At 51.6% G+C, this 115,343-nt stretch carries 95 protein-coding genes (1 of these 95 running past the window's edge); 67 read left to right on the plus strand and 28 right to left on the minus strand.

What is annotated here, in order from left to right; translation table 11 throughout:
* The 15 genes from dnaA (at position 1) to JL719_RS00065 (ending at position 22,901) form a co-directional block, all read left to right on the plus strand.
* Complete coding sequence (gene dnaA / locus JL719_RS00005; RefSeq protein ID WP_033157630.1) at positions 1-1,317, plus strand: chromosomal replication initiator protein DnaA; 1,317 nt, start codon at positions 1-3, stop codon at positions 1,315-1,317.
* 189 nt (positions 1,318-1,506) lie between these two features.
* On the plus strand, positions 1,507-2,610 hold the full coding sequence (dnaN, locus tag JL719_RS00010; protein WP_033157629.1) for a DNA polymerase III subunit beta: 1,104 nt from the start codon (positions 1,507-1,509) through the stop codon (positions 2,608-2,610).
* A gap of 14 nt (positions 2,611-2,624) precedes the next feature.
* On the plus strand, positions 2,625-3,698 hold the full coding sequence (recF, locus tag JL719_RS00015; RefSeq protein ID WP_033157628.1) for a DNA replication/repair protein RecF: 1,074 nt from the start codon (positions 2,625-2,627) through the stop codon (positions 3,696-3,698).
* A 120-nt stretch (positions 3,699-3,818) separates the two neighbouring features.
* A complete protein-coding gene (gene gyrB / locus JL719_RS00020; protein ID WP_033157627.1) occupies positions 3,819-6,224 on the plus strand; it encodes a DNA topoisomerase (ATP-hydrolyzing) subunit B in 2,406 nt (801 codons plus the stop codon).
* A gap of 426 nt (positions 6,225-6,650) precedes the next feature.
* On the plus strand, positions 6,651-11,000 hold the full coding sequence (locus JL719_RS00025) for an NACHT domain-containing protein (protein WP_033157626.1): 4,350 nt from the start codon (positions 6,651-6,653) through the stop codon (positions 10,998-11,000).
* 718 nt (positions 11,001-11,718) lie between these two features.
* Entirely contained in the window at positions 11,719-11,895 is a 177-nt protein-coding gene (locus JL719_RS23910; RefSeq protein ID WP_373276524.1) for an ATP-binding protein, read from the plus strand.
* 317 nt (positions 11,896-12,212) lie between these two features.
* On the plus strand, positions 12,213-12,635 hold the full coding sequence (locus JL719_RS00030; RefSeq protein WP_033157625.1) for a helix-turn-helix domain-containing protein: 423 nt from the start codon (positions 12,213-12,215) through the stop codon (positions 12,633-12,635).
* A 480-nt stretch (positions 12,636-13,115) separates the two neighbouring features.
* Positions 13,116-13,838 (plus strand): TnsA endonuclease N-terminal domain-containing protein, encoded by a 723-nt coding sequence (locus tag JL719_RS00035; RefSeq protein WP_084153346.1) that lies wholly within the window; start codon positions 13,116-13,118, stop codon positions 13,836-13,838.
* The gene (locus JL719_RS00040; protein ID WP_033157623.1) at positions 13,801-15,789 is read left to right on the plus strand and encodes a TnsB C-terminal domain-containing protein; all 1,989 of its coding nucleotides are present in this window, start codon (positions 13,801-13,803) and stop codon (positions 15,787-15,789) included. The genes JL719_RS00035 and JL719_RS00040 overlap by 38 nt, the downstream gene beginning before the upstream one ends.
* 13 nt (positions 15,790-15,802) lie before the next feature.
* Positions 15,803-16,777 (plus strand): TniB family NTP-binding protein, encoded by a 975-nt coding sequence (locus JL719_RS00045; RefSeq protein WP_033157622.1) that lies wholly within the window; start codon positions 15,803-15,805, stop codon positions 16,775-16,777.
* Positions 16,771-18,159 (plus strand): TniQ family protein, encoded by a 1,389-nt coding sequence (locus JL719_RS00050; protein WP_084153345.1) that lies wholly within the window; start codon positions 16,771-16,773, stop codon positions 18,157-18,159. The genes JL719_RS00045 and JL719_RS00050 overlap by 7 nt, the downstream gene beginning before the upstream one ends.
* Positions 18,156-18,578: a TniQ family protein gene (locus JL719_RS23915; RefSeq protein WP_225892941.1), complete on the plus strand. Its 423-nt coding sequence runs from the start codon at positions 18,156-18,158 to the stop codon at positions 18,576-18,578. The genes JL719_RS00050 and JL719_RS23915 overlap by 4 nt, the downstream gene beginning before the upstream one ends.
* A 519-nt stretch (positions 18,579-19,097) precedes the next feature.
* Positions 19,098-20,000 (plus strand): hypothetical protein, encoded by a 903-nt coding sequence (locus JL719_RS23920; protein ID WP_225892943.1) that lies wholly within the window; start codon positions 19,098-19,100, stop codon positions 19,998-20,000.
* 821 nt (positions 20,001-20,821) lie between these two features.
* Complete coding sequence (locus JL719_RS00060) at positions 20,822-22,477, plus strand: protein adenylyltransferase SelO (protein ID WP_201799008.1); 1,656 nt, start codon at positions 20,822-20,824, stop codon at positions 22,475-22,477.
* Positions 22,478-22,652: 175 nt separating this feature from the next.
* Entirely contained in the window at positions 22,653-22,901 is a 249-nt protein-coding gene (locus JL719_RS00065) for an AbrB/MazE/SpoVT family DNA-binding domain-containing protein (RefSeq protein WP_033157619.1), read from the plus strand.
* 139 nt (positions 22,902-23,040) lie between these two features.
* On the opposite strand, the gene JL719_RS00070 is transcribed toward JL719_RS00065, so the two are convergent.
* Entirely contained in the window at positions 23,041-23,763 is a 723-nt protein-coding gene (locus JL719_RS00070; protein WP_225892945.1) for a nuclease-related domain-containing protein, read from the minus strand.
* 135 nt (positions 23,764-23,898) lie between these two features.
* Here JL719_RS00070 and JL719_RS00075 point away from each other — a divergent pair, with 135 nt between their 5' ends.
* The 3 genes from JL719_RS00075 (at position 23,899) to JL719_RS24395 (ending at position 25,565) form a co-directional block, all read left to right on the plus strand.
* Positions 23,899-24,552: an SOS response-associated peptidase gene (locus JL719_RS00075; RefSeq protein WP_033157676.1), complete on the plus strand. Its 654-nt coding sequence runs from the start codon at positions 23,899-23,901 to the stop codon at positions 24,550-24,552.
* Positions 24,553-24,649: 97 nt separating this feature from the next.
* Positions 24,650-25,240, plus strand: coding sequence for an excalibur calcium-binding domain-containing protein (locus JL719_RS00080; RefSeq protein WP_033157617.1), 591 nt, complete (start codon positions 24,650-24,652; stop codon positions 25,238-25,240).
* Between the two features lie 157 nt (positions 25,241-25,397).
* Positions 25,398-25,565, plus strand: a complete 168-nt coding sequence (locus JL719_RS24395) for a YceK/YidQ family lipoprotein (RefSeq protein ID WP_225893127.1) — start codon at positions 25,398-25,400, stop codon at positions 25,563-25,565.
* 356 nt (positions 25,566-25,921) lie between these two features.
* Here the strand turns inward: JL719_RS24395 and JL719_RS00090 are convergent, their stop codons facing one another.
* Positions 25,922-26,608: a hypothetical protein gene (locus tag JL719_RS00090; protein WP_033157616.1), complete on the minus strand. Its 687-nt coding sequence runs from the start codon at positions 26,606-26,608 to the stop codon at positions 25,922-25,924.
* 506 nt (positions 26,609-27,114) lie between these two features.
* Between JL719_RS00090 and JL719_RS00095 the strand changes: the two genes are divergently transcribed.
* The 8 genes from JL719_RS00095 to JL719_RS00130 all read left to right on the plus strand — a co-directional run bounded on the left by JL719_RS00095 (position 27,115) and on the right by JL719_RS00130 (position 36,199).
* Positions 27,115-27,897: a TIGR04255 family protein gene (locus JL719_RS00095; protein WP_033157615.1), complete on the plus strand. Its 783-nt coding sequence runs from the start codon at positions 27,115-27,117 to the stop codon at positions 27,895-27,897.
* Positions 27,894-28,703 carry a helix-turn-helix domain-containing protein gene (locus tag JL719_RS00100; RefSeq protein ID WP_033157614.1) on the plus strand — a complete coding sequence of 270 codons (810 nt, stop codon included), beginning with the start codon at positions 27,894-27,896 and terminating at the stop codon, positions 28,701-28,703. Before JL719_RS00095 ends, JL719_RS00100 begins: the two co-directional genes overlap by 4 nt.
* Before the next feature lie 11 nt (positions 28,704-28,714).
* Positions 28,715-29,545: a hypothetical protein gene (locus JL719_RS00105; protein WP_129871315.1), complete on the plus strand. Its 831-nt coding sequence runs from the start codon at positions 28,715-28,717 to the stop codon at positions 29,543-29,545.
* 533 nt (positions 29,546-30,078) lie between these two features.
* Positions 30,079-30,732 carry a hypothetical protein gene (locus tag JL719_RS00110; RefSeq protein ID WP_033157612.1) on the plus strand — a complete coding sequence of 218 codons (654 nt, stop codon included), beginning with the start codon at positions 30,079-30,081 and terminating at the stop codon, positions 30,730-30,732.
* 224 nt (positions 30,733-30,956) lie between these two features.
* Positions 30,957-31,265, plus strand: coding sequence for a nucleotidyltransferase family protein (locus JL719_RS00115; RefSeq protein ID WP_432205832.1), 309 nt, complete (start codon positions 30,957-30,959; stop codon positions 31,263-31,265).
* Between the two features lie 102 nt (positions 31,266-31,367).
* Complete coding sequence (locus JL719_RS00120) at positions 31,368-33,329, plus strand: hypothetical protein (RefSeq protein ID WP_033157610.1); 1,962 nt, start codon at positions 31,368-31,370, stop codon at positions 33,327-33,329.
* Positions 33,326-35,035 (plus strand): hypothetical protein, encoded by a 1,710-nt coding sequence (locus tag JL719_RS00125; RefSeq protein ID WP_033157609.1) that lies wholly within the window; start codon positions 33,326-33,328, stop codon positions 35,033-35,035. Before JL719_RS00120 ends, JL719_RS00125 begins: the two co-directional genes overlap by 4 nt.
* A gap of 543 nt (positions 35,036-35,578) precedes the next feature.
* Positions 35,579-36,199 carry a hypothetical protein gene (locus tag JL719_RS00130; protein ID WP_033157608.1) on the plus strand — a complete coding sequence of 207 codons (621 nt, stop codon included), beginning with the start codon at positions 35,579-35,581 and terminating at the stop codon, positions 36,197-36,199.
* A 296-nt stretch (positions 36,200-36,495) separates the two neighbouring features.
* Here JL719_RS00130 and cueR read toward each other — a convergent pair whose 3' ends face one another.
* Both cueR and JL719_RS00140 read right to left on the minus strand, forming a co-directional pair.
* A complete protein-coding gene (gene cueR, locus JL719_RS00135) occupies positions 36,496-36,897 on the minus strand; it encodes a Cu(I)-responsive transcriptional regulator (RefSeq protein WP_033157607.1) in 402 nt (133 codons plus the stop codon).
* A gap of 276 nt (positions 36,898-37,173) precedes the next feature.
* Entirely contained in the window at positions 37,174-37,911 is a 738-nt protein-coding gene (locus tag JL719_RS00140; protein WP_225892947.1) for a class I SAM-dependent methyltransferase, read from the minus strand.
* Positions 37,912-38,491: 580 nt separating this feature from the next.
* On the opposite strand from JL719_RS00140, the gene rep reads away from it, so the two are divergent.
* Positions 38,492-40,498, plus strand: a complete 2,007-nt coding sequence (rep, locus tag JL719_RS00145; RefSeq protein WP_033157606.1) for a DNA helicase Rep — start codon at positions 38,492-38,494, stop codon at positions 40,496-40,498.
* A gap of 2 nt (positions 40,499-40,500) precedes the next feature.
* On the opposite strand, the gene JL719_RS00150 is transcribed toward rep, so the two are convergent.
* Positions 40,501-41,841, minus strand: coding sequence for a DegQ family serine endoprotease (locus JL719_RS00150; protein WP_129871458.1), 1,341 nt, complete (start codon positions 41,839-41,841; stop codon positions 40,501-40,503).
* 152 nt (positions 41,842-41,993) lie between these two features.
* Here JL719_RS00150 and JL719_RS00155 point away from each other — a divergent pair, with 152 nt between their 5' ends.
* Positions 41,994-43,325 carry a cyclic nucleotide-binding domain-containing protein gene (locus JL719_RS00155; protein WP_033157604.1) on the plus strand — a complete coding sequence of 444 codons (1,332 nt, stop codon included), beginning with the start codon at positions 41,994-41,996 and terminating at the stop codon, positions 43,323-43,325.
* A gap of 59 nt (positions 43,326-43,384) precedes the next feature.
* Here JL719_RS00155 and rpmG read toward each other — a convergent pair whose 3' ends face one another.
* Positions 43,385-43,540, minus strand: a complete 156-nt coding sequence (gene rpmG / locus JL719_RS00160; protein WP_013816853.1) for a 50S ribosomal protein L33 — start codon at positions 43,538-43,540, stop codon at positions 43,385-43,387.
* A gap of 11 nt (positions 43,541-43,551) precedes the next feature.
* On the minus strand, positions 43,552-43,788 hold the full coding sequence (gene rpmB / locus JL719_RS00165) for a 50S ribosomal protein L28 (RefSeq protein WP_033157675.1): 237 nt from the start codon (positions 43,786-43,788) through the stop codon (positions 43,552-43,554).
* A 139-nt stretch (positions 43,789-43,927) separates the two neighbouring features.
* Here rpmB and gshB point away from each other — a divergent pair, with 139 nt between their 5' ends.
* The 18 genes from gshB to JL719_RS00255 all read left to right on the plus strand — a co-directional run bounded on the left by gshB (position 43,928) and on the right by JL719_RS00255 (position 67,344).
* Positions 43,928-44,878: a glutathione synthase gene (gene gshB / locus JL719_RS00170; RefSeq protein WP_033157674.1), complete on the plus strand. Its 951-nt coding sequence runs from the start codon at positions 43,928-43,930 to the stop codon at positions 44,876-44,878.
* A 1-nt stretch (position 44,879) separates the two neighbouring features.
* Positions 44,880-45,773, plus strand: a complete 894-nt coding sequence (locus tag JL719_RS00175) for an energy transducer TonB (protein WP_033157603.1) — start codon at positions 44,880-44,882, stop codon at positions 45,771-45,773.
* A 16-nt stretch (positions 45,774-45,789) separates the two neighbouring features.
* Positions 45,790-46,356, plus strand: coding sequence for a YqgE/AlgH family protein (locus tag JL719_RS00180; protein WP_033157602.1), 567 nt, complete (start codon positions 45,790-45,792; stop codon positions 46,354-46,356).
* Positions 46,349-46,795 carry a Holliday junction resolvase RuvX gene (ruvX, locus tag JL719_RS00185; RefSeq protein ID WP_051670127.1) on the plus strand — a complete coding sequence of 149 codons (447 nt, stop codon included), beginning with the start codon at positions 46,349-46,351 and terminating at the stop codon, positions 46,793-46,795. Before JL719_RS00180 ends, ruvX begins: the two co-directional genes overlap by 8 nt.
* Positions 46,796-46,896: 101 nt before the next feature.
* Complete coding sequence (pyrR, locus tag JL719_RS00190) at positions 46,897-47,418, plus strand: bifunctional pyr operon transcriptional regulator/uracil phosphoribosyltransferase PyrR (protein ID WP_033157601.1); 522 nt, start codon at positions 46,897-46,899, stop codon at positions 47,416-47,418.
* Entirely contained in the window at positions 47,415-48,380 is a 966-nt protein-coding gene (locus JL719_RS00195) for an aspartate carbamoyltransferase catalytic subunit (RefSeq protein ID WP_033157600.1), read from the plus strand. Before pyrR ends, JL719_RS00195 begins: the two co-directional genes overlap by 4 nt.
* Complete coding sequence (locus JL719_RS00200) at positions 48,377-49,666, plus strand: dihydroorotase (protein WP_033157599.1); 1,290 nt, start codon at positions 48,377-48,379, stop codon at positions 49,664-49,666. Before JL719_RS00195 ends, JL719_RS00200 begins: the two co-directional genes overlap by 4 nt.
* A gap of 55 nt (positions 49,667-49,721) precedes the next feature.
* Positions 49,722-50,426: an LOG family protein gene (locus JL719_RS00205; protein WP_033157598.1), complete on the plus strand. Its 705-nt coding sequence runs from the start codon at positions 49,722-49,724 to the stop codon at positions 50,424-50,426.
* Between the two features lie 66 nt (positions 50,427-50,492).
* Positions 50,493-51,479 carry an AAA family ATPase gene (locus JL719_RS00210; protein ID WP_033157597.1) on the plus strand — a complete coding sequence of 329 codons (987 nt, stop codon included), beginning with the start codon at positions 50,493-50,495 and terminating at the stop codon, positions 51,477-51,479.
* The gene (locus tag JL719_RS00215; RefSeq protein WP_033157596.1) at positions 51,479-52,396 is read left to right on the plus strand and encodes a DUF58 domain-containing protein; all 918 of its coding nucleotides are present in this window, start codon (positions 51,479-51,481) and stop codon (positions 52,394-52,396) included. The genes JL719_RS00210 and JL719_RS00215 overlap by 1 nt, the downstream gene beginning before the upstream one ends.
* A 33-nt stretch (positions 52,397-52,429) precedes the next feature.
* Positions 52,430-56,572 (plus strand): EAL domain-containing protein, encoded by a 4,143-nt coding sequence (locus JL719_RS00220; protein ID WP_225892949.1) that lies wholly within the window; start codon positions 52,430-52,432, stop codon positions 56,570-56,572.
* Positions 56,573-56,581: 9 nt separating this feature from the next.
* Positions 56,582-57,049, plus strand: coding sequence for a DUF4381 domain-containing protein (locus tag JL719_RS00225; RefSeq protein WP_033157594.1), 468 nt, complete (start codon positions 56,582-56,584; stop codon positions 57,047-57,049).
* Entirely contained in the window at positions 57,046-58,032 is a 987-nt protein-coding gene (locus JL719_RS00230) for a vWA domain-containing protein (RefSeq protein WP_033157593.1), read from the plus strand. Before JL719_RS00225 ends, JL719_RS00230 begins: the two co-directional genes overlap by 4 nt.
* On the plus strand, positions 58,029-59,816 hold the full coding sequence (locus JL719_RS00235) for a vWA domain-containing protein (protein ID WP_033157592.1): 1,788 nt from the start codon (positions 58,029-58,031) through the stop codon (positions 59,814-59,816). The genes JL719_RS00230 and JL719_RS00235 overlap by 4 nt, the downstream gene beginning before the upstream one ends.
* Positions 59,817-59,887: 71 nt before the next feature.
* Positions 59,888-61,186 carry a hemolysin family protein gene (locus tag JL719_RS00240; RefSeq protein ID WP_033157591.1) on the plus strand — a complete coding sequence of 433 codons (1,299 nt, stop codon included), beginning with the start codon at positions 59,888-59,890 and terminating at the stop codon, positions 61,184-61,186.
* A 191-nt stretch (positions 61,187-61,377) separates the two neighbouring features.
* Entirely contained in the window at positions 61,378-62,514 is a 1,137-nt protein-coding gene (locus tag JL719_RS00245; RefSeq protein ID WP_225892952.1) for an efflux RND transporter periplasmic adaptor subunit, read from the plus strand.
* Positions 62,515-62,517: 3 nt separating this feature from the next.
* Positions 62,518-65,643, plus strand: coding sequence for an efflux RND transporter permease subunit (locus JL719_RS00250; protein ID WP_033157589.1), 3,126 nt, complete (start codon positions 62,518-62,520; stop codon positions 65,641-65,643).
* Positions 65,644-65,655: 12 nt separating this feature from the next.
* Positions 65,656-67,344 carry a BatD family protein gene (locus tag JL719_RS00255; protein WP_225892954.1) on the plus strand — a complete coding sequence of 563 codons (1,689 nt, stop codon included), beginning with the start codon at positions 65,656-65,658 and terminating at the stop codon, positions 67,342-67,344.
* Between the two features lie 11 nt (positions 67,345-67,355).
* Here JL719_RS00255 and nudE read toward each other — a convergent pair whose 3' ends face one another.
* On the minus strand, positions 67,356-67,907 hold the full coding sequence (gene nudE / locus JL719_RS00260; protein ID WP_033157587.1) for an ADP compounds hydrolase NudE: 552 nt from the start codon (positions 67,905-67,907) through the stop codon (positions 67,356-67,358).
* 83 nt (positions 67,908-67,990) lie between these two features.
* A complete protein-coding gene (locus tag JL719_RS00265; protein WP_033157586.1) occupies positions 67,991-69,502 on the minus strand; it encodes a methyl-accepting chemotaxis protein in 1,512 nt (503 codons plus the stop codon).
* A 177-nt stretch (positions 69,503-69,679) separates the two neighbouring features.
* On the opposite strand from JL719_RS00265, the gene yrfG reads away from it, so the two are divergent.
* Positions 69,680-70,336, plus strand: a complete 657-nt coding sequence (yrfG, locus tag JL719_RS00270) for a GMP/IMP nucleotidase (protein ID WP_033157585.1) — start codon at positions 69,680-69,682, stop codon at positions 70,334-70,336.
* Here yrfG and rhlB read toward each other — a convergent pair.
* Positions 70,275-71,615 carry an ATP-dependent RNA helicase RhlB gene (rhlB, locus tag JL719_RS00275; RefSeq protein WP_033157584.1) on the minus strand — a complete coding sequence of 447 codons (1,341 nt, stop codon included), beginning with the start codon at positions 71,613-71,615 and terminating at the stop codon, positions 70,275-70,277. The two genes, yrfG and rhlB, sit on opposite strands and share 62 nt — an antisense overlap.
* A gap of 101 nt (positions 71,616-71,716) precedes the next feature.
* On the opposite strand from rhlB, the gene trxA reads away from it, so the two are divergent.
* From trxA to JL719_RS00300, 5 genes are all read left to right on the plus strand, one after another.
* Positions 71,717-72,043: a thioredoxin TrxA gene (trxA, locus tag JL719_RS00280; protein WP_033157672.1), complete on the plus strand. Its 327-nt coding sequence runs from the start codon at positions 71,717-71,719 to the stop codon at positions 72,041-72,043.
* Between the two features lie 174 nt (positions 72,044-72,217).
* Positions 72,218-73,474 (plus strand): transcription termination factor Rho, encoded by a 1,257-nt coding sequence (gene rho, locus JL719_RS00285; RefSeq protein WP_033157583.1) that lies wholly within the window; start codon positions 72,218-72,220, stop codon positions 73,472-73,474.
* A gap of 231 nt (positions 73,475-73,705) precedes the next feature.
* Complete coding sequence (locus tag JL719_RS00290; RefSeq protein WP_084153348.1) at positions 73,706-75,376, plus strand: ABC transporter ATP-binding protein/permease; 1,671 nt, start codon at positions 73,706-73,708, stop codon at positions 75,374-75,376.
* Between the two features lie 43 nt (positions 75,377-75,419).
* Entirely contained in the window at positions 75,420-76,520 is a 1,101-nt protein-coding gene (locus tag JL719_RS00295) for a glycoside hydrolase family 5 protein (RefSeq protein ID WP_033157581.1), read from the plus strand.
* Between the two features lie 134 nt (positions 76,521-76,654).
* Positions 76,655-76,915: a hypothetical protein gene (locus JL719_RS00300; RefSeq protein WP_033157580.1), complete on the plus strand. Its 261-nt coding sequence runs from the start codon at positions 76,655-76,657 to the stop codon at positions 76,913-76,915.
* A gap of 5 nt (positions 76,916-76,920) precedes the next feature.
* On the opposite strand, the gene JL719_RS00305 is transcribed toward JL719_RS00300, so the two are convergent.
* Together JL719_RS00305 and JL719_RS00310 are read right to left on the minus strand one after the other, a co-directional pair.
* A complete protein-coding gene (locus JL719_RS00305) occupies positions 76,921-77,379 on the minus strand; it encodes a molybdenum cofactor biosynthesis protein MoaE (RefSeq protein ID WP_033157579.1) in 459 nt (152 codons plus the stop codon).
* Between the two features lies 1 nt (position 77,380).
* Positions 77,381-77,614, minus strand: a complete 234-nt coding sequence (locus JL719_RS00310; protein ID WP_033157578.1) for a MoaD/ThiS family protein — start codon at positions 77,612-77,614, stop codon at positions 77,381-77,383.
* Positions 77,615-77,667: 53 nt separating this feature from the next.
* Between JL719_RS00310 and moaC the strand changes: the two genes are divergently transcribed.
* On the plus strand, positions 77,668-78,156 hold the full coding sequence (moaC, locus tag JL719_RS00315) for a cyclic pyranopterin monophosphate synthase MoaC (protein WP_033157577.1): 489 nt from the start codon (positions 77,668-77,670) through the stop codon (positions 78,154-78,156).
* A 15-nt stretch (positions 78,157-78,171) separates the two neighbouring features.
* Here the strand turns inward: moaC and JL719_RS00320 are convergent, their stop codons facing one another.
* The 6 genes from JL719_RS00320 to rlmH all read right to left on the minus strand — a co-directional run bounded on the left by JL719_RS00320 (position 78,172) and on the right by rlmH (position 85,956).
* Positions 78,172-78,753, minus strand: coding sequence for an outer membrane protein assembly factor BamC (locus JL719_RS00320; protein WP_033157576.1), 582 nt, complete (start codon positions 78,751-78,753; stop codon positions 78,172-78,174).
* A gap of 5 nt (positions 78,754-78,758) precedes the next feature.
* The gene (locus JL719_RS00325) at positions 78,759-79,577 is read right to left on the minus strand and encodes a carbon-nitrogen hydrolase family protein (protein WP_033157575.1); all 819 of its coding nucleotides are present in this window, start codon (positions 79,575-79,577) and stop codon (positions 78,759-78,761) included.
* A gap of 70 nt (positions 79,578-79,647) precedes the next feature.
* The gene (locus JL719_RS00330; RefSeq protein WP_033157574.1) at positions 79,648-83,448 is read right to left on the minus strand and encodes a YhdP family protein; all 3,801 of its coding nucleotides are present in this window, start codon (positions 83,446-83,448) and stop codon (positions 79,648-79,650) included.
* A gap of 9 nt (positions 83,449-83,457) precedes the next feature.
* Entirely contained in the window at positions 83,458-84,915 is a 1,458-nt protein-coding gene (gene rng / locus JL719_RS00335) for a ribonuclease G (RefSeq protein WP_033157573.1), read from the minus strand.
* Positions 84,912-85,487 (minus strand): Maf family protein, encoded by a 576-nt coding sequence (locus JL719_RS00340; RefSeq protein WP_033157572.1) that lies wholly within the window; start codon positions 85,485-85,487, stop codon positions 84,912-84,914. The genes rng and JL719_RS00340 overlap by 4 nt, the downstream gene beginning before the upstream one ends.
* A gap of 4 nt (positions 85,488-85,491) precedes the next feature.
* Positions 85,492-85,956, minus strand: a complete 465-nt coding sequence (gene rlmH / locus JL719_RS00345; protein WP_033157571.1) for a 23S rRNA (pseudouridine(1915)-N(3))-methyltransferase RlmH — start codon at positions 85,954-85,956, stop codon at positions 85,492-85,494.
* A gap of 322 nt (positions 85,957-86,278) precedes the next feature.
* Here rlmH and JL719_RS00350 point away from each other — a divergent pair, with 322 nt between their 5' ends.
* The 9 genes from JL719_RS00350 to JL719_RS00390 all read left to right on the plus strand — a co-directional run bounded on the left by JL719_RS00350 (position 86,279) and on the right by JL719_RS00390 (position 101,760).
* The gene (locus JL719_RS00350; protein ID WP_033157569.1) at positions 86,279-87,751 is read left to right on the plus strand and encodes a complex I subunit 4 family protein; all 1,473 of its coding nucleotides are present in this window, start codon (positions 86,279-86,281) and stop codon (positions 87,749-87,751) included.
* A 313-nt stretch (positions 87,752-88,064) separates the two neighbouring features.
* Complete coding sequence (locus JL719_RS00355; protein ID WP_225892955.1) at positions 88,065-91,262, plus strand: DUF2309 domain-containing protein; 3,198 nt, start codon at positions 88,065-88,067, stop codon at positions 91,260-91,262.
* Positions 91,259-92,836: an NADH-quinone oxidoreductase subunit 5 family protein gene (locus JL719_RS00360; RefSeq protein ID WP_308441622.1), complete on the plus strand. Its 1,578-nt coding sequence runs from the start codon at positions 91,259-91,261 to the stop codon at positions 92,834-92,836. The genes JL719_RS00355 and JL719_RS00360 overlap by 4 nt, the downstream gene beginning before the upstream one ends.
* Positions 92,833-94,374, plus strand: a complete 1,542-nt coding sequence (locus tag JL719_RS00365) for a complex I subunit 4 family protein (protein WP_033157566.1) — start codon at positions 92,833-92,835, stop codon at positions 94,372-94,374. The genes JL719_RS00360 and JL719_RS00365 overlap by 4 nt, the downstream gene beginning before the upstream one ends.
* Positions 94,367-95,938, plus strand: a complete 1,572-nt coding sequence (locus JL719_RS00370; protein WP_033157565.1) for a complex I subunit 4 family protein — start codon at positions 94,367-94,369, stop codon at positions 95,936-95,938. Before JL719_RS00365 ends, JL719_RS00370 begins: the two co-directional genes overlap by 8 nt.
* Positions 95,939-96,086: 148 nt before the next feature.
* Positions 96,087-96,719 (plus strand): carbonate dehydratase, encoded by a 633-nt coding sequence (gene can / locus JL719_RS00375; RefSeq protein ID WP_033157564.1) that lies wholly within the window; start codon positions 96,087-96,089, stop codon positions 96,717-96,719.
* 32 nt (positions 96,720-96,751) lie between these two features.
* Positions 96,752-98,311: a SulP family inorganic anion transporter gene (locus tag JL719_RS00380; protein ID WP_033157563.1), complete on the plus strand. Its 1,560-nt coding sequence runs from the start codon at positions 96,752-96,754 to the stop codon at positions 98,309-98,311.
* 247 nt (positions 98,312-98,558) lie between these two features.
* Positions 98,559-100,922 carry a penicillin acylase family protein gene (locus JL719_RS00385; protein ID WP_225892957.1) on the plus strand — a complete coding sequence of 788 codons (2,364 nt, stop codon included), beginning with the start codon at positions 98,559-98,561 and terminating at the stop codon, positions 100,920-100,922.
* A 310-nt stretch (positions 100,923-101,232) separates the two neighbouring features.
* Positions 101,233-101,760, plus strand: a complete 528-nt coding sequence (locus JL719_RS00390) for a hypothetical protein (protein WP_129871316.1) — start codon at positions 101,233-101,235, stop codon at positions 101,758-101,760.
* A gap of 186 nt (positions 101,761-101,946) precedes the next feature.
* Here JL719_RS00390 and JL719_RS00395 read toward each other — a convergent pair whose 3' ends face one another.
* From JL719_RS00395 to JL719_RS00410, 4 genes are read right to left on the minus strand one after another with little or no spacing between them, the layout of a single operon-like run.
* A complete protein-coding gene (locus JL719_RS00395; protein ID WP_033157561.1) occupies positions 101,947-103,011 on the minus strand; it encodes a phosphotransferase enzyme family protein in 1,065 nt (354 codons plus the stop codon).
* Complete coding sequence (rdgB, locus tag JL719_RS00400) at positions 103,008-103,595, minus strand: RdgB/HAM1 family non-canonical purine NTP pyrophosphatase (RefSeq protein WP_033157560.1); 588 nt, start codon at positions 103,593-103,595, stop codon at positions 103,008-103,010. The genes JL719_RS00395 and rdgB overlap by 4 nt, the downstream gene beginning before the upstream one ends.
* Before the next feature lie 4 nt (positions 103,596-103,599).
* Positions 103,600-104,349, minus strand: a complete 750-nt coding sequence (rph, locus tag JL719_RS00405; protein WP_033157559.1) for a ribonuclease PH — start codon at positions 104,347-104,349, stop codon at positions 103,600-103,602.
* Between the two features lie 57 nt (positions 104,350-104,406).
* Positions 104,407-105,312, minus strand: a complete 906-nt coding sequence (locus JL719_RS00410) for a serine/threonine protein kinase (RefSeq protein WP_033157558.1) — start codon at positions 105,310-105,312, stop codon at positions 104,407-104,409.
* Positions 105,313-105,366: 54 nt separating this feature from the next.
* On the opposite strand from JL719_RS00410, the gene JL719_RS00415 reads away from it, so the two are divergent.
* Positions 105,367-106,218 carry a YicC/YloC family endoribonuclease gene (locus JL719_RS00415; protein ID WP_230410256.1) on the plus strand — a complete coding sequence of 284 codons (852 nt, stop codon included), beginning with the start codon at positions 105,367-105,369 and terminating at the stop codon, positions 106,216-106,218.
* A gap of 350 nt (positions 106,219-106,568) precedes the next feature.
* On the opposite strand, the gene JL719_RS00420 is transcribed toward JL719_RS00415, so the two are convergent.
* From JL719_RS00420 to JL719_RS00430, 3 genes are all read right to left on the minus strand, one after another.
* Positions 106,569-106,985 (minus strand): hypothetical protein, encoded by a 417-nt coding sequence (locus JL719_RS00420; RefSeq protein WP_033157556.1) that lies wholly within the window; start codon positions 106,983-106,985, stop codon positions 106,569-106,571.
* A gap of 252 nt (positions 106,986-107,237) precedes the next feature.
* Positions 107,238-108,497, minus strand: a complete 1,260-nt coding sequence (locus tag JL719_RS00425; RefSeq protein WP_033157555.1) for an NAD(P)/FAD-dependent oxidoreductase — start codon at positions 108,495-108,497, stop codon at positions 107,238-107,240.
* Positions 108,498-108,543: 46 nt separating this feature from the next.
* Positions 108,544-109,224, minus strand: a complete 681-nt coding sequence (locus JL719_RS00430) for an SDR family NAD(P)-dependent oxidoreductase (RefSeq protein WP_033157554.1) — start codon at positions 109,222-109,224, stop codon at positions 108,544-108,546.
* A gap of 213 nt (positions 109,225-109,437) precedes the next feature.
* Here JL719_RS00430 and JL719_RS00435 point away from each other — a divergent pair, with 213 nt between their 5' ends.
* Together JL719_RS00435 and JL719_RS00440 are read left to right on the plus strand one after the other, a co-directional pair.
* Positions 109,438-110,064 (plus strand): DUF998 domain-containing protein, encoded by a 627-nt coding sequence (locus JL719_RS00435; protein WP_033157553.1) that lies wholly within the window; start codon positions 109,438-109,440, stop codon positions 110,062-110,064.
* 166 nt (positions 110,065-110,230) lie between these two features.
* On the plus strand, positions 110,231-110,617 hold the full coding sequence (locus JL719_RS00440; protein ID WP_033157552.1) for an MAPEG family protein: 387 nt from the start codon (positions 110,231-110,233) through the stop codon (positions 110,615-110,617).
* A gap of 39 nt (positions 110,618-110,656) precedes the next feature.
* On the opposite strand, the gene JL719_RS00445 is transcribed toward JL719_RS00440, so the two are convergent.
* The gene (locus JL719_RS00445) at positions 110,657-111,088 is read right to left on the minus strand and encodes a DUF2721 domain-containing protein (RefSeq protein ID WP_051670125.1); all 432 of its coding nucleotides are present in this window, start codon (positions 111,086-111,088) and stop codon (positions 110,657-110,659) included.
* Between the two features lie 222 nt (positions 111,089-111,310).
* On the opposite strand from JL719_RS00445, the gene JL719_RS00450 reads away from it, so the two are divergent.
* Positions 111,311-112,384, plus strand: a complete 1,074-nt coding sequence (locus JL719_RS00450) for a TIGR03790 family protein (protein ID WP_033157551.1) — start codon at positions 111,311-111,313, stop codon at positions 112,382-112,384.
* Positions 112,385-112,426: 42 nt separating this feature from the next.
* Here the strand turns inward: JL719_RS00450 and JL719_RS00455 are convergent, their stop codons facing one another.
* Positions 112,427-113,824, minus strand: a complete 1,398-nt coding sequence (locus tag JL719_RS00455; RefSeq protein WP_051670123.1) for a sensor domain-containing diguanylate cyclase — start codon at positions 113,822-113,824, stop codon at positions 112,427-112,429.
* 44 nt (positions 113,825-113,868) lie between these two features.
* Positions 113,869-114,471 carry a nitroreductase family protein gene (locus JL719_RS00460; RefSeq protein WP_033157550.1) on the minus strand — a complete coding sequence of 201 codons (603 nt, stop codon included), beginning with the start codon at positions 114,469-114,471 and terminating at the stop codon, positions 113,869-113,871.
* A gap of 327 nt (positions 114,472-114,798) precedes the next feature.
* On the opposite strand from JL719_RS00460, the gene ileS reads away from it, so the two are divergent.
* On the plus strand, positions 114,799-115,343 hold the beginning of the coding sequence (gene ileS / locus JL719_RS00465; RefSeq protein ID WP_033157549.1) for an isoleucine--tRNA ligase. 2,287 nt of this gene lie beyond the right edge of the window; only the first 545 of its 2,832 coding nucleotides appear in the window; its start codon is at positions 114,799-114,801; its stop codon lies off the right edge, out of view.

Below are 115,343 nucleotides of genomic sequence, written 5' to 3' on the forward strand. Positions count from 1 at the left end.
ATGAGTGTGATTTGGAACAACTGCCTGGCCAAGCTTGAACATGAAATTCCCAGTACCGATTTCAGCACCTGGATCAGGCCGCTGCAAGCTGTGGAAACCGACAGCCAGTTAAAATTGCTTGCTCCCAACCGGTTTATTATCGACCACATCAAACAACATTTTTTCGCGATCATCGAAGACGCCGTCAACGAGTTTTCCAATGCGACCTTGGCGGTACAGTTTGAAATCGGCAGTAAAAAATCGCCGGCCATCAAAGCACCGGCACTTAATAAAAGTCCGGCGCAAAAGAAGAATCAACCGAATTTTTTAAACAAAGCCTTCACCTTTGAAAGCTTTGTGGAAGGTAAATCCAATCAATTAGCCAGAGCCGCTTCGATGACGGTTTCCGATAACATCGGCAAGGTCTACAACCCGCTGTTTATCTACGGCAGTTCCGGTCTGGGTAAAACCCATTTGATGCATGCCATCGGTAACGCGGTGCTGTTGAAAAAGCCCGACGCCAATATCGTCTATCTGCATTCCGAGAAGTTTGTGCAGGACATGGTCAAGGCACTGCAACAAAACAGCATCAATCAGTTTAAAGAGTACTACCGCAGCATCGATATTTTATTAATGGACGACATCCAGTTTCTGGCCGGTAAGGAACGTTCCCAGGAAGAGTTTTTCCACACCTTTAACAACCTGCTGGACAACAAACATCAGGTGGTTTTGACTTGCGATAAATATCCCAAAGAAATCGATGGCTTGGAAGATCGTTTGAAGTCTCGCTTCGGTTGGGGTTTGCCAGTGGCTATCGAACCGCCGGATCTGGAAACCCGGGCCGCTATCTTGATTAAAAAGGCCATGCAAGTCGGTGTGGATCTGGATCAAGACATCGCCTTCTTCATTGCTAAACGCATACCTTCCAATGTTAGGGATTTGGAGGGTGCGTTACGGCGGGTGGTAGCCAACTCGCAATTTACCGGCCGCGACATCACTCTGGAATTTACCAAGGAAGCGCTGCACGATTTGATTAGCTTGCAAGATAAGTTGATCAGTATCGATAACATTCAAAAGACCGTGGCCGAATATTTCAAGATCAGGGTAGCCGATTTATCCTCAAAAAATCGCAAACAATCCATCACTCGGCCACGACAGGTGGCTATGTGTTTGGCTAGAGAGTTGACCTCGCACAGTTATCCTGAAATCGGCGATGCCTTTGGCGGGCGCGATCACACGACGGTCATCAACGCCTGCAAGCGGGTGGCTGAGTTGAAAGATGACGATGTGAAGATGGCGGAAGATTACAAAAACCTGTTGAGAACCTTATCGCATTAATTGCGCTTAAGTTGTGGATAAAGTGTGCCGAAAATACTCTATCCAGGTTATCCACAAACCTCATACAAGCTAAAACGGTATCCGGCAACAATGTTTGATACATGCTAAGATTTTGATTTAAATTAGATAAAACCGGTTTTCCACAGCTTTTTGTTTACATAGTAGTAACAATATATAAAAGATATTTATATGAAATTTATTATTAGCAAAGATCAAATTTTGCCGCCGCTGCAGCAAATCGTTAGCGTGATCGAGAAACGGCAAACCATGCCGATTCTTTCCAATGTGTTGTTGCAGGCCAGCGACGAGCAGTTGGTAATGACCGGTACGGATACGGAAATCCAGATTGTTGCTAAATTAAATATCGAATCAATATCGAATTCTGGGGAAATTACGGTTCCTGCTAGGAAATTTCTGGATATTTGCCGCTTATTACCAAACGGCGCTGAAATCCACTTCGAGTTGCAAGACGATAAAGTCAAAGTTGTCTCCGGCCGCAGCAGGTTTTCTTTAAGTACCTTGCCAGCTGAACACTACCCTGAATTCAATGAGTCAGAGTTTGAGCATAGCTTTTTATTGAATGCCGGCAAATTCAAGAAGGCGTTGGATAAAACCGTGTTTTGTATGGCTAATCAGGATGTACGCTATTACCTTAACGGCTTGCTGCTGAATGTGAGTAATTCCAGGCTAAAGCTGGTCGCTTCCGATGGTCATCGTTTGTCGATTTATGAAGATGACATAGGGCAAGCGACCGGTTATGAATCCCGCATTATCATGCCCAGAAAAGCGGTGCAGGAACTCAGTCGTTTGCTTGATGATGCAGATGCTGAATTGAATATCCAGTTTTCCAGCAACAACATCCGAATTTATTACAAGGATGTGGTGTTCTCTTCCAAGCTGATTGATGCCAAATTCCCGGATTTCAGTAAAGTGTTCAATCAAAGCTTTATGAGTCCGTTGCTAATCCAAAAACAAGTCTTGAGAGATGCGTTAACGCGGGTGGCGATTCTGTCTAATGAAAAATACAAGGGCGTGACTTTCGATATATCCAGAGATTTGCTGAAACTCAGTACGCATAATCCCGAGCATGACGAGGCCGAGGAAGAGTTGATCATCGATTATCAAGGCGAGCCGTTGAGTATTTCGTTTAACTCGCAATATATGCTGGATGCGGTGTCCAATCTTGATTCCGAAATGGCGGTGCTAACCATAGCCGGCAACGCCAGCAGTTGTTTTATTGAAGAACCTGAACAGCCTTTGTTTAAATTTATCGTGATGCCGATGCGGATGTAGGTTGTCCAGGGATTATGACCTTGTTAAAGCTGGATGTGCTGTCGGTCAGGAACATCCATTCAGCAAGTATCTCGCCGTCTCCTGCCATTAATTTCATCACTGGTGCCAATGCCAGCGGTAAGAGTTCGCTGCTGGAAGCCATTTTTATTTTGGGTAGGTCCCGCTCGTTCAGAACCACCCATACCAAGCAGGCAATTTCTTTTGATCAGCCGCAATTGACGGTGTCGGCACAAAATCGGCAACAGTCCGGTTCAGTCAGTACGTTGGGGATACAGATTGACAATAAACAATGCCAGATCCGCATCGATCAGGAAGATCGGCAAAAAGCGGATTTGGCTTACGCATTGCCGGTGCAATTGATTCATCCCAAGAGTTATCGCTTGCTGGACTCCGGGCCACAAATTCGTAGAGAGTTTTTAGACTGGGGGATTTTTAATCAGCACAAAAACTTTCTGCCCAGTTGGCGGAAGTTTAATAAGGCATTGCAGCAACGCAACGCTTTGTTGAAAACCCGGCAAATTAAACAGCTGCCGGCCTGGGATAAGGAATTTGTGGAATATGGGCAGGTGATTAACGATTTTCGTTTGGCCTATGTCGCCAGCTTGCAACCGGTGTTTTTAGAAATGGCTAGCCATTTTTTGGATAAGGATGATGTCGATTTACGCTTCTTGCCAGGCTGGGACGATAGACAAGCCTTAGACTTTATTTTGAAAAACGATCTAGACCGAGATATGCGCTATGGCTTTACACATAGCGGCCCGCACCGAGCGGATTTTCAAACGTATCAAAACAAAAGACTGGCTAGAGACTATCTGTCACGGGGGCAACAAAAGCTTTTGGTCTTGGCTTTGTTATTGGCACAAGTGACCTTACTGAATCAGGAAAGCCCATACTCGTGCGTCATTCTCATTGACGATCTAGCGTCCGAATTGGATACAGAAAACCGGGCAAAATTGATAAAATACCTCGTTGGATTGAGTTGCCAGGTTTTTATCAGCAGTACCGATATAGCTGATTTTGGCGACTTAAGTTCGGTAGAAAACTATAAATGGTTTCACGTGGAACACGGCGATGTAAAACAATTTTGATGTTTCACGTGGAACAAATAATAAAAATTAACAACTCCCATCACACACGATACAACCGATTCATGCGTGACATGAAGACAGGGCATCGTTGCGGTAAAACACAACACAATGGATATACCCATGAGTGAAAATTACGACAGTTCGAATATCACAGTACTAAAAGGCTTGGATGCGGTCAGGAAACGTCCAGGCATGTACATTGGCGACACCGATGACGGTTCCGGCTTGCATCACATGGTATTCGAAGTCGTCGATAACTCCATCGACGAAGCGCTGGCTGGGTATTGCAAGGGCGTCGATGTCGTCATTCATGAAAATGGGTCCGTATCTGTCTACGACGACGGTCGCGGCATTCCGGTGGATATACACAAAGAAGAAGGCCGTTCCGCCGCTGAAGTGATTATGACCATCCTGCACGCCGGCGGTAAGTTCGACGACAACGCCTATAAAGTCTCCGGTGGCCTTCATGGCGTAGGCGTCTCGGTGGTGAATGCCTTGTCTGAAGAGCTGACGCTGAAGATTCGTAAGAACGGTAAGCTGCATATGCAAAAATATGTACTCGGCGAGCCTGTAGCACCGTTAGCGGTGATTGGTGACTGTGAAGGCAGCGGTACCTACATCAACTTCAAGCCCAGCCCAACTATCTTCACCAATATCGAATTTCATTACGACATCCTTGCCAAACGTTTGCGGGAACTGTCGTTTTTAAATTCCGGTGTGCGCATCTCCTTGCGCGACGAAAGATCCGGCAAGGAAGATGTATTCGAATTCGAGGGCGGTATCAGCGCCTTTGTGCAGCATCTGAACAAAAACAAAACCCCGTTGTTTGAAAAAGTCTTTCACTTTATCGCCGAAAAAGAAGGCGTAACGGTGGAAGTGGCGATGCAATGGAACGACTCCTACCAAGAGAACGTGTTCTGCTATACCAACAACATCCCACAACGCGACGGCGGTACGCATTTGGCCGGTTTTAGAGGCGCCTTGACTCGCACCATCAACCAATACATCGAAACTAACGGCCTGGCTAAAAAAGAAAAGGTCGCCACCACCGGTGACGATGCCCGCGAAGGTCTAACCGCTGTGTTGTCGGTAAAAGTCCCCGATCCCAAGTTCTCCTCGCAGACCAAAGACAAATTAGTGTCATCGGAAGTCAAACCCTTGGTCGAATCGACCATGAACGAAAAACTGCAAGAGTTCCTGCTGGAACAACCGCAAGTCGCCAAAGCCATCGCCGCCAAAATTATCGATGCAGCCAGAGCACGTGAAGCGGCTAGAAAAGCTCGGGAAATGACCCGCCGCAAAACCACCCTGGATATTGCCGGTTTACCCGGCAAACTCGCCGATTGCCAGGAAAAAGACCCGGCCTTGTCCGAACTGTTCATCGTGGAAGGGGACTCGGCGGGCGGCTCCGCAAAACAGGGCCGTGATCGCCGCACCCAAGCCATCCTGCCGTTGAAAGGTAAAATCCTTAACGTGGAACGCGCCCGCTTCGACCGTATGATTTCATCGGAAGAAGTCGGCACCCTGATCACCGCCTTGGGCTGCGGGATTGGTAAAGACGAATACAACATCGATAAACTCCGCTACCACCGCATCATCATCATGACCGACGCGGACGTCGACGGCTCGCACATTCGCACCCTGTTACTGACGTTTTTCTATCGGCAATTGCCGGAGTTGGTCGAGCGCGGCCACATCTACATCGCCCAACCGCCCTTATACAAAGTCAAAAAAGGCAAACAAGAGCATTACGTCAAAGACGACAACGCCTTAAATCAATACTTGATCCAATTGGCTTTGGACAAAGCGCAACTACAAACCGATGCCGACACCCCGGTCATCCAAGGCCAAGGTCTGGAAAAATTGGCGACTGAATTTGCCGACGTGATGAGCATCATCAATCGCCTGTCCAGACGCTACGACGACCTGTATCTGGAGCAAATGACCTACATGCAGGTGTTAAGCGACGAAATCAAAGCCGATCAGCAAAAGCTGCAAGCCTGGTTGGATTTGCTGCAAAAAAATCTGAACGAGGGTGGTCATAAAGCCATATTCAGCACCGAGTTAAAATATCGCGGCAGCGACGACTTCGATGTGGAAGTCAGTAAGCGTCTGCACGGCATTACCAAAAGTTTTGTCTTGCATGCACCCTTCTTTGCCGGCAACGATTATCAAAAAATCGCCCGCTATGTAGAAAAAACCCTCAGCATGTTCGGCGAAACCTCTGTCATGCGTATGGGTGAGCGCGAACAACAAGTCGATAACTTCAAGCAAGCATTCGAATGGATGATGAAAGAAGTTAAAAAAGGCCAGCACATCCAGCGTTACAAAGGTTTGGGCGAAATGAACCCGGAACAGCTTTGGGAAACCACTCTCGACGCCAACGGCCGCCGCATGCTGCAAGTCACCATCAACGACGTAGTCGCCGCCGACGAAATCTTCACCACGCTAATGGGCGATGTGGTGGAACCACGTCGGGATTTCATAGTTAAGAACGCCTTGGATGTGGCGAATTTGGATGTATAACGTGTCGGGTGCCACAATTAGTGAAAAGTGTGCCAAAGTAGTGAAAAATTAGTGACACAAAAAATGAAAAAAACCGATTGGCTTTGGTTCTTAGAACCCGAATGGGAGCATGTTTGCAACTGTGGGGGCTGATCGGCAAGACGTTAGCGCTCAACTTGATGTGTTTATAGAAATGAAAGAGACTGATCGTTATCGATCCGTTGATGCCCTTCGAGCGTGCGTTTAATCAATGAGGGCTTCCAGGTTTGAGCTGTCTTACGAACTGAAAAGCCGATTGGCAAGTACTTTGTCTAAAGTAGATTAAGAATACATACAGCTTGAATTTAGCTATTACAATTGTGAACGTCCCGTTCTTTAGGACAAATTTGGTATATTGGCACTGTGTCACTTAGGCTCGTGGGTGACTGATCTGAATTACCGCGACAGATGGCCAAAGAAAATAGAGACGAATTTACAGCAAAGATCAAGCAACAGATAGCAAAAAGAGCTGGCTGGCTGTGTTCTGATCCGTCATGTCGCCGTCACACCATAGGCTCAAACTCTGATGGTGATGGCGAAATCAATCTCGGAATTGCAGCGCATATTTGTGCAGCAGCGCCTGGAGGTCCTCGTTACGACCCCACAATGACGCCCGAACAGCGTAAATCTCCGGACAATGGCATATGGATGTGTCAGCTTCACGGAAAAGCCGTGGATGCGAAAGACTCCACGTTTACCAAAGACCTTCTGCACGAATGGAAGGAAAAGGCACAAAAGGATTCGTGGCTACGCGTTCTCTACAATCAAGGCGTGCAGCAAGGCTTAGTGGATCAGGGGCTGTCAAAAGACGAGCTAAGCTTCCGTTTTCATGCCGCCGCCGCCGCCGATCTCAACGTTTTCAAACGATCTTACAAATGGCCATCGACTTCAATTGCACTGACGTTAGAGATTGATGGACTAAACGATCCCGTGAGCACATCGGCTTTAGCTACGGCACTTGCAACGTTAGATGATCTTGTCCTTGTCGCACCACCTGGTATGGGGAAAACGACGACACTGTTTCAAATAGCAGAAGCAGTTATTGCCAATAGTCATTCTGTTCCAATCATTATTCCACTCGGTGACTGGTCAGCTGACGGGGTGTCGCTGCTTGAATCCGTACTTAAGCGTCCTGCATTCTGTGGTATTACAGAAGATCAATTGCGCACCGTGGCATCAAAACCTGGCGTAATCCTACTTTTAGACGGTTGGAACGAACTCGACAAAGATTCTCGCAAACGGGCAGCAGTCCAGCTTGAGCGATTGCAGTTAGAACTGCCCGAAGTGAGCTTGCTTATTTCGACACGTAAACAGGCTCTCGATGTTCCGGTCAATGGCAAACGGGTTAACCTCCTGCCACTTGACGAAATGCAGCAGCTTGACATCGCACGGGCAATTCGTGGAGAGGCGGGCGAGCGTATTATCGATCAAGCGTGGCGAACGACTGGTGTACGCGAACTCATAACAATCCCTCTATATTTAACTTCACTGTTAGCTCTACCTGAGGAATCGCCATTTCCGGCTACTAAGGAAGAGATTCTTCGTCAATTTATTGGTGTTCACGAAGATAACAATTATTGCGTCGTAGCGCTCGAGGACGTTACATTTGGCCTCCACCAACGATTTTTGGAAGACCTTGCGGTAACAGCCACGCGAGTCGCAAATACGACTCTTTCAGAATCCATTGCGCGTAAATCAATTTCCGGAACGGACGACGAGCTCGTGGCCGAAGGACTAATTACTGAAAAGCCCCAGCCAAACTTGGTGCTGGAGGCGCTGGTCAGCCATCATCTGTTGGTACGAGATAACGTCCTCTCCGGTTATTCGTTCCAGCATCAGCAATTTCTAGAGTGGTATGGGTCTCATATGGTCGAGCGTCTGATGCTTTTAAGTGTTGGTTGTGAGAAGTCGCTGGAAGCATTGAAGTCGGATGTCCTGAATCTGCCTGTATGGGAGGAATCTATTCTCTTCGCGTGTGAGCGATTGGCGCGCGGAGTTCAGCCGCAGTTGGAAGCCTGCTGCTCTGCTATTTTGGAGGCATTCACTGTTGATCCTATTTTAGCTGCCGAGATGATTTACCGCTCCACTGAGGCAGTTTGGGTGCGTATCGGGCCGACTATTCAAGGCCTTGTCAGGCAGTGGCACAAAACCGGAAAAGTTGATCGCGCACTTGGCTTTATGATTGCATCAGGCCGCCCTGAATTTCTCGATCAGGTTTGGCCGCTTATCACACACGAGGATGATCAGATCCATCTCTCTGCATTGCGTCTAGGTAGACGCTTTCGCCCTTCGATTCTAGGAAGCGACGCTGTCAAGCGGCTTACGGAGCTCCCGCCTAAAATTCGGAAAAACGTTCTTCTCGAAATTGCGTCTAACAGTGGCATGGATGGCCTTGATCTAGTGACCGCCGTTGCTAAATCTGATCCCGACTCAGAAATAAAAGCCGCAGTGGTCAATGAATTTGCGTGGCGCTGTGCTGATAGACACATTGCTGATGTACTAAAAGGTGCTGACAATAAAACTTTTGACCTTTTGGTGCAAAATGACCTGATTGATAATCTAGAAGACGATGCCATCAAGACTAGACTCTCTGCAGCGCGGGAACGGCGGTGCAAAGAAGGCATGAGCGCCTACGATAAGTTGCACTCTCTGGTATATGGGCGTGGCGATATCGACCGGAGTACTGAACTAGCGACCGTAATCGCCGAAATTGAAATCGACAATAGGCAGAATGGCACTGTCAATCTTATTCATGAGGCTGCCAAATGCTTTCCTCGTGCCGTTGCCGCTGGTATCCTTCGTCGTTTACAGGAAGGTCGCACGCTTCCGTACCGCGCATCGGAGCTGATATCCGAATTAAGTTTAGAGTTTGTTGAAGACAGTGATCTGTGCAAAATTGCGCTTGAAGCAGATTGTATTGATGAGCGCGCAAATGCTGCCGCCTCGGCGCTTAGTACGAAGTCGGTAGGCCGCATTATCGACAAGATGTTTGATGCCATAAATCAGATTCACGATACTAATGGCAATTATGATAAATCGGTAGCTGATCGCTATCATATTCTTCTTAATCGAATCGGGTATACCAAAGCCCCATGCCTTCTTGCGGCGATCGAGGCAAGATCAGCGCAAGCTAACACTCAGAAAATTGTGGCATTGGCGGATCTAATCTCACGACACCCGCATGGCGAAAATCGTCGGGGTCAGCCGTTTGATTCAGGGGCTCTTGCTACGATTACAGAGTTTATAGAAGATTGGGGCAATCGATTGTTGGCTTCGGATGATGTGACGCGCAGGCAGCTCGCGTCGATTGCCACGCTTGCCTGTCACGCACCGTCTGCGGCGTTACTACCGTTACTTAAGCGACTGTTGGACGAAGAACTCCGACGTTGGCGAGCGTTCAAGGAACAGGCGAAAGTTGATCAGTACCGAGGAGGCTTGGCTACAAACGAAGCACGTTCGTCTTGGACGCTGCAATATCAGCGTGCGTTCCACGCGATCAATTGTGCAGAGACAAAGGCGCTGATGCGGGAATATTTATTAAACGAAGACTTCGGCTATTCAGCTGCATTGGTGCTTGTCGAGCAGTGGCGGGATGTGAATGAACCGAGCGACACCAATATTTGGAAGAGCGGGCCGAATTTCTCACGTGTAACAGAAAAGCGAGCTGCACGCTTATCAGATCCTTCGGGGTCTTCAGAGGAAGCCGACGCCATTTTCACAGTCATCGAGCAGTTGATAGGAGAGGAGGCGACCGAGACAATGAGGAAGCACGCGATAACACTTGCTATCGTGGCTACTGCACTTCCGCACGGCCGGCGAGACGATACCATTAAGGCAATTATCACCTTAGCGGATCGGCATCAACGCTGCCTACTCCTCACTAATCTCGTTCTCTCCGGCGTGCTACTTGATATAGAACTGATCAAACACGGTATAGCTGAGGTCTTTGAATCTGCTCAGAAACAACCTTGGATTTTGACAGAACGTTACGAGCTACGAGATTGGCTGAGTTTGTTGCCATTCAGTAATAGCTCAATTGATGCTTTTGACATTGTGCAAGCGTTACCGAAAGAACACCGCACCTCAGAAGCATTGGAAAAGTTGCTAGACGCGTTAGGGCACGCGCCTGGTGATAACGCGGAGAGCACCCTTTTCCGACTCGCCGAGGCTGATCCGTACCTTTACGCGTCTCATGCCTGGCGCAACGCTGTGTCTTGTCGCGGGACGCTTACAGCAATGATGTGCTTTGTAAATTTGGCCGCACAGGGTGTTTTCAACGGCAAAAGTGGTGAGGATCAATGGCGTATATCTATGCTTTTAGCGGGCTTTATAGGCGAGCAACCTGCATTGCGCTCGTACGTCTATGATCTTTTGAGAAACGCCCCTAACTCACCGGGGCTTGTGCTCCTCGCTAAGTCCGTCGCGGAAACCCCCGACGCGGACGGATTGTTGTTACTCATCCAAATTGAGATCGAGCAGAAGCGAGCCTTTGTGTCCTGGCGTACGATTGAGCGTATCGTGACTCAGCACGTTCCTACTGAAAACTGGGGAAGCGCTTATAACGTTGTGGCTGCGCCTGCCGTCGAACTACGGCGGAAACTGCTAGCCATGACGACTGACGGAGGCCCAGGAGACTCGGCTGCACGTTGCCTGAATACGATCGACCAAATCAGGGATGAATACGGTATTCCTGTAACAGAACTACGCCATCCCGATCTGGGTTCAGGCAAGGCATGGCCTATTCTATTAAACCATTAGTATGTCAATTGCTGATATTCAATTTAAAGAGGTTAGCCCCGAGGCTAAATTACCACCAATGCTGTCAAAGTGATGAAGGCGCAAGGTGCGTAGTGTCAGCTACTTATTTATATGGAGTTGACGCTCTATAGATTCGGCAACCAAAATCTGGCCGGATTCGTTTTTTGAATTGGTGGCGGTCTTGATCGGAATACGCAAATATGGGGCGTGTCATGTGCAGAAGCCAAACCACCCGCCCCCTATACCTACCGATAATGTATATTTTGTATTTGTCATTGCTGGAAATCGACCTAGACAATCTCGGGTAGACATTAGATTTACCGCGAAAATCCAAATTACGTCTCACCCCATTGAGCTTACCAGCCGTAGTAAGTTAGGGCCGCGGCCAAATATTAGATGTGCAATTTGCGTTATCAGTTCGAATCGATTTTTCTAAGAGCATAAATGCCACCAAAAATTAAAGTTTGATCTGTCGGTAGTTATAGGGGGCGGGTCAGGTTATTAAACAAGCAGTGTCGTTCAAAAAATAACCTGTCATTGCGTATATACATCGGTAGGGCAATCACCCCCCCTTTACCTACCGCTATCGCAAAGAGTATTCCTTCCGCTGCCGGAGATCGGCAATCATGTTCCAGCTGTGCTTTTAGATGCAATGCTAAGAAACGGACTAGACATAGACTTGCTGTTTATATCGTTTTGCCGATCACCATCAATTTGAATTCGATTCAAATTTGGGCGATCCCCGACGAAGAATTGGTACGAATTGTTCGAAGATACCAACGCCGCCAACGTGATTCTGGACCGGATCGTCCACCGGGCTAATCCTATAGAACTCAAGGGAGAGTCGATGCGGAAGCTGAAAGGTATAGCACGGCCTAAAGCCCATAATTTGTGAACCTTGCCGGGCCGAGGGTGTGCAAGTCGGTGTAGTAATGCAGTGTGGACAGAATAATTGGTCGCTATTAAAAATAAATTAAGGTGACGACTCAAAAATTGATTACTAATAACTGATTTATATTATGTTTTATATGAATTTATTATCGTGAGGTAGCACTACACCTTTTAAAAATTATATTACAGTTTTTGTAAAGTGTAATACAGTTTATGTATATTGCAGTTCTATTATATTCTTGTATATATAAAATATCGTTGAAAAGTTGAATTTTTTTTATTATTCTCAAATAAAAATAAATTTTCATATTCAGTTTAATTATGAGTCCATTTTCTCAATGTTTAGTAGCGCTTCGTACACGTTATGGCATTCGTCAGGGCGAGCTTGCGGCTCTGGTTGGATATGAACAGAGCTATATTTCTGCGCTTGAGGTAGGACTTAAAGGGCCGCCGACAGCAGAGCTTGTAGAGCGCATATGCGAAGGGCTGTCGCTTTCAGCTGAAGAAAAGCAAAGGCTACATGAGGCGCTGTGTGCATCTCAACGAAAATTCACAATTGATGTGGACGCCAGGGAAGACGTTTACTGGATGTTTAGAGATTTGAGGGAACAGCTATCGGAGCTATCGGAGGTTCAAGTGCGCATGATTCGTGATGTTGTCCGTTTGAGAGATCCCCAGAACCGTCAGGTATTGAAACCAATACGTAGTGTTAAGCGTAACAGATTTAAGGAGGCCACCATGTAAGCGGGACAAACCTTGCGGCTTGCCCCGCTGTTTGGAAGCATCAAACGATACTGCCGGATTGGCGTCTTCAGTATCGCTATAACCTTCCACAGCGTCAAGCCGTTTCCATGATTGACCCAATTACCGCACGTTCATTTAATCGTGTATAGGCATAATTTTGCCTAAAAATTGGTGTGTCATTACAGCAACTGACGATGTTGGGTTGAGCTTGCTCGGCACGCATCTGTGGAAGGAGCAGTCATGTATAGACTAGCGCTAAATATCATTACCTCATCATGCGGCATTGTTCGCGATAAATTTCTAAGCCACAAGAGTGTTCGGATGATCCCCTATAAGAGATTACTAGAACTCTTAGCTATTTATCTGTTTGATACATCCGCTGAAATTGTCCGAGATCTCGAACAACCAATAAGTCCATGTCTTTCCGAAAGCGCTACATTGCGCCGACATGCCCTGAAATTAGATTAACGGAGACGAGTTATGTCCTCGAATCTTTGGCAAGGGCGCTGGCGTGGTCGTCAACCTGACGGTGACGTCCATAAACGAGCTCGAAATGTCATTACCCCATCAGGTGGTATCGTTCGCGGTAAATTCCCCAGCCGCAAGAATGGGCGGATGGTCCACCACGAAGGATTGCTAGAACTCGAAGCGATTTATCTGTTCGAGGCATCTCCCAATATTGTCCGCTATCGTGAACAACCCGTAACCCTTCATTATCCCGATGGCGCTAAATTGCGCCGATATACCCCGGATTTCGAGCTGGTGTTGACCACCGGCGAAATCGTCCTCATCGAAGTCAAACCGGTCAGTAGCCTTGGTCATGACGATGTGCAGCACAAACTTAATTGTGTCGCTGAGCATATGCGCAGATCGAAAATGCCCTTCGTTATATTGACCGATGAAGTAATACGGCAAGAGCCACGCTTATCCAATCTTCGCTGGGTACTTCGTCAGGCGCCACGTATTCGGCCATCGGCGGATGCCATGACGGTCGCCATCAATAAACTTCGCGACTGCCTTCCTGCATCGCTTGCAGAGGTTACAGCTTTAACAACGGACAGTAGCGTTGACCTTTACTGTTTGCTTTTGGCGGGATCTTTACGCTGTTCTCTGGACCAGCCTATCTCGGACGATACCCGAATTGAATTGAAATTGGAGGCAGACAATGACTGGTTTTGCGTTGCGCAAGAATATGGTTTTTGATTGGAGAGGTATCGAGTACCGAATTGATCGGATTCAAGCGAATGGCGACTTGCTTTTGGAATGCCCGACTGACGGTCATTTATCGGTGGTCTGTCGCGAGCGGCTTCTTACCGAATATAGGGATGGCAAAATATCCGCAACATTAGCCGAATCATCTTCAAGCGCCTCTTCGCCGCCTACGTTTTCCAGGCCGCTCGAAGATTTAGCTGAACACGTGAAGCAAAAAGTGGTTCGCCGAAAGCATTATCTCGAAAAGATTCTGGCTTATGGCGTTCCGGTTTTTACAAAGGATTATCTCAAACCGCTGATCAAACTGGCTGCCGCGGAAATTGCCGATGCAAGCCCGCCTAGCATAACCTCACTTTATCGATGGTATAAGCGTTTTTCTGAACAAAGCGACGCGCGAGCCATTATTCCGAGAACTGATCGATGCGGACCTCGGACATTGCGGCAATCTGATCGCATTCTACAGTTGGCGGAAGAAGCGATGGCCGAAGTATTTAATCGTTCTCCCCAAGCGTCAGGCTATACACTCTATGAGCGCTTGTGTGGAAAGATCGAGCTTGAAAATCAGCGGCAACTGGGTGCTAAACCGCTCAAGGCACCGTCGCGACGCACCGTATATCGCATGCTTAAGCGAACCGATGCCTACGACCTAACGGTGTTAAAGGAGGGGAAGTCCGTTGCTGATCGCCGATTTAGAATTTCTAAGGTGGGGGTCAAAACGTATCGGATCTTGGAGCGTGTCGAAATTGACCATACACCGCTGGACTTATTCCTGATTGACGAACGGACATGGTTACCGTTGGGCAGACCGACACTGACTGTCGTGATTGATCACTACAGTCGGATGTTGCTTGGCTATTACTTGAGCTTTGAAAGTCCTTCCACTGCTGCTGTCATGGGCGCACTTCGCCATGCCATTCTGCCTAAAAAATTGGCGGAGCCAGTTATAGCCAATCTAAAAATCGTCAACAGCTGGCCTTGTTACGGCATACCCGAAAAAATGGTACTCGATAATGGTTTCGAGTTTCATAGCAACGATCTTGATAGCGTTGGGTTCGATTTAGGAAGCCATATTCAATTCTGTCCAAAACATTCCCCTTGGTACAAAGGTGTGGTTGAACGCTATCTCGGCACCATTAATTGCAGTTTTGTCCATCAGTTGCCGGGTACTAGTTTTTCGAGATTCTATCAAAGGGGGGATTACGACCCACAAAAGGCGGCCTTATTAACCTTTGCAGAATTCAAACAGGTTTTTGAGAAATGGGTGGTCGATATCTATGCTCAGGACTTACACCGAGGTATTGGTACCACGCCTATGGTACGTTGGCAGGAAAGCATGACACATCATCAGCCGATACTTCCCAATGATCTGCAGACTTTTCAGTGTCACATCGGGAAAGTCTATTCCCGATCATTGCGTCATGATGGCATTTTATTGAATTGGCTGTATTACCGTAGCGACGAACTCGCGCCCATCATGCGTCGTTATGGTGAAGGCGTTAAGGTTAGGGTAGTACACGACCCCGAAGATCTGGGTGAAATCTATGTTTGGGGACCTGACGATGCCGAGCCTATCACCGTAAAGGCAGTCGAGTACGACTATGCAAAAGGCCTTACGGCAACGCAAAACAAATTTATCCGTCTGAGGCTGAATGAACAAGGTGAGGCGGCTGTCGACAAAGTGGCATTACGCCAGGCTAAACAAGATTTGGCACAGGCTGTAGAAGACTTGATGATCAGTCGTAAGCTTAAGGATAGACGTCGAAGTGGCGCTTTGCGGGGGATCAGCAGCAGTAAACCGAACGGGTCCGATCTGAATACTGTCACTAAACCCGACGTTATAAAGGTTACCAAGCCGAAAAATACCAAGGTGTCTATAGCGGGTGATCAGGGTCAAGAACAGACGGCGATGGAAATCATCGCCTCCTTTCAAATGAAACGCTGACAGGGAGGTCGCGATGAATTTCAAAGAGATTTTCGATGCATTGCAGCGTTTCGATGAAGAGTACATTCCCTTCCCGCCTTTTGTTGTTGCAGTCGATGCCGTCAAAGCAAACATCGCGCTGTTTCGAGAGACGGGGATTGCACATCATCTGCTTTTACTGGGAGAAAGTGGCACGGGTAAGAGCAGTCTCTGCCGGTGGGTAGAACAACAATATCCTCGCTTCAAGTTGCCAGATCGGGATGTTACGCCAGTATTGATCGTATCGGTGCCACCGGCGGCCACCATTGCCAGTATGGCGTCCGCGCTGCTCGAGAAATTGGGTGATCCGGCGGCGGCTTCCGGCACTGTGTCGGCAAAAACCGCTCGGGTGATTACGCTATGCCGCGCCTGTCGGGTAGAAATGATTTTGTTCGACGAAGCCCAGCATATCCATGATCGCGGGAAATCAACTACGCATTATTTGGTGGGCGACTGGCTTAAATCATTGATAGACCAGACGGGGGTACCGACGGTGTTTCTAGGTCTGCCTCGCCTGGAAAAACTGTTACAGGTTAACGAGCAATTACGCCGACGTTTTTCCCGACGTATTCGTTTGGCCTTGGGACAAAGTGATAAGGACACTATCCACGCTGAATGTTTGCAGTTATTCCGTTCGCTGGGTTCTTGTTTGCCGCTTCCTCTGCACTGCGGCTCTTGTGGCTGGGACGAACTGGGTATGCGCCTCTATTACGCCAGTGATGGCCGTGTGGCCTATATCAAAAAGCTGTTAGCCACATCGTTGAGGATCGCACTGGAAACAGAAATAAACGAGATTGGACCGTCCCTATTGGAGCAAGCCTTTACCGAGGAAATATGGTGGGAAGGTGTGGGCAAGCTAAATCCGTTCAATCCGGGATTCGAATTTCGCCGTCTGGCTCGAGGAAACGAACCGTTTGAGTGCGGCAGTTTCGGCAATAGCCGCAGGTCTGGTCTGGAGCCGGTATGCTGATTCCGCATAGCCAGTATCCGGTGCGCCAAACAATGGAAAAGGGGGAAAGTCTAGCGGGTTATTTATATCGTTTTCAGGGTGGCAACGGGCATCGAATCACTCGGCGCTTAGCGCATACCTTAGGCGCTTTGTATCGCGGAACGGCAACTGATGCTACACCAGCGGCTTTTGATACCTTACAAACGTTGCTGGGGACTTCAACCGAACTTGATCGGACCTGGTGGCTGCGCAAACGGCGTTTACCGAAATGCTCGAATGGGCATGAGAATAGCAGGCCGGGAATAGATATCGTCCCGGTACGTTTTTGTGTTCTCTGCCTAAGCGAATGCAGTTTTCATTTTGCCCTTTGGGAATTGCCGCAGATTGCGGCATGCCCCGTTCATCAGATCCGATTGTATGAGCACTGCGCTCTTTGCGGCAAAACTTTTTCCTGGTCCGAATTAATGCCGGATTGGTTTTGTGCCTGTGGTCAGTCGATTATCAATGCACCCATTACACTTGCCAGTCGCAATCAGTTGCTATTTGCCCAGCTCTTAGCGGGATCGGAAGATGTTGACCTGCCCAGTCGTTTCAACAACTGTGATGAATCGTCAATTTCGAAAGGTTATACGCTCAGTGAAGTTTACGCAGGTCTCGAATGGGGCAGTCGGTTGCGTAAAGCGTTATGTCGTGACGGTCATCGATCCCGCAAGCCGATTCAGAGCAAGTGGAGTCACAGACCTTACTGGTCTGACGACTGGATTGTCGTGCTTATAATGGCGTCGCCTGACGAATTAAGACATCGGATACTGAGAATACTTGCCAGACGATTCAGAGGGCATAAAGACTTGCTCTGTTCCGTGTCGAAATTAGATTGGTTGTATCGGATGATGCTATTTGTCGACACCGGCAGCTATGGATACTTCCAGATGAAAATTCAGGTGGTAGTGGCGCAAATGCTGGCCGACTACCAACTGAAATTGCCGATCTCGTCGGCGGTGTTTTATAACCCCTGGATTTCGCCAACACGGCGACGCGAAAAACAATCAGCGTTGATGCACTGGTGGGCAAATTTATCCAAACATATTGGCGACCTCGATCCCGAAATGCTTCGCTATCAACAAACAACAGTTATACCGCCCGTCAAATACGGTAAGCGGGAATACGAGTTGGAGTTGGTGGACATCCTAAATCGCCTGTCGAGTGAGGCATTCCAGCACGCTGATTTAGCGGATTGTCGAGCGCTCATCTATTGGTGGCGGATACCGAAAGAATTGCGTGAGCTAAGCGATCCTAGCGATGTTTTACCAAAGCTCGGATTACACCTGACGGGAATACCCGATTATGAGCTGTACTTCGTCGGATCCCTGGTTCGACTGGCATGTCAGGAAAAACCAGCATGATTGCCGTGAACGATTATTGTGCTTTACCTGTGCGTCCGCGTCCGATCAATGGCGAGGCTACCCTGGGTTTTTTGATGCGCGTTGCACGGGCAAACGGTTACGAATCGCTGCGGCAGTTAGGCAACACATTTCGAAACTTTGAAGGCCTATGCCAAGCGCTTGGCTTATCCGCTGAGGAAAGACAGGCATTGTTTGGACCCCATCCAAGTTTTTGGGGACCAAGCGCATTGTCGAATGGGCTGACTGCCATCGACTTTAACCATAGTCAAATGCGCTGGTGTCCGCTCTGCCTTCGCGAGTCGGCACATCTAAGGGGTCCATGGCTGCTGAAAATCAGCTGTATTTGCAACCGGCATTCAATCCGTTTACATGAGCGATGCCCAAGTTGCGGCAGTACTCAGCGGCTAGAACGGGTTTAACTTGAACAATGCGCTTGTGGAGCGCGGCTTGCCGATGCCCGAGGTACCGATCGGGTCGATGAGCCACTGCTTTCACTAAGCCGTGCTATTCAGGCGGCAATGAAAGGCAAGTCGGCATTGGCGGGTTTTCCTGCCATGTCACTGCCGGAATGGATTCGATTGATTGGTTATCTAGGGCAGTACTCGGAATCCTTCCAACCCGCCAAACCGGGGAAGATTGCGAATTTACACCAACTGGATACTGCAACCACGCTGATGCTGCAAGTGAGTCGGCTATTGGATGGCTGGCCGGAAAACTTTCACGCCCTATTGAGCACTCTACATCAGCAAGCAGACAGTCAATCCAGTATTCGGAGGACTTTCGGGTCATTCTATAGGACTTTATACACGGACTTGTCCGGTGAATGTTTTCAATTCCTGCGCGACGCATTCGAGGGCTATTTGCACGAGCATTGGTCAGGGATAGTCAATAAACGCCACCGAGCGTTTAAGCTAGAGACGATTGCCAGACATCCCCGCGTGACCTTGAAACAAGCCGCCAAAAAAGCCGGCGTGGCACCGTCAACTGTTCGACATTTCATTCGAGCCAAGGTGATCGCTGGGAATCAGATTGAATTGCCGTCCGGTCGAAAGATGCGTTCAGTCGATGAACAGAGCTTTGCTGAAATAGCGATTCTGGCAAAGGGATGTGTCACGCTTGATCAAGCTGCCAAACAACTGGTGTTACCGAAGAGCCGGGTCAGAGAATTAATAGCGGATGGCGTCTTAAAGCCGTTGGTCTCAAGAATGCACGGCAATGCCACCGCTTGGCTAATTCCGAAGCAGCAAGTGCAAGCATTGTTTTTCACCGGCACAGAAGTGATGCATTCGCCACCGACAATAAACGTCAGATATATATTGAAATATTGGCATCTGCGCGAAGGGGAATTCATCGCACTGGTTCGTGCGCTTTTGGGTAACCAATTAAAACCAGTGGGCAAGCTGAATGAGTCAGTGCCATTGGGAAACATCCAGCTTGATGAGCAACAAACTTGGCAGTGGCTGGCGGAAATGCGCTACGCCGACGGTGCCAGTGTTTCTGTCGACCAGGCAGCGAAGAGACTAGGCTTGAAACAACAAGTGGTATACGACTTGGTAAGGCTGAGGTTACTGACGACTATCCAAGATCATCTTCCTGGTCGGCGAGTCACGCAAGTAAGCCTCGACGATTTTCAAGCCACCTATGTATCTTTGGCTGAATATGCCAAGTCAGAAAAACGGGCGCCGCGATGCCTGCTACAAGCATTGCAAGTAAAGCCGGTTTCGGGGCCTATGATCGATGGTAGCCGGCAATATTTTTTTCGTCGGTCTGACCTATATGGTGAATTGAGTGGCAATGGAGCCAGTTTGATTGCCCCGTCCTCCCCAAATGAAATGGAGTAGAAACCCTATGATGCCATGTAATCTTTGCAGTCCAGCCGATGAAAACGGTATACATCAGCCCTTTGGTTCAGAGGGTCAAATGCTTCTGGGTTTAAAACAGCGTGGTAAAACGAAATACTTACCAGATGGAATGAGTTATCAACGGACATACGTTTGTCAGGATTGTGGCGCCGAATGGAAAATGATCGGTAAGCTAGGCCCAAATCCAAGTTACAAAGATATACCCATACTTGAAATCGTCAGGCGCTGAGCAGGAGAAACGCCAGAGAAAAATCATGGTATTTTTGCAGGGCCTGCCGAGTTAGCTTACTTGCACCGCCATGGCGATAACGCGATGTATGCAACGACGATAAAGTATATCGAAGGATGGTAGGCTGGCAGAACGTGACTGCTGGGAACAAACAAACATCACTAACATGGAAAAAAGGTGGCAAGTCCATCGGGGGGTTGAATAGTATTCATCAACCGGCAAACTGTAACGTATTACACTCTTTCTGCAACGACAATCGAGCTTCTAACTTGAAAAAATTGACGCCGCTGTTATTCAAAACACGGCAAATCTTTGACATTCTTATGAGCATTTGCGGTTCCTAATGTACGCCGAACAATTCCTTGATGTATCAATAATCCCCAAAACAAGCGGATAAAACGAATCTTAATACCTCAGAAAAGACGGTTGTGCGTACATTAGGAACTTTTAGTATTGGAATTTATCTTAACGAGCCTTGGCATAATCCATTATGACAAACCGACTGCCCCAGAAAGCGTCCTCGACTATATCGATGCTCCAGGATCTTGCGAAGTTGGCAAACTATTCTCTCATGGACACGCTCAACTGTGACCCTGACGCGACAAAATACGGTGACGACCACGCGCCGCGACAAGTCTTTACGGGACATTATGTCCCCGTCAAGCCGACTCCAATCATAGACCCTGAGTATGTAGCTCACAGCAAAAATTTTTTTTCCGAGCTTGGCCTTGCCGACAGCATGGCAGAGTGCTCCGATTTCGTCCGCATGTTCTCCGGTGACATCTCTCAGGTTCCAGAGCCGATGCGCAAGGTTGGTTGGGCGACTGGGTACGCACTTTCCATCTACGGCACTGAATACATTCAGCAGTGTCCGTTCCAAACTGGCAACGGATATGGAGACGGTCGTGCAATTTCTGTGCTTGAGGCCGTCATCGACGGTCGACGCTGGGAGATGCAGCTGAAAGGTGGCGGTCGCACGCCATATTGCCGTGGCGCAGACGGTCGCGCTGTCTTGCGGTCAAGTATCCGCGAGTTCTTGGCTCAGGAGCACATGCACGCACTGGGCGTGCCGACATCGCGGTCTTTGAGTTTGTATGTTTCAAAAACGGAGAAGGTAAAGCGACCGTGGTACTCGGAGGGTTCGCGCTCGGAGAATCCTGACATGCTTATATCTGAGGCTGTCGCCATATCGACTCGCGTCGCGCCGTCGTTCATTCGCGTCGGCCAACTTGAACTATTCGCTCGCCGTACTCGAAAAAACGAACACCCAAAAGCGCTGGAAGAACTGGCGAAGATTGTACTGCACTTGATTGATCGCGAGTACGCTGACGTGGTCAATAAGCAACTCACAACTCCCGATAAATTGCTGTTGTTGGCGCGCGCGTTTCGTAGCCGCCTCACGTCACTGGTGGCGAACTGGATCCGCGTCGGCTTCTGCCAGGGCAACTTCAACAGCGACAACTGTGCAGTCGGAGGTTTTACACTTGATTATGGCCCCTTCGGCTTTTGCGATGTGTTTAACCCCCATTACCAACCTTGGACGGGAGGCGGTCATCACTTCTCGTTCCTGAATCAACCAAGCGCAGCGCAACGCAATTTCGATATGTTTTGTTCGGCGTTGCGGCCGTTGCTGGCATCGCATCAGGACTATTTGCTAGAGCTCGACGAGATTCAAAGTGGATTCTCGAAAGTTATGGAAGCGCAAATGGAAAATATGTGGGCCGCCAAGCTGGGTCTTAGTACTTTGAAAACAGCGTCTCATAAGGCATTTTGCAGCGCACTAATCAGCGAGCTTGGCACACTCATGATGCAAACGCCTGTCGATTACACTATTTTCTTCCGCGAGCTCTCGTCGATACCCGACGACATTGGCCCACTCAAGAAAAGCTTCTACAATGACGCGGCGCATGATACTAACCCCAAAGAGTTAGATAAGCGTTGGGCAGCGTGGCTCGCGAAATGGAAAACACTTCTCAGCAGTTCCAGTGAGGAAACCTCTAGGCAGATGAAGCTTGTAAACCCAAAGTACATTTTGCGAGAGTGGTTTGTTGTGCCGGCATATCAGCAAGCAGCTGTGGGAAATTATTCTCTAATTCGAGAACTTCAGGACGTGATGACGCAGCCCTATGAAGAGCAGTCGAAGGACGTGGAAGATAAATACTATCGGTTGAAACCGCCTGAGTTCTTTGAGGTGGGTGGATTGTCCCACCTTAGTTGCTCGTCGTGATTCGTTGGAATTGAAAAAGTAGTGCCCGATACGAATGGCACTTACTTAAGCTTCTCGGATGCCCATATTTTTTCACGTGTTCACTCGCCTGATCGCTTGGCTCAACAAGTAAGGTATTGTTTTCATTGAAAATAAATTTTATGGTTTAACTTGATTATCCAAGAAGGGTTAATAAATGCAAACTGAAATTAAGAAGTGGGGCAATAGTGCCGTGGTTCGATTGCCGGCCAGGATGCTCGCCCAATTGAAGTTGGAAGTTGGTTCATCAGTTGAACTAACTGTTGACGAAACCGGTTTTCGGATTGAACGAACAACAGCAAAACCAAAGCTCAAGTTAGACGACTTGCTGGCCGAAATTACGCCCGATAATCGTCACGAGCCGATTGAGTGGGGAACAAGCGTTGGGCGCGAAGTTGCAATGTGATGGCTGCGAACTATCTGCCTGTTGATTCAATGGCTTTTCGCTTGCTAGTTGCAAAATGGCGTCTAATTTTCACCACAATGTTAAAGTCTGAGATCAAGCAAAAAGTGTCATATATAAATCCGCCTTATCAAATCTAATGTTAAACAACTTTCACAGTCCGGCATTTAGGATAGCCACTACATCCCCAAAATTGATTGCCTTGGTTGTCTCCGGTTTTAGCGGTTCTTAGGATCATCGGTTTTCCGCATTTAGGACAGGCGTTTTCAGGTTGCTGCTGCTTTTGCTCAACAATGGTCTTAACATGTCTGACATGCTCTATATGGGTTTTGATAGAGGGCTTTAGACGACCCGCTTGGATTTTGCGGCACACCACCGCGATCTCGCTTTCGCTCAATAGGCGCTGTTGTTTACTTTTGATAAAGCGAATGTAACCACCGGCATAGACGACATTCTCTGGCATGGGCGTTTTAAACTCACTATCACCGACAAACACTACTAACGAAAAAAGTTTGCTAGGTTCAATCTCCAATGCCGATTGCAGCGTCTGCGTGTGCTTATAGTTTTGATGCAAGGGATTTTGGAACTGGTTTTTGTGCTTGTATATTTGCTGCGTCCACATCTTTTGCTGCGCACTACCAAATATCCAACCTTTTAAATTCTTGGTTTCAATGACGAAAATGCCATATGGCGATACGATCACATGATCCACCTGCGTCGAACCGTCTTCCGTGGGCAGCGTGACGTTTTTGAATAAGCGATAGATGTTTTTATCCAGAAACAACGCGGCCGCCAAGTTGACTAAGGCTTCTCCGATGACACCTTTCATGAACGGTGTTTTCAACAAGCCGATGACGATCAACAAGACAAACAGCCATCCATAGCTTGCTATCATAGGCGCAAACGCTTGTAACAGAATTTGGTTAATATCCATTTAATGAGTCCAATGGTGGGTTTAATCGTTATGGGTCTTACGAACCACAGGTAAGGAATGGTCGGTATGTGCGGTCGCTACAACCTCACGGCAACGCCGGAAAGCATAGCTGAACATTTTGAGTTACCACGCTTGCCGAGCTTTCAACCCAGCTACAACATCACTCCCGCACAAAAAATCCTTTGCATCGTTCAGCTAGACGACCAATCATTAAAATCGGTAAACCTGTTTTGGGGCTTAGTGCCATCCTGGTCTAAAGACGATAAAAACAGCCATCACCTGATCAACGCCCGTGCTGAAACCATCAGAGAAAAACCCAGTTTTCGGGCTGCCTTTCATAAGCGCCGCTGCTTAATCGTCGCAAACGGATTTTATGAGTGGCAGAAATTGGCATCGCACAAACAAGCGTTTCATATCCATCGTCAAGACAATCAGTTATTTGCCTTTGCTGGACTCTGGGAACATTGGGAGCACGATGCGAAAACGCTCTATTCCTGCACCATCATCACGACCGCTGCAACGACACTGATGCGACCGATTCATGAGCGTATGCCGGTTATCATACCAATAGCCCATTACCGGGATTGGTTGGATAAATCAGCAGGGGAAGATGACGTGTTTCGACTCCTGGATAATCATGCTTACGCTGATATGACTACAACACCGATTAGCGATTATGTGAATAATCCAACGCATGATGACGAGCGGTGCTTAAATTGAATGTGGATATGTCCTTGCGAAGGTGTTGAAGTAGCGATTTGTAATTGGACGGCATTTGACTAGGCTAGTTAATCCAATAATGGCAAATTACTAGGCTATGGAAACTGAAAGAGGCAAACTGGTTCGTTGGATAGACGATAAAGGATTTGGATTCATAAAATCGGAGTCAGGCGGTACCGATATTTTTATCCACATATCGGCGTTAAGAACCATGAGTCGGCCGCCTGTTGTCGGTGACATTATTTTTTACGAAACAAGCCTTGATGATAAAGGCAAGCTACGCGCAATCAACGCAAAAATTGACGGAGTTTCTCAGGTTTTAACGGTTGCTCCAATAGACAGGAAGCCCAGAACACAAAAAACTGGCGCTCCGCAGCAAAGACTCCCCAGAAGTTTCAACACCTATAGGCCACCGTATAAGAAATCTGGATATAGATTTATTACAGTGCTGCTTGTGGTTGCTGGAGTTTCGATCCTCAGCAAGTTTGGTAATCAAAATGTAACTACTGGTCAGCCAGTATTACCAATAGCTGAACCACCAAAACCGACTCAGAATTTCCAGTGTCTCGGCAAGGTGCATTGCTCGGAAATGACCTCGTATGAAGAAGCCGAATTTTATCTACAAAATTGCCCTGGCACGAAGATGGATGGTGACAATGACGGCATTCCTTGCGAACAACAGTTCTAGCTCATAGAAAGCTAGGCGCTTCGCATATTCGTGGCTAAATGACGGGGGGATACGCTTGAAGAAACTCATAGGTGGGGTTGTCTGCGTTTTAGTTCTATCCGGTTGCGCAACTTTCAAAAGCTTAAACGCGGAGGTGCCCTTGTATGAACGCATATTCATGTATAGCGGAACCAGACTGGATTGGGCAACGTTAGAAAACGACGATGTGACTATCCGAAAACTTAAGGCTGAACCTCCGGGCTATCCTCTAGTTGACCTGCCATTTAGTTTTGCGTTGGATTCTTTGTTTTTACCGTTAGCAATTAGTGCCGAGATTTTTCACTGATTGCAACTTTTAAAGCTCGTACCGGTATCGATTGCAACCAATTTGTGACTAGCTTTTAAATTCCATGCAGAATTTCCTGGCTGTTTACTATCTACGGCTACGCGCCGATTTGGGCTTGGACAACCTGTCGCACCAGCCAAAGCCCTGTTTGCCGGCGATAAAGCCTAATACGACCAAGCCTTCGAGCAATACAAAACCAACCGCCATCAGGAAATCTTAAGTCGCGACTATTTGCAACCCTCGAGGGGACGAATATTGGTTTGAGCCCAATGTCGAACATTTCGAAAAACTGATTGTTGGCGCAAATCGAAAATTGACCATGGCTTTATTGGTTCAGCGCATTAATTCCATTAGACTCATCTCGCTGGTTTTTCTTGATGTGTTTGTTCTAGTAGCTCCGCAGGGGAAAGAACAGAGGAATGGCCGTTTTGTGGGAAATAATGAACGAGCTTTGTGTCGGGCGCTGCACCGGCACAGTTCCTTGCTCCGCACATTAAATACAAGAGTTTTTGAGACTGCCCATTTATGGATACTGTGACCATTTCATGATCAGGAATTGACTTACTATCAAGCTTCGCATAAACGGATGAAGCCAATGCTTTGCCTTTAGATTCAAAATGCGCCAATGAAAGGATGAGCGCGAAAAATATAGTAAGGAGAAAAGCTGATTTTATAGAGTGTCGTTTTTCGCGTTTCTCGGTATCGGAATCTTTACGCTTTCCCAGCAATTTAAATTTTAGCTTTAAAAATCGGCGCTTTCGTTTCAAATTGTGTCGCAATGCGTCATTCACCTCGGGCAATATTGCATGTGAGTATGCAAATCTGCAAACCGTGTATATCGCCAAACCTGTTAGAACTGGCCCAAAGGAAATTACAAATCCGTGATATAAAATCTGTTGAAAGTTACGGTCAAGAACATCGCTATCCAACCCCAATTGTCGAAGAAATCCACCCGTGTAGGCAGCACTCGCACAGTATAAAAACGACGTTATAGCGGCAAGTCCTAAACCGCTGTCTAGTAGTGAGTTTTGTCTATTGTCCATAGAAATAAATTATTTACAGTTTTCATGAAATCGAGCTTCAAATGAGGTAATTAACTAAGACGACTCCACTAGAGAAAAATATGAGTCACAAGTTGCAGTGAGCTCTTTAGTTCGCCAGTTAGGGCTACATACCCTTTAAGTATCAGTTTCTAAGATTCCTGGGTTATATCACTTGCTGCACTTGCTTGCTGTAAGAGTCGATCTTGTGACTCCCCCCGGCGATCTTCCAGCTAAATGGCGCGATAAAATGTTATCCGAAGCCCAACCGATATAACATTCTGGTTATGCCATGGATGAATGTCGGCTTTGGAGGGGTAGCGAATTGGTTCTATCAACCCAATTGTGCCATTGACCAGCTATAGGCTTAACGACAACTTCATGGGTGGAGCGGTCAAAAAAGTATTGAAAAATATATTTTCGCAGAAGTGTCAACTTTTTTGTAAACTACTTCTAGTATACTTTGAATAAAGCACACTTACATAACCATGATAATAAGGAGATAAGTTATGAATTCCACTGCGCTTGGGACGTGGCGTAATCCGCCGCTCGTCTATGTTGTCGCGGAACTTGCCATCTCCCCCTACTACTCAATGAGCAACAAGGTTCCTGGACTTCAGGATAGCCTAAGAAACACATTTCCTCGAACGGTTGAAGCTAAAGAGCTAATTGTCGATGGGGTCAAACCCACTCCACAGCCCTTATGGCAACTGTTGTCAGCTGATCAAAAACTCGGTGTCCAATTGGGTACTCGCGCGATCTCGTTGCATGCAACGAGCTATGTTCAATCGAGTGATTTCTTAAGTCGTTGGGCTGAGGTGTTGGACGCCATTCAAAATGCCAGCCTTGGGGCATTCGTCGAGCGAGCAGGATTGAGATATATTGACTTGATTGTTCCGTCCACGGACCATTCTCCAGCTGACTATTTAGCAGATGGACTAAAAGGTATTGAACCGGAAGGAGCTCGCTCTAAAGGCTCCATGTGGGCTGCAGCGTTTCAGTTTGACGGAAGTTTGGTAAATCTTCGCGCGGCTGCGCCTGCACCACAGGGCCTCTTGTTGCCGCCGGATTTCAATGCACTACCGCTAAACAAGCCAGTAAAAATGCACGAAGCTGAGAAACACATCCAGAACGGACAGACGATAGGATTCGTCGATACTGACTGCCTCAAGGAGATCGGGCAAGTATTTGATGCAGGAGAACTTTTGGGGATTTATACGGAAATGCAAAAACTGACATCGAGAACTTTCAAGGCCTCACTATCTAATACTGCGAAAGGAGAATGGATGTGAACAACACAATAGAGACACGCCAATACACAGCTTGCCAAGCAACACTGTTGCAGCAGCGGCCTAGCGATATTATTTCTGCTGTTGAAAACACGGTAGAAACATTCGTGGCGTCCCATTCTGGAAGGGTTCAGGTAGTTTACTCTGACGATCAGGCTCAAGCTTTAGCTTCAAGCGTTGCAGGTCTTCACAACTTGGGAAAAGGGTTTGGTAAGGCTCTGACCGCCGGCACTGTGGCATATGTTCTCAGCGTTTCTTCGCCAACGAACGCACCCGAGTTGTTCACTGCTCCGGACGAGATCCCTCGCGAGAATGCTTGGAGCCGCTGGTCGGAACAAGCCAAAGAGGCTCTGCAGAACGCAGCGTTGAAGGAACTGCACCCTTCGACAGCAGTCGCTCGCCTTCGAGTTGATCGCCTCGCAACGCTCCAAGCGGCTTTCGGATTTACGACTCAGGATATGGCATCAGTCCTTGGTATTTCGCGACAACAGCTTTATAAGTGGCTTGATGCTGCCAATCCGATACAAATTCAAGAGGCGGGTCGTGTGCGTCTATCGATAGTAGAACGTATTGCGAAAGAATGGATGTCACGATCTAAAGTACCACTCAGTTCGGTAAGTCGTGAAAATGTGGCGGGAGGAAGTTCCGTACTCTCCATGATGACTGCGGATATCATGGACGAAACCGTAATTGTGGGTAGCTTTGATGAACTATTGGCCAAGCTTCAGACAAAACCCAAAACACGTAGCCAGCGGCTTCGCGAGGCCGGGTTTACCCGACGAACATCCTCTCTTCCTTTGGACGACTAAGAGGGCTTTCCTTGGCATTTGGTGATGATATTACTCTGCGTGGGTGGCGTACTGGGTCCGTGATATCAGTTGAAATGCTTACTCTGCTCCAACCCCACTTAACAAGGCACGATCAGCAATCGACATTAGTTGCGACGGATGATTGGCTTGTAGTTATTTCGCAAACTTGCGACATCGTCGCTCCGAAATTAGAGGCAGAACCATTAGTAGAATTGCTGCTTTGCAAGCCCATTTCAGGCAAACCTCGCAAAGGCCAACGCAACCTGGAGTCAACCCGTTATCTCGATTTTCGCCCAAATCGGGAAACACACCCTGACATTGTTTTATCAGCACACGCAGTAGCAGATCGTCATGTAATCCCGCGCGATTTGCTCACAACCAATGAGCCCGATAGAGTTCGTTGGTTAGACCATATTTCATCTCAAAGGATATTGGCATGGTATGCGCTTCGCGCAGGACGCCCATCATGGCCAAATAACTTATGTGATCGTATTCGAAATGCAACGGGGGCCCTAAAAGATGCGCTTGATCTTGATCTGTTCGCCAACGATAAATCCGAAGTAAGAGTTGCTATCGCGGAAAAGGACCAAGAGCTCGAAAATGGCGAGTCATATCATTTAGCCGTTTACTTTGTGGTCGATGAAGACACCTGGAATGGTGATAGTGACGATCGAAAAGCCATCAACATAGCATTTGCAAAATTTGTCTCTGAACTAGATGCTTGCGAAGGGATAGATGTAAATCAAGATTTGAGTGGAGTCGTACCTGGAAATGAGTTTAGCTGGCAGGAAACTCAGCAGACTGATCAATGGAACTTCGCGAATCTGAGCCATCGGGATTAATCTAAATGACAACAACTCACAAACCCCTCGTTGTCCTAAGGTGTTACGGACTTGAGTTATAACCGGTGTTAATATCGTTTCAAGGGCCTGATCGACTTCGTGATAATTGAAAAAAACGATAAATATTTTAATTAGGTGAACTTTTGTAACTTTTACGAGGCAATCAAAATGAAGCTTTACAAGGCGATTATTATGATAATACTGGTTTGCTTTGCAAACGGCTCATATTCTGGTGGATTATTCGGTAACGATGGCTTTTTCCAAAAACAGATAATAGATCCCTTTCGTGGCAAAGATCGTTCTCCGTCACCACCACCTGGCTCTGTTGTTATTAATCCAGGAAACCAATACGTTCCGAGTGTCTCAGAACCCCCAAATAATTTGCCAAACACGCAGCCTATAACTCAAATGCCCCAGTACAGTAGTAGATGCCAAACAAATATTGGTAGTTGCATTTTAAACTCAGTTGGTCCTGTTGGAAGTAGCTGTTGGTGTAATGCGGGTTACAATCAAATAAATGGAGTTCTTTTACCATGAATGTAGATACCGCAATATCATTGTCGAAAAAAACAAGCGCCTTTTTTTGTGTGGCGCTTATACTTTTATTCGTGTTCGATATTGCATCTGCGGCATCTGGTAAACCCTCAAACGATACCGTCAAAACCGAAAAAATCACATTAACAGGAGGAGGAGGGTTCGAATCTATTCAACAAAACCATCAGATTGAAAGCTCACTTCGTGAGCAAATAGTCGAAATGAGTAACACTATAAAACGATTAAATTCTGAAGAGGATAAAGCACGTATCCAAGCCCAGATAAAATATTACGAATATCTTAATAAAAAGGCTGAAATTAACTTATCTCAATATAGGTGGCAACAAACAGCCTCTAATTATCTACTTTTTCTCGTTATGGTAGTGGTTTTATCTGGTATTTTCTTCTCTGGCTATCAAATATGGAAGTCGTCAAGCATTAAGGATATTTCGTCTGATTCCACAATAGAGCTTTCAATACAAAAAATAAAGGTAACTTCCTCAGTTGTAGGGGTTATTGTTTTAGCGATATCTATTGTTTTTCTGTATTTCTTTTTGATTGAGGTATATAGAATTAAAGTTGTCGATATGTCTAAATCTGAGATGGAAAGCTATTATACGGACAAAAAACAAGCTGTTACTGAGTCACGCTAACAAGGCAAATCAAAATGAATGTTCGCTGCCCTACGTGCCGCTTATTAGCGTTGTTAACGGCAGCTTTTGGCCGAACTTGCTTTATCAGAAGATGGGTTCGAAGTTTTTCAATATTAGTGGCACAAAATCTGGAATATTTCATTATTTGTGTCAAATGTGGGTTTTGTGTGTGACACAAATAATGAAATATCTTTTTAAAATCAACGGACCATTTTTCACTAATTATGTCACCCGACATAACGGTGAAACCGTCGGAAGCATTAGATTCAAAACGCATGGCGATACGCCAAATTGTGGATCGTTACAGAGTGACCAATCCGCGCGTATTTGGATCGGTGCTTTACGGTACAGACTGCGACGGCAGCGACCTGGACTTGCTGGTAGATACGTTGCCCGGTGCCACACTATTTGATCTTGGCGGACTACAACTTGAACTGGAAGATTTACTGGCAGTTCCGGTTGATCTTCTGACTCCCGGCGATCTGCCCGCCAAATTCCGCGAACAAATATTGGCCGAAGCCCAACCTGTATGACAGTCAATCGCCTTGCCGATTATCTGGAACATATGCGGCAAGCCGCATCCGATGCTTGTGGTTTCATCGAAGGTTTAAGGTTGGAAGAGTCAAATTAGGATAATGCTGACCTTATTCAATTTGCAATTAGAGGAAGTTCCTCTACAAGTCGCGAAGCTAGCATTCGAACTCCATTGTCAGGATACCCAAGATCTCGTAATTGAGTTAACAAACCCATCTACCATTTCGCCTCAGAAGATTGATGAGCTTTTTTACATTGAAGCAAATCAGTTGATATTCAAATCAATAGCAGCGAGAAATCATTGTACAGCTGTACATAGCGTTCATAAATTCAATAAAAATGACTCATCAATATCTGCGATACAGATATTTGATGAAGCTCATCAACTATGCGTACGTGAATTTCAAGAGATAGATACGGCTAGCGGGCGATTTTTGGGTTTAATGACTCAAACTGTGGACGTTCTAATGGCCGCGGTAGAAGCTATCGGTAGTGCAGATTCTAGTAAAGTCTTTCAAATTTTGAGAAGCATTGGAAATGCTTTGCCATTTCTAAGTAATTTTAGCTTGGAGGGTTTAGTTAAATTAGTAGCTGCGCAGCATTTAAAAACTTCCGGAGATATGGCTGCGGGCATGTTTTTCAATCAATTGATTAACTATTTATCCACGGTTCCGGTACGGGCAAAAGCTCTGTATGCAATAGTTCGAGAAAACATTGCTGACGAAAACATGACTTTGTATTGTTCTGCCCTGATTGCTTTGGCAAAGGCAGAGCACGGCCTTGAAGCCGTTAAGCTTGCGTTGAATGATGTAAATTCCGATTGCATCAACCTTTCAGTAAGTGCTTTGCGGGCATTGGGGGGTATAAGTAATGAATGGGATACAGAACCGGGTTTAAAGAACGACATTCAGAAAACCATAAAAACGTTGGTTCATCACCCGGATTCGAGGATTAGTAGTCAGGCTATAAATACTTTATCCAATGCGGCAGCCGGTCAGCATGAGCTAATTCCAGAGCTATTAGCTTATGCTAAACCTGATAATCATTCAGCGATACAAGTGCTTAGTAGCTTTGTTTTTATGAATCTTGCGACCGTCAAAGAGCAACCGAATCTGGCACAGTTATTATTAGCATTAACTAATTTACAAGTTGGCTATACACATCATTTTGACAGTGTGCTTGCGCGATTGATTAAAAATGGTACTCATGATCAATTGGTGTATGACTGTTTATCTACTTGGATACTTAAAAATTGTGATAGCAGAGGTGCAGACGAAAAGGTGAGCACTTGTTTTAACCAAAGCCTGATGCAATTGATAAACAAACCTTTGTTGTCGGAATTAATTACACGTTGGCTAATTTCTGATGAACTGGCTTTGGGTGCGGCTTTTGGTGATGTTATTAGTTATCTATGGAGTCATGGATTCGTGCAACCCGCTTTTTCGAAAGACGTTCTAGATACTTTAGAAAATGAAGACTTTAAATACCTTGCTCGGCGTTTACTCGGCTGGACATTTTTTGAAGAGCCTTTGCTTTCACTGACGTTTTCATTACTAGAGACAAAAGATGCGCAACGGAGAACCTTTGGCTGGGTACATGCGTTGCTAGCGAACGATGTAGGACGAAATTATCCTCTTGCCACACAGGAAGCCATTCGAGAAAAACTGAGCAGCGCTGGACCCGAAGTAGAAAAATTATTACAAGCAACGCAAGCAGAACTGCTTGCGCGTGCTGATACGATCAAGCAATTGCCTATTAGAAAAGAACTGTATCCACCGATGCCCGTTCGTATAAGGCATGCCATTGCACTTAAAAAAGAAAAGGAGGAACGCGAGGCAAGAGAAAAGGCTAGCGAACAATCCATATTTCAACAAATCTGCACAAGAATATGGACAAAGGGAGGGACGGGGAGTTTTTCCATTTTTCAGGGCAAAGTTAGCGAGGTCAATCGCTATGCTACCCACTCAATTTTTGTCACGTTGCCAGCACAATCTGTTATTGATCCACTTAATGACGAAATCACACGAATAAGCTTTAGGCTTGCCAAGCGTGGTGATGAATGAAGCTCGTCATCTCTGAATATTTGCGCACTCTCAAAGAGCGGGATGAGCTTGATCGTCTATTACCGGACTTGTTGCTGGAAATGGGGTATGTTCCTGTCGCGCGTCCGCAAACGGGTAATCGACAATACGGAGTGGACATCGCAGCCCGAGGTAAAAATGCAGACACAGGAATTGATGAGTTACTGCTTTTAGTGGTTAAACAAGGGGACATTAGCCGAAGCGAATGGGATAGCGGCAATCAAGCGGTACGCCAAAGTATCAACGAGATATTTGATGTTTATTTAAGATCGCATCTCGAACCTCAAGATAAAGATCGCACTATCCGCATCGTGGTTGTCACCAGCGGAGAGCTAAAACAAAACGTGCTAGCCAGTTGGAGTGGTTTTGTCAGCGAAAATCAAGATAAAGCAAAAATAGAATTTTGGGGAGCAGATGCCATCGCGGCACTAATAGAAAAACATCTTTTAGACGAAAATGTTTTTCATGACGAAGACCGCCGCGACTTAAGGCGCGCGCTGGCATTATCCGGCGATAGCGAATACGACAGACAAGATTTGCATCGGTTGTTTTTACGTGCCTTGGATTTGAAAGACAACGGAGAGTTGCTCGATAAACCAAAGACAGGTAAATCCTTTTTGAAAGCCTTGCGAATCGTCAATTTATCCGCCCAGGCATTTGCACATTGGACGCTACGCGATGATGGAGATACTCGCCAAGGTCTTTTCGCCGTAGAACGAGCCTTGCTTTGGTCGTGGCATCGTATTCAACTCGCCGATGAGAAAAGCAGAAAAGACGCTATCGCAGGAGCTTTCGGTGCGATGTGGTGGGGTTATTACCGTTTTGCGGCGCAATACTTCGCTAGGATTCAGCCGTATTGTTTCTTGGAAAATAGTTTGACTCGATTTGCTTCTAATGGTGTGGAATCGTCCCTGATCGCCTTTGAACAAATTGGAATCTTGGCAAGCATCGCTTTGTTTTTAGGTTTCCATCCATTCGCCACAGAGGAAGAGAAAAATTCTTGGTCTAGTTATGCTGGTGTGGTGATTGATGCACTGGAGGAGTTGTTAAAAAATAATGGCGTTAGCGGTTCACCCTGTCTTGACCGGCATAGCCAAGACATCACCTTGGCTCTTTTCGCTTTATTAGGGATGGGGCGAAGAGAGGTTGCCAATGAATGGTTAAGAAAACTGTTCCGCAACGTAGATTTCGCCTATAAAACTAAGAAATTTGTTCCTATTGCTACGGATTCCTTGGATGATTTGGTGGAGGAAGGTGGCTGGTTAGGAGGGCAAGCTACTGATCGTATGATGGAAATATCTTGGACGCTGGCAACTATTGCCGGCTGGAGTGTCATTCTTGGTATGGATGATCTTTATGAGGTGTTAGCGAAAAATGCTAAAGATGCATACCCTAATGTATGTATTCAAATATGGCATCCTGAAAAAGATCTGTATCAACATCTCTATTTCGAGACGGCTCATTTCGACTCAGGTGCGACTGAAGCGCCAATTCATTTGCCACCAACAGCAGCAGAATATAGAAAACAGATGAATATGATTCGGGAATCTGATTTTGGAAAAATTCTCATTGACTCACCGGCAGCCAAGGCAGAACTTATTGGGCTAGATTTCATTGCTTATCGTCACTTTCAAACACCGGTTCCACCTTCAGTTTGGTATTCGCCTCTGAACAATGTTATTGTTTAAGTTACAAGGCAATTTACATAAGTGAATTTCAAGGTTTTCTATCGATATTTTCACGTATAGAGATACTTCGAACGCACTCCCTTCAGCCCCGACCGCATATAACCCCAACCCGTTGGCATATAAAAATCTCTCGGCCGCATTCCCAAGAAGTCCGGCGGTACCTTCGTGCTTCTCGGCTGCAACTTCGAGCCTGGTGGGGGTGCCTTCCGGATTTGCGCAGGTGCGTTCCAGACATTGGGATATGCCTTCCGGGGATTTTTATATGCCGCCGGGACTGTTTGGAATGCGTTCGCGGTGGTCGGCAACCCGCACGGGTGCTTCGGAAGTCACTACAAAGTAAATGGCTACGCCTTCGGGTAATTTTAAAATCCAAACGCGCGACATTTAGCCGCACTTGTGTAAGTTGATAGCTTATCTATACTCTTGGGCAACATAGTTTTAACGCTAGTTATTCCCTTCGATTTATTCCAATACTTCCGCCGGCGATTCGGCTTGTTGGCCGTTGTCTGGCGTGCTTATCGTTTATTTATAAGGAGCACACTGATGGCTAAATCAGATTATTTCCCCCGCCCGGATGGCGAGTTATTGATATGGCATGACCGGTTTATCCTCAATCTTGCTGCTTTGAAAAGCCAGTTGGGTTTATCCGACGAGGACATTGCTGCCTGCAATACCGAGAACCAAGAACTGCATGGCAAAGTGTCGGCCGCCAATATTGCCGCTGCGGCCGCGCATCATGCGACCGCCGATAAGCAGGCTTATCGCGGCCAATTCGAGAATAAGGTGAGGGCATTGGCGCGGCGCATCAAGGCTCACCCCGGTTATACGGAGGCATTGGGTAGTCTGTTGGGTATCGTCGGTGCGGAAATCAATACGGATTTAACCGATGCCAAGCCGGTGCTGAAGGCTGCCGATCAGACCGGCGGTAATGTGTTACTGAGTTTTCAAAAATTCAAAAGCGACGGCATCAATATCTATTCCCAGCGCGAGAACGAAAGCGAATTTGTGTTTCTGGCCCGCGACACCCAAACCCGCTATGTCGATAACCGGCCGCTATTGGTTGCCGGCAAGCCTGAGCTGCGCCGTTATACGGCGGTTTATGTGGTGAAAGATATGGAAGTGGGCCAATACAGTGACGAATTGGTGGTGAGTTGTGCGCCGTAAGTGTGCTTCGATTCCAAGTGTGTTCGATTTTAGGGGATGCGTGATTCAGCCTTCGCTGGTTTCCCCGGTTTAGACACCTCATATTCGACAACGTCTATCTTTGTCCTTATTAACCAGACTGTTAAATTCCCTGGCTCCGTCATTCCCGCCTAAGCGGGAGCGACGATATTTGAGGGCTGGGTTAATAACTTGAGACTTATTACCCTTAAATATTCGTCATTTCCGCGTATTTGCAGATCCGGAACCAGCAAAACGGGGAGGCAACCAAGGGAGAATAATCGCTGGATTATGTAGTCTTAAACCAGCTGCTGGCCGAGTACCAATATATCGATAATCGGGCAATCCGGTTTATTGTCCCCGCTACAGGTCTGAGCCAACCGGGCCAGAATGTCGCGCATTTCGGTTAATTCGGCAATGCGTCGATTCAAATCTTCGACATGGGATTGGGCCAGCGCTTTGACATCGGCACTGACTCTTACCGGGTCTTGCCACAGCGAAACCAGATCGCGGATTTGCTCCAGCGAAAACCCTAGCCCCCTAGCTCGTTTGATCATCCGCAACACTTGCAAATCGGTGTCGTTGTAGGTCCGGTAGCCCGATGCGGTGCGCACGCTTTTTCTGATCAGTCCGATACCTTCGTAGTGCCGAATCATTTTCGCGGATACGCCGGTCATTTTCGCAGCTTGGCTGATATTCATCGCTCACTCTCCAATAGGGGGACTCGGCGTTGCGGGCGGCCAGTTCGCCGCCCGCTAGCGGGTTCGGTTAATGCCTGATGGATTGCAATAAGCCGGCGAGTTACCGCGATGGGACGGTCAAGCGATTTTTTTGCTTTTTTAGTCCCTGGTATTTTTTGAAAAAATCGCTCATGAAAAAAACGCAAGGCTCTAAACGACAGGTTTATCGGCGACGGCATAAATCACATTGGCTGAAATCTCGGTAACCGATTGGCTCACTAATTGGTCGAGATTGGCCTATTTCACCTTCTGTAGCTGTTCGCTATTGAGCTGATCCAAGGTGCCCCGATAACCGCTACCCATCGCCAATGTCCACCAATCCTCAGGCTCAGACAGAGCATGAGTCGCGGTTTCGGCAAAAATGCGCACATTGGTTAAACCGGCTTCGGCCAGCATCTCCAACAGTCCTTTCGGTGTGGAAATACGATCCCAAGGATTAAAGTCTTTATAGAGTTCGGGGCGTTGTTGGCGGATGGCTTGCCAAAGCGAGGTGTTGGCTGGCTCGAATAAATCCGGTCCCCAGGTTGTAATAGCCAATCGCCCGCCTGGCCGGACCTGGCGCCATAATTCTTTGACGGCGGCGGCCATATCAGGTACGAAAAAGATCCCAAACACGCAAACGACGGCGTCAAAATAACCATCGGGATAACCTAGAGCAAGCATATCATGGACCCGAAATTCCAGATTCTCAAGACCATCGGCTTGGGCTTTATCGGCTGCCCGAGTCAATAGTTTTTCCGCCAAATCGACCGCGACCACCCGGCCATCCGAGCCGACCATCCGCGCGGCCGGTAAGGCTGAAGCGCCGGTTCCGGAACAAACATCCAATACTTGGTCACCTTGCCTCAAACCTATTCGCTCAATGGTGCTATGACCGAAACGGTTCCAAAACGTGTTGGCCGGGTGATCGAATAAATCGGCGGCTGTGTTATAAGCATGTGCGGTTTTCTGATTGGCTACCCCATGTGATTCCATTTCAACCTCCTGAAAAAATATTCAAATTTTAGTCATGGATAGTCACCTTACCTCAGTGACAATCCGGAGGCATCAATCTAAAGGTTTACATAATGGGAAGGTCAAGCAGAATTAAGGCTTAACTATGATCGCTAGATGAACAATCTGCTCGGATCGTCGCCAGATCAACTACTGAACACCAGATTCAAAGCCTGGCGGGGAATTTAATCAGCGCTGCCCTAGGGAATAAGGCCGTAACCGCGCCAAGCAAAAGTACGGCAACAAGATTGATGTGTGTCATGTTCATTTGTTTGTTGCGCCACGTAGAGCAAAGCGAAGCTTTTTGCCCGTCCGTTTGACTGCCATGTTAGGCACTGTCTTTTCTCATCATGCGCTTTAGAATTGGTAGTCGGTAAGTCGACGTCCTTGATTTCGCTGACGCTGCATTGAGGCTGCACGACTCTCGGTGCTATGTCTCCGATTTCCAAAAAGACAATGTGCTCCGCGAGCTCCCATTAAGCCAACGCCCATTCGCCCAAGTTCACACAATTTTAGCTAGCCCTGCGATAATGGCCGGCCTGTCAATAACCCCTTTGTTTTCGTGTCCCCCAAACTCAACCCCCAACAACTCGCTGCCGTTAAAACCATCGATCATCCCTTGTTGGTACTGGCCGGTGCCGGTAGCGGCAAGACGCGGGTGATTACCGAGAAAATCGCTTATCTGGTGCAGCAAGGTACGCCTGCGCGACATATCGCGGCGGTGACTTTTACCAACAAGGCGGCGCGGGAAATGAAGAGCCGGGTCGGCAGGCTGATTGATGACAAAGCCAGTCGCGGCTTGCGGGTATCGACTTTTCATTCCCTGGGCTTGGATATTCTGCGCAAGGAACACAAAGCCCTGGGCTATAAGGCGGCGATCACCTTGTTCGACGAACAGGACCGGCTGACCTTGCTGCGCAATCTGATCAGCCATGGCGTCGGCGGTTGCGACATTGATAATGTCGAGCAGTACAACTGGCAAATCGGCCAGTGGAAAAACGCCTTTGTGACGCCCATCCAGGCTTTGAGCCAAGCCGATGCCAACAGTTTGCCTGCTGCGCTGCTTTACGAGGCATTTACCCGCAGTCTCAAGGCTTATAACGCCACCGATTTCGATGATTTGATTTTGCTGCCGGTGCTGCTGTTTCAACAACATCCCGACGTTTTGGAAAAATGGCAGAACAAGATTCGCTATTTGCTGGTGGACGAATACCAGGACACCAACATCACCCAGTATCAATTGGTGAAATTACTGGCCGGTAATTTGGGGCGCTTTACCGTGGTGGGCGACGACGACCAATCCATCTATGCCTGGCGCGGCGCGCAACCGGAAAATCTCAGCCAGTTGCAAAAAGATTACAGCCGCTTGCAAGTTATCAAGCTGGAACAAAATTACCGTTCCGCCGGGCGGATTTTGAAAGTAGCCAATCAGTTGATCGCCAATAATCCGCATGCGTTCGAGAAAAAACTCTGGAGCGAGTTGGGCTACGGCGACCCGCTACGGGTGCTGAGCCATAAAAACGACGTGGCCGAAGCCAAGCAAGTGACTGCCGAGATTGTGCATCACCGCTTCAAAACCGGCGGCAGCTATGGCGACTATGCGATTCTGTATCGCGGCAACCACCAGTCGCGCTTGTTCGAAAAGGAACTGCGCGAAAATAACGTGCCCTATTTCATCAGCGGCAGCGCTTCGTTTTTTTCGTATGCGGAAATCAAGGATGTATTGGCGTACCTGCGTTTGCTGGTTAATCGCGACGACGATGCGGCGTTTTTGCGGGTGATCAACACGCCGCGCCGCGAGATTGGGCCGACCACGCTGGAAAAGCTCGGCGCCTATGCCAACGAGCGGCATATCAGTTTGTTTGCAGCCTGCAACGAGTTAGGCCTGCAACAACGGCTGCCGGAAAAGTCGGTACAACGCTTGAGCAAGTTTTGCGATTGGTTGAAAGAGACGGCGATCAAGGTCGAGCGCGAGGATACCTTTGTCGTCGTCAACCGGATGATAGACGAGATCAACTATTCGGCTTGGTTACAGGAAAACAGCAAAACCCCCGCTTCCGCCGAACGTAAACTGAAAAATGTGTATGAGTTAATCGAATGGCTGCAGCGTATCGCCACCAAGGAGCAAGGCAGTGAACAGTCGCTGGCCGATGTGATTGCCAAGGTGATGCTGCTGGATATTTTGGACCGCAATCAAGAAGACGAAGCCGGCGACCAGGTCAGCTTGATGACCTTACATGCCGCCAAGGGCCTGGAGTTTCCACACGTGTTTTTGATCGGCATGGAAGAAAACCTGCTGCCGCATCAAAACAGCATCGAAACCGATAATATCGAAGAAGAGCGGCGCTTGGCCTACGTGGGCATTACCCGCGCGCAGCAGACCTTGACCTTTAGCTATTGCACGCACCGCAAGCGTTTTGGTGACTTGACCGAGTGCGAACCCAGCCGATTTTTAAACGAATTGCCGGAAGAGGATTTGGAATGGGCCAACAAAAAACAGTTGCCGCCGGAAGAAATTAAACAGCGCGGCAAGGCCAGCCTGGCCGCACTGAAAACGATGCTGAATTGAGTTTATTGCAATACCACGAAAAAGCCTTCGCCGCCGCGTTGCAGATTGACCAGCAACGGTGCATTCGGGTTGACCACTTGCTTGATCTCGTCCAGATTTCTGACCCGGTAGCGGTTGGCTGTGACGATGATGTCGCCGGGCCGCAGGCCGGTTTTCCAGGCTTTGGAGTTTTGTTCGACTTTTTCGATCATCACCCCTTCCACTTGATCCTTGGGAGTCACGCCGAGCACGGCACCGCTTAAAGTCGGATGCAGTTTATTGCCGTCCAGCTCCGGCCGTTTCGGCTTGCCGATGGTGGCTTGCAGTGATTTGCGTTCTTCGCCGCGCATGATTTCCAGGCTGGCGGTATCGCCGATTTGCAGCAAACCCACCGCGTTACGAATTTGGGCGCTGCCGCCTTTCACATCCTGACCGTTGATGTTCAGAATAATATCGCCCGGCTCCAGACCGGCTTTTTCGGCGGGCGAACCGGCTTCTACCCGGCTAACTACCGCGCCGTGCTGGCTTTTCAAGGCAAAGGCTTTCACCAGTTCCGGCGTCAAATCCTGCGTGGTCACACCCAGCAAGCCGCGGCGCACCTCGCCGTGCTGCACCAAGGATTCCATCAGCCGAGTTGCCATATTCGATGGAATCGCAAAACCAATACCGACGTTGCCGCCGCTGGGCGCGAGGATAGCGGTGTTCATGCCGACAAATTCGCCGCGTAAATTCACCAAAGCACCGCCCGAGTTACCGGGGTTGATCGAGGCGTCGGTCTGAATAAAATCTTCGTAACCTTCAATGCCCAAGCCGGAGCGACCCAGCGCGCTGACGATGCCGGAGGTGACGGTTTGGCCCAAGCCGAACGGGTTGCCGATGGCGACCACGAAGTCGCCAACTTTCAGTTGGCTGGAATCAGCTATTTTCAATGCGCTGAGGTTGTCGGCGGGGATTTGGATCACCGCCACGTCGGCTTCCGGATCGGTGCCCAGCAGTTTGGCGTTGAGCTGCCGGCCGTCGCTAAGGGTAACGGTGATTTTGTCCGCTTTGTCTATCACATGATTATTGGTCAACACATAACCTTGATCTTTATCGATGATCACGCCGGAGCCCAAGCTGTTTTTCTGCTGTTGCCGCTGGTTTTTGGGGATGTTGAAAAAACGCCGAAACATCGGATCGTTCATTAACGGATTTTCCTGCACCCGCACATTGGTCGAGGTGGAAATGTTAACGACGGCGGGCATACTTTGCTCCAGCATCGGCGCCAGGGACGGCAAAGGTGCGCCGTCGACTTGTCCGGGCAATTCTGCGCTGGCTCGCCAGCTGCTCAGGCCAAACAAGATAATCAGGAATAGTTTGTTCATGTTCGTCATGGTTTTTGCATTCCAGGCAGTTAAGTTGCCAGCATGGACTCGCTGGGCGGGAAAATGTTTCACTGAGAGTTTACTTAATAATCGACTATCATAGATTAAGTTTTCTTGTTGGTTTCCCTTCACTTTTTATTCGCGACGAGTACGTGGCTGTCGACATCCATTCCGCTGAAGGCCGTGTGATTCGGCAATTAATTCCGCTATCCACCTTGCCCTTCAGTAAATTTGAGGCGCTGTGCGCACAAATCAAGGTCGAGGATGCGGAAGAAGGCCAATTTTTGTTCAAATGCGGGGATGAACCTAACGATCTGGTGTATTTGATCGATGGCAGCGTGACCTTACAGACCGATCTGTTAAAGATCGAAACGATCAAGTCCGATAGCCCCTCGGCGCGCTTTGCGCTGGCGCATCAAATCCCCAGGAAAGTGCATGCCGTTGCCAATAGCCGAATTCGTTTTTTGCGTTTGAATGCTGATATGATGAAATCGGTTCAAGATGTCCCGTATGAAGAAGCAGAGAGTTTTATGGTAGCTGAAGAGGTGGAGGATAATGACGACTGGATGACGACATTGTTGAAGTCGCCGGTATTTCGAGCGTTGCCTCCGGCTAATTTGCAAAAAATTTTGATGGGCATGGAGGAAGTGCGCGTGAATGCAGGCACTGTCATTGTCAATCAAGGTGAGCAGGGCGACTTTTACTACATCATCAAACGAGGGCAATGCTTGGTGAGCAGGAAACCTGCACCCAACGCCAAGGAGATTAAGCTGGCGCAACTCAGCGATCAGGATACTTTTGGTGAGGATGCATTGATTTCAGGCGAGCCTCGCAACGTTACGGTCAGTGCGTTGACGGATGTTTGCCTGTTGCGATTGGGTAAGGAGCAGTTTCTGAACTTGATCAAACAGCCGACGCTTAAATATATCAGCTATAAAGACGCTCAAGACTTGGTGACCAAGGGTGCGGATTTGATCGATGTGCGCGAGCCCGATGAATACAAGCCAAAGCATTTGCCGTTCAGCATCAATCTGCCGTTTTTTTCCTTGCGCATGCAGCTAAAAACCTTGAATCGGCAGCATCCCATCGTCGTGGTTTGCCAGAACGGCAAGATTAGCGAAACGGCGGCTTTTATCCTGATGCGGCACAAATTCAATGCGCTGATTTTAAGCGGCGGTATCGACAGCATTAACCCGGACGAACTGAAAGCACCTTCATCGTTTCCGATCGACGACGGTATTGAGACCGGTAATTTTAGAGGGAGCAGCGGCGAGAGCGAGACGAGTCACTCGTTCACCGAGCAATCCTCAATACAAGATGATATGGAGCGTTTGCGGCGTTTTCTGCAGCAACTTAAAACCAAATATAATATTTTGGAAGCCGAGAAGAAAGCTTTGGAGATGAAATATTTGGCACTTGCCAAATTTACGGAATCGCTGAAAGCGGAGCTGGAAGCGATGAAGAAAGCCGGTGGCGGTGGCTAGTCGGAAAAAACCCTGCTACTAGCCCGCCAACGCCTGAAAGCTGATCAATAAAACGCTGTTTATTTGATCTTGGCTTCTTTGTACATCACATGCTTACGAACCACGGGATCAAATTTTTTGATCTCCATTTTTTCAGGCATGGTTTTTTTGTTTTTGGTGGTGGTGTAGAAATGGCCTGTGCCTTCGCTAGATACCAATTTGATTTTGTCGCGCATTGTCAGTCTCCTTAATATTGTTCGCCGCGTTTACGCATATCGGCCAAAACAGCATCAATGCCGTTTTTGTCGATGATACGCATACCTTTGGAAGATACTCTCAAACGAACCCAACGGTTTTCGCTTTCAACCCAAAATCTGTGGTGATGCAGATTAGGCGTAAAACGTCTTTTGGTTCTGTTCATCGCGTGTGAAACGTTGTGCCCTGTTACTGGGCGTTTACCTGTTACTTGGCATACTCTGGACATGACTACCTCAATGCGAGCTTTTAATTCAAAATAGCCGCGCTTTATAACAAAAAAACTTTTGTTGGTAAACAACAGCCTGCAAAATAAATTTGATAAAATCGGTTTTATTTCCCCTCGCTTCGGAATTTACAGGACTTTAATGGCTATTAAACTCGGCATGGTCATGGACCCCATCGGCCAGATCAATATTAAAAAGGACACCAGTTTCGCGATGTTGCTGGAAGCCCAGTCTCGCGGTTGGGAGCTGCATTACATGGAACTGTCCGACCTTTATATGCGCAACGGCGACGCTTATGCCCGTTCCCGCGTGCTGGAAGTCGAACGCGACGACAAGCAGTGGCATAGGTTTCTCGGTGAACAGCAAATAGCCTTGTCCGAATTGGACGCGATCATCATGCGTAAGGACCCGCCCTTTAATCAGGAATATATCTACGCCACTTATATGCTGGAACAGGCTGAGCGCCAGGGTGTTTATGTGGTCAACAAGCCGCAATCGCTGCGCGACGCCAACGAAAAAATGTTCACCGCCTGGTTTCCGCAATGTTGCACCGATACTTTGGTAGCCCGAGACCCGCAAAAAATCCGCGACTTCTTAAAAGAGCACCGGGAAATCATCTTGAAGCCCTTAGACGGCATGGGTGGAGCGTCGATCTTTTACGTCAAAGAGCATGACCCCAATCTTAGCGTGATTCTGGAAACCATGACTCAACACGGCAGCAGTTACATCATGGCGCAAAAATACCTGCCTGCCGTGAAAGACGGCGACAAACGGATCTTGGTGGTCAATGGCGAACCGGTGCCTTATTGTCTGGCACGGATTCCGGCCAGCGGCGAAAGCCGGGGCAATCTGGCAGCCGGCGGACGCGGCGAAGGCCGGCCATTGAGTGACCGTGATCGCTGGATTGCCGAACAGGTCGGGCCAACCTTACGCGAAAAAGGCTTGATATTTGTCGGCCTGGATGTCATCGGCGACTATCTGACCGAAGTCAACGTCACCAGTCCAACCTGCGTGCAGGAGCTGGATAAACAGTTCGGCATTAATATCAGCGCTCAATTAATGGACCACATCGCCGCTCAATGCCAGGCCTGATATGTACGCGCCGGACTTGACTCCCACGCCGTTGTCGCAAGGTGATTCGCTGCTGACGGCGTTGTTTGTGGCGGCGGTACTGCATGTGATCGTGTTGTTGGGCGTTAATTTCACCGCACCGCAGCCACCTAAGATCAACCGCTCGATTGAAATAACCGTGGCCCATGCTCCGGTGAAAAAGGCGCCCAAGGATGCGAAACATCTGGCAACGGAGCATCAAATAGGTGCCGGCGAGGAAACCCGCAAACCGGAGCCGCCGCAGCAAAAAATAGCCACTCAGGAACAATCGATCAGTCCGCCGGCAAAGAAAGTCTTGCCGCATCCGGTGGTTCCACAAGTCAAACCGGTCGCCGAGAGACTGCTTACCCAAGCCAAAGCGCCGGTTAAGGTGGTGACGGAACCCGAGCAACCGGTAGAATTACCGGAAGCTGTTGAAGTTCCGGAATCTGCCCCCAAATTATCCCCGGAAGCGCTTCAGCAACAAATCGCCCAACTCGGCGAGCGCATCAGAAATACCCAACAAAGCGCGCAAGATACTAAGATTAAATTCGTCAACTCGGTTAGCACGCACAAGTATCTCGCGGCGCAATATGTCAAGGATTGGGAGGACAAGGTTGAGCGCACCGGCAATCTGAATTATCCTGAGGCGGCGCGCAAAAAAGGCGTTTCGCAATCCTTGACCATGGACGTGGGGATTAACGCCGACGGCAGCATTTACAGCATGCGGATTGTCCGGTCATCCGGCAATTCCGCGCTGGATGACGCCGCGAAACGGATTGTGAAGATGAGTGCGCCCTTTGCCGCTTTACCCGATGATTTGTTGAGAGAAGTGAACGTTTTGGTGATTACCAGGGTCTGGAAATTCTCAGACGAAACCGGCATGACTGCCCGCTAGCCCATACAGCACTCCAATGACAGACGTTACTTATTTAAATAACCAGTTTTTGATTGCGATGCCCGGCTTAGCCGACCCGCATTTTTTTCACACGGTGACATACCTGTGCCAGCACAACGAAGAAGGTGCGCTCGGCATTGTCATCAACCGACCGACCGGCATGAAATTACGCGACATTTTCGAGCAAATGGGGATTAAAACCAAGCTGGAAAATGTATTGGAAACCCCGGTGTTTGCCGGCGGCCCGGTACAGCAGGAACGCGGCTTTGTCATTCACGATGCCTGTGAACAACGCTGGGATTCCAGTATCAGTACCGCCGAGAATATTACGCTGACCAGCTCTCGCGACATTCTCGAGGCCATTGCCGAAGGTAAAGGCCCCAACCACTATTTGATCGCCTTAGGTTACGCCGGCTGGGGTAGCGGCCAACTAGAAAAAGAAATGGTCGAAAACGCCTGGCTGAACACGCCATGCGGTGAAGAGATACTCTACGAAACGCCGATTAGCCAGCGCTGGAATGCGGCGGCGGGACAATTAGGTATCGACATTAATCGCCTGACCACGCCGGCAGGTCATGGTTAAGCTCGATCCGCTGGCGGCAAAATTCAGCAGCGATGCGTATTTAGGGTTTGATTTCGGCAACAAAAAAATTGGGGTCGCGGTGGGACATGCCGATACCGGCATTGCCAGTCCGCTGCAAACCATCCAATCGCTTAATCAAGTGCCGGACTGGCATAAAATCGGTCAGCTGATCGCCGAATGGCGGCCCATAGGTTTGGTGGTCGGCATTTCTCGACAGAACGATGGTTCGGATAATGTGATTACCCCGCGCATGCAAAAATTCTGTCGGCAGCTGAATGGTCGTTACAATCTACCGGTGCACCAAATCGACGAAACACTGACCACGTTCGCCGCTAAACAAATGCTGTACGACGACTTGAAGGTTAGCGCTACTAAATTATGGGCCGTGCAAGATCAACTGGCCGCACAGATCATTCTGCAAAGCTGGTTTGATCAGTAAAAAGACGAAAACGGTTTTACGCCCATGCAGCCTTATTATCCCGTCGCTTTCAGCTTTTTCCCGAATTTCATAACAATAACAAGATTCCCCCTGTAACCGTCATGCCCATCACCACGCTGAATATCGATAACCTGCTCGACACTCTGGAAGCCGCGATTCGCCGGCAGATTAGCGAGCGTAACTTGCATAATCCTTTGCTAATCGGCATACACAGCGGTGGCGCCTGGATCGCACGGCATATGCATCAGCGTTTGGGTTTGAGCGAACCCTTGGGCATGCTGGACATCACCTTTTATCGCGACGATTTTTCGCAAATCGGCATGCATCCCAAGGTCAAAACCAGCCAATTGCCGCCGCATCTGGAAGGCCGCGACATCATTCTGATCGATGATGTGTTTTACACCGGCCGCACCATCCGTGCCGCGTTGAACGAGATTTTCGATTACGGCCGCCCCAATCAAGTAGTACTGGCGGTATTGATAGAGCGCAACGGCCGGCAGATTCCCTTGCAACCGGACTGTTACGGTATCCGCATCGATCTGGCCGGCGATCAACGTATCAAACTGACCGGTCCTGATCCACTGGGCATCGAGATCCAATCCCCGCAAGTGGTGGCGGCATGACCCGACACATCCAGCTTACCGAACAAGGCAAGCTCAAGCATTTTCTGACGATCGAAGGCCTGGATAAGGAGCTGCTGACTGAAATTCTGGATACCGCCGAATCATTTGCCGGCATGTCGGAACATCAAGTCAAAAAAGTGCCGTTGCTGCGCGGCAAAACCATCGTCAACCTGTTTTTCGAAAACAGCACCCGCACCCGCACCACTTTCGAGCTGGCGGCCACCCGGCTGTCGGCGGACGTGCTGAGCATGAACATCGCCACGTCCGCCACTTCCAAGGGTGAGAGTCTGCTGGATACCATTCACAACCTGGAAGCGATGCACGTGGACATGTTCGTGGTTCGCCATGCCCTGAGCGGGGCGGCGCATTTTATCGCTCAACACACCGCCCCGCATATCAGCGTGATCAACGCCGGTGACGGCCAGCACGCCCATCCTACCCAGGCGATGCTGGATATGTTCACCATCCGCCAACATAAAAAACAATTCGAAGGCCTGAAAGTCGCCATCGTTGGCGACATCTTGCATTCGCGGGTGGCGCGTTCGCAAATCTTGGCTTTGAACACATTGGGCGTTGCCGAAGTGCGGGTAATAGCTCCCAAAACGCTGTTACCGGCGCAAGTCAAAACTATGGGCGTGATACCCATGCATGACATGGACGAGGGCCTGGATGATGTGGATGTGGTCATCATGCTGCGTTTGCAAAAAGAACGCATGAATTCGGCGTTTTTGCCTAGCGAAAGCGAGTTTTTCCGCTGTTTTGGTTTGACCGAAGCCAAGCTTAAACGCGCCAAAGCCGATGCCATTGTGATGCATCCCGGACCGATCAATCGGGGTGTGGAAATTGCCTCCAGCGTCGCCGACGGCCCGCAATCGGTGATCTTGCAGCAAGTCAGCAATGGCGTGGCTGTGCGGATGGCGATTATGTCGATGGCGATGCACAGTCAAGGAGGAGCGGCATGACCAAGATTTTGATTAATAACGGCCGCATCATCGATCCGGCCAACAACATCGATGCTATCGGCCCGGTTTGTATCGCCGACGGCAAGATTGTCTCGGTGTTGGAGCACGCCGCCGATTTCACTCCCGAACAGATTATTGATGCCAGCAGTCAAATCGTCTGCCCCGGCTTCGTCGATCTAAGTGTGCGCTTGCGCGAACCCGGCCATACCCAAAAAGGTAATATCCTCAGCGAAACCCGAGCGGCGCTAAGCGCTGGCGTAACCTCTCTTTGCCTGCCGCCAGATACCAAGCCCTGCATCGATAGCCCGGCGGTAGTCGAGTTCATCAAGGACAAGGCCGAAAAAGCCGATTACCCGCAAATTCATAGCATAGGGGCGTTGACGCAGCGTTTGGCCGGCAGCGAATTGAGCGCGATGTTCGCGTTGAAACAGGCCGGCTGCATTGCCGTCAGCAACGCCAGCGAACCGCTCGGCAATCTGTTGATATTACGGCGGGCGATGGAATATGCCGCCACTCATGACTTGCTATTAATGTATCGCGCCAACGAAGCGGCCCTGTCCGGCAAGGGCTGTGCGCATGAAGGCGCGGTAGCCAGCCGCTACGGTTTACCTGGCATTCCGGAAGCCGCTGAATCGATTGCCTTGGCGCAATGTCTGGAGTTGGCGGAGTTGACCGGCTGTCGGGTGCATATTAGTCAAATCAGCTGCAAACAATCGGTGATCAAATTGCAGCAGGCCAAGAAATACGGCCTAAACGTCACGGCCGACGTGGCGATTCACCAACTGCATCTGACCGAAGACAATATCACCCCATTCGACAGCAACTACCATGTATTGCCGCCGCTACGTAGCGCCATCGACCGCCAATATCTGCGCGAGGGCCTGGTTAACGGCACCATCGACGCGATCTGCTCCGACCACCAACCACACGATCTGGATGCCAAACTCGGCGCCTTTCCGGAAACCGAAGCGGGCGTGGCTGCACTGGAAACCCTGTTGCCATTGACGCTGGCACTGACCCAACAACATCGCATCGGTTTGTCGCAAGCCATCGCCAATCTGACCTGCAAACCGGCACACATTTTAGGCCTGGCTAGCGGCGTATTAACACCGGGTTCTGCGGCCGATGTGTGTATTTTCGATCCGCAAGCCAATTGGCCGGTTAATCGCGACAACTGGCTTAGTGCCGGTTGCAATACGCCGTATTGGCAGCAGACCTTGACTGGGCGCGTGACCCATACCTTGCTGGCCGGTAAGCCGGTGTATCGCTTGGTTGAGCTGCCGTGAACAGGTTATTTCGTCCCATTGTAAGTAGCACAGCGTGCTCATTAAGGAATAAATCATGAGTTGCATCAAAAACCGCCGCACCGACGGCTCGACATCCTCCAGTATCATCGACGACCTGAAAGGCGATCAATCTTGGCGGATTTTTCGCATTATCAGCGAATTTACCGAGGGCTTCGACGAACTGTCCGGATTGTGCGACGCGATTTCGATTTTCGGTTCCGCCCGTTTGCCGCCCGAGCATTTTTATTATCAAAAAACTGTGGAACTGGCGGAAATGCTCAGTAAGGAAGGCTTTGCCGTGATCAGCGGCGGCGGGCCCGGCGTGATGGAAGCCGCCAACAAAGGCGCGATTTTGCATGATCAACCGTCTATCGGCTTGAACATCGAATTGCCGATGGAACAAACCCCCAATCCTTACCAAAACATTTCGCTGAATTTCCGTTATTTTTTCGTGCGCAAGGTAATGTTCGTGCGCTACTCGATCGGTTACGTGTGTATGCCGGGCGGTTTCGGCACGCTGGACGAGTTTTTCGAAGCCTTGACCTTGATGCAAACCCACAAAATCTATCCGATTCCATTGGTACTGTTCGGCAGCGATTTCTGGAGCGGACTGATGGATTGGATGAAAGCCAAAATGATGGAATACGGCACCATTTCCGAGGAAGATTTGGCTCTGATCACCGTCACCGACGATCCGCAAAAAGTGGTCGACATCATGGTTGCGCATCGCGAGTGGAAAGATTTGCAGCGCAAAAATTAAGCGCCGCGCAACTTTCAGGACTCAACTCGGTCACAACCTCGTTAAACATAAGGATTTTTTACACACATGACTGCGACAAGTCTTAGCCCCAGCCAAGCCGCCTTACAAAATCTCAAAACTCACATCAACACCCAGATCATCGGCCAGGAAGTTCTGGTTGAAAGGATGTTGATTGCCCTGCTGGCCGATGGTCATTTGTTGGTGGAAGGTGCGCCGGGCTTGGCGAAAACCCGCGCCATCAACGTGCTCAGCCAAGGCATAGAAGCCGACTTTCATCGCGTGCAATTTACCCCGGACTTGTTACCGGCTGATTTGACCGGCACCGAGATTTACCGGCCGCAGCAAGGTAGTTTCGAGTTTCAGAAAGGTCCGTTGTTTCATAACTTAATCCTGGCCGACGAAATCAACCGCGCACCGGCTAAAGTCCAGGCCGCCTTGCTGGAAGCCATGGCAGAACGGCAGATCACGGTCGGTAAAGCCACGTATCCGCTACCGCCCTTATTTATGGTGATGGCAACGCAAAATCCTATTGAGCAGGAAGGCACTTACCCCTTACCGGAAGCGCAACTGGATAGATTTTTACTGCATGTAAAAATCGATTATCCCAATGCCGAACACGAGCAAGCCATCCTGCATTTGGCCCGCGCCGAGGCCAAGGGCGCACTGCAAAACCAGGGCAGCGCACCGCCTAAAGTGAGCCAGCAAGCCTTATTCGCCGCGCGCGGTGAAGTGTTGGATTTATATCTGGCCGACAGCTTGGAGCAATATCTGCTGCAAATCGTGCTGGCGACCCGCAATCCCGGCGCTTATGGTCAGGATTTGGCCGGCTGGATTCAATATGGCGCCAGCCCGCGAGCCAGCATTGCCCTGGACCGCTGCGCGCGCGCCAAGGCCTGGCTGCAACAACGCGATTTTGTTGATCCCGGCGACATTCAAGATATGGCTTACGACGTGTTGCGCCACCGCCTGATTCTGTCCTATGAGGCTGAAGCCGAGGGCATTAACGCCGATTATGTGATCAAAGAATTGATAGCCAGAATTGCCGTACCCTAATGAATAAATCGCCAGCGACCGACAACCCCCGGGTGACGGTCACTCTAAAAGCCTTGGTGGATCTGGCCAAGCCGGCCGGTATGCTCAGTCTGGGGCACGCCAATATCCGCGCCGCGCAAAGCGGTAATTATCTGTCGCATCTGAAGGGCCGCGGCATGGCCTTCGACGAAACCCGGCTCTACCAACCCGGCGATGATGTGCGGCGCATCGACTGGCGCGTCACGGCCCGCACCGATAAGCCCCACAGCAAGATTTTCAAGGAAGAACGGGAAAGGCCCATGTTCATTGCCGTGGATTACCGCGCCACCATGGCTTTTGCCACGCGCGGCGTGTTCAAATCCGTGCAGGCTGCCCGTTTGGCCGGTTTGCTGGCTTGGGCGGCATTGAAGCAAGGCGACCGGATTGGTGGGCAGATTTTCAGTGATGACGGTTGCCAGGAAGTAAAACCGCAAACCGGCAAACCGGCGCTGTTGCGGTTTTTAAATGCCCTGGTCAATCCGGATTACAACGGTGCGGCTGTCGTCAACCTGGCGCAGCCTCTGGCCAGATTGCTGCATCATGCCCGGCCCGGCAGCCGGGTGTATATTCTCAGCGATTTTCGCGGGATGAATAGCGCGGCCGAAAATCATCTGGCCAATCTGGCCCGGCATTGCGAGGTGGTGTTGGTACACATCGCCGACCCGCTGGAAAGCAGTTTACCGACCCAAGGCCGCTACCGCTTTACAGACGGCTGGCGCGAAGTGCTGTTCGATAGTGGTGACAAACAGCGCCTGCAAGCCTATCGGCAGCGCTTCCAAGACCGGCAGGCGTATCTGCAAAAGCTGGCCAATAAACTGCGTCTGACCTTGATACCCTGCACGACCCAGCAAATGCCTTTGGACGCATTGAACGGCACCCGCGCGCGTCCGGCGGCCTAAGACCTTCTCAATCTGGCCATGCGCATCCCCAATTTGTCTCATTCAATAGATTTTCCGGTGCCGGATAACGAGACACAAAGTATCGCGCTCGTCAGCCCGTTGGTTTTACTGATACAAATCGGCGTACTGAGTTTGCTGATGTTTGCCGGCGGCTGGCTGGGCGGCAAAATGATCATTCCGCCCGGCTATGCCAGTCCGCTATGGCCGCCAGCCGGCATCGCACTGGCTGCGCTATTTATGGGTGGCCGCAGGCTTTGGCCCGGAATCTGGCTGGGTGCGGCGTTCAGCAATTTTCTGGTGACTATTGATTTTTCCGGTCAATTGACCGCGCAAACTGCGATGTCCTCCTTTGCCATTGGCGGCGGTAGCGCCTTGCAGGCGTTGGCGGCTCTGGCTTTATCCAAAGCCTACGTAGAACCGGGTTTGCCCAAATTGGATAGTCCGGCCGCCATACTCAAGTTTTTTGTCCTGGCCGGGCCGGTAGCCTGTCTGATCGCGCCCAGCGTAGGCGCAGCCGTACTTTATTCATTGGACTTGATGAGCCAGGCGCAACTCTGGTCGTCCTGGCGAAACTGGTGGGTTGGCGACAGTTTGGGCGTGATGATAGTGACGCCGCTATTGTTTTGTTATTTCGGACGCCCCCGTGCGCTTTGGCAGGCGCGGCGCTTGAGTGTCGCGCTACCCTTACTGGGCACGCTGCTGGGTTTGGTGCTGGTATTTTTGCAAGCCTTTCAAGCGGAACGCGCACGCATTCAACAAGCTTTCGACAGTCGGGCCGCCGAGATAGACCGGCTGCTGGCGGAATATGCCATTGATGTAATCGATAGTACGCTGGCGCTAAGAGATGTATTTCTGGCATCCGGGCAGGTGAGCAGAGCCGAATTTAGCGTGTTTTCCCAGGGTATCCTGCAACGCCATCCGGAAATCCAAGCCCTGGAATGGCTACCTCTGATTACCCAAGCTGATTTACCGGCCTTCGAACAAGCGGTACGCGCCGAAGGATTTCCTGATTTTCGCGTCATCGAACGAGATAGTGCCGGTCAATTGGTGCATGCAAGTGCCCGGCAGGAGTATTTTCCGATCATGTTTGTGGAGCCGATGGCCGGCAACGAAAAAGCCTTTGGCTTCGATTCCATGACAAATCCTCTTAGCCGGCAAGCAAAAATCCTGGCCCGCGCCAGCGGTAAACCCACCGCCTCGCAAAAACTGACGCTAATGCAGCGTGACGATACTGATCCCGGTATTTTGGTGTCCATTCCGGTTCGCCGGCATAGCACCGGCGGCGATGTCTTGGATATTACCGGCTATGTCTCGGCAATCTTACTGCCGGCCAAAATGGTGGAAACAGTCACCAGGGGGCTCAACACCGATACGCTGGGTATCAGCATTGATGACCTCAGCGCGCCCGCCGGACAAACGGCTTTGTATGTAAAACCGGTACGCAAACCGGTGTCGCTAAACTACGACTTAAAAAAATGGCAGCATAATTTTGCGTTTGTGGATCGTAATTGGCAAATTACCGTCACGCCGGATAGCGATTTCGTCAACGAACAAGGTTCATCGCTACCTTTGATTACGCTGATCGGCGGACTCTGTTTTACCAGCTTGCTGAGTATTTTATTGTTGATCATCAGCGGCAGAACCGCCTCCGTGCAAGCTTTGGTGGACGAACGCACCCAGGCATTGGCCGACGCGGTTGCGGAATTGGAAACCGCCGCCAATATCGCCAAGGAATCGGAGTTAAAGCTGCGCACTATCGTCGATTCCGAACCGGAGTGTGTGAAACTGCTGGCGCGGGACGGCAGTTTATTGCAAATGAACCGCGCCGGTCTGGACATGATAGAAGCCGAGACGCTGGAGCAAGCCCAACAAGGACGCATGGAGGATCTGGTATTGCCTAAGTACCGGGCAGCCTTTAAAAAATTGACTCGGCGGGTGTTTGCCGGCGCATCAGGCACACTGGAATTTGAAATCGTCGGCCTGAAAGGCCGGCAACGCTGGTTCGATACCCACGCTGTGCCGATGCGCGATGCGGAAGGCAATATCGTAGCCTTGCTGGGTTTGACCCGCGACATAACCGAACGCAAGCAGGCCGAGGAACATCTGAAACTGGCTGCGCGAGTATTCAGCGAGGCGCACGAAGGTATTTTAATTACCGATCCTGGCGGGATCATCGTCGATGTGAATCCGACTTTTTCCGAGATTACCGGCTATAGCCGCGCTGAAGTGATAGGCCGAAACCCGAGCCTCTTGCAATCCGGTAAATACGGTGCGGATTTTTACCGGGATATGTGGCAAGCCTTGCATGAAGCGCAGCATTGGCAAGGCGAATTGTGGAACCGTAAAAAAAACGGCGAGTTGTATGCTGAGTGGCTAACGGTTTCTGCTTTGTGTGATGCCGACGGCAAGGTCACTCACTATATCGGGCTATTTTCCGATGTCACCCAGGCCAAGCAGCAGCAACAGATGCTGGAATTGTTTGCCCATTACGATCCGCTCACCCGCCTGCCGAACCGGATTTTATTCGCTGATCGCTTGAATCAAGCCATCGCCCATAGCAAGCGGGAGAACACTTTGCTGGCGATTTGCTTCCTGGACCTGGACGGCTTCAAGCCGGTCAACGACCAGTTCGGCCACGACATCGGCGACCGGGTGTTGGTGGAAGTGGCGGAAAGAATCAAAAGCGCGATTCGCGAGGAAGACAGCGTGTCGCGGCATGGCGGCGACGAATTCGCGCTACTACTGGGCGATATAGACTCGATTGAACAATGCGAGCAAACCATCATGCGCATTCACCGGGCGATTGCCCAGCCGTATGTCATCGACGATCAGCCGATTTCGGTCGGCGCCAGCAGCGGTTTTACCGTATATCCGCTGGATGATGCCGACGCCGACGCCTTATTGCGGCATGCCGACTATGCCATGTACCAGGCTAAATTGGCCGGCAAAAACCGTTGCCAGTTGTTCGATGCCAGCCACGACCAACAAATCATGCATCGCCACCAACAACTGCGCGACATCGAAGCGGCGTTTTTAAACAACGAGTTGTGCATGTATTACCAGCCCAAGGTGGATATTAAATCCGGCCAGGTTAAAGGCGTGGAGGCCTTGATCCGCTGGCTGCATCCGCAGCGCGGCATGGTGCCGCCGTTGGAGTTTCTACCGGTGATTGCCTCCACCGATCTGGAAATCCGCATCGGCAATTGGGTCATCGCGCAAGCTTGCGAGCAGCTGGCGGGCTGGCATGCGCGCGGCTTGCCGTTGGAGGTCAGCGTCAACATCTCCTCCTATCATTTGTTGTGGTCCGGGATTGGTGCTTATATCGAAGACACTTTACGCCTTCATCCGGAACTGGACGCCCGCTACCTGCAATTGGAAATTCTGGAAAGTACCGCATTGGATGATTTGTCGGCAGTGAACCGGATTATCACCAGCTGCCGCGAGCAACTGGGCATCAGCGTGGCCCTGGACGACTTCGGCACCGGCTACTCCTCGTTGACGCATTTGCGGCATCTGTCGGTAGATACCGTAAAAATCGATCAGACCTTTGTCCGCGACATGCTCGACGATCCGGACGACTACGCCATCATCGACAGCGTGATCGATCTCAGTCAGGCTTTTAGCCGGGAAGTCGTGGCGGAAGGCGTGGAAAGTCAGGAACAAGGTATCGTGCTGTTGCTGCTGGGCTGCCATCTGCTGCAAGGTTATGCGATTGCCCGGCCGATGCCGGCAGCGGCGATTGCCGACTGGGTGATTGCTTACCGGCCTTTCGACGACTGGCAAATTTATGCGGATGCCGAGCTGTCGGCGGAACAGGTTGACATAGCGATTCGCCGCTTCGACACCCGGCAGTGGTTGCAGCGGGTCCAGGCCTGCCTGTTCGCAGAGCCGCAAGGTGCCGTAAAAAGCTGGCCCATCATGGACCAGCGTCGTACCCATCTGGGCCGCTGGCTGAAGCAAGTACAACACGACCGACAGTATGCCCAGGATTGGCTGGAACATATCGAACAATTACAGCGGCAATTGCATGTCCTGGCCGAAAGTTTGTTGAAACGCTGCGAGACCGGCCAGCGCGATGCCGCGCAGGCGGGTTTTAACGACCTGCGGGCTATTCAGCAGCAAATCGACGACATGTTGATTTTGTATACCCCACTCCCCAATTTGGACGCGATGTAGATATTCAATATGGAACCATTGCCTTTAAAAGATATTCATTTGCCCGATTCGGTGGCTTTTTGGCCGCCGGCGCCGGGCTGGTGGTTGTTAGCGGTATTGCTGCCGTTGTTGATTTTTTTGTGCCGGTATTTTTATAAACGCATCCGCCGGCAGACAGCGGTGAAAACCGCCGGCAAATTGTTATCAGCGCTTCGCCGGGACGGCAGCGCCGACGCCAGACAGACCTTGGTGGCTTTATCGGCTCTGTTGCGGCGCGTAGCCATCAGTACTGCGCCGCGCAGCGATGCCGCGAGCTTGCGCGGCGAAGCCTGGCTTAGCTATCTGGATCAATCACTGCCGGATGCGCCGTTTACCCTAGGCCCCGGCCGTTGTCTGGCCGACGGCCATTATCGGCAAACACCGCCCGCCGATACCGAACTGGAGGCCTTGTTTGAATTGTGCGAACGCTGGTTGAAACAACAGGCGAAAAAACGATGATCGAATTGTACTGGCCCTGGTTGTTATCTCTACTGCCGCTACCGCTGCTATTGCGTTGGCTGTTGCCGGCGCGTGCCATCGCCCAAACGGCAGCATTGAAAGTACCGTTTCTGGACGATCTTGGCCCCAGCGAAACGCGGGTGGTCAGCAGCGAACGGCGCTGGCCTTTATGGCTGGCAGCTTTTGCCTGGGCCTGTTTACTGTTGGCCGCCGCGCGTCCGCAATGGCTCGGCGAACCCATCGAGCAAGCGGTCAGCGGCCGAGATTTGATGCTGGCAGTGGACGTATCCGGCAGTATGCAGGAGGAAGATTTCATCCTTGGCAAGCAGCGCGTGGATCGGTTAACCGCCATCAAGCAAGTGGCCGGCGATTTTATTCAACGCCGGGTCGGCGACCGTCTGGGCTTGATCCTGTTCGGTACGCAAGCTTACTTGCACGTGCCGTTAACCTTTGATCGCAAGACCGTGCAAACCTTGTTACATGAGGCTTTTATCGGCATCACCGAGGACGACCCGAAAACCTCGATAGGCGACGCCATCGGCTTGGCAATCAAACGGCTGCAACAACAGCAAGATGCCAGCCGCGTGTTGATTTTATTGACCGACGGCGCCAATACCGCCGGCGAATTAACGCCGATAAAAGCCGCTGAACTGGCAGCCGAACATAAGCTGAAAATCTACACGATAGGCATAGGTGCCGATGAAGTATTGGTGCGCAGCCTGTTCGGTACCCGCCGGGTCAATCCGTCCGCCGATCTGGACGAAAAAACCCTGACTGCGATTGCCGATACGACCGGCGGCCATTATTTCCGGGCGCGTAATACCGAAGAACTGGAAAAAATCTACCGGATGCTGGATCAGCTGGAGCCGGTTGAAAAAGACAAACAATATTTTCGGCCGCGCAGTGAGCTATTTTATTGGCCGCTGGGTCTGGCTTTGCTATTGACGGGATGGTTAACCTTGGCCCGCTTGAGGTGGTCATGAATTTTGCCGAGTTTCATTTCCTGCGGCCCTGGTGGTTGCTGGCATTATTGCCGGCCGCGCTGTTTTTGATTTTGCTGGTGCGGCATCGGCAAGGGCGCGGTAACTGGAGCGAGGTATGCGATGCCGAGTTGCTGCCCTTTATTTTGCAAGACAAACCGTTGCAAGCATCGCGTGGCCCTTTGTTCGGTGCCGGCTTTGCCGCGTTGCTAACCATAATCGCCTTGGCCGGTCCCACCTGGCAGCGCTTGCCCGGCCCGGCCTTTAGAAACGATGCGGCGCTGGTGATTGCGCTGGATTTGTCCAAATCCATGGATGCCGCCGACATCAAACCCAGCCGTATCGGTAAGGCCCGTTACAAAATTGCCGATTTATTAAAACAGCGCAAAGACGGCCAAACTGCATTACTGGTCTACGGCGGCGATGCGTTTACCGTCACACCATTGACCAACGATACCGCGACCATTGATAGCCAGCTAAGCGCACTGACCACCGACATCATGCCCAGTCCGGGCAGCAACACCAGTGCGGCATTGAATGCGGCGGTGGCATTGCTGCGTCAGGCCGGCCTGGTCAAGGGCCATATCCTGCTGGTCACCGACGGCGTCGACGCCGATGTGGCCGAGCAGGCCGAACACTGGTTGGACGATTACCGGCTCTCGGTACTGGCGATGGGCACGCCGGAAGGCGCACCTATCCAGTTGCAAGGCTCAGGGTTTTTAAAAGATAGCAATGGCTCTATCGTGGTCGCCAAGCTGGACGAAGCCGCGCTGAACACGCTGGCGCAACACGGTCGCGGCATTTATCAGCCGGTGACGGCAAACGATGCGGATGTCGAGAATTTGGGGCGTTTGTTCAATAGCGCCGACACCGGTGGCGAAAATTTGGATAGCAATCTGTTGTTGCAACAATGGGATGAAAAAGGCCCCTGGCTGTTGTTGCTGGTATTGCCTTGGGCAGCTTTGCAATTTAGAAAAGGTTTGTTATTGGCCTTGCTGTGTCTATTGCCGCTGCCGAAGAACAGCTACGCGCTGGACTGGCAGAGCTTGTGGCAAACGCCGGATCAACGCGCCAAGCAGGCTTTCGAGCAACAGCAATATCAACAAGCTGCCGAGCAGTTCGACAACCCGGATTGGCGCGCCGCCGCCCAATACAAGGCCGGTCAATATCAAGAAGCCGCCGAGACCTTGAAAAACACCCAAAGTGCGGAAGGCCATTACAACCGCGGCAATGCCTTGGCTCAGGCCGGCCAGTTGCAAGAGGCCGTGCAAGCCTATCAACAGGCGCTGCAACTTGATCCTAAGCATCAGGATGCGAAATACAATAAGGAGCTGGTTGAGAAGAAGCTGAAAGAACAGGAACAGCAGAAGGAGAATCAACAGCAAGACCAGCAAAAGCAGGACAAACAGGATTCTTCTGAGCAACAGCAAAAGCAGCAGCAACAGCAGGACGGCAAGCCCGATCAAGCCGACAAAGATGCGCAGCAGGAGCAAAAACCGCAAGACCAGCAAAAAGCCGACGCCAAGCAGGACGCGGAACAAAATAAGGCGAAAGAAGACCAACAATCCGAAGCCGAGGCCAAACAGCAAGCTGAGCCGCAGCCGCCCAAGCAAGAGCCGACAGACCAGGAACAAGCCGCGCAAGCCACGGAAAAAAACGAAACCGAGCGCGCCAACGAGCAATTGTTGAAGCGCATACCCGACGAGCCGACGGGCTTACTAAAGCGTAAATTCAAATATCAATACGGTCAGCGCAATCGAGCTAACCCGACCGGTCCGGCCTGGTAAATTGACGGATCGGGAATCCGGAACGAATTAGCCTAAGACCGACACATTTTAATATTGGACGCGATGAAACGATGGATATTGGCCTGATACTGATTTTAATCCTGATCAACGGTGTGTTTGCAATGTCGGAAATGTCGCTGGTCTCTTCCGGACTGGCGCGCTTGCAGAAATTGGCCGGCGAAAAACGCGGGGGGGCGCGCACCGCGCTGAAATTGCACCAGGACCCGTCCCGATTTTTGTCTACCGTGCAGGTCGGCATTACCTCGGTCGGCATTCTCAGCGGCGCGCTGGGCGAGGATGCCTTGACCGAGCCCCTGTATCGGCAATTGCTAAACATCCCCGCACTGGCACCCTATGCCCAGAGCATTGCATTAATCGCCACGGTATTTCTGATTACTTATTGTTCGGTAGTCATAGGTGAACTGGTGCCCAAGCGACTGGCCTTGCTACATCCGGAGCGGATTGCGGTGTTTATCGCCCGGCCCATGCACACCCTGTCACTGGTTGCCAGCCCCATCGTCTGGCTGCTGTCTTCATCCAGTACGCTGATACTGCGGCTATTTGGCGCGCATCGGCCGCCGCAGACCAGTGTCACCAACGAAGAAATTAAACTGCTGATGGAAATCGGTGCGGAGTCCGGGGTATTTCATGCCAGCGAAAGCCATTTGGTCGGTAACGTCTTGCAACTGGATGAACAAATGCTGGGTGCGGCCATGACGCCCCGGCAACAAATATACGCTATTGATTTAAGTGATCCGGAAGCGACAGTGCGCGCCGAAATCGCCGACTGTCCTTACGCCCGGGCAGTAATTTGCCGGGACGGTCTGGAAAATGTGGTCGGAATCTTGCAAAGAAGCGATCTGCTGAAGCTGGCGATGTCTGGCGAGACCTTGGATATAGCGCCGATCCTGCATACACCGCTATACGTGCCGGAAGCCATGACGCTAAGGCAATTACTGGAGTTTTTCCAGGAAAAGCGAGCCGATCTGGCGCTGGTCGTCGACGAATATGGGGATATTGAAGGCTTGGTCACGCTGAGCGATGTGCTGAAAGCCATCGTCGGCCATCTGCCCAGCCGCACCAATCTGGACGTCGATGTGGTGCAACGTAGCGACGGCTCATGGTTGGTAGATGGCGGCTTATCGATTCAGCGTTTGAAGACGGTGATCGGTATAGACGGCAATTTGCCCGGCGAAGCCGACAACGCCTATCACACCGTCGGCGGCTTTATTTTGTTTTACCTGGAAAAAATTCCCCAAGTAACGGACAACTTCGAATATCGGCAGTGGCGTTTCGAGATCGTCGACATCGACGGTACTCGTATTGACAAGGTGTTGGTCAGCGCCAAGCCGCCCGAGCCCGCAATTTAACGCTTTGCCAAATTGGGTTTGTCGGCCTAAAGCGCAATAGGCGACACCTGAGTTATACGCCAACATTGCTTGCATCGGCATTCGCTTTACATCGTTAGATTACCTGACGACCTAGAAAATCACCTGGCAACGTAGAAGTAGCCCGTGATTTGTTAGTTGTTTGAAAAGATTTTTTGCTTAAAGGACATACCATGAAAGCCAAGCTCCATACGTCATTCCGCTCCTCGCCGCTTATGGCCGCGCTGTTTTTGCTGAGTTTTGCCTTGCCCGCCATTGGCGCGGATCATAAACCCTTATTGGAAGCCTCGCCCGCCCTGTTAAAGCTGCTAAGCATCGCCGAAGTCAAACCCGGCGAAGTCGGCGAGTCGTTGAATCTTTCGGCTCGGGTGGAGTTGGATCAACATAGGGTCGCACGCATCGGCGCCTCGGTAACCGGACGGATTACCGAAATCGATGCCATGCTCGGCCAAGCGGTAAAAAAAGGGGAACGTCTGGCGCTATTGAACAGTACCGAGTTGGGTAAAGCTCAGTCCGACTATTTAAAAGCCGCGTCGCAAGTCAATTTGCGGCGGATTACCGTCAAACGCGCCGAGCGCCTGCTGGAAAGCGGCGTGATCTCGGAAGCCGAGTTTCAGGAGCGGCAGAGCGTGTTGACTGAAGCGGATGTGGATTTACGCGCCGCCGCCGACCAGTTGCGGGTCATGGGCATGAGGGATGCCGATTTGCAGCGCATAGACAAACAACGCAGCATTCACTCCTTTTCGCCGGTTACCGCCAGCATAGACGGCGTCGTCATCGAACGAAACGTCGCCATCGGCCAGGTGGTACAGCCGGCAGACGCCTTGTATACCGTTGCGGACTTGTCGCAGCTGTGGCTGGTAGCGGAAATTCCCGAGCAACAAGCGCATTGGGCGCGGCAAGGCGACCAAGCCTTCGCCGAAGTGCCGGCACTGCCGGGGCAGGAAGTTAGCGGTAAGTTGATTTACGTCGCCGATATGGTCGATTCGGACACCCGCACGGTGACGGTGCGCATGGCCCTGGCCAATCCGCAGCGTCTGTTTAAGCCGCAGATGCTGGCTACTCTAAAAATCAGCAAGCCCGGTTCGCAAACCTTGATCGTGCCCAGCCAGGCGGTGGTCAGGGAAAATGATAAGGATTTTGTGTTTGTGGAAACCGCCGCCGCCCGGTTCGAATTGCGCCCGGTACGTTTGGGCCGCGAAGAAGCGCAGAAACGGCCCTTATTGGAAGGCTTGAAAGCGGGTGAAAAAATTGTCGTGGGCGGCGCGTTTCATTTAAATAACGAACGCCTGCGCAGCACATTGGAGTAGAGCATGATTAACAGCCTAATAGCAGCCGCTCTGCATCAACGTGTTCTGGTGGCGGTGCTGGCAGTGGCGGTCACGCTGTTCGGCGTGCGCGCCGTGCAGCAGTTGTCGGTGGATGCATTTCCGGATGTCACCAATATCCAGGTTCAAATTGCCACCGAAGCGACCGGCAAATCGCCGGACGAAGTGGAACGCCTGGTCACCGTGCCCTTGGAAATAGCGATGGCCGGCCTGCCGGGTCTGGAAGAAATGCGTTCGATGAATAAGAACGGCTTGTCTTTGATCACGTTAATTTTTACCGATAAGACCGAGGTTTACTTTGCCCGGCAGTTGGTGATGGAGCGGCTGATAGAGGTGAAGCAGCAGATGCCGCAAGGCATCAATCCGGTGCTGGGGCCGGTGTCCACCGGCTTGGGCGAGGTGTATCAATACACCTTGGAACGCGACGACGACGGTCAGCGGGCCTTGACCCAGGAGGAATTGCAACAGCGCCGCGAAGCCCAGGACTGGGTGGTACGGCCGTTGCTGCGCGGGATTCCCGGCGTGGCGGAAATCAACTCCCAGGGCGGCTATGTCAAGCAATACCAGGTGTTGGTTGACCCCAACCGCTTGCATCATTACCGGATTTCATTGACTGAAGTATTCGAGGCGCTGGCCAGAAATAACGCCAACAGCGGCGGCGGCGTACTGCCGCATTATGCCGAGCAATATCTGATTCGCGGCGTCGGCTTGATCAACGACGTCAAGGACATCGGCAATATCGTCTTGAAGGAAGAAGACTCCGTACCGGTGCATATGCATGATGTCGCCGAAGTCAAAATCGGCCACGAAGTCCGGGCGGGTGCAGTGCTCAAGGACGGCTACACCGAATCCGTGGGCGGCATTGTCATGATGCTGCGCGGCGGCAACGCCAAGGAAGTGGTCAGTCGTATTAAGGCGCGAGTGGCGGAAATCAACGCGAAAGGCATGCTGCCGCATGACCTGAAAATTGTTTCCTATTACGACCGTAGCGATTTGGTGGATGCGGCTTTGCATACCGTGACCAAAGTTCTGCTGGAAGGCATTGTGTTGGTGGTGATCGTGTTGTTCCTGTTTCTGGGCGATGTCCGCTCCAGTCTGATCGTGGTCAGCACCTTGATCGTCACGCCCTTGGTGACGTTTATCGCGATGAATCAGCTGGGTCTGTCCGCCAATTTGATGTCGCTGGGCGGCTTGGCGATTGCCATTGGTTTAATGGTCGACGGTTCGGTGGTCGTGGTGGAAAACGCTTTTCGTTTGCTCGGCGAACGCAAGGGCCGCGCTACCAGCCGGGTGCGCGTGGTGCAGACCGCGGCACAGGAAGTGGCCACGCCGGTATTGTTCGGTGTCGGCATCATCGTGCTGGTATTTTTGCCGCTGATGACGCTGCAAGGCATGGAAGGCAAGATGTTCGCGCCGCTGGCTTATACCATTGCGATTGCCTTGCTGATTTCGTTGATCGTGTCGTTGACCTTATCGCCGGTACTCTGTGCCTTTTTACTGGAAGGTCACGACGGCGAACATGACACCCGGCTGATCGCTTTCATCAAGCGGATTTATTTACGGATGCTGGATTGGGCGATGGCCAATCGGCTGAAGGTGGTGGGCGGTGCGGTCGGTGTGTTTGCCGCGACTTTAGCCTTACTGCCCTTGCTGGGCACATCGTTCATTCCGGAAATGAAGGAAGGCTCCATCGTGCCGGGCATTAACCGGGTGCCGAACATTTCGCTTGAGGAAAGCATCAATGTGGAGATGCAGGCGATGAAAATGGTGATGGCAATCCCCGGCGTAAAAACTGTGGTTAGCGGTGTGGGGCGCGGCGAAAGTCCCGCCGATCCGCAAGCGCAAAACGAGTCCACGCCTATCGTTACATTAAAACCGCGGGAAGAATGGCCGAAAGGCTGGACTCAGGACGACATTGCCGATGCGATGAGCGCGAAACTCACCGAAAACTTGCCTGGCATGCAGGTGGTGATGGCCCAGCCGATTTCCGACCGGGTGGATGAAATGGTCACCGGCGTGCGTTCCGACGTGGCGGTGAAAGTCTTCGGTGACGATCTGGCTGAACTGAAACGCCTGGCAGACGCCATTGCCGGGGTGGCGAACGACGTGAACGGTGCCCGCGATATTCGGGTCGAGCGTTTGACCGGCCAGCAATATTTGAATATTACCGTCGATAGGCAGGCCATTGCGCGCCACGGTTTGAATGCCTCGGACATTCACGATGTCATAGAAACCGCGATAGCCGGCAAGGTGGCTACCGAGATTTATCAAGGCGAACGGCGCTTTTCGGCGGCGGTGCGTTTGCCGGAGCGATTTCGTAACAATATCGGTGCCATCGATGCGTTGATGCTGACGTCTGCGAACGGTGCCCGCGTGCCGCTGGGCGATGTCAGCAATATCACCTTAAACGATGGTCCGGCCTTGATCAGCCGGGAAATGGGTAAGCGCCGGATTGTCGTGGGGATTAACGTGCGCGACCGGGATTTGGGCGGCTTCGTCGCCGAGCTGCAAAAAGCCGTGGCGGACAAAGTGCAATTGCCGGAAGGCTATTATCTGCAATGGGGCGGCCAATTTCAGAATATGGAACGGGCTTTGGGGCATTTGCAGATGATTATTCCGGTCACTATCGCGGCGATTTTCTTTTTGCTGTTTATGTTGTTTAAATCGCTGCGCTTTGCCGCGTTGATTATTCTAGTGCTGCCGTTTGCGTCGATTGGCGGCATCATCACGCTGTTTCTCAGCGGCGAATACCTTTCGGTACCGGCGTCGGTGGGATTCATCGCCTTATGGGGCATCGCGGTGCTGAACGGCGTGGTGTTGGTCTCGTATATTCGCTCCCAGCGCGAAAGCGGCCTGAGTCTGGAGTATGCGATACGCCGCGGTTGCGAACAACGTTTTCGGCCGGTGATGATGACCGCCACGGTGGCCTTGCTGGGTCTGGTGCCGTTTTTATTCGCCATCGGCCCAGGTTCGGAAGTGCAAAAACCCCTGGCTATCGTGGTGATCGGCGGCTTGATTAGTTCGACGCTGCTGACCTTGGTGGTATTGCCGGTGTTATACGGCTGGTTTGATGACCGTCCTGATGTTCATAAACCTTTTTCAATGAAGTAAATGATCCATTGTATGCATAGACATAGTTACTCGTGGCTGCTGTATGGCCTGTTAATGCTGATCAGCGCCGCGATACAGGCGGCGGAGATTCAAGTAGCGGTTGACCGCAACCCGGTTGGCCTTAACGAATCGTTTCAAATTACCTTTACCGCCAGTGAAGCTCCGGACGGCAATCCGGATTTTGCGCCCTTGCAGGAGAATTTTGAAATTCTCAGTCAGCAGCGCAGCACCAGCTCCTCTTGGGTCAACGGCAAAAGTAGCCGGACTGAACAATGGATAGTCCGGGCGATGGCCAAACAAGCCGGCGAGATGTTTATCCCGCCGATTGCCTTCGGTGCCGATAGCAGCAAGCCGTTGAAGCTGGTTGTGAATGAAAATACCGCCGCTCCGCAAGGCAACGATGACATATTTCTGGACGTGACCGCTACGCCAGAGCAACCTTACGTACAGTCACAAGTGTTGTACACGCTGAAGTTGTTTCGCAAGGTACAGATTACCCAAGCCAGCCTCAGCGAGCCGGAAATTAAGGATGCCTTAGTCGAAAAACTGGGCGAGGACAGCACCTACACCACCCAAGTCAAGGGCGTGGATTATTGGGTGACCGAGCGCAAATATGCCATTTTTCCGCAACAGAGCGGGGTATTTACCATTGCGCCGCTGATTCTGAATGCCGAATACCTGAGCAATCAACGCCAACCGCGTTTTAACGGTTTCTTCAATCGGCCGGATACGGAAACTCGGCGGGTGGCTTCCAAAGCCATCACGTTGAACGTGCAAGCGGTGCCGGCAGGCTTTAAAGGCCCGAACTGGTTGAGTGCCGAGTCATTAACACTCAGCGAAGCTTGGTCCGACGCCGGCTTGCAAACCAAAGTGGGCGAACCCTTGACCCGCACCCTCACACTGAGCGCGAAAGGCACCACGGTCGGCCAGTTGCCGGAGCTGCTCGATAAAACCGCTATCGACGGCATCAAAACCTATCCCGACCAACCGCTGCTGAAGGAAGACAAAGACAGCGACGGCTTAACCGCGCTGCGCGAGGAAAAAATCGCCTTCATCCCTTCCAAGCCCGGCGAATATACCTTGCCGGCGCTGGACATCGTTTGGTTCAACACCAAAACCCAGAAAACGGAAACTGCACATCTGCCTAGCGTCAAGCTCACGGCTTTAGCCGGCAGCACGGATGCCCAAAATTCCGCACCGCCCGCTACATCAAGCACGCCGCAAGAGCCGGTAACTAGCCCGATGACCACGTCGCCGATTACCGTGACCAACAGCAGCGACACCCGCTTTTGGCAAGCGGTATCGGCGACGTTGGCGCTGGGCTGGCTGCTGACCATTGTTGTGTTTTATCGCCGCCCTTCCGGCAAAGTATCTAAGGATAAGCCTGTTGAACGGGTGCCGGAAACCGCTATGGAAAAGACCCTGAAACGTGCTTGTTGGGAAAATAACCCGCAGGCCGCCAAACAGGCCTTGCTGCAATGGGGTAAGGCCGAGTTCGGCGCGGAGAGTTTGGGGGCCATTGCGGCGCATTGTCCCGAGGCGCTGCGTGAAGAGATTTTGGCTTTGAATCGCTTGCTATATTCCGGCCAAAGTCAGGACTGGCAAGGCCAGACTCTTTGGCAGGTGTTTTCCACTAAGCCCGCAGCGGTCAGCGGCAAAGGCAAAGGCGACGACGGTTTGGAGCCTTTGTTCAAGATTTAAGGTTCGATTCCTCAGCCGCGCCCGTTCAGATGCGCCAACGCCATATACAAGGCAGCAATCGAGCGGGCTTCACTGCATTCGCCGCTGGCTAGCAAGGTATCGATACTATTCAAGGGCCAAGGTACCACTTGCAGTTCTTCAGGTTCGTCGCCGACCAATTTTTCCGGATACAGGTCTTCAGCAAGAATAATATCTATCGTGTGTTCCAGATAGGCCGGCGCCAGCGATACCCGGTGCAAATGGTGTAATTTGGCCGCGCCGTAACCGATTTCTTCTTTTAACTCACGGTTGGCGGCGTCCAGCATATCCTCGCCGGCGTCCAACTTGCCTTTCGGTAAACCCAGCTCGTAACGATGGATGCCGGCGGCGTATTCCCGAACCAGCAGCACAGTATCTGCATCCAGCATCGGCACCACCAGTACCGCACCGTGCGAAGCGCTACGGGCCAGGCGCTCGTATTGGCGGCGCTCGCCGTTACTAAACTCCAGGTCCAGCGCTTCGATGCAGAATTGTCGGGTTTGGGCGATGACGGTTTGTTTGAGGATTTTTGGTCTGTTGGGCATCGGCTCAGGGTCTACAGCTTGGTTGTTGGTTGGGTTGCTGTCGTGGGTTTGCTTTCAATGCCAAGATCGGCGTGAAAGTACTTTCAACTGTTCGCTAACTTAAAAAAACCAACCACGCTTTGCAGTTGTTCGGCTTGGCCGTTCAATTCCTCGGCGGTTGCGGCCATTTCTTCCGAGGCGGCTGCGTTTTGTTGCGTCACTCTGTCCAACTGCCGCATGGCCTCGCTGATTTGTTTGATACCGCTGGCTTGTTCTGCTGACGCGGCATTGATCTCTTGGACCAGGTCCGCTGTTTTCACAATGTCCGGCAGCACATGGCCGATGAGCACGCCGGCTTTTTCGGCAATCGAGACGCTGTTGGATGCCAACTCGTTGATTTCCGCCGCTGTGGTGCGGCTGCTTTCCGCCAGTTTACGGACTTCCGCAGCCACCACGGCAAAACCTTTACCATGTTCGCCAGCCGAGGCGGCTTCGATTGCCGCATTTAAGGACAACAAATTGGTTTTGTAAGCAATGTCTTCAATCAAGCCGATTTTTTTGGCGATGTGTTTCATGGCATTGACAGTTTCGATTACCGCTTCGCCGCCTTGCTTGGCCTCGCTGGCGGATTTGCCGGCCATCTGTTCGGTGACATGAGCATTTTCGGTATTTTGTTGCACCGAGGCGCTGAGTTGTTCGATGGAGCTGGTGGTTTCTTCGACACTGGCCGCCTGCTCGGTGGTGGCTTGGCTGATGGATTGCGCAGTAGCGCTAACTTCTTTGGACGCCGAGCTTAATACGTCGGCATTACCCAGAACTTGCTGGACGACGTTACTCAGCTGGTCGCGCATGCCTTTTAAATCGTACAACAAACTGTTGGTGTCGCCTTCCCGCAGCTCTATCGCCACGGAAAGGTCGCCGGCGGCCATGGTATTCACCGCTTCAGCGGCATAGCCGGGTTCTCCGCCAAGCTGGGTCATTAAGCTTTTGGTGATCAGATAGCCGGCAACGCCACCAATCAGCACTGAAATGAGCGCCAGTGTGGTAATCAAATTCACGCTTTGATTGACCGTTTCCTTGGCTTCTAATCCGGATTGTTTCATTAGCTTGGTTTGGAAATCAATTAGCGCGTCTACCGAATCTATATACTCGGTTTGCAACTTCCTGACTTGGGACAGCAGAAAATCTGCAGCTTCCGCTTGCTTGCCCTCGCCGGCCAATTTGATGAACTGATCCTGGGCATTTACGTAAGGCGTCCGGGCATCCAACACTTTTTTGAGTGCGGCTTTACCTTCCGCGCTGCTAATAGTCTCGTCGAGTTTATCCAGGTTTTCCTTGATAGCTCGCCGTGCGTCTTGAATGCGGGCCAGCTCCTTATCGATGGCGGCGCGGTCTTTGATAATCAGGGTATTGCGCATCGAGCGGGCAATCACATTGATGTTGCCGATGACGTCATTGGCCCAGACTGTTTTCGGAAATTTATCGTTGACCATGTTGTCGATGTTGGACAATAGGTCGTTCATGCTGTTGATGCTGATGCCGGCAATCATGGCTAGCAGCAGCAAGACTCCGCTAAAACCCAAGCCTAAACGGGTTCTCACTTTCATGGTGCTCATGAATTTAACTCCTTTCGACGGTTGATGCCGTGACAGAACAGATATAAAAGCTTTTAATCCTTTTTCTAATAGACATCAAGCCTAGCTGAACTTAGGGATTTTCCGGTTAGAATAAAAAACTAATTTAGGCCGTGTTTGGGAATGACAAGAGCTATTGAATGATAGGGATAAACTAAAATGCTCGACTGGAAACAAATCGATACCGTACTGCTGGACATGGACGGCACTTTGCTGGATTTGAATTTCGATAATCATTTTTGGCAGGAATTTGTGCCCTTGCGCTTTGCCGAACTGCATAGCCTAACGCTTGAGGACGCCAAACAGCAGTTGGCGCCGCGTTTCAAGGCCATGGAGGGCAAGCTGGAATGGTATTGTCTGGATTATTGGACCCAGGAATTGGCTTTGAATATCGCCGGATTGAAGCAGGAGTTGGCCGGTTTGATTGCGGTGCATCCACATGTCACCGAGTTTTTGGATGCGGTGCGAGCCAGCGGCAAGCGGCTATTGCTGGTAACGAATGCGCATCGCGATAGCTTGAATCTGAAAATGGAAAAAACCTGTCTGCATGGGTTTTTCGACGAAATCGTCTCGTCGCACGATTTTGGTTTTGCCAAGGAGCAGCAAGGTTTTTGGCAGATCCTGCAAGACCAGCATTTGTTCACAAAGGATAGAACGCTGCTGGTAGACGATAGCGTTGCGGTGCTGACGTCCGCCCGGACGTTCGGCATTGCTCATCTGGTATCGATCAGCAAGCCGGATAGTCAACGGCCGGTTAAGCAGGTTGCTGAGTTTGTGGCGGTGGAGGATTTTCGGGCGTTGATGCCTGGTTTGTAGTGGGAGCGGGGCGGGGCGGCCGGTGCTCTCTGGGCTTGTGCTCTGAACGCGGCGGGCGTTTGTCGCGCGGCATGACCCGTTCGCGCGGCTCGCGGCGTTGGGGCTTGATCACTTCTTCTACCATCAATTCCGGCGTGATGCTTTGCACCGGCACTTTCTCACCGATGTAATCCTCAATGTCCGGCATTGAGTAAGCGTATTCCTCGCAAATAAAACTGATCGCCTCGCCGCTGGCGCCGAAACGGGCAGTACGGCCAATCCGATGTACATAATCTTCGACGTCTTGCGGCAAGTCGTAGTTGAACACGTGAGATACGTCCGGAATGTGCAGGCCGCGCGCCGCCACGTCGGTAGCGATCAGCAGCGTGACCCGGTTTTCCTGGAAATCGTTAAGCAGGCGCTGGCGCTTTTCCTGGGGCACGTCGCCGCTGAGCATAGCCACTTTATGGCCGTTGGCAGCCAGGTAATCGTCCAGTTGCTCGGCACAGCGTTTGGTGTTGACGAAGACGATGCTGCGCTGCGGTTGGTGATGTTTCAGCAAACCCAGTAATAGCGGGATTTTTTGCTCATTGGCCGGACAATAAGCCACCTGATTGATGGCTTTGGAAGTCACTTCCTCGGATTCGATACGAATCAGCACCGGGTTGTTCATGTGCTCATAAGCCAGTTCGGTGACTTTATAAGACAACGTAGCGGAAAACAGCATATTCAAACGCTTTTCTGCCGGCGGCATGCGGCGCAGCAGGAAGCGGATGTCTTTAATAAAGCCCAAATCGAACATGCGGTCGGCTTCGTCCATCACGGTGACCTGGATGTTATCCAAAGTGAAGGCGCCTTGCCGGTAGAAATCGATAATGCGGCCCGGTGTGCCGATAATGATGTCGACATTGCCCTTGATTTTATCCAACTGCTTTTGATAGTCGGTACCGCCGTAGATCAATGCAAACTTCAGATTCAGATACTTGCTCAGAGCCACCGCGTCTTTGTGAATCTGGATCGCCAGCTCGCGGGTTGGAGCGAGAATCAGCGCGCGCGGGTTCTTGATTTTTTCGCTTTCGTCGTTGATCAGGTGCTGAAAAGTCGCCAGCAAAAATGTGGCAGTTTTGCCGGTGCCGGTTTGGGCTTGGCCGGCAATGTCCTTGCCGCGTAAAGACAAGGGCAAGGATTTATCCTGAATGGGTGTGCAGTTGATGAATCCTGCTTCTTTCAGACCTTTAATGATGGAGTCGGACAGCTCCAAATTGCTAAAACGTGTTTCCGTCAAATGTGTTTTCTTCATAGCCCGATAGAATAAACTAAAAAGCCGCGCGGTTGAAATCGATTGACAATTAAAGCGCCGCGAAACTATAGTCTTGACTTTGTAAACTAATGGAGAATGGCGTGAGCGACCTAGTCCTTCATGTATCAGACGCTGATTTTAATGAAACTGTGTTGAAAGCCGGTGCGCCGGTGTTGGTCGATTATTGGGCAGAATGGTGTGGTCCATGCAAAATGATTGCCCCGGTTTTGGATGAAATTGCATCCGAATATCAAGGCAAACTCACCGTTGCCAAGCTGAATATCGACGAAAACCCCAAAACCCCGCAGCACTATGGTGTGCGCGGCATCCCGACCTTGATGCTTTTTAAAGGCGGTGAAGTGGAAGCGACTAAAGTCGGCGCCTTAACCAAATCCCAATTGGCTGCGTTTATCGATAGCAACATATAAATCAAGCCGAATCACCGGATTTATTAAAAATGTTTTTGATAAGTCCGGTTATTGCGCTAGAATTTTCCCCGCTTGCTTCTTCGCATTCTGAACGTCCTTAACAAATCCAACAACTACCTGCCGCTGTAAACAGCACTCTGCTGTTTTGCATTTCTTTCATTTCCCTTAATCAACATGAATCTTACCGAGTTAAAACTTAAACAAGCCACTGAAATTATTGCAATCGCTGAATCCTTGGGTCTCGAAAACATCGACAGAGCCCGAAAGCAGGAATTGATTTTTGCGATTTTGAAGAAACAGGCGAAGAGTGGGGAAGATATTTTTGGCGATGGGGTTTTGGAGATATTGGCGGATGGATTCGGTTTTTTAAGAACACCGGGTTGCTCCTATTTGGCGGGCCCCGACGACATTTATGTATCGCCCAGCCAGATCAGACGTTTCGGTTTACGCACCGGTGACACCGTTAGCGGCAAAATCCGCCCGCCGAAGGAAGGCGAACGCTACTTCGCGATGTTGAAGGTCGAAAGCATCAACTTCGAATCGCCAGAACAATCCAAAAACAAAATCTCCTTTTCCAACCTGACACCGCTGTTTGCCAATAAACGTTTCCGTTTGGAGCAAGGCAACGGCACCAGTGAAGATTTAACCGCCCGTATCATCGACTTGATCGCCCCTATCGGTAAAGGCCAGCGTGGCTTGATCGTTTCGCCGCCGAAAGCCGGTAAAACCATGATTATGCAAAGCATCGCCCATGCGATTGCCGAGAACAATCCCGAGTGTTATCTGATCGTGCTCTTGATCGACGAGCGCCCGGAAGAGGTGACTGAGATGGAGCGTTGCGTGCGTGGCGAAGTGGTTTCCAGTACCTTCGACGAACCCGCTACCCGTCACGTGCAAGTGGCGGATATGGTCATCGAAAAAGCCCGGCGCATGGTTGAACACAAGCACGACGTGGTTATCCTGTTAGACTCGATTACCCGTCTGGCCCGTGCTTACAACATGGTGGTACCGTCTTCCGGCAAACTGTTGTCCGGTGGTGTCGACGCTAATGCGCTGGAAAAACCCAAACGTTTTTTCGGTGCGGCGCGGAATATCGAAGAAGGCGGCAGTTTGACGATTATCGCTACCGCGCTGGTGGAAACCGGCTCGAGGATGGACGAGGTGATCTTCGAAGAGTTTAAAGGCACCGGTAACATGGAACTGCATCTGGAGCGGAAAATCGCTGAAAAACGTATCTATCCGGCGATTAACATCAACCGCTCCGGCACGCGCCGCGAAGAATATCTGGTCGATCCGGACGAACTGCAAAAAACCTGGATTTTGCGCAAAATCCTGCAGCCAATGGACGAGTTGGCGGCATCCGAGTTTTTGCTGGGCAAACTCAAGGACTTTAAAACCAACGCTGCATTTTTCGATTCGATGAAGCGCTGAGCGCAAAACCTCTGTACCGACGAGCGCTACAGCGCTCGTCACAAACTCGTCAAACATCCCCACCGCTGTTTTTCTCTTTTTTGTCATAAAACACAGAAGCCTAGACTCATTCTGATGTGCAGCCAGCAGCGCGCCAGCACATTTGATGGTTATCGATGCGATTAATTTTGTTATATTGCGCGACGACCTTAAACGAGGAGTATGGCCTTGCGAACAACCAGCAAATTTTTTATGCAATTCGTCCGATTAGCCGGCCCTTTCTGGTGCTCGGAAAATAAGACGACCATTCGGACCTTATCGGCGTTTTTGGTCGCGTTAACAGTGGCGCAAATTGCGGTCTCGGTCATTATTACCGAATGGAGCGCGGATTTATTCGATGCCTTGGAGCAGCGCTCTATGTCGAGGCTGTTTACCCAAGTTGGGTTGATCGTCTTGATTTTTATCGCGAATATGGCAATCACGGCGACCCATTTGGTCGTCAAACGCCGCTTGCAACTGAGCTGGCGGGGCTGGTTAACCGATAAATTGATCGGGCAATGGATGCGCGACGGCCGGCATTATCTGGTTACCCACTTACCGGGTCAGCACGATAATCCTGACGGACGCATCGCCGAAGATGTCCGCATTTCCACTGAATACGCAATCGATCTGTTACACACTTTCTTTTACTGCGTACTGTTGTTGACCAGTTTTACCGAGATCCTGTGGACCTTGTCGGGGACCGTTACGGTAAATCTAGGTTTGGTCGAAATCCCGGTTCAAGGCCATTTGGTCTGGTTGGCGTTGATTTACGCCGCTAGCGCATCCACGCTGGGTTGGTGGATAGGTAAGCCGCTCACTATGGCTACCGACAATAGACAGACCGTGGAAGCCAATTTCCGCTTCGCGCTGGTCAAAGCCCGGGAGAATGCGCAAGCCATTGCCTTGATCCACGGTGAGCGCCATGAGAATCCGCATTTTCATCATTTATTCGGAAACATTGTCGATGCCTGGAATCAGCAAACCCATGCCTGGCAGCGGATCACCATGTTCAGTTCCGGTTATTCGATATTGTCCATGGCATTTCCTATCTTGGTGTCGGCGCCGCGCTTTATTCTGGGTACGATCAGCCTGGGAGCGTTGATGCAATCCGCGCAGGCTTTCCAGCAAATGGTCGCGGCTTTGTCCTGGCCGGTTGACAATATGGGTAAGGTTGCGGAATGGCGGGCCTCTGTCGAGCGAGTTTTGGGATTGAGCAAGGCCCTGGAGCAATTGGAACGCGAAATAGCCAAGCCTGACCCCTATCGGATTCGCTTGGTGAAAAGCGACAAATCCGTATTGGCGTTTCGCGATTTATGCATTTCGCGTTTGGACAGAATCGTCTGCGTGTCCACTCTCAATGAAGAAATCAAGGCCGGAGAGCGGGTGTTGATTGCTGGCAATGCGTTTTCCGGTAACAAGCTGTTCAAAGCTATAGCAGGTCTGTGGCCATGGGGCGAAGGCATAATTGAATTGCCGGATGATGAAACCATGTTCTTTATGCCGCCGCGTCCTTATCTGCCTACCGGTACCTTGCGCGCGTCGATTTGCTACCCATCCAACCCCTCCACTTTCGATCAGCAGATACTTGAAAATGCCCTTCAACTGGCCGGAGTGAAAGAGTTGGAGGAACAGCTCGACCAGGTTGCCGATTGGGAGAAGAATCTTGAGCGCGAACAACAACAACGCTTGGGCTTGGTGCGGCTGTTGTTGCACAAACCCAAATGGATATTGATGCAGGAAGCCTTTGATTCGCTCGACCCTGAAAGCGAAGTGGACATGGTCAATCTAATCCATAAAAGGCTCACGGATTCCGCTGTCCTGACCATCACCAAGGTGCCCAATATACAGGCTTTGTACAAGCGGCGGATTACGCTCTGCTAACGGGAAACGTGCTCTAAGGCGCTTTGTTACAGGGGCTATCCGAATGTCTGCCAAAAAACTGCGCGGGGTCAATCTGGGCGGATGGTTGGTTTTAGAAAAATGGATGACGCCCAGTTTGTTTGCCGGGTTGAATGCCAGGGACGAGACCAGTTGGTGCGTCGAATTGGGCCGCGAAGCCGAAACCCGTTTGCAGCAACATTGGCAAACCTTCATCACCCGCGCCGACTTTGCCTGGTTGGCGCAAGTCGGGATCAATGCGGTACGCATCCCGGTTGGCTATTGGCTGTTTGCAGCCGATTATCCCTATCATCATAGTTTCGGCGCCGTGCGATTTCCTTTTGTCGGCGGCGGCATGGAGGTACTTGACCGGGCTTTCGATTGGGCTGAAGAATTTGGCTTAAAGGTCGTTGTCGATCTCCATGCCGCGCCCGGCTGTCAGAACGGTTTCGATAATGGCGGCATCCAGGACGTTTGCGAGTGGCATACTCAAAACAGCTATATCGACTATTCCCTGGAGACCCTGGAGCGATTGGCCCAGCGTTACGGCAAACGCGCGGCATTGCACGGAATTGAGATCTTAAACGAGCCGCGCTGGGATGTGGATACTGAACTGTTGAAACGTTACACCGAAGCCGCTTATTGGCGCATTCGCCGCCATTGTCCGGCTGAACAGGTGGCGGTGATATTTCATGATGGTTTCCGGTCGTTTCGCGAATACGCCGGTTTTTTACAGTCGCCCGAGCATGGCAATGTGATCTTTGACATACACCGTTATCAATGTTTTGTGCAGGACGATATCGACAGGGATATTTATCAGCATTTGCAAAAAGTGGTTTGCGATTGGAAAGCAGAAGCTGACGAGATTATCAGCGGCCTGAGTTTGCCGACCTACGTCGGCGAATGGAGTTTGGGGTTGGATGCAAAACTGGCGGCGCTTTGGGCCGAGGGGCTTTTCGATCATGTCCATACGGAAATGGACGACATGCAGTTCGATATCGCTTGTCGCGGCTACGCGGCCGCCCAACTGGCCGTGTTCGAAAAGTATCTGGGCTGGTTTTTCTGGAGTTATAAAACCGAGAATATGCCGCAATGGAATTTTCGGGAATGCGTCGAGCGTGGCTGGTTACCGGGTAAGTATGCTTGACGCTTGGGGCTATTGCTAAAATATTTGGTATTTTAAGTGGGGGATTTGCGTTCTGGAACGTCTTACTATTAACAGCATCATAGCAATCATGCCGCATGGGTATGCTTTAGCCGATAATGATGATTAGGTGTAATATGAAAACAAGACGATCTCGAACCAAATTGGACAAAATGTCGCCGGAAGCCTTGGATGCCTGCTTCCCGTCTGCGCGCTATTTTCAAGTTCACTTCGAATATCTGCATGAAACCATCAATGAACTGAAACAGCAGCTTACTCAGTCCAACCAGCAAATTGCCGAACTGCAACAGCAGCTGCAAGCCCAGTCATTGGCCGAAATGCCAACGGTAAATTATGCTGCCGAGACAAAGTCCACGGGTAATTTGCGTCAGTCTTAACAGCCCTAAGGTTGCTTTAGATAGCCGTCACTGTTCTTTTCGACCCAGCGTGTTTGTCCGGATTCCAAGGTTTCCCGTTTCCAGAACGGTGCCTGGCTTTTCAAGTTTTCCATAATGAAGCGGCTGGCGTCAAAAGCGTCGCCGCGATGCGCGGACCACACTGCCACCAGCACCAGCGTATCGTTGGGCCATACCTGGCCGATGCGATGGATCAGCAGCACGTCTAATAACTGCCACTGACTTTGGGCTTGTTCGACAATACGCTGTAATTGCTTTTCGGTCATCCCTGGATAATGCTCCAGGTACATACCGCGTACCTCGTCGCCTTCATTGAAGTCGCGCATGCTGCCAACGAAAACGCCGGTGGCGCCGTATTTGCCGGCCATGTCGACCGCCTGAGCTTGAAAATCGGCCAGTTCTTGCCAGGGGTCGAAAATCTCGGCGCTAAGTTTGATGGTACTCATTTCAACCTCCGGTCACCGGTGGAAAAAACGCCACGTCGTCGCCGTCGCTAACTTCGGCATCCAGACCGACATACTCCATATTGATCGACGCCAATACCGTGCCCGGCATGTCCATGTGCGGATTAGCGCGATGCCAGACCTCTAGCACTGTCAACGGCGCATCGATTGTCAGCTCGTCGTAGCTGCGGCCGACGCGATCCTTCAAGCTTGCAAAGTAAAGCACTTTAATCGACATCTTTATTCACCCGGTAATACAATGCTTGGCTGATTCCACTTGCCTAGTATGCCATGTCCCATTCGCCGCTCACTCATTTTAATGCCGCCGGAGAAGCCCATATGGTGGATGTCGGGGATAAGGCCATCACCCAACGTCAGGCGGTTTGCGAGGGGTACATAGAGATGCAGCCGGAAACCTTGGCGTTGATTGTGTCCGGCACCCACAAGAAGGGCGACGTACTGGGCATCGCCCGCATTGCCGGCATCATGGCCAGTAAAAAAACCGCCGATCTGATTCCGCTCTGCCACCCGTTGCCGATCAGTCATGTCGAGCTTAGCCTGCAAGCCCAAACCGACTTGAGTCGGGTCTATTGTCAAACCACAGTGAAGACTACCGGCCAAACCGGCGTGGAAATGGAAGCCCTCACCGCGACCCAGATTGCCTTGCTGACCATTTACGATATGTGCAAAGCCGTGGACCGCGGCATGACGATTCAAGGGGTGCGTTTGCTGGAAAAAAGCGGCGGCAAATCCGGGCACTGGCGCCGGGACGACGCTTAAATCAAGCCTTGCCGCTTACTCGTCGGCCTTCTTGTCAGGCGGGCGGTTGATGATTTTTTCGTCTATGGCTTTGTGTAGCAAACGAATCAGCTCCGCCGAGCCATCTTCGCCAAACTCCAAGTCTTCCGGTTTTGTCAGGCTGGCGTTGACGGTTAAGCCACGCCGCTCTTCTTTCAACTTGATGGTGTATTCGGCTTCGTCGTAATCATTATTCAATAAAGCGCGCAACAAGCCGACATCTTTGCCGCTGGTGTCGGGGTCATAACGCACCTGAAAGCGTTGATCTTCCTGGCTTTTATCCAGCACTTCGATATTGCTGATTTTCAATGCCGTGGCGACCATTTCCCAAGCCCGGTCGGGGCGGGTTTTCAAGGTAAGCACAGGCTTGCCCCCTTCGTCGGTAAACGCCATCAAATCGGCCAAAGCCGACTTAGGCTTTAAATCGTCGGCAGCCACTGCCGGCTGCGGATTGGTATGTTCTATCGGTAAAACCGGCGGCAGTTCCAGGTGGTGGGTATCACGGTATTTGTCCGGCGCATCCGCGCAAGCCGTCAGCAACAGGCAAGGCAGGCTGTAAGTCAGCGTTCTTAACAACATAAGGCTCACTCGCAAAAAAAGCGTCTATGTTCCAGCACCGGGAAAGACAGGCGGGTTTTTTCCAGGCGGCTTTTATCGACTTCGGCGCTGACAAAGCCAGGGCCGGTTTTGTAACAATCCAGTACCACGCCCCAAGGATCGATCACCATGCTGTGGCCGTAGGTTTGCCGGCCATTCATATGAAAGCCGCCTTGGTTTGGCGCGATGACGTAGCAGAGGTTTTCGATGGCGCGGGCCCGCAACAATACTTCCCAGTGCGCGGCGCCGGTTTTGGCGGTAAACGCGGAAGGGATCACCAATATATCCAGGCCTTGCCGGGTCATCGGCCGGAAAAATTCCGGAAAGCGTAAGTCGTAGCAAACCGCCACACCCAGCCGGCCGAACGGCGTATCGATCACGCAGGAGGCGTCGCCGGCTTCGACGGAGTCGGATTCGCGGTATTCCTCGGCGGTATCCGGCACGCTGACGTCGAATAAATGCACTTTGTCGTAGCGGGCGACTCGCTCGCCCTGCTCGTTGTAGATCAAACAAGCCGCGCGGACTTTATTGGCGGCGGTGGCCTGCATCGGCATCGTGCCGCCTATCACCCATATGCCGTATTTTTTGGCTATGGCGGCCAGAAAATCCTGAATCGGGCCGTTTCCATCCTGCTCGCTGACTTTAACCTTGTCGTATTCGTTCATACCCATGATGGCAAAGTTTTCCGGCAAGGCTACCAGTTTCGCACCGGCTTTCACGGCTTCGGCGATCTGTTTCTCGGCTTCAAGCAAATTGGCGCTGACTTGCGGTCCGGAGGCCATCTGGATGGCGGCACATATGGTCATGAGGTGTCCCTGATTTTAATTGTTTTCTATAGTTTTAACTGTTGGGGAGCCGTTTATTCGGCAGAGCCGTTCATTTGCTCAGCGACTCCAGCCAGCCGCCGGTTAAGCCGCGCCAAGCCTTTTGCACCAAGCCGTCTTGATCGTGTAACGGCGTGACCTCGACATTGCCCCAGGGCCCGGCGAGTTTGTATTGCGAGCCGAAAAAATAACCTTCTTTGTAATCGTCAGTCACCACTTGGGTAATGACGGCAGCGATACCGCCCACGATTGTACCAGCAATCGGCACCGCCCCGGAACTCTTGGGCACGACGGCAACGCGGTGGTCCATGGTCTTTTTTACTAGGTCGGCGGTCCCGGCTATGCTGAGTTTCGCCGATACCGCGTCGATTAATAAATTGTCGGTATAGGCTAAGCCGTTGCTGATTTTGAAGTCGCCGGTAATCTGATCAAAGGCCAAGCCCTGGCGGTAGACGTCGGTAAAATCCAGGCTCAAGCGCTTGGCCCATTGTTCCATCGCGATCAAGCCCAGCAAGCGGCCAAAGCCCGGCTCGATGCTGGAAATGCGGCCGTCACTGAACTTCAGCTGCATTTGCCCGGTCAGGTTGGCCGCTGAAAATTGCTGCGGGGCGCCGCGCCAGCCGCCGTTGAAATTGATTTCGGCGTGTGTGCCTCTCAAGTCGTCGGTAAAACCTAGCTGCGACAGAAACAAGCCGAAACCGTTCATGTTCAGTTTGCCGGTTAATTGCGTCGAACTGCCACCGACCAGTTTGATCCAGTCCGCACTGAAATCTATCGTACCGGCCACGCTGGCCAGTTGCACGTGTTTGAAATGAATGCCGTTGATCAGCCGCTCGGTATTCAGCTTCAAGCTACCCAAATCCACGCCGCGCCATAGCAGTTGTTTGCTGTCGATCTCGATCAAGGGCAAGTCGGTAACGACGTCTTCTGCCGCGTCGAAATTCAGGCTATCCATCGCCGACAAATTCAGATAATCCATTTGCAGCTTGATGATGTTGGTGCCGCCGCGCTGGTCGGGGATCGTCAATTTGCCGCGTGCCATCGCGCTGTCCAACGTGGCTTGCCAAGCTTGATTGATATGCTGCAACCGGCATTTTAGCGCGCCGATGTTCTGGCCTTGCCAGATCAGTTGCTCGGTATCCAGAATAACTTCTTTTAACGCCGGCAAACGTTGCTGGGTTTCGTTGTCGGAGAATGCGGCAAGCGCGTCGGACAATTTGAATTGCGGCTGCTTGATTTCCAGCTTCAACCCTGCCGGTTCGTAAAAGTCCGCCGAGTTCCGGCCGAACACTATATGCCCGGAATGGAGTTGATTTTGTTTGCCGTCGATCAACAGCGCAGCGTTCAACTCCTTGCCGTAAGTAATTTTTAGTGGCAAGTATGGGCTGTTGTTAAAAATAAAGCTTAGATTCAATGCTTGCTCTTGCTCGGCCGATTTGGCCAGAGCATCCTGGGTGTTGATCGTTACGCCCTGTAAGTTGCTGTTAATGCTCAGGGTGGACGGCTTAGCCGCATCGTAAGGCAGCGTCAATACGGTTTGATAATTCAAGCTGCCGTCGGCAACCTGATTTTTCAGGAAACTGAATTGCTTTTCCAGGCGCTGGATGTCGGTGGTGCCGTCTATCAGGATTTGCGTGGCGCTGGCATCGCTTTGTAGGATCGCATGTATCGGATAGCCCAGGGTATTGCCTTCCAGCCGGGTGCTGCTGACCCGGTCTTCGGTAAAGCGCAGCACGCCGCTGATGTCGTTGACGGCCAGATCGACGGGTTTGACCAGCAAGCGAGCCTTATCCAGATGCGCATCGACTTTGACGGTGGTCGGCAACGTCTCGTAGTAAGCAATTTTCAGATCCAGGTCGACTTGGGTATGACCATCCGGGGCCAACACTTTAGCCAGCGGATCGATTTTGGCGCGTAGCGGGGTTTTTTGCAGATACTGCAAGCTTTGCGGCAGCTTACTCTGCACCTGGCCCAACACGTAAACATAATCGCTATTGGCCAGATCAGGAATCGAAACTACGGCTTGATTGATGTCGACGTTTTCGCTATGGCCGCCGTTAATCGCCACGTTCAGATCCGCGCCGAGGAATTGCACATCGGCATGCACCGCACGCAAATGCGGCCACAGGGCGTTGAACTGAATTTCGCCGTCGTCTATCTCAAACACTACTTCAAATAGGCCGGGACCGGTGGTAAACGGGAAGTCCGCCAATTTGCCATTCAAGCGCATTTCGCCCTTGTCGATATGCCCGCCGATAAAGGCGTCGTCCAGCCAGGCGACCGCATCCTTACCCATGATTTTGGCCGGCAGGTATTGCGGTACATTACTGATGTCTTTGAAATTGTCGAAACGGGTGCGCATATCAATGACAGCGCTGTCGCTATTCTTCGGGATGCTGAGTTGCAGGTTGGTTTGCGTGTGGAAGGCCGCGCTGTCCAGTTGCAGATTTTCGCTGGCGATTTGCCAGTCGCTGTCGGTTTGCCGCCAGTTGATTTGGCCTTGTAAACGCGGGACGTCCAGGCTACTCCTAAACATTTGCGGCGCATTGAATTTGGCGTTTGTACTGTCGAATATCAGTTGCCCGCCCTGGTCGCCGGCAATGATAGAGCCGCTTAGCTCTTGTAATTGCGGCACGTCGCCTTGCGCATCGTTACCAAGGTGGCTGAAATGGCCGTTGAGCGCATAGCGTTGTTGATTGCTCTCAGCGTAAAACGACAGATCGCGCAAAGTGCCGCGTGGATTGAGTGACAGCCATTTAGCCCAATCGGTTTGCTCTGCCGGTAGAAACGGCGGTATCAAATGCATCAAGGCTTGCAAATTCAACTGTTTGATCACGCCGCTGAGGTTGCCTTGCGCATCTTGCTGTAGATAGAGCTCGGCATCCCGCCAGCGCTGATGATTGGCAAAAACGTTGACGTCGTAGGCACTCCAACGTTGCCGGCCGTTTTGCTCAGTCCAGGCCAGATTGCCTTCAAAGGTATCGAGTTGCAGCGGTTTGCCTTGCTGTCTGCCGAATTTAATCTGTTGGCCTTGCAGATAACCGCTAACTTGGTAAGGCATCGAGTCGCGCCATTGGCTCCAGATCCGCATATCGCCCGAGCCGGATTCCAAATGCAAACCCAGTGGTAAATCCTCGATCAGCCAAGCCGGCCCTTGCAGATTGCTGCCTTCCACATAAATTTGGCCGTTGATGCCATTGGCCTGGAAGATATTCCCGTCAAGTTGGGCGGAAATGCGCAAGCTGTCGCCGTATTGCTCCGGCAAACTGCTGACTAGATGGAGCTCGTGGCTTTGATCCAGATAGTGGTTTTTGATCAGCAAATCGAAGTGTTCGACAGTCACCGGCGGCCGATGCCGCTTCAGATCCTGCCACGTCACCTGGCTTTGCAGGATCTCGTATTTGCCGCCCTGTAACAGCCACAGCGGTTGCCCGTCGCTGCTTTGCAGGCCTTTGATGCTGAGGCTGCCGTCCTCATTACGCAGAATATCCAGTTTGGCGCCCACCAGCGTCACCCAACTGGCGGCCATAGGGTCCTGGGTCAATAGCCATTCCAGTAAATCGATACCGATCCGCACTTCTTGCAAACGGATAGCCGGTTTCGCCCCGGCTTCGGCGCCTTCGATAGCGATTTCCCGCAACAATAATTCCGGACTGAAACCGCGCATATTCGCGCCCAGTTTGCCGATATGCAGCGGAATGCCGGTGGTCTCGCGGACTTTTTGTTCCAGCGTGATGCGGTAATCGGCAATGTCGATCAAAAAAACCCGTACCGCGCTCAAGACGAGGGCAATCGTGATCAGCGACCAGAACAACAGGTGTCGGGTAGCCCGGGTAACGTGGTGAATAACCAAAATAGCCGCCTATAGCAACACCACGTCGTAGTGCTCCTGGTTATATTCGGCTTCGGCGCGGATTTTAATGCCGACTTTCAAGAACATTTCCAGCTCCGCCAGCATATCGGCTTCTTCGTCGAGTAGCATTTCCACGACCTGTTCTGAAGCCAGTACCAGGATTTGCTGGACATTGTATTGCCTGACCACGCGAATGATTTCCCGAAAAATTTCCAGGCAGATCGATTCGGCGGTTTTCAAGACGCCGCGGCCGCCGCAAGTCGAGCAAGGCTCGCAGAGAATGTGTTCCAGACTTTCCCGCGTGCGTTTGCGGGTCATTTCCACCAGACCCAACGCGGAGACTTCGGTGATTTTGGTCTTGGCGTGATCCTTGTCCAGGTTGCGCTGCAAGGCCTGCAACACCTGCTTTTTATGGTCCTCGCTCTGCATATCGATGAAATCGATAATGATAATGCCGCCCAGGTTGCGCAGTCTGAGTTGTCGGGAAATGGTCTGGGCCGCTTCCAGATTGGTCTTGAAGATGGTTTCTTCCAGATTGCGGCCGCCGACATAACCGCCGGTGTTGACGTCAACGGTGGTCATCGATTCGGTCTGGTCGAACACCAGGTGACCACCCGATTTGAGTTTAACCTTTCGGTCCAGCGCCTTGCTGATTTCGTCCTCGACATTGTAAATATCAAACACCGGCCGCTCGCCAGAATAATGTTCGATGACCGAGACGATTTCCGGCACGAAGGTTTCGGCGAATTCGACCAAGCGTAGAAAGGTTTCCTTGGAATCGACGCGGATTTTTTCGATGCCGTCTTTGTACAAATCCCGCAAGGTGCGGATGCTGAGCGGCAGGTCTTCGTGGATCAGGGTTTTGACTTTGGCCTTGCTGCTTTTTTCCAGGATGGATTCCCAGAGTTTGTGCAAAAAAGTCATGTCGGAATACAAAATCACGTCTTCCACACACTCGGCTGCGGTACGGGCAATAAAGCCGCCGGGCACCTGATGTTTCAGCTGATAGGCTTCGATGCAAGCCCGCAAACGGGTGCGTTCGGATTCGCATTCGATGCGTTGCGAGACGCCGGAGTTGCCGGCATAGGGCATGTAAACCTGATAGCGGGACGGGATGGAAATATCGGTGGTCAGTCGCGCGCCCTTGTTGCCGAGCGGATCTTTGGTGACTTGCACCACCAATTTTTGGCCTTCCTTTAAATAGTGTTCGATGTTTTCCGAGGCTCTTTCGGCCAGTTCCTTGCTGCTGAAATCGGAGAGATGCAAAAACGCCGCCTTTTCCAAACCAATATCCACAAAAGCCGCCTGCATGCCCGGCAACACGCGGCACACCTCACCTTTGTAGATGTTGCCAACCAAACCTTTTTGCCGGACCCGCTCGATAATCAGTTCTTGCAGGACGCCGTTTTCGATCACCGCGACTCGGGTTTCCGGCGGCGTGACGTTGATTAATATTTCTTCGCTCATTGAATAATGTCTATGCCTGCTAGGCTTAATAATTGCGCGGTTTCGAAGAGCGGTAAGCCCATCACGCCGGAAAAACTGCCGGTGATCGATTCAATAAATACGCTGGCCAAGCCTTGAATGGCATAGGCGCCAGCCTTGTCGTGCGGTTCCCCGGTTTGCCAATAGGCGACGATTTCCTGGTGGCTCAAGGGCCGGAAGCGCACTTCGCTAACGCTAAGCGCTTGCCAGTGTTGCTCACCGCGTAAGGATACCGCGCTATAGACTTGATGGCTGCGGCCGGATAAATGACTGAGCATTTCAATGGCGTGCTGCAAATCGTCCGGTTTGCCGAGGATGCGGCCGTCGCAAATCACGCTGGTATCCGCGGCCAGTACCGGTAAATCAGTGCCGACCGTTGCCAGACAGAGCGCCGATTTTTCTGCGGCTACCCGTTCGACGTAAGCAGTCGGTGTTTCGCCCGGCCGCGGCGTTTCGTCGATGTCTACCGCCATGATACTGTGACGGATGCCGATTTGCTTGAGCAATTCGCTGCGGCGCGGCGAGGCGGAGGCCAGGATCAGTTGTGGGTGCATGCGCTTAACGATGGTAAGGGTGGTTATTCAACAGACTCCAGGCCCGGTAGATTTGTTCAGCGACAATCACTCGAACCAAGGGATGCGGGAAGGTCAGCGGCGACAGGCTCCAGGATTCCTGCGCCAGGTCGCGCACTTGCTGGGATAAACCTTCCGGTCCGCCTATCATTAATGCGACCGGCTGACCGTTGCCCAGCCAGCGTTGCAAGGCTTGCGCCAAATTCGGAGTGGTCCAGGGTTTGCCGGGTATGTCCAGCGTCACCACGTGCGCCCGGCTTGGCAATGCCGCTATCATGCGTTCTCCTTCGTCCTTGGTAATGCGGGCAATGTCGCCGCTACGGCGTTTGTCCGGGGCAATTTCTTTTAGCAGCAACTCGCATTCGCGCGGCAGCCGCTTGGCATATTCATTATAACCTTGCTGTACCCAGTCCGGCATTTTGTTGCCGACGGCTATCATGTGGATTTGCATAGTTGTTACAGGCTATCAATTCGCGGGAAAACGGGGTAAAGAACGGGTGGTATTCATGCGCACAGCGTTTACAAACGTCGCCGAGCTATTGGCGCTAATCGCTAGCGTGACCATGTTTGGCATGCGCAGGATCCCCAAATCCCGATATTTTTTGCTGCGCTTAGGTTACACGAAGCGCCGGGCTTTGCGAAATCGGCTCTACCGTCCGATAGTGCAAGCCCTAAACGGCCATCTGGTTTATTTAAACCAATTCTTGGGCGGATTGGCTTTTTTCAACCAAATGTCGTTAGAATGTTTACTGTATTGGACTTAGACGATAACAATGGTGATGCTAAGCGCGCTGTTATGGACCCCGGCGCTGGGGGCAATATTGCTGGTACTGGTCTCCGGCCGGAATAGCCGATTGATCAGAATTGTAGCTAATGTATTCAGCTTGGCGGCTTTGTTGCTGGCTGGTTTGCTATTGCTCCAGTTCGACGCCGACGACACCGCGCTGCAATTCAGCGAGTTCTATCCGCTTAACCCCAAACTGGGCAGTGCTTATGCTTTGGGTGTGGACGGCCTGTCCATGCCGATGCTGGTGCTGGCTGCGCTGTTGACTTGCATTGCCCTGCTGGCTTCCTTTTCTTTGGCCGATAGCATCAAGGGCTATCATATTTCCGTGCTGTTGTTGGAATTCGGCATGCTCGGCGTGTTTATGGCGCAAGACTGGGCGCTGTTTTACATCTTCTGGGAAGTGACGTTGATCCCGCTGTTTTTCCTGATCGACCGCTGGGGCGGCAAACGCCGGCATGCCGCCAGTTTAAATTTCGTGCTGTACACCATGGGCGGCTCGGTGTTCATGTTGCTGAGTTTATTGGCGATCAGTCAATACGATCTGGAAAACCAGGGCTCCTTGATGGCCTCGATGGGCCAAGCCGCGCAAAATATGCCGGAGATCGAACAGGTTTTGGTTCTGCTGGGCTTCCTGATCGGCTTTGGCGTGAAAATGCCGATCTTTCCCTTGCACGGCTGGTTGCCGTTGGCTCACGTCGAAGCACCCAGTCCAATCAGTATTCTGTTATCCGGCATTCTGCTGAAAATGGGTGCCTACGGCTTGCTGCGCTGTGTGGTGATGTTGCCGGTTGCCGCAAAATTGATTCAGCCGCTGCTGGTATTTCTGGCTTTGTTCGGCATGCTTTACGGTGGCTTGCTGGCCTGGCGGCAACGCGATCTGAAAGCCATGGTGGCTTACTCCTCTTTGAGTCATATGGGCGTGGTCCTGTTGGGCATTGCCGCGCTGAATCAAACAGGCTTCACCGGTGCGATATTACAAATGACCGCGCACGGCCTGATCGCCGGCGCGTTGTTTTTATTGGTTGGTCTGCTTTACGAACGCACGCATACCCGTAACATTCAAGATTACAGTTCGCTGGTGCAGGTCATGCCGCGCTTTGCCACCTTGACTACCTTGACCTTGCTGGCGGCCATGGGCTTGCCCGGCTCCGTTGGTTTTATCGCGGAACTGCATACCCTAATCGGCGGCTTTCAAGAATGGGGAGGGTTGATGGTGTTTTTTAGCCTCAGTATTCTGATCAGCGCCGCCTATGCGATGCGCACCATCGGCTTGCTGTTTACCGGGCCGGTGAAACCGCAGATGCGTGAGATTGCCGACCTGAAATCTTTGGAACTGATGGCTTCCGGCGTGTTGGTCGGCGGTATTGTATTGTTTGGTTTGCTACCGGCGCCGTTGATTGATTTGTCTATGGCAACGGTGGGGAAAATGTTGGCGGTAATGGGGGAGAGGTTGCCGTGAACATAGTCCATATCGAAGGAAGGGTCCGGCTCCCGTATGCCGCGCCGAGCACCGAAGCTTTTTCCGAGATCAGCCCGCTAGGGGAGCGGCAGGGATGCCGCTTGTTTTCGGAGGGGCTGGGAAGCCCCTTCCGAAAACCCTCGGAAAAAGCTTTGGCGCGCAGGATCAAAGCGGTATTCGGGTCGCTTTTTCTTTGGATACTTTCTTTTGGCGATGCAAAAGAAAGTATCTCGGCTGTCGGTCCGAGAACCGACATTAAAATATCCGTCGCGGTAGCGACACCATTTTCGAAGATCAGGGTGTTAAGGCAATGATGGCATCGTCTACAAGCACCTTGTCGCCCCGACAAATCATCCTTGACGCGATCCATCACCTGGATCACGTATTACCGGGACAAGCACCGATTCACGATTTTGTGCATCACAATACCTTGCATGGTTTTCAACACCTGCCGTTCGAACAAGCGCTGGCGGACTTTACCGAATTGACGGGTATCAGTTGCTACCTGCCGGCCGAACAGTTTCGCGAGTTTTATGCGCGGGGCCGGATAGCCGATGACGATATTGATGCTGCGTTGGCGCGGCAGTTTGCTGATGCGCTGGACACCGAGATTTTCAAGGTCAATGGCAAAACCATCACCCAACACATGCTTTACCGACTGGCCTTGCTGCACGATTTGGCGGCCCTGAAGCCTGCGCAATTCGATTGGCAAGTGCGCGAACTCCGGGTGTTGGAGAATATGTTAAGCAACGGCGAAAAGGCTTCCGAGTTATGGGATGGTTTGGTCGCCAAGCTTGGATTGCAAATGCAGAATTTGCATCCGGAAGATTTGCTGGATTTGTCCGCCGAGCAAATCCGGCAATGGCTGCCGGATGCGGCGAATGCCGGTGCGGAACAGCAGATGCGCCAATCTTGCATGGAGAGCCTGGAAAGCCTTTTTGCACGGGTCGGCGGCAGTTTGACATTGCGCGGCTTGCTGTTGGCGTTGACCGGCGAGGATATTCTGGACACGGTGCGGCCTCAATTAATTCGTTTATGTGCATCTTTGCTGGACGAAGGCCTGGCGGCCTGGCGATTGCCTAAGCGCCAAGAACTGGGTTTGTACGAAGCTTGGCGCGAGAGTTTGATCTACGATGCCCAGCCGGTTTTTCAGGAACTACATAATTGGCAAGCGGTTATGGGAGCACTACCTGCCGAACCCATAGATGCGATTGCGCAAGAGCTGGTAGCACTGAAAATCCCAGAATCCCGCTGGGTTGGCTATCTGCAAAGGCTAACCCTCGAACTGCCGGGTTGGTCGGGTTTGATCAACTGGCGGCAAACTCATCCCGATTATCAAGCGGATGACGCCACCCAGCCCCTATTGGCCGATTATCTGGCGATACGCTTGATTCTGGATCGGCTGTACGCAGAACAGCTATGCAGGCAGCAATGGGGTTGCGAGGCGCAACTGGACAAACTCCGCGGTTATTTTTCGAAAAACCTGGCCGAGTTTTCGGTCAGGCATACTTTGTTTAAAGGCCAATTGCCGGAGTATTTGGCGCTTGCGTCACAGGCTTTACTGAAAGATTCGGCGCGGGACAAACAGGTCTGGCAGACCGTGGCCGAACGGATTTGGACCTGGCAACTTAGTCCGTTGGCTCCCTCAGCCCTCAGTATTTATAACCAGGGTTGGCGCTTGTTTCGCCTTTGCCAATTGCTTGGATTAACCGCCAGTGACGTGCAGCGATCAGAGCCGGCCCCGCTGTTGGATTGCTTGGCCGTCATCGACACTTTCAGCGAAGCGGATCGCAGTACAATCTGGCTGAACGCCTACGAACGCCATTATCAACAAGCGCTGCTGCAAGCCCTGCACGCCAATCATAATCGCGGGCGCTGGGCGCAACGAGACAACCGCCCCGCAGCACAAATCGTGTTTTGCATGGATGATCGCGAGGAAGGCATCCGCCGTCACTTGGAAGAACTCAATCCGGCTATCGAAACGCTGGGAGCCGCCGGTTTTTTTGGCGTACCGATGAATTATCAAGGCCTCGACGATAGCAAATTGACGGCCCTTTGTCCGGTGGTGGTCGTACCGGCACATAACGTTCAGGAATGCAGTCAACCCGGCCAGGAAAAAGCCTTGGCCCGGCGCCGGCAAGGTCGCAATCTAAAGCAACGGCTTGCCGATTTGCTTCAGCACGGTTTGCGCCGCGATGCGCTGCTGGCATATCCGGTGATTAATACCATGGCACCGCTTACGTTGCTCGGTTTGCTGGCGAAAAGTTTCATTCCCAAAACGCAGCAGCAGATGCTGGCTGCGGTGGCGAAAGGCATCGCACCCGACGTGCCATCGCAATTGCATTTTACCGCTGGTAACCCTGAGACACCGGCCTCGCCCCAACAGCCCAGATTAGGCTTTACCGACCAGGAGCAAGCCGACCGAATTGCCGGATTTTTGCGTAATACCGGTCTGACTTACGGCTTTGCCGAATTGGTGGTATTGATGGGCCATGGTTCGATGAGCCAAAACAATCCGCATTTGTCCGCATACGATTGCGGCGCCTGCAGCGGCCGGCACGGCGGACCCAATGCCCGGTTGTTCGCGGCAATGGCGAATCGGCCAGAAGTCAGGCAATTACTGGCCGAGCGCGGTATCGTCATTCCAGCCGACACCTGGTTCATCGGCGCCGAACACAATACCTGCGACGAAGACATCATCTGGTATGACAGCAGCGCCGTGCCGCGGGAGCGCCAACCGGCCTTCAACAAATTTATGCAGCAGATGCAACACGCGCAACGCATGTCGGCTCACGAGCGCTGCCGGCGTTTGGCGTCCGCGCCGCGCCGGCCGGAGCCCAAGCAAGCGTTACGGCATTTTCTAAATCGCGCTGCCGATTTTTCCCAGGCTCGGCCGGAGTTGGGCCATGCCACCAACGCCGCGGCACTGGTCGGTAGACGCTCTTTAACGCAAGGTGCATTTTTTGACCGTCGCCTGTTTTTGATTTCCTACGATCCGAGCCAGGACCCGGAAGGTACAGTGCTGGAAGGCATTTTGCTGGCGGTCGGTCCGGTCGGCGCCGGCATCAACCTGGAATATTATTTCTCCACCGTGAATAACGAACGGCTGGGTTGCGGTTCAAAAGTGCCGCACAATCTGACTGGCTTCTGTGCAGTGATGGAAGGTGCCGGTAGCGACTTGCGCACCGGCTTACCAAGGCAGATGATCGAGATTCACGAGGCCATGCGTTTACAAATCGTTGTCGAGGCGAAAACCGCGGTGTTGGAGCAAATTTACGGTCGGCAGGAAAGCCTGCGAGAACTGATCGGCGGCGGCTGGGTGCATCTCAGCGCCAAAGACCCGGATAGCGGCGAGATATTTGTGTTTCAACGCGGTGTCGGCTTCGTGCGCTGGCAACCCGACAACAGCGAACTGCCGCTACGGGATAACTCGCCGGATTGTTACCGAGACGAAACCCAGCCGGTGGCGCCTATGCTGATCAAACAGCCCGATTTAATGGCGGTTGTATGAGTATGGCGGCCTACGCAACCCTGATTCCCTTGTTTCCGTTGCTGGCGGCGCTATTGATTGGCAGCCTGCATTTTTGCCGGATTATCGACGGCGAGGCCGGCGAGAAAACCACGGCCCGGCTGGGCGTGACGGCTATCGGCCTATCGGTACTGACGGCCCTGGCTTTATTGGCCGGCAATTTGTCCGGTCAGTTGCCCGACTCGGTGTCGTACGGCACCTGGCTGCGTAGCGGCTCGCTGAGCATAGACTACACACTCAGCACCGGCGGTTTTAATCTGGCGGTGGCCGGTTTGTTCTCGCTGTTACTGCTGGTCGTGATGCGCTTTTCAGTGAATTACCTGCACCGCGAGGCCGGTTTCCATCGTTTTTTTTTCATCCTGAATCTATTTGCGGCGGCAATGCTGCTGTTGGTGTTGTCCGGCAACGCGGTGTTTACCTTTATCGCCTGGGAGATGGCCGGGGTTTGCTCGTATTGGCTGATTGCTTACGCCTATGACCGGCCCATCGCCGCGCATAACGCCACCCGCGTATTTGTGACCAACCGCATCGGCGACGGCGGTTTTATTTTGGCAATCGGTCTGGCCCTGGCCTGGTTGGAAAACGCCGATTGGCAAACCATCAACAGCAGCGCGGCCGATCTGGAAGCGGGCGATGCTACCTTGCTGGCCCTGAGTTTTGCCGTGGCGGCATGCGCCAAATCTGCGCAGATTCCGTTCACGCCCTGGCTGGCGCGGGCAATGGAAGGGCCAACGCCGTCCAGCGCTATTTTCTACGGCGGGGCGATGATCCATGCCGGCGTGTTTTTGATGATTCAATTGCAGCCCCTGTTCATGCAGGTACCGCTGGCCATGCTGGTGTTGACGGTGGTTGGCGCACTGACGGCAATTTACAGTTATTGGGTAGGCTTGAGCCAGACCGATATTAAAAGCTCGCAAATCTTTGCCACTTCCGCGCAACTGGGCTTGATGTTTGTCGAATGCGGTTTGGGATTTTGGACTTTGGCGGCCTGGCATCTGGGTGCGCATGCGGTAGTGCGGTGCTATTTGCTGCTAACCGCGCCGTCCATCTTGCACAACACCCACGGACAACCGATTCGACCGGTGGCGCCGGCGCTGGCAAATTGCCGCTGGGCCTTTATCGCTTCCTTGCAGCGCGGTTGGCTGGAGCCGGCCATGGATTGGTTGTTGGTGAAACCGGTTATGCGCCTGGCCAAGGATGCGCGCTACATCGACGAGCACATCGTCGATCCTGCTTTGGGCGCGCCGGCCCCGGCTATCAAAGCGGTGTCGTCGTTCGCGCAATGGGAAGAACAAAAAATGGGCGCCAACCTGGATAGCCAGGAGGATAGTTTCGCGCAAGGCAGCGGTCTGGCCGGCAAACTGGCGCAATGGACCGCCGCCTTGCTGAACTGGTTTGAATATCATTTCATTCTGCGCGGCATCGGCCGCGATTCGATTCGATTTGGCCGGCGCCTGGGGCAGGCTGCCAACCGTTTCGAACAATTATTGTTACAGCCGCGCTATCTGGCGTTGTTTGTGTTGATCACCTTGATGGTAGCGCTGGGATACCGATGAATACCCCTATTGTTTTCTGGCAGGCAGTGGCGGCGGTACCGCTATTGACCTTGATGACGCTGGTGCCTTTGCTGGCCATGTTAGCGGTGGTGTTTGCCAAACCGGTTTATAGCGTGCGGCTGGCCTTTGCCGGGGCATTGCTGAACGTATTGCTGAGCATTTATCTGTTGCTAATATTCGACTCGGAAACCCCTGGGCTCCATCTTGCCGAACATTTTCAACTATTTGGTATTAACTATCGGGTTGGCGTGGACGGTACCAATATTCTGTTCATTCCACTGACGGCAATTTTAGGCTTGCTGGCGCTGGTCTATACCTTGATCACGCGGCATCGCAACGACCGCTTGTTCATCGCCTGCCTGCTGGCCTATCAAGGTATTTTAATCGGCGCGTTTGCGGCACTGAATACGCTACAATTCTGGTTCTGGTGCTTGCTGGAACTGGTGCCGGTGGTGTTATTAACGGTATTTGCCGGTACCGGCAAGCAGCGCAATCAAGTGGTGAAATCGGTCTTGCAATACTGGCTGTCCGGTTTGGCGATGAGTCTGGCCGGCTTTGTGTTGCTGAGCTATGGTTTGGCGCAAAATGGTTTGGATTTGAGCTTTGATTGGTTGACCTTAAAGCACCACAATCTGGCGATTCCCAACGAAACCCTGATCTTTATCCTGTTGTTTTTCGGCTTTGCCATCCGCATGCCGCTGTTTCCGTTCCATGCCTGGTTACCTTTGCTGGCGGAGCACGGCACCGCCGCCAGCGCGGCGATTTTTCTCACCGGTTTGAAACTAGGTATCTACGCCTTGATCCGCTTCATCCTGCCGCTAGTGCCGGGTGCGGCCGAGCAATGGGTGCATTTTGTCGTCGATTTGGGCTTGATCGGGATTTTTTACGGCGCCCTGCTGGCGCTGATGCAAATCAATATGCGCCGGCTGTTGGCGTTTGCGGTAATCAGTCACACCGGCATGTTGGCGATAGGCGTATTCTCCTTCAACGATTTTGCCTTGGAAGGCAGCATTCTGCTGTCGATAGCCTATGGGTTGGCGACTGCCGGCATGCTGTTCAGCATCGGCTTGATTTACGAACGTACCCGTACCTCGTTCCTGCCGCGCCTGGGCGGGTTGTTCGAGACTAATTCGACGATAGCCTTGCTGTTTTTGATTTCCGCGCTCAGCACCATGGTCATGCCCGGCACACCGGGTTTCGATGCCGCGCACTTATTAATCGAAGGCACCATAGAGGAACACGGCTGGTACATCGCCATCGCGATTTTGCTGGGTAACGTGCTGGGGGCAGCCTTTCTGTTGTGGGCGTTTCAGCGTCTGTTTATTGCTCATGCCAAGCGCATTGTTCAGCCTTACGGCAGCGTCCACCATCCGGTGGTTAAGGAGCGGATTATCGCTGTGACCATCTGCGGCCTGCTGATCGGCACCGGTTTTTACACCACGCCCTGGCTGAAATACATCGATCAGGAAGCCAAGGAGATTGGTGAACATTATCCGGAACATCACAGCCACCACATGAACGGCCCGCACCATGACTGATAGTTTCCCCTTACTGTCCCTCTGTCTGGTCTGGCCTCTGTTGGGGGCCTTATCGCTGGCGTTCATCCAGGATACCCAGTTAGCCAAGCGCGGCGCTTTGTTGGTGGCCGTTGTTGAATTACTGTTTACCGTCGCGGCGGCTGGGGTTTTCGATAGTGCACGCGGCGATTTTCAGTTGCTGGAAGACTATGCCTGGATACCGGGCCTGAATATTCACTATCAACTCGGCGTGGACGGTATCTCGATCCTGTTTTTGCCGATGACGGCCTTGCTGACCCTGATGGCTTTGTTGGCCGGCTGGAACTGCGTGCGGCAATTAAACCGCTTTCAGTTGGCGTTGATGCTGGCGCTGGAGAGCGTAACTATCGGTGTATTTACCGCATTGGACCTGGCCTTATTCTTCCTGTTTTGGGAGCTGACCTTGCCGCCGATTTTTTTCTTGATCGGGTTATGGGGCGTAGGCGCAGAGCGACGGTACGCGGCGATGAAATATACCTTGTATATGTTATTCGGCGGCGTGCCCTTGTTGTTCGGGATTATTTTGCTGGCGATTAATCACGCGCAGGCTAACGGCGGGACCATTCCGCAGGATTTGGCTTTCAGTTTGCCGGTTTTACTCAACACGCCGATACCCGAGTCGGCGCAGGGTCTGATCTTTCTGCTGCTGTTTTTGGGGTTTGCGGTGAAAGCGCCGCTGCTGCCGTTTCATACCTGGCTGCCGACCACTGCCATTGAGGCGCCGACTTTTCTCAGCGCCTTGCTGGTCGGTTTGAAACTGGGCGTTTACGGCATCATTCGTTTTGCGATACCGCTGGCGCCGCAAGCCGCCTTGGAACATCGCTGGCTGTTGGCGATACTGGGTGCGGTGACGCTGATTTACGGCGCCTTGATCGCGTTGCAGCAAACCAATCTGCGCCGCTTGCTGGCTTATTCCAGTATTAGCCACGTCGGCCTGGTCATCGTCGGCATCACCGCTTTTAATTTGCAAGGTTTGCAAGGCGCGGTCATGCAGTTGCTGAATTTCGGTATAGTCGCCGGCAGCCTGATGTTGATCGCCGGCATGATCCAGCAACGCTTGGGTAGTACCGATCTGGTTCATCTCGGCGGCTTGGCTAAACCGCTGCCGCGCTTAACGACGCTATTTTTCTTGTTTGTGCTGTCCAGTATCGGCGTGCCCGGCACCAATGGCTTCCCCGCGGAATTGCTGATGATACTCGGCGCATTGCAAGCTTATCCGGCACTGGCGATGGTGGCTTTGTTTGGCGCGGTATTGGGCGCGGCGTATCTGTTGGGTTTTGTCAGACGGGCATTCTTCGGCCCGCTTGTGCACGACAGCATAGCCAAAGTACAGGATCTGCGCCCACGCGAGTTGGCATTGCTGGTCGTGCCGGCGCTGCTGGTATTGGTGATAGGTCTGTATCCGCAATGGCTGTTGTCCTGGCAAGAAACCAGTGTGCAGTCCTGGTGGCAGCGCTTAAGCGTGGTGGCTCCGCGGGCGGCACCAACATCCATACTCACGCAGAGAACCACAATTTCAGGCGCGCTGAGCGATGGTTCAATATAAATTTTGCTTTAACCCAGATTTAAAGCGTAAAGCAATTGCCATGTAGTTTCGATTCGATATAGTATTGCCAGTAAAGACACATTCTTTTGAACAACCCGTTCCGGATCCGCTCCAGAACGCATAGTGATAGAAAATAAGGACACCCATTATGATTACACCCACGAAATTACTGCTGGAAAACAAAGCCTGGTCGGAAGAAGTCAGTAGGAAAGATCCTGATTTTTTTGTCCAGTTGGCCAAAGAGCAAAAGCCCGACTTTTTGTGGATAGGCTGCTCGGATAGCCGGGTGCCTGCGGAGACCGTCGTCAACGCCAAGCCCGGCGAGATTTTTGTGCATCGCAATATTGCCAATCAGGTCATCGTCACCGATTTCAATTGCCTGAGCGTCTTGCAATACGCCATTTCCGTCTTAAAAGTTAAGCACGTTATCGTTTGCGGCCATTACGGCTGCGGCGGCGTAAAAGCGGCCTTGCAGCCGCAAAAATCCGATCTGGTTATCACCAATAAATGGTTGCTGCACATTAAAGATATATACCGTTTGCATCAGGAAGAGCTTGAGTCTATTCCGCCTGAGAAAAAAACGGATCGCCTGATCGAGCTGAATATCATCGAGCAAGTTTATCGTCTGGCGCATACCTCGATTATTCAGTCGGCCTGGAAACACGGGCACAAGCCCACTTTACATGGTTGGGTATACGGCCTGAACGACGGCTTGATCAATGAATTGATCAAACTCGACCATAACACGCAAATCAATCCGATTTACCGCTATGCCGACTAGCATCCGGATTTTCGCAACGACTGGGTAAACCAATGACATCGCAATTGAATTCTTATATGAAACATCTGCACCAGGACTTACCGGCCGGTATCGTGGTCTTTCTGGTGGCTTTACCGTTATGCCTGGGGGTTGCATTAGCCTCCGGTGCGCCGTTGTTCTCCGGCATTATCGCCGGCTTGGTGGGCGGCATTCTGGTTTCCTGGGCCAGCGGCTCGCAATTAAGCGTTTCCGGACCGGCAGCCGGATTGACGGTTATCGTCTTCGAAGCCATCGAAACCTTGGGCGGCTTTGGCGGTTTTTTACTCAGCGTGGTGCTGGCCGGCGGCTTGCAAATAATTCTGGGCTATTTAAAAGCCGGGGTAATTGGCGCATTTTTTCCGGCTTCGGTGATTAAAGGCATGCTGGCGGCGATTGGCTTGATTTTGATTATCAAGCAAACGCCGCATGCCACCGGTTACGATACCAGCTTCGAAGGCGATGAAAGTTATATGCAGGAGAGCGCTGGATCCAGCTTCTTCGAATTGTCCGAAGCCTTGGAAGCGATTACCCCCGGCGTTACCATCGTCAGTGCCGTGGCACTATTGATTTTGGTGGTCTGGGATTCCGGGTTTATCAAGCAGTTCAAGCTTTTAAAGTTAATTCCCGGTCCGTTGCTGGCGGTTATTTGGGGTGTCGGTTTCAACGCTTTGGCAGTGCGTTTTGCCCCGGAAATGATGATTGGCGAAAAGCACTTGGTGTCGCTTCCCGAGTTGGGCAGTGCCGCCAACTTTATCAACCAATTGCGTCTCCCGGATTTCAGTTATTTCAGTAACCCGAAAATTTACAGCGTGGCGGTGACCATTGCGATTATCGCCAGCCTGGAAACCTTGCTGAGCATAGAGGCGGTCGATAAATTGGACCCGCACAAACGGGTTGCGCCGACCAATCGGGAGCTGAAAGCGCAGGGCCTGGGCAACATGGTCAGCGGCTTGATGGGCGGCCTGCCGATTACCGCCGTGATCGTACGTAGTTCGGCCAATATCAATGCCGGGGGCCAGACCAGAATCGCGTCATTCTTACACGGCGTTTTGTTATTGGTCAGTGTGCTGTTTTTTGCGAAATATTTGAATATGATTCCGTTAGCCTGTTTGGCGGCAATTCTGCTGCAAACCGGCTACAAACTGGCCAAGCCGGCACTGTTCGTGGAGTTTTATCGCAAGGGCTGGAATCAGTTCGCGCCTTTTGCGATTACCGTGGTGGCGATTTTATTCACTGACCTGTTGTTGGGTATCGCGATTGGTATGGCGGCTGGATTCTACTTCGTCTTGAAAGCCAACTTCCACGCGGCGATTACCTTGACTCAGCACGGCGATCATTATTTGTTGCGCTTACATAAAGATGTCTCCTTCTTGAATAAAGCCTTGCTACGTAAGCATCTATCTGCCGTAACCGATGACTGCGAATTGCTGATTGACGGCTCCAAAGCGTTGTTCATCGATCAAGACATCATTGAAACCATCGCGGATTTTCTGCTGGCCGCGCCGGACCGCGGTATTAATGTGGAAATCCAGGGCTTTAGCGTCTCTTGCGACGTGTCTTCGTCGGCTCACTGATGCAAAGTCAATTTCTTTAAGCCACTACCAATCGAAAGTTGTTAATCGGTTTCGGAAAACGCCGTGCCGAAACCGATTTTTTGACGCATGAATTTCGAATATTTTTGCTAGCGGAGTCTAATTACTAAACTCCGCTTTGCTAAAAATCCGCTCAATCACCTTTTGAAATCTTAGCCCTATAATAGCCGGGGCAGTTGGCGACTTTCTCCGCGCCAATTTTTCCAATCTCCCCGAGGCTATATCAACCATGTCCAAAATGCGCGTTGCCTCCCTGTCGATTGCCGGTGTTATTGTCGGTGGAATTGCTTTGGTAACAGGGCTGTTGCTGGCATCGCTACCCGCCGAAAATGGCGAAGTAGTTTTGCCCGGCCTGTCCAGTCAAGCCCGCGTCAAAAGCGATGCGTTCGGCGTGCCGGAAATCGAAGCAACCCAGCGGGAAGACGCTTATCGCGTGCTAGGCTACTTGCACGCCCGCGACCGATTGTTTCAGATGGAATTGATGCGCCGCAAAAGCGCCGGACGCCTGGCCGAATTGTTTGGTGCCAAGGCGCTGGACGCGGACCGTAAACAGCGGATTTATCAAATGGATCGCGCCGCGCAACGCATCGTTGCCGATTTGCCCCCGGCTCAGCGTTTGACGCTGCAAGCTTATGTCGACGGCGTGAATCAATTCATCGGCACTGCCCGTGTTCTACCGCCGGAATTTCTGGCGCTGCGCCACCGTCCCGAGCCTTGGCGCCCTGAAGACAGCATCCTCGTCGAGTTGGCGATGTTTCAAACCCTGAACGGCCAGGAACAGGACGAGCGCATGGTCAGCGTCATGGCTCGCGCGCTGCCTCAGGAGTTGGTGACTTTCTTGACGCCGGATACCGATCCCTACGCCAAGGAATTGGTCGGCGGCAACCTACCGCGCCGCTTTAATCCGTCAATTCCGCTTGAGGCACTGGCCAGCCTACCCGGCACCGATTCAACGCTGGCGCTTAACCAAGCAGTGGATGCCGAAAATGTGGTGTCCGGGTCCAACAACTGGGTGGTTGCCGGCAGCAAAACCCGCGATGGCCGGGCGATGATCGCCAGCGATATGCACTTGGCGCTAAATGTGCCCAACATCTGGTACCGCGCCGATCTGAGTTATGGCAATCGCCATATTTACGGCGTGACCTTACCTGGTGCTCCTGCCGTAATCCTTGGTGGCAACGATGATGTGGCCTGGGGCTTTACCAATGTCACCGGCGACTTTCTGGATTTGATCCGCCTGGAAACTGATCCCGCCCATCCCGGCCAATATCGCACACCGCAGGGCTGGCAAGCGTTTACCGAACACCAGGAAACCATTCGCGTCAAAGGCGAGCCCGACGTGACGCTGACCTTGCGCGACAGCGAATGGGGGCCGGTATCGGATCAAGATTTACTGGGTCAACCCGTGGCGATCAAATGGACTGCGCTTGAGCCGCACTTTGTGGACCTGGGCCTGATGGATATGGACCAAGCCGGCAATACCCAGCAAGCCGTGGCGGTGATGAATCGCTTCGGCGGTCCGCCGCAGAACGTAGTGATTGCTGATCGTGACGGCCATATCGCCTGGACTTACATGGGCCGCTTTCCCAAACGCCGCGGATTCGACGGCCTGATCAGCCAGTCGTGGGCCGACGGCAACTTTGCTTGGGACGGCTCTATCCCTCCCGATGAATTGCCGCGCCTGTTCGATCCGGCGGACGGTTTTATCGTCACAGCCAACAATCGTACTCTGGGGCGGGATTACCCCTATGTGATCGGCCATAACTGGTCCTTGAGCTATCGGGCGCACCGCATTGAAGAGTTGCTGAAAAATCGCAGCGGCTTGACCGAGCCGGATTTGCTGGCAATCCAATTGGATACCCGCAGCGAAATTCTGGCGTTTTACCAGCAATTGGCGCTGGACGCTCTGAGCAATCCGAGCGCGGCGGACGACAGCTTGCAAAAAGCCCGCAACGCCATCGCCGCCTGGGACGGCTACATGCAAACCGGCAGCATAGGCGCGCCAATCTTGAGTGAATTCCGCACCCAACTGGCCGGCGCAGTATTTGAGAAAGTAGTCGCGGCAGGTCAAACCCTGGACCCGCAATTCCGTTATGCCTGGCGGGAAATGGAAATGCCGCTGCGGCAATTATTGACGCAACGGCCCAAAGGCGTGCTGAACCCGCGTTATCAAGACGATTGGCAGGCCATGATCGTGGCGACCTTGCGGCAAACCGTGCAAGCATTGCGCGAGAAATATCCTGCTGTCGAGCCCGATCAATTGACCTGGGGCATGACCCACCCGGTTAATTTACGCCACCCGTTCAGCAAAGTAGCGTCTGTTTTGAGCGGCGTGCTGGACATGCCGGCCTTCGACAGCGACGGCTGCGCCAGCGTTTGCGTCAAGGTCATGGATAACGCCCATGGCGCCAGCGAACGGCTGGTCTTGTCGCCGTCGCACCCGGAAAACGCCCTGTTCCACATGCCGGGCGGCCAGTCCGGCCACCCGTTATCGGCGCACTACCGCGACCAGCAGAATTTTTGGCGGGATGGGGTGGCTTTGCCGATGCGGGCGGCGGCGGTTGGGGATGTGTTGCGGTTTGTGCCGAGGTGACGGTAGCCACGCATCGCGTTTCATCGAAAGTTTGAATATGAAATGACAGAAAAGGGCCAATAACCTTGTCGGTGCGATTCGCTTGCGTAATCGCACATTTTGAGGCCAGCATATCCTCCGCTATCGGAGCAGGCTCAATTTGATTCAATCACTTTAACTTCACTGGTCATACCTAGCTCTTACCAGAGACATGCAGATGAAAAAATTCGATGCTAGTCGATAAGTTAATATGTCACAGGTCGTTTCAAGGTCGATGGGCAGTTTATCTAGCTCATTGTTGGTCGAACAGAAAGACGAGGATTGCAGAGGAATGAGATCGCACCGCTACTACCACTGGCTTGTTGTCGCGGCACTCGCGTTGCTACTGGCGATCTTGTTACTGGACCGAGTTGTTTCCGCATCGATCTGCATGCAACTTCTTGGTTGGGACCTACAGGCGAAGCAGATACAAACTCGTGCCCTTTGGTCTTGGGTTATCGCGGTGGGCATTATTATCCCCAAGCGCCGGAACGATTCTCGGTGGGCAGTCTGCCGGCTACTGGGCAAAATACCAGTGTTTTTTCGCCTCACTATCGTGTGGTTGATTGTGCTTGTTCCATTCTACAATTCGGAGCGCCGCTTCTGGGAGACAGCGGCCTACGTCAAATTACACGACGAGAGCAGAATAGTAAGGCCAGGAGAGCTCGATGTGGATTTCGTCATTATCACACCCTCGCGATTTCCAGGGCGCATCTACTACGACGCCCGAGCGACTGGTAATCGAGAGGCCCTTATACTCGCGCTTAAGAAGAAGGGCTTGGAGACCATCCAACAAGTGGATGCGCCGGATGGTCCCTGAGCCATGTAGGCCATGATAAGCAAGAGGGTTTTCGGCAAACTTTAAATCCCCATAAATGCCTATCGGCTTGTTCTAGATTTTGGCTAAATTGGAAATCAGCCAGGATACGCGGTGCGTACCCTACAACTACAAATGTTCTGATGGGACAATCGGCGTTCGGTATTTCCGAAATTCAAAAAAGCCAGACTATCCGTGTTTACACCCGGCAATCAATCGCTCCAACAAGTCCTTCTGCCGCTCGATACTCCCGCACAATTCAAATAGCGCCTGCGCCCGTTCCAAGTTTTGCCGGGGCGCGCTAACTTTGAAATATTGGTTGCCGTCCAGGTAATCGCTGAAAAAGCGCAGGCCCAGTTCGAACGGAATCAGCCAGATGGCCGGGTAAAGATAGTCGTAATCCTTAGCGGTGAAAAACTCGCCGGCTTCTTGCAGGTAGCTTTCCAAAATGGTCCGGCAGCGGGCCAAGTCGAATTCATTGTTGCTGAGGTTGTGGCAGCAGGAGCGCAGGCAGTCGCCGATGTCGTAATGCACCAGGCCGGGTTTGACGGTGTCCAGATCGACCAGGCTGACGATGCGGTCGCTGCCGGGTTCGAATAGAAAATTGTTCAGTTTCGGGTCGCCGTGGATCACCCGTTCGCGCAGTTCGCCGCGCTGCTTGGCCTGTTCCAGGACGTGGATTTGTTGCTGCATCCGGTCGATAAAATCCCGGCACTCGCTAAATTCCGCATCGACGGTGACTTGCAACGGCTGCGTCAGCCGTTGGCGATAAATTTCAAAATAGCTTGGCGTGATATGAAAGCCCGGCAGGGTGTCGTGCAGTTCAGCGGCGGGCAGGTTGGCGCATAGCTTGTGGAAGTGCGCCAAGGCAAAACCGACTTGGCTGGCTTCCGCCGGATTGCTGATGTACTCGCGGCTCTCGGCGGGCTCGATCAATTCCAACGCTCGCCAGACTTGGCCACTGTCGTCCCGATAACTCGCTGCTCCAGCCACGGTGGAAAGCATGGCCGGGATTTGCAGATGCACATCGGCGGCACGCTGAGAGCCGATATGCCGATTCAGCCGTTGCAGATTGGCGATGACCTGCTCCGGCTGCGGAAATACTCGGCCGTTCAGGCCTTGCAACACAAAGCGACTGCCGTTGTTTGGGGTGACGAGATAGGTGTCATTGATCAGGCCGTTACCGAGTGGGCTGATCTGCGGGTTGCTGCCGAGGCCGGTGAATTGTTCGGCTATCTGCTGAAGCCGACTCACAGTCCGGCAAGTTGTTGACTAAGCGCCTGCAAAGCTTGGCCGCGATGGCTGAGGGCGTTTTTTAATTCCGGGGCCAGTTGTGCCGACGAGCATTGGTATTGTTCGACCCAGAACACCGGATCGTAGCCAAAGCCGTTTTCACCCACCGCCTGCCGCAGAATCCGGCCTTCCCAAACACCTTGGGCGATAATGGGCGTCGGGTCCAACGCATGGCGCAGATAAACCATCACACAAATAAAGCGCGCGCTCCGTTCTGGGTCCGGCACGTCGCGCATTTCTTCCAGTAACTTGTCCAGATTAGCTTGGTCAGAAGCGCCGACCCCGGCATAGCGCGCCGAAATCACCCCCGGCGCGCCGCCCAGCGCATCGACGGCCAGACCAGAATCGTCAGCTATGGCCGGCAAGTTGCAGTGCAATGCAGCGTTGCGGGCCTTGATGATGGCATTTTCGATGAAGGTCGCGCCGGTTTCTTCCGGCTCGACCACGTTGAATTGCGATTGCGGCAGGATTTGGTCGTTTTGCAGGATGGCCTGAATTTCCCGAATCTTGCCGGCATTACCGCTGGCTAAAACGATCGAACTCATTTTTTTACAGCACGACTCGCAGCGGCGCGGGCTTTTTGGCTTCGCGCAATGCGGCTTGCTGTTTTTCCAGCAGCTGATTGATACCCAACTCTGCCAACTCCAGCATCGCGTTTAATTCGTCTTTTCTAAAAGCATGACCTTCGGCGGTACCTTGTACTTCGATGAAGTGGCCGGCTTCGTTCATCACCACGTTCATATCGGTTTCGGCTTGATGGTCTTCGGCGTAATCCAGATCCAACACCGGCACGCCGTTGTAAATGCCTACCGATACCGAGGCCACTTGGCCGTGCAGCGGGTTTTTCTTGATTTTGTGGGTTTTTAACAGGTGCTCAATCGCAATCGATAGTGCAACAAAGCCGCCGGTGATGGATGCGGTGCGGGTGCCGCCGTCGGCTTGAATGACATCGCAATCAATGGTGATGGTGTTTTCGCCGAGAGCTTTCAAGTCGATGGCGGCGCGTAAGGAGCGGCCGATCAGGCGTTGAATTTCCAGGGTGCGGCCGCCTTGTTTGCCGCGGCCGGCTTCGCGGTCCATTCGGCTGTGGGTGGAGCGCGGCAGCATGCCGTATTCAGCGGTAACCCAACCTTCGCCTTTACCTTTTAGAAAACGCGGGACGCTATTGTCGACGCTGGCGGTACACAGAACCCGAGTATCTCCGAACTCTACTAACACCGAGCCTTCGGCGTGTTTGGTGTAATTACAGGTAAAGCGTATTTCGCGTAATTGATCGGGATTGCGTCCGCTTGGTCTCATATTCATCTCGTTGGTATACAAATTGCCGGCATTATACTGGCTTTACCGGGCGGATTTTTAACTATTGCCGGGACTGAGAGCCTGCTGTAACTCCGCCACGCTTTGCGGCCGATTCTCCGGAAAAACCGCCATGGCCCAATCGATGGCTTTTAGTAAGTACTCCGGAAAGTGCCGTTTATGCGCCTTCACGGCCGGCGCCAAATCGTCCTGTTTGATGCGATCCGGCGAGGGCTGCGGGATTTTATAATCCAGGCAGGCGCGCATGCTGGCGCACACCGCATAAATGTCCGACCAGGGTCCGAGATTGCCATTGTTATCGTATTGCTCGATAGGCGAATAACCGTTGGTCAGCACCTTGGCGCGGTTGCGTTGCGGGTCCAGCGTGATTTTACGGATGGCGCCAAAATCCAGCAGCAAAGGGTCGTTTTCACTGCGAATCAGAATATTCGCGGGTTTGATGTCCAGATGCACCAGACCTTTTTGATGCACCGCTTCCACGCCGGTCAGCAACAGCTTGAATACCGTCAGCAGGAAGGCTTCGTTAATCGGTAGGCTGCGTTTGTGCAGGATTTTGTCCAGGGTGATGCCATAGTCGTAAGTCATCACCATATACACGGTGTCGTTGGCCTGAAAGAAATTAATCACATCGACGATATTATGGTGCTTCAGCATCGCCAGCACTTTGGCTTCTTCAAAGAATAGCGAGCGGCCGCGCATGAACAGCGTCTTGGCCTCTTCATTATTGGGTACGACTAGATTGTTCCAGGTGCGGTGTGCCAGCTTACGCGGTAGATATTCCTTAATCGCCACCTGAATTTGATCGGCCAGCTGTCTGGCCAGATACACCGAGCTGAAGCCGCCGTGCGCCAATTCCCGCTCGATCATGTACTGATCTATAATGGTTCCCGATTGAAGGTAATTCCATTCCTTGGGATAAGTTTCTGGATCGTAGTATTCGGCCATGTGCAAGCTGCGCGGGTTAAGCGTAACGATTATAGGTGAAAAATGATAAGAAGCATGACCGCTTTCGCGGACGGCGAAATAAGCGCCGACAATCTGACCATCCTTTGCGAATTACGTTCGGTCAACCATCGTTACAGCGATGTTAGCGTCAAGTTGCCGGAGCGACTGCGCTTTGTCGAAGCCGACGCCCGCCGCCTGATCAGTGACAAACTCAAGCGCGGCAAAATCGAATGCGCCTTGAGCTACAAAAAACAAGCCAGCGACAACAGCTTCAATATCAATCGGGAAATAGTCGAAAAACTGTTGTCCGCTACTGCCGGTATCGAAGCGTTGATGAACAACCCGCAGCCGTTTTCCGCATTAGAGGTGTTGGCGTTTCCGGGGGTGCAACAAGAAACCGAAACCGACAAGGAAGCATTACGCGATAAAATCGTCCGGTTGCTGGACTCAACCCTGGACAAAATGCTGGAAACCCGCGCCCGTGAAGGTGCACAACTGGCGCAACTTCTGGAAGACCGCTGTCAGAAGATTAATTTGCTGGTCGATGCGGCCCACAAACGCATGCCGGATGTGCTGCACAATCTGCGTAGCAAGCTTACCAGCCGGGTGTTGGAGATGGTCGCCGAACCCAATTTTGATCGCTTGGAGCAGGAGTTGGTGTTGCTGGCGCAAAAGCTGGACGTAGCTGAAGAACTGGATCGCCTGGAAACCCATGTCGCCGAAGTGCTGCGCACCCTGAAACAACCGGAACCCACTGGCCGCCGCCTGGATTTTTTAATGCAGGAAATGAACCGCGAAGCCAACACCCTGGGCTCCAAGTCCGCTGACCGGGAAATGACGCAGATTTCTATCGATTTAAAAGTGCTTATCGAACAGATGCGTGAGCAGATACAAAATATTGAATGAAGTCTCAACCAATACAGGCGCTTAGACTTTTATCTTACTTCCCGTACCGCATATATTTTGTGATCCCTCTAACAGGTTGTTGAAAAAAGAAAATCGGTGGAAAAAATTCCTCAAAATTCTCCAATTTGCTGTTAAAAGTCATTTGGTCGCAACGAACAATCAATGACTTACAAATTTCAATTTTGCCAGAAATGCGTTTTTAGGGACAAAAGTGGAGAGGATTTTTAAATTTCAACAGCCTGCTAATTTAAAGTTCAAACTGAGCTTGTCGGCGTTAGCGGCTCACTATTATCCGACAAGCTCAAGACCCATAATAAATCTAAACAACTTAGATAGCGTAAATTAAAGCACTACTTATCAGCGCGCTGACAAAACAATATTGCGTCTCGCCAATCCAAACCTTTTCCTGTGGCATTCTGGAAGCACTCTACTGTGTTTTTGGCATTATTGGTGCCGGCGCAGAGATTAATAATATTTTGCCAATCCCAACTGATACCCTTGCCCCAGTTCACTCGGCCGTCCAGTACGCTTAGAAAGCATGCGCCGGGCTCTGCGGGTTTAGTCGTTCCGGCACAGAGTTGCTTGACGTTTTTGGGCTCCCAATTCATATTTTTCTCGTCATTCCAGGGGATTTTGCCTTGCACCGAGTTAAAGCATTCTGATTCATGGTCGGAGGCTTGAACTGTCACAGGATTAAAAAGCAATGCAATTGAGCCGATGGCAATTGAGGTGCGGATAAAACGGTAAATACTACTTGATGTTTTCATGAGTAAATCCCCCACTATTTAATATTGATGTTTAATATAATTTAATCACTAAAAACTATATTTTTGGCTCGCTAATAAATTACTCGACTTTTAGAGTATTTAGTTACCAGCTTACGCTAACTCACTATTCCATAAAAAATAGGTTTGTCGAATATTTACAAATCAACTGCAAATTTACAAAAACTCAATAAAAATAATGGGCAAAATAAATCCCGTCTATGGATTAACTCCTCGATTAATAATAACTAGAATTTACAAGCTGTTTTTCTTCAGTGCATTGGACTGCCAAAACTGGGATATATCGTTATTCGAAAACCTGTCTATGGAAAACTCTGCAATATCAATAGACTTTGCAGTCACATTGCCTTCAATAATTAAGTCGGCAATGATCTCTCCGAAAATTGGCGCATATTTCAAAGCCTGGCCAGCGCCCAAACAGTGGTAAAGATTAGTCAACTGGGTGTCCGGACCTAAGATAAATTTCAAATCGGGGGTAATATCGAAAAACGAATGATAGCCGCCGGCATAAACCGGCTTGCCGATTTTGGGGAAACGATTAGTCACCTTACCCATATAACTATCGAGCTGTTGATGGGTAACATTAAAACTCAGCGCGTCATAAATAACGTTGGCGCCCTCCGGATTCATCACCGCTCTGCTAAACGAGCGGGCAATATCCTTGGCGTTGCGGCTACGAGGTTGGTGCATGTGCAAAATGCTGCCGCGCCAGCGCCGAAAATAGGCTTGATTGACATAATCGGCAATGATGGGCATGCCTTCGGGAATGTCATCGGCGCTCACTAAAAAATTGGCGGCATACACCGGTTCCAAAGCCACCGGGATGCTTAGGCCGATACCACCGAATAATTCCGCGCTCCAAGCCCCGGCGGCATTGATCACGTGTTCGGCAAAAATTTTGCCCTGGCTCGTATTAATGGCGCTGATACCTTGCTCGGCATGTGCAAAGTCTATGACTTCGCAATGCTCCAGCACATCGATGCGGTTCTTTTTAGCCGCCGTTTGCATGGCATTTAATATCTGCGGCGAGTCCAACTGCAAAACGTCGGGTTCGTAATAGTAAATTTCGTCCGGCACGGTTTTTAGGGCTTGGCGGCTCAGATCCATCACGTCGCGATGAGCAAGCATCGCAAAGCCTATGCCTTCCTGTTGCAGCATTTGCTCCAGCGCCGTCCAACTCTCGGCGCGGCTGTCGGGGGTATTTTCTGCAATCCAGATTGCGCCCGGTTGCTCGTAGGGGATGTTAACGCCCCAAAGGGGTTTGAGATTTTTCCAATATTGGGTGGCCATTTTGGCCATCCTGGCGGCCATCGGCGACGCATTGGCGGAGCGGACGATGGCGCTATGCCGGGAGCTAAGACCGGCACCCAAAACTTTTTTCTCGATAATGGCGACTTTATGTCTGTTATTGCCCAGCCGGCGTTGTACCGAAAAAGCGCATGCCGCGCCGAGGCAGCCACCACCAATCACCACGGTATGATTGAGCTTATTCATCAAGTCTCCACGCAGCCTGGCGCTGCAAAGCAGTTTTCAGCGGCTATCAAGTCTTGATAGCAGACATTCCCCCATCGACATGCATGACTTGCCCGGTAATCCAGGCAGCATTTTCAGACAGTAAAAACCAGGCCATCTGGGCAATATCCTCTGCTTTGCCTAGACGTTTCAAAGGGTGCCGCGCTGCCGCAGCCTGTTTTTTGCTGTCTTCGCGCAAGAGACTTTCCGCTAATGGCGTGTCTGTCAATGACGGCGCGATGGCGTTTACCCGGATTTTTGGCGCCCATTCCGCCGCCAAGGCGCGGGTCAAACCCTCTATCGCACCCTTGGATGCCGAGACCGTGGCATGGAAAGGAAACCCGGTTTGCACGGCCACCGTGCTGAACAGCACGACCGAAGCACCCTCTGCCGCTTGTAGATTGCGCTGATAGTGCTGCAGGCAGCGCACGACACCGATCAAATTAAGTTGAAAATCCGCAATAAACTCCTCGGGCTTGATCCTGACGAAAGGCTTTAAATTGATACTACCGGGGCAATACACCAAGCCTTGCAAGGGTTCATCAATGGCCGGCAATGCGTCGCTTGCTACATCGCAACTAAAATGTTTGAACACGTTGGGCACCGCAGCAGAACGGCTTAACGAGTAGACTTTGCAGTGCGGCTGAGCCAAACCGGCAAGTGCCGCCCCAATCCCGCTACTGGCTCCTACAATCAAAACATTACCCATGTTGTCCTCTGTCAGCCGATCAATCCAAACAAAATCTGTCGTTTGCGGTGGGGGTGCTAATGATTTCTTCTTGTATGCGCCGTAACAGACTGAGTTTTGCACCACTAGCCCCCCGTGGTCTGAAGGCTACCTTGCGGATGCAGTTAGTCAATGCACTACGCACGGCTAAGCTGGACGGGATAAACTAGTGTTTTTACGTGACGAGATTTGCGGATGAATCCAGGCCGATTTGGCATCTTTAGCGGCATCGCGGCACCGGTAATCTGGCTGTCGCTGATTGGTTTGGCCGGCGCCATGCGCCCGGAGTTCAACCACAGCTATCAGTACATCAGCGAATTGGGCGAACGCGGCAGTATTACGGAAATACCGATGCGCTATATCGGCTTCGGATTCGCCGGATTATTGTATGTGTGCTTTGCATTAGCCGTCCCGGCCACTTTGCGCGAAGGTTGGCGTTCGGCGCTGCTCGCCACGCTGATTGGTCTGGACGGCATTGGGCGTATTGGGGCCGGTGTATTCGCCAGCGACCCCGGCTGCGATGGCTTGTCTTCCAGCCAGGAATTACATAGGCTGTTTGCGATGACCGGGTTTTCCGCGGCTATTCTGGCAACACTTGTTTGCGGTGTGGTGTTCCGCCGCCATGCGTGGCTGGGAATGCTTAGCGTTTACTCGATAGGCAGCGGCTTGCTGGCGACGAGTTTGCTGCTGCTGATGACTTGGGAGGCCAATCCTATCCAAACCCCCGGCCTGTTCGAACACTGGGCAACCGGCGTGCTTTCCATCTGGACGCTGGTGCTTGCGGCGCGTTTACAGCAAACGTCGGCTGTGACGGATGAATAATGTTCTTGCTACAAACTTTAGTTATTGCCCGACCCTTGATAACGCACTCCGGCACAGGCAAGTGTCGAGTGCAGTGGCGTATGAAATTTAAGGGTCTGCTTGATGGCAGGAACTTTCCAGGATTTCAATCACCGAAATTTCAACAGCAAAACTGCGGGAGAATAATGTGATCAGTGCCGTATATGCCGCTTTGGCGGCCTTGCTAATAGCCGGGTTGTCACAGAGAGTTATCAAATTGCGCCGGGCAAAAAAAGTGATTTTCGGCGATGGCGGCGAAACCGATTTGCAAATCGCCATCCGCGCCCAAGGCAACGCTACGGAATACATACCGATATTGTTGATTTTATTGGCGCTACTGGAATTAAGCGGCGGACATGCCGCGCTGCTGCATATCGGCGGTTTTGCGATCATCCTGGGTCGAATAGTCCACGCCCGGGGCTTGCTGCGTGCGAATCTGGATCAACGAGTGCTTGGCATGCAAATCACTATTTTCACCCTGATAGGCCTAGCCGTCGCTAATTTGGGCTACGCCGCTTATGCCGCATTCGGTTAGCTGATGCTTGGGCAATAATCTGCAGAATGGCTGGATAGCTTAAGGCCGTTTGAGCAGGGCTAAAATGCCCGTTGCCAAGATGATTTCTCTAAGAAAACACAAAAGACCGACTATCAGCGCCAGCATTGATGCCACAAACAAAAGAGAGACCGCATCCGAGAGATCGATGGCCAATTCCACGCCGACAAACATGACGACGATGGACAGGCAAACCAGCAAGGCGCAACTGGTGCACAGGATGATGGACCATTGGTTCCAACGTGCCCGCCGCGTCAAGATTTGCAATTCCGGATGATGTTGCTCGGCTTGCGCGCCATCAAGCTCACTGAGCAAACGAAACCGGTCCACGGTGCGTCCCAGGCGGTTGGTCAATACCGCCAAAATACCGGCAACGCCGGACAGCAGAAAAACCGGAGCGACCGCTTGTTGAATCACATGAGCAACTGTCGGTATGTTGGCTATGGCATCCATAATAACTATCCGCAAAATTAAAAATAACGCATTTATCCACCCAAGCTTTAAATGCCCCGGATTCCTGATTCCCGCGACATTCAAAGGCCGGGTTTAATCGGACAAGTTAAACTCGCACCTTGCCCACTGTCGAAAAATTTTACAATCAGTGTTGCATTTAATGTGTGTCCGGTTAAAGTGACCGATCCGATAAATTCGACCGCCAACCTCACGGAGTAACGTGTGTTTCCCGTTAAGTCATGCAAATTTGCCCTGCTCGGGCTTATCCTCAGCCAGCTGCTTTGCTCGCCCACATTGGCCGCCCCGGTCTCGCCGATGTACCGGCCATCCTCGGCGCTGACCGGTCAATATCTGGCCGTCATCGTCAACGACGCCGATCCCTTGAGCGTACAAATTGCCGAGTATTACCAAAAGCAGCGGCAAATTCCGGCGGAACAGATGATACATGTGCGTTTTGCACCGAATCAGGCCGTGTTGTCCAAACAACAATTTGAGCAAGTGAAGCAGGGAGTCGATCAAAAAACGCCGGCACATGTGCAGGCCTACGCGCTGACCTGGCTGCAACCGTTTCGCGTCGATTGCATGTCCATCACCACAGCCTTCGCAGCCGGCTTTAGTGAATCATTTTGTGCTAAAGGCTGCGTACAAACCCATAACAGCCCTTATTTCACCTCCGAAACCGATAAGCCGTTTAAAACCCACGGCTGGCGGCCCACCATGGCCGTGGCCGGCAAGACCTTCGCGGAAGCGAAAAAACTGATCGATACCGGTGTCGCCTCGGATTATTCGCATCCGCAAGGCTCGGCATATTTGTTGAAAACTTCGGACAAGGCCCGCAGCTCTCGAGCCGCGCTGTTTCCGAAAGTGGCCGAATCGCTGACCAGCTTTTGGCCTGTGCATTATCTGGAGCAAGACTACATTGAGGGACGCCAGGATGTGATGTTTTATTTCACCGGACTGACCAAAGTGCCGCATCTGGCGGATAACCGCTATTTACCGGGCGCTGTTGCCGACCATCTCACGTCCACGGGCGGCGTGATGTCGGGCAGCGACCAGATGAACATCACCGAATGGCTGCGTGCCGGCGCTACCGCCAGTTATGGCGCGGTGGTGGAACCGTGTAATTTTCCGGCCAAGTTTCCCAATCCGGGCGTATTGATGTATTTCTACTTGCGCGGCAGCACTGTGATTGAAGCTTACTGGAAAAGCGTCGCCCAACCCGGCCAGGGGATTTTTGTCGGCGAACCGCTGGCTAAACCGTTTGCTTATCAACCACACCAAGCGCCGGCGCCTTAGTAGGCATCCATAAAAACCCTTTCCCCCCAAGAAGGTGGGATTTTAGTAGTCACCCAGATCCGCTTCTTCATCCGCGACGACAAGCCGATTGCGGCCGGCTTCTTTGGCGACGTAAAGCGCTTGGTCGGCACGAGTTAACAGATCGAGCCGGGTGCCGCCATGCACCGGATAAATCGCCACACCTATCGATACCGTCACCTGCGGCAACTGATGATTACCAAACTTCAGCGATAAGCTTTCGATAGCCACGCGCAAAGCGTCCAGACGTTGCAGGATTTTGTCCGGCTGGATTTCCGTGGTGACCACCACGAATTCTTCGCCGCCGAAACGGCAAACCATATCGCTGCCTTCCCGAAAACTGTTCATCAATTGCGCGGTTTTTTTCAAAACTTCGTCACCGGCGTCATGGCCGTAGTTATCGTTAAAAATTTTAAAATGATCGATGTCTACCATCGCCACGGCCAGCATTTTGCCGCAGCGGCTCATCCGCAATAATTCCCGGTCCAACACTTCTTCCAGAAAACGCCGATTGAACAATCCGGTAAGCGGATCGCGTATGGATAACTCGTGCAATTCCTCGCGCAAGCTCAAGTTCGCCAAGGCCAGCCGGGCGCTATCGGCGGCGGCTTCGGCTATCGACAGCTCGCGCTGAATATCTTCCGGGTGGCCACTGGTAAACCGGTGTTCGATGTAAATCAAACCCAAAGCGCGCGAATGCGCTAGCAACGGAATGCACAGATAAGGGCTGGTTCCCGGTTTTACGTGGCTGCAAACCGGATTGATACTCTGGCCGACGCGAGCCATATGAATGCAGCCGCGCCGCATGCCCCAGCATTCGTCGGGAGTAAACACGGCTTCCAGTTCGCTTTCGCCGCTTCCCCAAGCATCAGCCAGCACCAGTGAATTGCCAGCGGCGTCCAGCATATACAGACCGCCGACGGAATCGGCAAACAAACGTACCAATGCCGCTTTGATAATCGGATAAGCTTCGTCCATTTTTTGGCAGCTCTGCAACAAATCGGTCATTTCGCGGATTAATTGCATATGCAATATCGCGGCTTCCAATTCGGTTTGGGCTTTTTTTAAGGCGGTAACGTCCCGCGCCGCAGCAAAAATCCCGGCGACGTCGCCTTTGTCATCCCGATAAACCGAGGCGTTGTACATCACCTCGGTGATCTGTCCGGAGGTATGGCAGATAGCCAACGGGTAGTCCGTGACTTTGCCTTGCGAAAACGCCAGGCGATAACCGTCGCGGGCTTTTTGCGGATCGGTAAAGTAAGTGGAAAAATCGCTGCCGATCAATTGCTGCCGCGGTACGCCGGTGACTTTTTCGGTAGCGCTGTTCACGTCCATGATCTTACCTTCGGCGCTGATAGTCACCAGCGGATCGAGACTGGCCTCGATCAGGCTGCGCGCATAGGAGGTTTTAATATTTTTCATTCGCGCGACTCAATACAACCGCAGTTCATCATTCTCGGCGGCGCCTATTTAAATGCCTCGCCCCATTGCCCGAGATAAAACCTTTGCTCCAGGGCCGCACGGCTGCGTTCCGCCTGCTCGCCGGCTTGAAACTCTTCGGCTAAGTTATCCGCCTCGGCTTGATAACCTAACGCCAACATCGCCATCGGCGTACAGTCGTCCGGTAAATTCAGCACTTGCCGGGCTTTATCGGCATCGAAACCGCCCATTTGATGGGTAATCAAGCCTAAGGCGTTGGCTTGCAAGCATAAGCTCAGCGTGGCGGCGCCGGTGTCGTAAGCGGCAAAGCGGTTGGTTTTGCCGTTGTGATTGAAGTTCTGCATCGCTACCGTCAAGATAAATACCGGGGCGTTTTTGGCCCACAGCTGGTTTTTTTCGACTATCACCGATAGCGCGGTTTCCCAGGCTGCGAGATTGCTGGATTTGTCGCAAACCACAAAGCGCCAAGGTTGGTCGTTAAAACAAGACGGCGCCCAGCGCGCCGCTTCCAGGCACGCGGTTAAATCCGGGTGGCTGACCATTTTATCCACGGCAAAAGCCCGCGGGCTCCAACGGCTGGCGATCAAGTCGTGAATCTGAACCTGGGTGGTGGCGCGTTTATGTTGCATGGCTGAGCCCCTCGTGTGTGCTTAAGTAATTTTTAGCGCGTGCCGAAGCGGCCTATTACCAACCGCGTGCCACGCATAAACCCGCCGGTAAATTTCGTAAATCGGCAAACCGGATACGCAACGGATGGTAACTCTCCGACGCCGTCCCGTCCATTTTTAGCACGGTTCGCCGCCAAGCGGCCGAGTATGCTTTATAGCGCCTGGCAGATGGTGCTAAAATCGCGCGTTTAATATCATCCTTAGAATCATTCGGCTAATCGGCGCAACCGTTATTTTCAGCGGCCTAAGTCCGCAACCCAGCCGCTGGAATGCAACGCAGACAACATCATGACCATGGATTACAAACTAACCCTTAACCTCCCCAAGACCGAGTTTGCGATGAAAGCCAATCTGGCGCAACGCGAACCGGAGATGCTGAAAAAATGGAACGAAAACCAGCTGTATCAAAAAATTCGCGAGGTTTGCGCCGGTCGGCCTAAATTTGTTTTGCACGACGGCCCTCCTTACGCCAACGGCGCGATTCATATCGGCCACGCGGTTAACAAGGTCTTGAAGGACATCATCGTCAAATCCAAAACCCTCAGCGGTTTCGATGCGCCTTATGTGCCGGGCTGGGATTGCCACGGTTTGCCTATCGAATTGATGGTGGAAAAATCGGTTGGCAAGGCCGGGGTTAAAGTCACGCCCGCCGAGTTTCGCAAGGAATGCCGGGCTTACGCGAAAAAACAGGTCAATATTCAAAAAGAAGAATTCATCCGCTTGGGCGTATTGGGCGATTGGGACAATCCGTACTTGACCATGGATTTTGCCTTTGAAGCCGATATCGTCCGCGCGCTGGGCAAAATCGCCGCCAAAGGCCACCTCAGCAAAGG

Origin of the sequence: Methylomonas sp. LW13, from assembly GCF_016865255.1 — a bacterium.
In the GTDB taxonomy this organism is placed as follows: domain Bacteria; phylum Pseudomonadota; class Gammaproteobacteria; order Methylococcales; family Methylomonadaceae; genus Methylomonas.

Coding starts and splice junctions, on each gene's coding strand:
- JL719_RS00060 (WP_201799008.1), top strand. CDS start 20,822: ATGGACACGCTCAACTGTGACCCTGACGCGACAAAATACGGTGACGAC.
- gyrB (WP_033157627.1), top strand. CDS start 3,819: ATGAGTGAAAATTACGACAGTTCGAATATCACAGTACTAAAAGGCTTG.
- JL719_RS00040 (WP_033157623.1), top strand. CDS start 13,801: ATGACTGGTTTTGCGTTGCGCAAGAATATGGTTTTTGATTGGAGAGGT.
- gshB (WP_033157674.1), top strand. CDS start 43,928: ATGGCTATTAAACTCGGCATGGTCATGGACCCCATCGGCCAGATCAAT.
- JL719_RS00255 (WP_225892954.1), top strand. CDS start 65,656: ATGCATAGACATAGTTACTCGTGGCTGCTGTATGGCCTGTTAATGCTG.
- ruvX (WP_051670127.1), top strand. CDS start 46,349: ATGGTTAAGCTCGATCCGCTGGCGGCAAAATTCAGCAGCGATGCGTAT.
- JL719_RS00435 (WP_033157553.1), top strand. CDS start 109,438: ATGAATCCAGGCCGATTTGGCATCTTTAGCGGCATCGCGGCACCGGTA.
- rdgB (WP_033157560.1), bottom strand. CDS start 103,595: ATGAGTTCGATCGTTTTAGCCAGCGGTAATGCCGGCAAGATTCGGGAA.
- JL719_RS00460 (WP_033157550.1), bottom strand. CDS start 114,471: ATGCAACATAAACGCGCCACCACCCAGGTTCAGATTCACGACTTGATC.
- JL719_RS00415 (WP_230410256.1), top strand. CDS start 105,367: ATGACCGCTTTCGCGGACGGCGAAATAAGCGCCGACAATCTGACCATC.
- can (WP_033157564.1), top strand. CDS start 96,087: ATGATTACACCCACGAAATTACTGCTGGAAAACAAAGCCTGGTCGGAA.
- JL719_RS00355 (WP_225892955.1), top strand. CDS start 88,065: ATGGCATCGTCTACAAGCACCTTGTCGCCCCGACAAATCATCCTTGAC.
- JL719_RS00425 (WP_033157555.1), bottom strand. CDS start 108,497: ATGAATAAGCTCAATCATACCGTGGTGATTGGTGGTGGCTGCCTCGGC.
- dnaN (WP_033157629.1), top strand. CDS start 1,507: ATGAAATTTATTATTAGCAAAGATCAAATTTTGCCGCCGCTGCAGCAA.
- JL719_RS00200 (WP_033157599.1), top strand. CDS start 48,377: ATGACCAAGATTTTGATTAATAACGGCCGCATCATCGATCCGGCCAAC.
- JL719_RS00120 (WP_033157610.1), top strand. CDS start 31,368: ATGCTGACCTTATTCAATTTGCAATTAGAGGAAGTTCCTCTACAAGTC.
- JL719_RS00205 (WP_033157598.1), top strand. CDS start 49,722: ATGAGTTGCATCAAAAACCGCCGCACCGACGGCTCGACATCCTCCAGT.
- JL719_RS00230 (WP_033157593.1), top strand. CDS start 57,046: ATGATCGAATTGTACTGGCCCTGGTTGTTATCTCTACTGCCGCTACCG.
- JL719_RS00175 (WP_033157603.1), top strand. CDS start 44,880: ATGTACGCGCCGGACTTGACTCCCACGCCGTTGTCGCAAGGTGATTCG.
- JL719_RS00240 (WP_033157591.1), top strand. CDS start 59,888: ATGGATATTGGCCTGATACTGATTTTAATCCTGATCAACGGTGTGTTT.
- JL719_RS00250 (WP_033157589.1), top strand. CDS start 62,518: ATGATTAACAGCCTAATAGCAGCCGCTCTGCATCAACGTGTTCTGGTG.
- moaC (WP_033157577.1), top strand. CDS start 77,668: ATGTCCCATTCGCCGCTCACTCATTTTAATGCCGCCGGAGAAGCCCAT.
- JL719_RS00310 (WP_033157578.1), bottom strand. CDS start 77,614: ATGTCGATTAAAGTGCTTTACTTTGCAAGCTTGAAGGATCGCGTCGGC.
- JL719_RS00245 (WP_225892952.1), top strand. CDS start 61,378: ATGAAAGCCAAGCTCCATACGTCATTCCGCTCCTCGCCGCTTATGGCC.
- JL719_RS00075 (WP_033157676.1), top strand. CDS start 23,899: ATGTGCGGTCGCTACAACCTCACGGCAACGCCGGAAAGCATAGCTGAA.
- JL719_RS00320 (WP_033157576.1), bottom strand. CDS start 78,753: ATGTTGTTAAGAACGCTGACTTACAGCCTGCCTTGCCTGTTGCTGACG.
- JL719_RS00385 (WP_225892957.1), top strand. CDS start 98,559: ATGTCCAAAATGCGCGTTGCCTCCCTGTCGATTGCCGGTGTTATTGTC.
- JL719_RS00125 (WP_033157609.1), top strand. CDS start 33,326: ATGAAGCTCGTCATCTCTGAATATTTGCGCACTCTCAAAGAGCGGGAT.
- JL719_RS00455 (WP_051670123.1), bottom strand. CDS start 113,824: ATGAAAAATATTAAAACCTCCTATGCGCGCAGCCTGATCGAGGCCAGT.
- JL719_RS00300 (WP_033157580.1), top strand. CDS start 76,655: ATGAAAACAAGACGATCTCGAACCAAATTGGACAAAATGTCGCCGGAA.
- rho (WP_033157583.1), top strand. CDS start 72,218: ATGAATCTTACCGAGTTAAAACTTAAACAAGCCACTGAAATTATTGCA.
- JL719_RS00350 (WP_033157569.1), top strand. CDS start 86,279: ATGGTGATGCTAAGCGCGCTGTTATGGACCCCGGCGCTGGGGGCAATA.
- rlmH (WP_033157571.1), bottom strand. CDS start 85,956: ATGCAAATCCACATGATAGCCGTCGGCAACAAAATGCCGGACTGGGTA.
- JL719_RS00180 (WP_033157602.1), top strand. CDS start 45,790: ATGACAGACGTTACTTATTTAAATAACCAGTTTTTGATTGCGATGCCC.
- JL719_RS00150 (WP_129871458.1), bottom strand. CDS start 41,841: ATGAACAAACTATTCCTGATTATCTTGTTTGGCCTGAGCAGCTGGCGA.
- JL719_RS00390 (WP_129871316.1), top strand. CDS start 101,233: ATGAGATCGCACCGCTACTACCACTGGCTTGTTGTCGCGGCACTCGCG.
- rng (WP_033157573.1), bottom strand. CDS start 84,915: ATGAGCGAAGAAATATTAATCAACGTCACGCCGCCGGAAACCCGAGTC.
- JL719_RS00365 (WP_033157566.1), top strand. CDS start 92,833: ATGAATACCCCTATTGTTTTCTGGCAGGCAGTGGCGGCGGTACCGCTA.
- JL719_RS00445 (WP_051670125.1), bottom strand. CDS start 111,088: ATGGATGCCATAGCCAACATACCGACAGTTGCTCATGTGATTCAACAA.
- rph (WP_033157559.1), bottom strand. CDS start 104,349: ATGAGACCAAGCGGACGCAATCCCGATCAATTACGCGAAATACGCTTT.
- JL719_RS24395 (WP_225893127.1), top strand. CDS start 25,398: ATGTATAGCGGAACCAGACTGGATTGGGCAACGTTAGAAAACGACGAT.
- nudE (WP_033157587.1), bottom strand. CDS start 67,907: ATGCCCAACAGACCAAAAATCCTCAAACAAACCGTCATCGCCCAAACC.
- dnaA (WP_033157630.1), top strand. CDS start 1: ATGAGTGTGATTTGGAACAACTGCCTGGCCAAGCTTGAACATGAAATT.
- rhlB (WP_033157584.1), bottom strand. CDS start 71,615: ATGAAGAAAACACATTTGACGGAAACACGTTTTAGCAATTTGGAGCTG.
- JL719_RS00210 (WP_033157597.1), top strand. CDS start 50,493: ATGACTGCGACAAGTCTTAGCCCCAGCCAAGCCGCCTTACAAAATCTC.
- rpmB (WP_033157675.1), bottom strand. CDS start 43,788: ATGTCCAGAGTATGCCAAGTAACAGGTAAACGCCCAGTAACAGGGCAC.
- cueR (WP_033157607.1), bottom strand. CDS start 36,897: ATGAATATCAGCCAAGCTGCGAAAATGACCGGCGTATCCGCGAAAATG.
- JL719_RS00235 (WP_033157592.1), top strand. CDS start 58,029: ATGAATTTTGCCGAGTTTCATTTCCTGCGGCCCTGGTGGTTGCTGGCA.
- JL719_RS00225 (WP_033157594.1), top strand. CDS start 56,582: ATGGAACCATTGCCTTTAAAAGATATTCATTTGCCCGATTCGGTGGCT.
- JL719_RS00030 (WP_033157625.1), top strand. CDS start 12,213: ATGAGTCCATTTTCTCAATGTTTAGTAGCGCTTCGTACACGTTATGGC.
- JL719_RS00110 (WP_033157612.1), top strand. CDS start 30,079: ATGAATGTAGATACCGCAATATCATTGTCGAAAAAAACAAGCGCCTTT.
- JL719_RS00305 (WP_033157579.1), bottom strand. CDS start 77,379: ATGAGTACCATCAAACTTAGCGCCGAGATTTTCGACCCCTGGCAAGAA.
- JL719_RS00410 (WP_033157558.1), bottom strand. CDS start 105,312: ATGGCCGAATACTACGATCCAGAAACTTATCCCAAGGAATGGAATTAC.
- JL719_RS00430 (WP_033157554.1), bottom strand. CDS start 109,224: ATGGGTAATGTTTTGATTGTAGGAGCCAGTAGCGGGATTGGGGCGGCA.
- JL719_RS00025 (WP_033157626.1), top strand. CDS start 6,651: ATGGCCAAAGAAAATAGAGACGAATTTACAGCAAAGATCAAGCAACAG.
- JL719_RS00115 (WP_432205832.1), top strand. CDS start 30,957: ATGTCACCCGACATAACGGTGAAACCGTCGGAAGCATTAGATTCAAAA.
- JL719_RS00050 (WP_084153345.1), top strand. CDS start 16,771: ATGCTGATTCCGCATAGCCAGTATCCGGTGCGCCAAACAATGGAAAAG.
- JL719_RS00265 (WP_033157586.1), bottom strand. CDS start 69,502: ATGAGCACCATGAAAGTGAGAACCCGTTTAGGCTTGGGTTTTAGCGGA.
- recF (WP_033157628.1), top strand. CDS start 2,625: ATGACCTTGTTAAAGCTGGATGTGCTGTCGGTCAGGAACATCCATTCA.
- JL719_RS23915 (WP_225892941.1), top strand. CDS start 18,156: ATGATTGCCGTGAACGATTATTGTGCTTTACCTGTGCGTCCGCGTCCG.
- pyrR (WP_033157601.1), top strand. CDS start 46,897: ATGCCCATCACCACGCTGAATATCGATAACCTGCTCGACACTCTGGAA.
- JL719_RS00295 (WP_033157581.1), top strand. CDS start 75,420: ATGTCTGCCAAAAAACTGCGCGGGGTCAATCTGGGCGGATGGTTGGTT.
- JL719_RS00090 (WP_033157616.1), bottom strand. CDS start 26,608: ATGGACAATAGACAAAACTCACTACTAGACAGCGGTTTAGGACTTGCC.
- JL719_RS00095 (WP_033157615.1), top strand. CDS start 27,115: ATGAATTCCACTGCGCTTGGGACGTGGCGTAATCCGCCGCTCGTCTAT.
- JL719_RS00370 (WP_033157565.1), top strand. CDS start 94,367: ATGACTGATAGTTTCCCCTTACTGTCCCTCTGTCTGGTCTGGCCTCTG.
- JL719_RS00290 (WP_084153348.1), top strand. CDS start 73,706: ATGCAATTCGTCCGATTAGCCGGCCCTTTCTGGTGCTCGGAAAATAAG.
- JL719_RS00325 (WP_033157575.1), bottom strand. CDS start 79,577: ATGACCATATGTGCCGCCATCCAGATGGCCTCCGGACCGCAAGTCAGC.
- rpmG (WP_013816853.1), bottom strand. CDS start 43,540: ATGCGCGACAAAATCAAATTGGTATCTAGCGAAGGCACAGGCCATTTC.
- JL719_RS00380 (WP_033157563.1), top strand. CDS start 96,752: ATGACATCGCAATTGAATTCTTATATGAAACATCTGCACCAGGACTTA.
- JL719_RS00045 (WP_033157622.1), top strand. CDS start 15,803: ATGAATTTCAAAGAGATTTTCGATGCATTGCAGCGTTTCGATGAAGAG.
- JL719_RS00360 (WP_308441622.1), top strand. CDS start 91,259: ATGAGTATGGCGGCCTACGCAACCCTGATTCCCTTGTTTCCGTTGCTG.
- JL719_RS00130 (WP_033157608.1), top strand. CDS start 35,579: ATGGCTAAATCAGATTATTTCCCCCGCCCGGATGGCGAGTTATTGATA.
- JL719_RS00420 (WP_033157556.1), bottom strand. CDS start 106,985: ATGAAAACATCAAGTAGTATTTACCGTTTTATCCGCACCTCAATTGCC.
- JL719_RS00215 (WP_033157596.1), top strand. CDS start 51,479: ATGAATAAATCGCCAGCGACCGACAACCCCCGGGTGACGGTCACTCTA.
- JL719_RS00195 (WP_033157600.1), top strand. CDS start 47,415: ATGACCCGACACATCCAGCTTACCGAACAAGGCAAGCTCAAGCATTTT.
- JL719_RS00080 (WP_033157617.1), top strand. CDS start 24,650: ATGGAAACTGAAAGAGGCAAACTGGTTCGTTGGATAGACGATAAAGGA.
- yrfG (WP_033157585.1), top strand. CDS start 69,680: ATGCTCGACTGGAAACAAATCGATACCGTACTGCTGGACATGGACGGC.
- JL719_RS00065 (WP_033157619.1), top strand. CDS start 22,653: ATGCAAACTGAAATTAAGAAGTGGGGCAATAGTGCCGTGGTTCGATTG.
- JL719_RS00035 (WP_084153346.1), top strand. CDS start 13,116: ATGTCCTCGAATCTTTGGCAAGGGCGCTGGCGTGGTCGTCAACCTGAC.
- JL719_RS00140 (WP_225892947.1), bottom strand. CDS start 37,911: ATGGAATCACATGGGGTAGCCAATCAGAAAACCGCACATGCTTATAAC.
- JL719_RS00340 (WP_033157572.1), bottom strand. CDS start 85,487: ATGCACCCACAACTGATCCTGGCCTCCGCCTCGCCGCGCCGCAGCGAA.